Here is a 115,343-nt window from a genome sequence, read left to right as displayed (position 1 = left end):
CGGCCGAGCGGTTCGTGGCGAACCCGTACGGCGTACCCGGCGAGCGCATGTACCGCACGGGCGACCTCGCCCGCTGGACGGCCGACGGGGTCCTGCAGTTCCTCGGCCGGGCCGACCAGCAGGTCAAGATCCGCGGCTTCCGGATCGAGCCGGCCGAGATCGAGGCGGCTCTCACCGGCCATCCGGCGGTCCGCCAGGCCCTCGTGGTCGCCAGGGAGAACAACCTGGTGGCGTACGCGGTGCCGGGGCAGGACGCCGGGATCGACACCCGGCAGCTCCGGGAACACCTGCGGGCCCTTCTGCCGGAGCACATGATCCCGGCGGCCGTCGTCCCCCTGAACCGGCTTCCCCTGACGCCGAACGGGAAGGTGGACCGGGCCGCGTTGCCGGTGCCCGACTTCGGTGCCCTGGTGTCGGAGGGTGGCCGCGGGCCTCGTTCGGCGCGCGAGGTGGCGCTGTGCGGTCTGTTCGCGGAGGTGCTGGGGGTCGACCGGGTCGGGATCGACGACGACTTCTTCGACCTGGGCGGCCACTCGCTGCTGGCGACGCGGCTGGTGAGCCGGGTGCGCTCGGTGCTGGGCGTGGAGCTGCCGCTGCGTGCGGTGTTCGAGTCGCCGACGGTGGCGGGGCTGGCCGAGCGGTCGGGTTCGGGCGGTGCGGTGCGCCCGCAGTTGGTGGCGGGGGTGCGGCCGGAGGTGTTGCCGTTGTCCTTCGCGCAGCAGCGTCTGTGGTTCCTGCACCGGTTGGAGGGTCCGTCGGCGACGTACAACATGCCGTTGGGGCTGCGGTTGTCGGGTGTGCTGGACCGTGGTGCGCTGGCGGCGGCGTTGGACGATGTGGTGGGGCGGCACGAGTCGTTGCGGACGGTGTTCGCGGAGGTGGACGGCGAGCCGTGCCAGCGGGTGCTGCCCGAGGCGTCGGCTCCGCTGGAGACGGTGGAGGTCGAGCCCGACGGGCTGCGCGAGGCGATGGCCGGGGCCGCCCGGTACGCCTTCGACCTGTCAACCGAAGTTCCCGTCCGTTCCTGGCTGTTCAGCACCGGCCCGACCGAGCATGTGCTGCTCGTCGTGTTGCACCACATCGCCGGTGACGGGTGGTCGTTGGTTCCGTTCGCCGCGGGTCTGGCGGAGGCGTACGCGGCCCGGTTGGAGGGTTCGGCGCCGGAGTGGGAGCCGTTGCCGGTGCAGTACGGGGACTACACGCTGTGGCAGCGCGAGGTCCTGGACGACATCCGTGACGGGCAGATCGCCTACTGGCGCGGCCAGTTGGCGGGCCTCCCCGAGGAGGTCAGCCTGCCCGCCGACCGTCCGAGGCCGGCCGTGGCCTCCTACGCGGGCGACATGACGTCGTTCGAGCTAAGCCCAGACCTGCACCGCGCACTGGGTGACCTCGCGCGGTCGTCGAACGCCACGATGTTCATGGTGTTGCAGGCTTCGTTGGCCGTGCTGCTGTCCCGACTTGGCGCGGGTGAGGACATCCCGATCGGTTCGCCCGTCGCGGGTCGTTCGGACGAGGCCTTGAACGACCTGGTCGGGTTCTTCGTGAACACGCTGGTGCTGCGCACGGACGTGTCGGGCGACCCGTCGTTCGTGGAGCTGGTGGGCCGGGTGCGGGAGGCAGGGCTCGGTGCGCTGGCGCATCAGGACGTGCCGTTCGAGTACCTGGTGGAGGAGTTGAACCCGCGGCGTTCGGCGGCGCGGCATCCGCTGTTCCAGGTGATGCTGGCGTTGCAGAACACCGAGCGGGCGGGATTCGCGCTGCCGGGTCTGGAGGTGGCCGAGGAACCGGTGGACACGGGCGTGTCCCGGGTCGACCTGACGCTCAGCCTCGTCGAGGAGTCCGGTCACGGGGTTCGCGGAGTCGCGGAGTTCGCGACGGATCTCTTCGACCGGGCCACTGTCGAGCTGTTCCTCGACCGCTGGGTCCGGTTGCTGGAGCAGTTGACCGCGCGGCCCGAGCTGCCGGTCGGCCGGGCCGACATCCTCACCCCCGACGAACACCACGAACTGTCGCGGCTGGACTACGTCCTGGACCGGAACCTGCGGCTCGTGCCGCGGGGTGTCGTGGGCGAGCTGTACGCCGGGGGTGCCGAGAGTGACCTGGCCGGCACCGACCCGGAGCGCTGGGTACCGGACCCGTTCGGCACGCCGGACGCGCGGATGTACCGCACGGGCGAGCTGGCCCGCCGCCGGATCGGCGACGGGCACCTGGAACTCGTCGGCCCCGCCGACCCGCAGGCGGCTGCCCTGGAGCTCGAAGCCGTGCTGCGGACGCTGCCCGGCGTCGCCGAGGCCACCGTGGTGGCGGACGGGGAGGCGGCGCGGTCGATCGCCTACGTGGTGCCGCTCGTCATGAACCAGTTCTCCGTGTCGCGTGTGCACGAGGACCTGAAGCACCGGCTGCCGGAACACCGGCTGCCCGCTGTGATCATGCCTGTTCCCGCCCTCCCGCTGACGGCGGACGGTGCGCTCGACCGGGACGCCCTGCCCGACCCCGACCACACGCCGCAGTCGATGCGGGCCTCGCGGTCGCCGCAGGAGGAGATCCTCTGCGGTCTGTTCGCGGAGGTGCTGGGGGTCGACCGGGTCGGGATCGACGACGGGTTCTTCGGCCTGGGCGGTCACTCCTTGATGGCGACGCGGCTGGTGAGCCGGGTGCGCTCGGTGCTGGGCGTGGAGTTGCCGCTGCGTGCGGTGTTCGAGTCGCCGACGGTGGCGGGGCTGGCCGAGCGGTTGGTTTCCGGTGGTGCGGTGCGCCCGCAGTTGGTGGCGGGGGTGCGGCCGGAGGTGTTGCCGTTGTCCTTCGCGCAGCAGCGCCTGTGGTTCCTGCACCGGTTGGAGGGTCCGTCGGCGACGTACAACATGCCGTTGGGGCTGCGGTTGTCGGGTGTGCTGGACCGTGGTGCGCTGGCGGCGGCGCTGGACGATGTGGTGGGGCGGCACGAGTCGTTGCGGACGGTGTTCGCGGAGGTGGACGGCGAGCCGTGCCAGCGGGTGCTGACCGAGGCGTCGGTTCCGCTGGAGACGGTGGAGGTCGAGCCCGACGGGCTGGGCGAGGCGATGGCCGGGGCCGCCCGGTACGCGTTCGATCTGTCGGCGGAGATCCCGGTGCGGGCGTGGTTGTTCGCCGCGGGTCCGCAGGAGCACGTGCTGCTGGTGGTGCTCCATCACATCGCCGGTGACGGGTGGTCGTTGGTTCCGTTCGCCGCGGGTCTGGCGGAGGCGTACGCGGCCCGGTTGGAGGGTGCGGCACCGGAGTGGGAGCCGCTGCCGGTGCAGTACGGGGACTACACGCTGTGGCAGCGCGAGGTCCTGGACGACGTCCGCGACGAGCAGATCGCCTACTGGCGCGGTCAGTTGGCGGCCCTCCCCGAGGAGGTCAGCCTGCCCGCCGACCGTCCGAGGCCGGCCGTGGCCACCTACGCGGGAGAGACGACCTCGTTCGTCATCGATCCGGAGCTGCATGCTTCGCTGAGCGACCTCGCGCGGTCGTCGAACGCCACGATGTTCATGGTGTTGCAGGCTTCGTTGGCCGTGCTGCTGTCCCGGCTCGGGGCGGGTGAGGACATCCCGATCGGTTCGCCCGTCGCGGGTCGTTCGGACGAGGCCTTGAACGACCTGGTCGGGTTCTTCGTGAACACGCTGGTGCTGCGCACGGACGTGTCGGGCGACCCGTCGTTCGTGGAGCTGGTGGGCCGGGTGCGGGAGGCAGGGCTCGGTGCGCTGGCGCACCAGGACGTGCCGTTCGAGTACCTGGTGGAGGAGCTCAACCCGCGGCGTTCGGCGGCGCGGCATCCGCTGTTCCAGGTGATGCTGGCGTTGCAGAACACCGAGCGGGCGGGATTCGCGCTGCCGGGTCTGGAGGTGGCCGAGGAACCGGTGGACACGGGCGTGTCCCGGGTCGACCTGACGCTCAGCCTCGTCGAGGAGTCCGGTCACGGGGTTCGCGGAGTCGCGGAGTTCGCGACGGATCTCTTCGACCGGGCCACTGTCGAGCTGTTCCTCGACCGGTGGGTCCGGTTGCTGAAGGAGCTGACCGCGCGTCCCGAGCTGCCGGTCGGCCGGGCCGACATCCTCACCCCCGAGGAGCGCCGACAGGTCCTGTCGGGCTGGAACGACACCGCCCGTGAGGTGCCGGCGACGACTCTGCCGGAGCTGTTCGCCGCGCAGACGGCGCGGACGCCCGAGGCGACGGCCCTGGTCGCCGGGGCCACGCGGTTGAGCTACGCGCAGCTCAATGCCCGGGCCAACCGGGTCGCCCACTGGCTCATCGCCCAGGGCGTCCGACCGGGCGACACGGTGGCGCTGATGTACGAGCGGTCGGCCGACCTGATTGCGGCGATCCTCGGCGTCCTCAAGACGGGTGCGGCCTACCTGCCGGTCGACCCCGAGTTCCCGAGCGCCCGGGTGACGCACATCCTCACCGAGGCCGCGCCGGCGCTCCTGCTCACCAGCGAGGCCGTCGCCACGGGCGTCGGAGCGGGGGTTCTCGCGGAGCGTCCGTCCTCGGCGACCGTGGTCACCGACGCCCCGGACACCGCGGGCGCCCTGGCCCTGTGCCCGGACACCGACCCGGAGCCGGTCGCCCGTGCCGCGGACCCGGCCTACGTCCTGTACACCTCCGGATCCACGGGCGCGCCCAAGGGCGTGGTGGTGGAGCACGGGGCACTGTCGAACTTCCTCGCCGACATGGCCGAGCGCTTCCCGCTGACCACCGAGGACCGCTGGGTGGGCGTGACCACCGTCGGGTTCGACATCTCCGTGCTGGAGATCTGCCTGCCGCTGACCAAGGGCGCCACGCTCGTGCTCGCCGACCGCGACACGGCCCGCACGCCCGCCGCGCTCGCCGGTCTGCTCCGGGCCACCGGCGCCACCGTCATGCAGGCGACCCCCACGCTGTGGCGCGCGCTCGCCGACGAGCAGCCGCAGTGCCTCGACGGGCTCCGGGTCCTGGTGGGCGGCGAGGCGCTCCCGCCGGACCTCGCGCGGACCCTCGCGGCCCGTGCCGCCGAGGTCGTCAACCTGTACGGACCGACCGAGACCACCATCTGGTCCACGTCGGCCGTGATCGGCTCCGGTGCGACGCCGGAGCGCACGCCCATCGGGACGCCGATCGCCAACACGCGGGTCCACGTCCTCGACGAGCGTCTCGGCCTGGTGCCGCCCGGCGTGGTGGGCGAGCTGTACATCGCCGGCGCCGGCGTGGCGCGAGGGTACCTGGGGCAGCCGGGGCTGAGCGCCCAGCGCTTCGTCGCGGACCCGTACGGCCCGGCCGGTACCCGGATGTACCGCACCGGTGACCTGGTCCGCTGGAACCGGGACGGCCTGCTGGAGTTCGCCGGCCGGGCCGACCAGCAGGTCAAGATCCGGGGCTTCCGGATCGAACCCGGCGAGATCGAGGTCCTGCTCCGGGAACAGCCCGGGGTGGCGCACGCCGTGGTGGTGGTCCGGGAGGACCGCCCGGGGGACCAGCGGCTGGTCGCCTACGTGGTGCCCGACGGGACGGCCGACGCGCCGCACCTCGCCGAGCGCCGCGACCTGCGGGACGCCCTGCGCCTGCGGCTGCCCGAGTACATGGTGCCGTCGGCCGTGCTCACCCTGGCCGGCCTGCCGCTGACCCCGAACGGCAAGCTCGACCGCCGTGCCCTGCCGGCCCCGGACCAGGGCGCCGCCGCCGGACGCGGGCCCGCCACCCCCCAGGAGGCGGTGCTGGCCGAGCTGTTCGCCGACGTCCTCGGGGTGGAGCGGGTCGGAGTGGACGACGGGTTCTTCGACCTGGGCGGCCACTCCCTGCTCGCCACCCGGCTGATCGGCCGGATCCGGGAGGTGCTGGGCGTGGAGCTGCCCCTGCGGGCGCTGTTCGAGACGTCCAGCGCGGCCGGGCTCGCCCGCCGCCTGGAGGCGGACCACGACGGTTCGGCCGACGCCTTCGGTGTCGTCCTGCCGCTGCGGCCTCGTCCCGAGGGTGTGCCGCTGTTCTGCATCCACCCGGGCGGCGGCCTGAGCTGGTCGTACGCCGGACTGCTGCGCCACCTGCCCGCGGAGGTGCCCCTCTACGGCCTCCAGGCCCGCGGACTGTCCGAGCCGGACGACCTCCCGGGCAGTGTCGAGGAGATCGCCGACGACTACGTCGCCGAACTCCTCCGGCTGCGTCCCGAGGGCCCCTTCCCGTTGCTGGGCTGGTCGTTCGGCGGGGTGGTCGCCCACGCCATGGCGGCCCGGCTGCGGGAGCGCGGGTTCGACGTCCCGTTCCTGGTCATCCTCGACGCGCAGCCCGCGCGGCCCAGGACCGCCGAGGAACTCGCCGAGGAGGCGGCGCTCGACACGTCCATGGTGCACCGGACGCTGCTGACGGCGTTCGGGGTGCCCGTCGGCGACGAGGAGCCGATCACCTACGAGCAGTTCACGGAACTGGCCCGTCGCCACGACGCGGCCGTGGCCGACTTCACCGAGGAGCGGATCGCCGACGTCCTCCGGGTCATGGCCAACGACATCCGGATCAGCCCGGCCCACCAGCACACGCCGGTGGCGACGGAGGCCGTCGTGTTCGCGGCCACCCGGAAGGACCCGTCCGGCCTGGTCACCCCGGAGATGTGGGCCCCGTACATCGACGGCCCGCTCGAGCACCGCACGGTCGACTGCGGCCACGCCGACATGGCCGGCCCGCAGGCGCTGCGGGTCATCGGGCCGATCCTCGCGGAGAGGATGCGCCGGCTCTCCTGAGCCGCGTCGGAGCCGTGGATCCGCAGAGCCGCAGAGCTGTGGACCCGCAGGGCCGTGGATCCGTGGATACACGGCCCTGCGGATCCGTGGACACAGAGATTCCGCAGACACAGAGATGAGGACATCGCATGACGAACCCGTTCGACGACCCGGACGCCGCCTACCTCGTGCTCGTCAACGACGAGGGCCAGCACTCCCTGTGGCCGGCCTCCCTCGCGGTGCCCGGGGGCTGGGCGGTCGCCCACGCCGAGGACACCCGCGACACCTGCCTGGAGTACATCGACCGGGAGTGGACCGACATGCGGCCGCTCAGCCTCGCGAGGAGCATGTAGCCATGACCGGAGCCCCACAGATCCAGGACGCGGTCCAGCGCTACTACTCGCTGGTCGACGCCAACCGCTTCGACGAACTGGTGGAACTCTTCACCACCGACGCGACCTACGAACGGCCGGGCTACCAGCCGCTGGTGGGACGGGGCGAGCTGACCGCCTTCTACCGGGGGGAGCGGGTCATCGCCGCCGGTAGGCACACGGTCGACGAGCTGCTGGCGTCCGGGCAGGAGGCCGCGGTGCGCGGCAGTTTCACCGGAACGCTCAAGGGGGGTGACGCGGTGAGCCTGCGGTTCGCCGACTTCTTCCGGACGGACGGCAACGGCCTCTTCGCCCACCGCGTCACGTACTTCTTCGCCCCCTTGGTCTGACGACCCCTTGGCGCGAGTGCCGCTACGGGGTCTCCTCGGCGCGACCGAGGACCAGGTCCACGAAGGCCCGCGCCGTCGAGTTCCCGTAGAACTCGCGGGGTGTCACCTTGGGCAGCCCCCGTTGCCGCAGGTCCGACAGCATGCGGACGACCAGGAGGGAGTTGCCGCCGAGTTCGAAGAAGTTGCCGTCGGGTTCCACGTCGACGCCCAGCAGCCCGGACCACACGGCGAGGATCTCGGCCCCGAGGTCGCCCTTCGCCTCCGGGGCCGCCGCAGCGCCGTCCCGGTCCGTGTCCGTGTCCGGGCGGGGGACCGGGGCCGGGGCCGCGGTCGGCGTCTGGGCGGGGAAGGGCGAGGGGGCCGGGAGCCGGGAGAAGTCCGGCTTGCCGTTGATGGTCAGCGGGATGCCGGGCACCTCGGTGAGGGCGGCCGGGAGCATGTGGCTCGGCAGCAGACGGCGGGCCGTCCGCCACACCTCCTCCATCGAGCCGCCGTCCCGGAGCACCGCGTAGGCGTCGATGCGGGCGCGGGCCGGGTCCCCCGCCTCGCCCTCCCGGAAGACGACCGCCGCGTCGGCGACCCCGGGGTCCGAGACCAGGACCGACTTGATCTCGTCCAGCTCGATCCGGTGGCCCCGCACCTTCACCTGGTTGTCCAGTCGGCCGAGGTGGTCGAGCCGGCCGTCCGGCCTCAGCCGGCCCCGGTCGCCGCTGCGGTAGACGCGCTCCCCGGTCACCGGGTCGTCGACGAAGCGGGCCGCCGTCAGCTCGGGACGGCCGAGGTAGCCGTCGGCCACCCCGGCGCCGCCCACGTAGATCTCACCGGCGGGCCCCGGCGGTAGGACATGGCCGTGCTCGTCCCGGACCGACACCCACCAGCCGGGCAGCGCCCGGCCCACGGACCGGGACCGCTCAAGGACCTGGTGCGGGGTCACCTCCTGCGCGGTGACGTGGACGGTCGTCTCCGTAATGCCGTACATGTTGACCAGCCGGCACTCGGCGGGGGAGTGGCGGGCGAACCAGCGCTCCAGCATCGCCGTGTTCAGCGGTTCGCCGCCGAAGACGACCAGCCGCAGGGCGAGCGGTGCGGTCGGTGCCGACCGGATGTCGGCCTCGATGAGCTGGGAGAACGCGGACGGGGTCTGGCTGAGGACGGTCACCCGCCGCCGGGCCAGCAGCTCGTGGAACTCGTCCGGGTCACGGGCCGCCCAGTGCGGTACGACGACCAGCCTGCCCCCGGTGAGCAGGCAGCCCCAGATCTCCCACACGGAGAAGTCGAAGGCGCTGGAGTGGAAGAACGTCCACACGTCGTCCGGTCCGAGACCGAGGTCCGCGGAGGTCGCGTCGACCAGGGCCAGCACGTTGCGGTGGGGGACCACGACGCCCTTGGGCCGGCCGGTGGATCCCGAGGTGTAGATGACGTAGGCGGCCGTCTCCGCGCCGGGCTCGCCGGTGCCCGTGGGCTCCTGTACGTCCGTGGGCTCCGGTGCGTCCAGGAGCTCCTTGGGGGAGACCACGGTCACCCCCTCGATCCGGGGGAAGCGCGCCGGGTCCCCGATGACGATCGGCACCCCGGCGTCGGTCGCGGTGTAGCGCAGCCGCTCCTCGGGATACCGGATGTCCATCGGGACGTAGGCGCAGCCCGCCTTCAGCACGCCCAGCAGGGTGGCGACGAGCGTGGTGTCCTGTTCCAGGCACACCCCCACCCGTGCGCCGCTCACCCCGAGGGAGCGCAGACCGGTGGCCACCCGCTCCGCCCGGTCGTCCAGCAGGCGGTACGTCAGACTGGTCTCGTCGTCGGTCACCGCGACGGTGTCCGGCCGCCGCCGGGCCAGCTCCGCGATCCGCCCGTCGATGGTGTCCGGCGAGGTCCGCCGGTCCGGCCCGGGCCCGGCGGCCGCGGGACGGAAGCCGCCCAGCCGCGCCACGGCCTCGGCGGCGGCGTGGTCCAGCAGCCCCAGCCGGGCCGTCGGGGTCGTCCCGGGCAGGGTGCGCAGCCGCTCGGCCAGGTGCAGGATGCTCCGTCCGAACCACTCCGCCGTCAGCGGAGCCACCGTGCGCGGATCGTGGTGGAGGCGCGCGGTGCAGGTGCCGTCGGGCTGCCGTTCCAGGTGGAGGAGCAGGGCGAGCCCGGAACCCGGGAGCGGGGTGTAGGACGTCCCGGAGGCGGCGTCGCCGAGGACCACGCCCACGGTCGCGGCCGCCGCGCCGGGCAGCGGAGTGCCGGTGCCGGCCGCGAGGAGGTCCGCGACCGTGCCGTCCGCGTCGACCCGGACGGACCGCACCGCGGGTCCGCCCGCCCGGAAGGCGCGGTCGTACACCGCGATGCGCGCCTCCGGCCCGCCCTGGTAGCGCGCCAGCGTCAGCGCGGCCGCGGCCACCAGCGTCTCCTCGCCGGCCCACGCGGGACGGTCCGGCAGCGGCACGGTGCCGGCGGTGATGTGGTCCGGCGTACGGGGGTCCCCCAGGCCCCAGGGGGCCGTGTTCCGGTCCTGCGCGTCCTGCGCGTCCTGCGTTTCCGGTGCTTCCGGTGCTTCCGGTGCGGCGAGGGCGGGCAGCGGGTGGTCGCCGAGGGGCTCGCTGTCCAGGAGGAGCGCCGCCAGCCGCACGAGCACGCCGTAGGGCACCGAACGCCGCGCCACCAGGACGGCGTCGACGACCCCGTCGGCGTACTCCACGAGCACGGCGCGCAACGGAGGTCCGCAGGGGTGCAACGGCCGCTCGGCCTCCCGGCGGACGCGCGCGTGCCCGGGGCCGCTCGAGGAATCCACCGTGAGCGGCAGGCTCCACAGCCTGGACCCCGCCAGCTCCGGCCGTTCCCTGCTCTCTTGTTCGAGTGACGTCCGGCTCTGTGCCAGGTCCACCGGGTGCCGGGCGCGTACCACCAGGCTGTGGCAGGCAGGAGTGCGTACGGTCATCAGATTCCCTCTCCGAAGGGGTGGGCGGGCACGGTCACCGGGCGCTGAAGCCGCCGTCGACCGTGAGCACGCTGCCAGTCACCTGGCGCGAGTCGTCTCCCGCCAGCCAGAGGGCCGCACCGGCGATGTCCGGGGGCTCGATGAGGGTGTTCATCGGCTGGGCTTGGACGAACACCTCCTCGTGTTCGTCGACGCGGACGTCGAGCGACCGCGCGATCTCGGAGAGCATCCGGCCCTCGACCAGCGGGTCGTCCCGGACGGAGCCGGGGCAGAGCGCGTTCACCCGGACGCGGTACGGCGCGTAGTCCAGCGCCGCGGCCTTGGTCAGGCCGATCAGGCCGTGCTTGGCGGCGACGTAGCCGGCGAAGTGCCGGTAGCCCACGAGGCCGGCCGTCGAGGAGATGTTGATGATGCTTCCGGAGCGCTGCTCGATCATCCCCGGAACCACGGCCTTGGTCATGCGCCAGGCCCCGGACAGGTCGACGTCCAGCATGAGCGACCACTCGTCCTCGGAGATCTCGTGGACCGGGCGGCCGGAGGGCGCGGCGATCCCCGCGCCGTTGACCAGGACGTCCAGCCGGCCGAACCGGTCCAGGCCTTCCGCCACGACCGACGTGACCCTTCGGGGATCGCGTACGTCGCAGTGCGCCGGGAGCACCGTGACACCGTGCCGCGCGCACAGGTCGGCCGTGTGCTTCAACTGGGCGGCCGACCCCATGGGGTAGCCCACGCCGGGGAGGTCGGCGGCGATGTCGACCAGCAGCAGGTCGGCGCCCTCCGCCGCGAAGCGGAGGGCACAGGCGCGGCCGAGCCCGCGCGCCGCCCCCGTGATCACCGCTGTCCTGCCCTTCAACTGCACGGCGACTCTCCTCGGTCGGGGCTGGCCGGGGCGGTGTCGCCGTCACGGAGTTCGCCCGTGACCGTGGTCAGGAGCGCCTCCGGGGAGTCGACGAGATACATGTGACTGCCCGGCAGTTCCCGGTAGGTGAAGGAGACCTCGGTGGTGGTCCGCCACTCCTCGGCCTGTGCCCGGGAGACGAGCCGGTCGTCGGCGCCGCGCAGCGAGGTGACCGGGAGGGGCAGCGGGGCGGTGGAAGCGGGGACGTAGTTCTCGTGCATCGCCACATCGGCGCGCAGCAGGGGCAGGAGCAGCTCCCGCAGATCGGGGTCGTCGAAAGCCGCGTGCCGGTAACCGGCGAACTCGCCGACGCGAGCCAGGAACTCCTCGTCGTCCAGCCCGGTCGCCCGCTGCGCACGCCCGCTGCCGGGGCCGGGGGATCCGCTCACGAAGAGGTGGCGAAGACCGGAGCGTCCGCCTAGTTCGCGGGCCAGCTCGTACGCCAGGACGGCACCCAAGCTGTGGCCGAAGAGCGCGAACGGCGCCTCGCCGCCCACGAGTTCCCGTACGCGCGGGGCGAGCGCGGAGGCGGCCTCCGACGCGTCGGTGAACGGCTCTTCCAGGAACAGCTCCTCGCGGCCGGGAAGTTGCAGGGCTATGACCTTGAGGCCGGGCGGTGCACCGTTCCAGGTGCGGTAGAATCCGGCTCCGCTGCCCGCGAAGGGAAGGCAGACGAGGGGCATTTCGTTCGGGGACACGACTCGTTCACTCCTTGTGTTCCGGTGGTGGGAACGCTGGTCTCGAGAATTCGGGCACGGCACGCCAAAGCCCCGGATCGGCGGGTCGGCCGTCGGTCACCCACTTCAACCGGAGCTTCTTCACTCGCGTCAGGCGCGCTCGGCAGGTGTCATGCCACGTCCGATGCGAACTCGTGCTTCGCGATGCGGACTTCCGGTCTCTCCTTTCCGAGACCGGCGTCACGGGCCAGCATCGCCGCGGAGGCCCGATCGTGCACCTCCAGTTTTGCGAAGATCCGCGAGGCGTAGTTGCGCACGGTTTTTTCCGCCAGAAATATCCGACGGGCGATCTGGTGGTTGCTCAGTCCGCTGGCGATCAGTTCCAGTATTTCGAGTTCCCTGCTGGTCAGGTCGGACAACCCGGTCGTCTCCGGCAGGATCTGCACGGTGGAGAAGTGCAGGCTGAGCCGGGAGGCTATGGTCCGGCTGAAGACGGCACCGCCTTTGGCCACGATCGTGATGGAGTGAAGGAGTTCCTCGGACGACCTTATGTGCGAGAGATACCCGCTGATCCCGACGCGCAGTGCGGTGAAGACCGCGTCGTCGTCGTCGTTCTGCGACACCACCATCATTTTGGGCCTGGTCTTCTGGCGGCGGTATTTCGAGACGACCCGCTGGGCGTTCTCATAGATGGATTTATTCGAGGACGGCTCACCCAGGATGATGACGTGCGGCTGTGATGCGATGTTCTCGAGACATCGCATGCCGTCGAGGCCGCCCACCGCCCGGCCGACGAGTGTGAATTTGTCATCCTGTTCGATGATTGTCTCCAGTCCGGCCAGCGAAACCGGATTGTCGCTGATGATGAACAGGTTGATCCCCATGTGCATTCCCCCGTTTGGCACGTTGTACGGCTCGTTCTTCTTCGGTGCGTCATTCATTCGCAGGAGAAAGGCCGGTTCGGTGCTCAGGTGATTATGGGTAGGCGAATGATCGAAACGCAAGGTTCGACCCTCAAGTGAAAGGAGATCATTCCACTTAGCGGGTCACTATTCGGCCACGGGTTCGGGTTCGGCGCGGGGTGGCGAGAGGGTGCCCGAGGTCCCCCGGAACCGCAGGTGGGGCTGTGGTTGCTAGGCTCCCGGCCCTGTCGCCGGACGCTCTCCCGCCGTTCCGGGTGTCGTGCGGACGCGGTGGACGGTGGCCGAAAAGGGAGGTGACGGCCGTGTCCCGAGGGATGGGTGTGTATTCAGTGACAGGGGGTAATGTCGTTCGGCGTTTGCCCCGATCCATCGGTACCGTCGCCGGCGGGCAACGGCACCTCCTCGGCACCGCACCGCACACGCCGGTCCTGGTCCACGCCCGTACTGGACACGCCTCGAACCGGCCCCTTGCGTTCGGCACACGGGTGATGTTCCTCGTCGGCGCTTGATCACGCTGGACGTGCTGGCCGCGCTCGGGTTCGTGTTCCTCCCGCAGGTGTCGGTGCTGCGTCCGGCCGACGGCGGCGAGGTGAGTACCCCCGCCGGGACCAGGCAGGGACCGCAGCCGTTGGACGCGAATGCGCGGCCGCCGCAACTTGCTGCGGCGGCCGCGCATCCGGGCGCTAGAAGGGGGATCCAAGACGGGACGAAGCCCTGTCGACCGGGGCAGGACGGGCAGCAAGCATCACCTGATCACGGACGCGACCGGCATCCCGCTCGCCGTCACCCTGACTGGCGGCAACCGCAATGACGTCAGCCAGCTGATCCCGCTCCTCCAGGCGGTGCCACCGGTCCGGGGCGAGCGAGGCCGGCTCCGCCGCCTGCGCATCCGCTGGGAGATACGTGACGACATCCACGAAGCCTTCCTGAGCCTGGGATGTGCACTCATCTGCTGGCGTCGCCCATCACGGCTGGCGCGGGACACTCCTGCCCAGTAGCCGTTCCCTGAGGCTCGGGGAGCTGTCCAGGAGTCGGCCGACCTCCATACCCTCGTCCCGGGAGATCACTCTCGGCAGAGGGGCGAAGTCATCAGGCAGGACGTCCAGCAAGCTCATCACGCGGTCTCCCGCACGAAGCGTGATGAGCAGTTCGCACCGCAACTGGCGTGGGATGCCAGGGCGATGGGGCAGGCTGTCCCACAGGGCTGGCCACAGGTAGTGGGGCCCATCGGGCGCTGCACTCGCCTGCACCCATGCCGGGTCCAATCGCTGGTTGAGGCGGAGCCCGGATGCCCGCTCCTCAAGCCCGACCAGCGAGGCCGTATCGAGAACCTTCAACTCCCGAGGCACCGGCTCATCCGAGTTCATCACCCCGCGCTGCCCGACAACACTCCAACACCTGGAACCGGCCCATCGAAGGTCATTTCGTTAGGAGTTCTTAGGCGCCTACATCCTTCTCACCCGGTGCAAGGGCCTTCCAGGCAGGCTGGCGGGTATCTCGCCAGCCTGGCTGGAAGGCACCTGTGGACTCCCGTCCAAACCGGGTCAAGGAATGGCCGCAGGGGAATCGGTGGATCACCGGCGTAGGCCCCGCCACGGGCGTATCGTCAGCGGCTCCTCTGGATGATTCCGCGGCAGCCCCGGCATGGTGCTCATCCGGCGCCCGGGCCGCTAGGCCAGGTCGATGAAGAACTTCTCGTCGTCCCCGCCGTTGGCGTTGATCTGGCAGTTCACCGTTCCACCGGGGCCGGTGGCAGCGGTCACGCCGCTGCCGGTGACCATGCGCAGATAGATGTTCGGGAACGCCGTCGCGGACTCGAAGGAGAACGAGCCGTCAGGCTGCGGACGCAGCCGGAACATCTCGTAGGGGTGCGCGCCGAACTGGCAGTTGACCGCGCCACCGCCCGCCATGGTGTTGGGGACGCCGGCGCCGTCCATCCGCAGGAACACGTTCGGGAAGGCCAGCGATTCGAAGGCGTACGAGCCGTCACTCTGCGGACGTACCCTGAACGACGTCCACTGCCCGGGCCCGTACTGACAGTTGACCTTCCCCGCGCCACTGCCGGCGAAGGCGGTCACGCCGGTCCCGTCCATGCGGAGGTGCACGTTCGGGTAGTGCGTCGAGTGGATCGTGACGGGGGTGTCTCCGAGCTTTTCGAGGTCGGCTGCTGACAGGGGCATGGTGGCCTCTTTTCTTCGGATCGGGTGCAACGCGGACGAGTCGATCCCGGCGCCGCTGGCGGCGGCTTGTCGCGGCGCGGAATTCCTGAGCCTGTGGCGCATGTCGAACCGAAAATTGCGACGCAATACCACAGAGGGACTCTTTGGGCGGACCAGGCGCCCGGCGGACTGCATGAGTCACTCTTCGCGCAAATTCCGGAAATGGCAAGGAAAGCGGCGTTGATCCCGCCGCTCGCGTTTGCCGCCCCCTCTTGCCTTTCCTGCCCCCTCAGGTCCGACCGACTGTAATCCCGCAGATACACGCTGTCTAGGTTCCCTGCTTCGCGGCACCTTTAAGATCATGGAACTGTCCGAATGGCCTGCCTGCCCCGCGGCTCATGTCCAAGGGGCCCGGCCCCCCGGCGGACCAGGTCCGGGCGCGGCACGCCCTTGTCTCCTGCCGGGTCATCGCGATCGGCTCCGGCGTTCACGTTGATCGCCGGGTGGACCGTCACGTTGTAGCTGGTGTGGGGGCGAGGACGGTGGCCTGCGTGGTCTCCCAGCTGTACCGGACGTGCCCGCCGGGTTCTCCGGGTCCAACTCGCCGGCCCCGGCGCGGACGAAGGCTGTGCCGCCGTTCACGCTGACGCCGTAGCCGAGGTCCCAGGTGGTGCCCGGATCCCGGGTCACCTCGACGTGGCCGGCGAACAGTGTTCTGAAGGAGACGCCGCGGCAGGCGGAGAGGCTGTCCGCGGTGTACGTCCCGGTGGCGAAGGCGTCCACGGGGTCCACGAGCACGAGGTCCCCCTGTGGGCCGAAGGCGGAGGCGCCCGGCGGGCGGCTCCGCTGGATCGCCGCCGCCGCGGTGGTGTGCTCAGTAGGGGTCCACAGCCGGTCCGTGGCGGGGTCACGGTGCAGGGTGCTGTTCGCCGCGACGTCGCAGGTCCAAGCGGTCGACCAGGCCCGCGACGCGGCCTCGGGCGCGCCGACGGGCGGGGACGCCGCCGGGCCGGCGCCGGAGAGGCCGCCGTTCGCCAGCCGCCGTCCCCGCCGCCCCTACTTCGCCAGCCTGGTGGCGGCGTTGAGCAGGTACTCAAGTGGGCCGCGGCGGAAGAAGCGGGACCAGACCGCGGCGAAGACGATCGCCACCAGGACGTACGTGAGCACGGGCAGGGCTTCCTGACCGCTCCCGCACTGCCGGGGCCCCGCTCCCGACTCCGCCCGTGCGGTACCGGCCGCACCTGGCCAGGTGCGGCCGGTACCGCACGGGCCGGAAGGCAGCGGTGAGCCGCGGCTGCTTCCGCACACGGCCACCCCGTGCCCGGCGCCGGATCGTGCGGCACCGTCTTCGGCCACCCCGTGCCCGCCGCCGGGCCGCGCGGCACTGGCTTCGGCACCGCGCGGCCGTGTGTACGGCAGGTCGGGTCAGCGGGCCGGGGCCAGCAGTTGGGTGGTGGCCAGCTCGGCGTAGAGCTCGTCCTGCTCGACGAGTTCCGCGTGGGTGCCGACGGCCCGGACCCGGCCTGCGTCCATCACCACGATCCGGTCGGCGCCGGTGACCGTGGACAGGCGGTGGGCCACCACCAGGACGGTGGTCTCCCGGGCCGCCTGCGCCACGATGTCGCGCACCGCGAGCTCGTTGACGGCGTCGAGCTGGGAGGTCGCCTCGTCGAGGAGCAGCAGACGGGGCCTGCGCAGCAGGGCGCGGGCGATGGCGACGCGCTGGCGCTCGCCGCCGGAGAGCTTGGAGCCGCGGTGGCCGACCGGGGTGTCCAGGCCGTCGGGCAGGCGGGCGACCAGAGCGTGGAGCCTGGTGCGGATCAGGGTCTCGCGCAGGTCCTCGTCCGAGGCGTGGGGCGCGGCGAAGAGCAGGTTCTCGCGGAGCGTGCCGGCCAGGACCGGGGCATCCTGCTCGACGTAGCCGATGGAGTCCCGCAGACGGGGCAGCGACCAGTCGCGGACGTCCACGCCGTCCACCAGCACTCGTCCGCCGGTCGCCTCGTGGAAGCGTTCGAGCAGGGCGAAGACCGTGGACTTGCCCGCGCCGGACGGGCCGACGAAGGCGGTCATCCCGCCGGCGGGCACGTCGAACGTCACCTCGTGATGGATCTCCGGCAGGTCCGGGCGGTAGCGGAAGGACACCTGCTCGAAGCGGACCGACGCGGGGCCCGTGCCCGCGCCGTCCTCCGCGTGGGCGGGCAGGGTGAGCCGACGCGGTCCCCGGTCTTCGGTGGCGAGCTGCTGCGCCCGGGTGATCCGGGCGATCGCGGCCGAGCCCTCCTGGTACTGGGTGGCGGCGTCGACCAGCCGGTAGACGGGGTCGGTCAGGTAGAAGACGTAGAGCAGGAAGGCGATCAGCGTGGAGACCGGGATCGCTCCGGAGGCGACCCGGGCCCCGCCGACGGCGAGCACCGCCAGGAACGCCAGCTCGACGGCGAGGACGTCCGCGGACTTCGCGAGTGCCTCCCACTTGGCGCTGCGCACGCCGTGCTGCCAGGCCCGCCGGGCGGCGGCCGTCACCCGGGCGGTCTCCCGTTCCTCGGCGCCGGACGCCTTCACGGTGCGGTAGGCGCCGAAGGCGCGTTCCAGTTCGGTGGAGATCTCGCCGACCGCCTCCTGGGAGCGTTCGGTGGCCTCGGAGATCTTCGGCATCACCAGGGCGACGGCCCCGCCGACCACGGCCAGGACGCCGAGCGTCACCCCGAGCAGCACGGGGTCCAGGACGGCCATCAGGGCGACGGCCGCGATCAGGGTGACCACGCCGGTGGCGCCGGAGACCAGTTCCCGGGTGGTGACGGCGCGCAGCAGGGTGGTGTCCGAGGTGACGCGGGACATCAGGTCGCCCGGTGGGATCCGGTCCGCCTCCGAGATCCGCAGGCGTAGCAGCCGTCCGATCAGGCTGCGCCGGGCGGCCAGCACGACGGACTCGGCGGTGCGCTCCAGCACGTACCCGCCGAGCGCCTCGAACACCGTGCCGAGCAGCACGAGCGCGGTGAGGGACAGCACGATCACGGTGATGGTCTGGCCGGAGGAGAGCCGGTCCACCAGCGCCTTGGTGGCCAGCGGTTGCAGGAGTCCGCCGGCTGCTCCCACCAACGCGCACAGCAGGCCGAGCGCGATCGTCCACCGGTGCGGCCGGACGTAGCCGTACAGCGCCTTGAACGTCGCCCGCGCGGACAGCGGCGGGGTGTCCGTGTTCGTCGGGTCGGCTGCGGTGTTCACGGGATTCCTCTCGGCTGGTGGCGTACCGGTCCAGCGTGACGGTCCGCGGCGCTGCGCCCCATCCGGTGACCGTCCGGATCACCCCCGCCTTTCGGCCGGTACTTCCCCGCCGGGTGGCGCGTGGCCGCACCGGCGCCCCCGTGGGCGCTGGTGCCGGGCGGGCAAGGGATCATGGGGCGGTACGGCAGAGGTCCCGAGGCGGCGCGGAGGATACGTGATCCGGGTAGTGGTGGTGGACGACGAGGCGCTGATCAGGTCGGGATTCGGCATGATCCTCAGCGCGGCGGACGACATCGAGGTGGTGGCGACCTGCGTCGGCGGGCAGGCGGTCGCCACCGTGCGCGAGCACCGGCCGGACGTCGTCCTGCTCGACATCCGGATGCCGGACGTGGACGGGCTCAGCGTGCTGCGGGAACTGGTCGCGCTGCCGTCGCCGCCGGCGGTGGCGATGCTGACCACCTTCGACACGGACGAGTACATCCTGACCGCGCTGAACTCCGGGGCGGCCGGTTTCCTGCTCAAGGACACCGAGCCCGAGCACCTCGCCCCGCAGGTGCGCACCCTCGCGGCCGGCGGCGTCGTCCTGTCGCCCAAGGCCTCGCGGAGCCTGCTGCGCGGCCACCCCGGCAGTACTCCAGCCGTGGTGGACGAGGAGGCCGGGCGGGTCGACCGGCTCAGCGACCGGGAGCGGGAGGTGCTGGTGCTGCTCGCCGAAGGGCTGTCGAACGCCGACATCGGCGTACGCCTCCACCTGGGGACGGGCACGGTGAAGGACCACGTCAGCGCGATCCTCACCAAGCTGCGGGTCGGCGGGCGGGTCCAGGCCGCGCTGCTCGCCCAGCGCGCGGGCCTGCTGGCCGACGGCCCGGACCGCCCGTAGTCCCTGCCCCTGCTCTCAGCCCTGCTGCGCTCCGCTCGGGGGCCGGTCGTCCGTGGTGCGCTCCACGGCCGGAGCCTTCTCCGTACGGCCCCGCGGCCTGCCGCGCAGCGCGCGGGCGATGGCCAGTGACCCGCCGCCGTGCAGCAGGAGGCTGCCGAGGACGACGACGACCATGGCGTCGAGCGCGCTGTCGGCCGCCGGCCCGTCCGGGAGGGCGTTGAAGGCGAGCAGGCCGAACACGATCGAGGTCGTGCCCCGCGGCCCGAGCGCGCCGACCATCAACCGCTCCGCCCGACTGAACCGGGACCCGAGCAAGGACAGCAGGACCGGCACGATCCGCAGCACGGTGAGCGCGGCCACGCACAGCACCAGCACCGGCCAGTCGAGGCCGAGGCTGAACGTGAGCACCACGGCGTTGCCGAAGAAGAACCACATCACCATGGTCATCATGGCGCTGGTGTCCTCCAGCAGATGGAAGTCCGAACCGGCCGGCACCGCGGCGCCGTGGCGCTCCGGGGCCCGCCGCACGTACCGGAAGGCCACGCCGGCCACGAACGAGGCGACGAAACCGTTGCCGTGCACCGCGGTGGTCGAGGTGTAGGCCAGCAGCGGGACGATCAGCACCAGGATCCGCCGGGACTGGTCGGTCATCCACTGCGCCCGCTGCGCGAGGTTCATCAGCCAGGCCAGCAGGGCGCCGAGCAGCGCGCCGATCACCAGCGCCTTGACCGCGAACGGCACGGTCGTGCCCAGCGCGCCCAGCGGCGTGCGCTTCTCGGCCGTCGACCCGGCCAGCACCAGCGCGAACAGGAACAGCGGCGAGACGATGCCGTCGTTGTATCCGCTCTCCACGTTGAGGACGCTGCGCACCCGTGCGGGGATGCGCCGGTCGCGGACCAGGATCTCGGCGGGCGCGAAGTCGGTCGGGATGATGACGCACGCGATCAGCAGCAACGCCGCGACCGGCAGGTCGGGGAGCAGCAGCGCGCCGAGCAGGACCGTCGCGCCGAGACTCAGCGGCAGGGCGACCAGCAGCACCCGGGCGGCCGAGCCCGGGTCCCGGCCGAAAAGCCGCCCGCCCCGCAGTTCGGTGGCGTCCACGAAGAGGAGGACGGCCAGGATGATCTCCGCCACCCGCTGGGCGACCACGGAGTTCATGGCCGAGGCGATCTCGCTGTGTGTGAACAGACCGGTGGCAACGCCCGCGAGCACCAGCACGAGCGGCGCGCGTACGTGCCGGCGTTCAAGCCGCCCGGCGACGAGCGACCAGCCGGCCACCACCGCGGTGATCACGATCAGGACAGGGATCAACAAGGCAAGGTCCGCTTCCGAACGGGAACAGGGATGACACCCCGCCGCTCGCTGGGCGAAGGGGTGTCTGTCGGCCTTCAGTACATGCCGGACACGGCCCGGGCGGGCGCAGGCGCCGTGGTGCGCCGGTTCGTGTCGAGGCCGGCCGTGCCATCCCACCGTGCGGTCCGCCCCCGGTCACTCCGCCGACCGCCGGGAGCCGCCCCGCCGACCGGGCGGATCACCCGCGACGCCGGCGGATGCCCCCTGCCGACCGGCTGAGAACACCCCGCCGGGTGGCCGGAGCTGCAGTCCGGCCTCCGCCGCGCCGTCACCCGAGCATTAGGGTCGGCTCCGACGGAACGGGTCGGAAGCGGTCGCGGACCGACGCCGCCGGGCCGCACCCGGTCCGGCGGCCACCTCGGCCGCCCCGGCGACCCCGGCCTCGGGCCTGGCGGCAAAGAAGGAACAGAGCGAAGGCGAGGCAGTACGGATGAACAGGGAGGGGATGACGGACCACGAGGCCACGGTGACCCGCACGGCGAACGACGGGCTCCGACCGCAAGCGCCCGCGACCGGGCGGGCCCGCACGCTGTGGGCCCGGGTGCCCGCCCCCGTCGTGGACGGCGCCCTGGTCGTGGCCGCGGGCATCGACAGCTGGCTGAACCTCACGGAGGACCCGGCGCCGTTCGACCTGGCGCTGGCCGGGCTCGCCTGCGCCGCGCTGGCACTGCGCCGCAGGTTCCCGCTCGCCGTCCTGCTGCTCACCCTGCCGATCGCCTTCACCCAGGACGACATCGCCCTCGCACCGTTCGTGGCGCTGTTCACCCTCGCCGAACGCTCCCGCAACCGCCGGCTGCTCGCGCTCTGCGCCCTCGGCACCGCGCTCGCCAGCATCGTCCCGTGGTCCCTCGGCGGCCCCTTCGAGGTCAGCCGCACCTTCACCCTCGTCACCTTCGTCTACAGCCTGGCCACCGCGGCCGCCGCCGTGCTGTTCGGGCAACTCCTCCAGACCCGCAGGGACCTGGAGCGGCAGATGGTCGAGACCGAGGAGGCCAGGGAGCACGAGCGGGTCCTGCACGCCCAGACCGTCCTCGCCCGCGAACGCGCCCAACTGGCCCGCGAGATGCACGACGTGGTCTCCCACCAGGTCAGCCTGATCGCCGTACGCGCCGGGGCGCTCCAGATGTCCACCAGGGACGAGGACGCCAAGGACGCCGCCCGCACCATCCGCTCGCTGAGCGTCACCACGCTCGACGAACTGCGCACCATGGTCAGGCTGCTGCGGGCCTCCGGAGGCCGCGACACCGAACTGACCCCCCAGCCCACCCTGGCCGACCTGCACCGGCTCGTGGACTCCAGCGGCATCGAGACCCGCCTGACCGGGGAACTGCCTCCCGACCTCGGCGCCTCCGCCCAGCGGGCCGTGTACCGGACGGTCCAGGAGGCGCTGACCAACGCCCGCAAGCACGCCCCCGGTGCCACCGCGACCGTCGAACTCTGGCAGGACGGGACCGACGTCGGGGTGACCGTCACCAACAGCGCGCCCGCTCGCCCCTCCCTGGCTCTGCCGGGCTCCCAGCAGGGCCTGATCGGTCTGCGCGAACGCGCCGAGATCCTGCACGGCACCCTCGAAGCCGGCCCCGCCCACGGGGGCGGCTACCGGGTCAGCCTGCGCATCCCCCTCGTCGCCAACGGCGACTGAAGGGCAGGCCGCACCTTTGCCCGCGCTGCTCCTGGCCGACGGGACGTAGTGCTCGGCGCGGGGGGCCTTGAGGTGGCGGCCGTTGGGGGTGGGTGAAGGCGCAGCCGGTCTGCCGAACCACCAGGTGGTGCGCGGCCCCGTTGGGGGAGGGTCTGGTCTGCGTACCCGGGTCGTCCTGTGCCGGTTGCCGGCGCGGTGGCGCGGACCGCTCGGTGGTGCTTCGTGGGTGGCAGCCCTGTAGCCGCCGGGGGCGAGTCAGCGGCAGAGGGCTGCGTCCAGGGCGTCCGCCATGTGCTGGGCGCCGATGCCGTCGGGGATGGCGGTGACGGTGATGGCGGCGGCGCGACCGTCGTCGGTGGCCCCGTTGCGGGAGCGGTAGCCCGCGGTGGTCCCGCCGTGGCCCCAGGAGAGGCCGCCGCAGGAGAGCGGCCTGCTCTGCAGGCCCAGCCCGTAGCGGACTCCCGGGCCCAGGAGCTCGGCGGGGACGGTGGTGCGCATCTCGGCGAGCTGCGGTGCGGGCAGGAGACGGCCGCCGAGGAGTGCGGTGTAGAACGCGTTGAGATCGGTGTTGGTGGAGACGACGGCCCCCGCCGCCCAGGCCGCCGAGGAGTCCGTCTCGGTGTAGTCGATCGCAGGCGCGTCCGGCGAGCTGCGGTAGTAGCCGTGCGGGTGGGCCTCGTGGATGCCGGTGTCCCCGGGGGCGGGGAAGTAGGTGTGGCGCAGGCCGATGCGGTCGATGACGCGCTTGGTGACCTCCTCGCCGACGGGCCGTCCGGTGACCTTCTGGATGAGGAGCCCGGCGACGATGTAGTTGGTGTTGCTGTACTCCCAGCCGGTGCCCGCGGGGAAGCGGGCCTTCTGGGCGAGGGCGCCGTCGAGGAGGTCGCGGGGCTCGAAGTAGCGGTACTGGATCGTGGTGAAGTCCGAGAGCGCGGGGGCGTCCATGTATTCGGGCAGGCCGCTGGTGTGCTGGAGCAGCTGACGGACGGTGATGCGGCGTCCGTCGATGCCGTCGCCGCGCAGCAGGCCGGGGAGGTAGGTGTCGACGGACGTGTCGAGGCCGATCTTTCCTTCGGCGACGAGTTGGAGGACGACGACGGCGGTGAAGGTCTTGGTGTTGCTGCCGATCCGTACCTGCCCGTCCACGGGGACCTTGGCTCCGGTGGCGAGGTCGCCGACGCCGGCGGTGTAGGTGCGGGTGCGGTCGTCGCGGCCCTTGACGGAGGCCAGTGCGGCGGGCAGGCCGTCGTCCTTCACCAGCGCGTTCAGGCTCGTCTGGACGCTGTCCGGCCTGCCGCCCGCGGACGCCGCGGTCGGTGTCAGCGCCCCGGCCGCGACGACGCCGGCGGCCACGGCGGTGACGACCGCCACCGCCCGGTGCCGGCCACGGTGGCGTCGGTCGGCCCGGTCGTGCGGTACGTGCTCGTTCACGGAGGAACTCCTTCGTCAGGGGGAGGAATCGGTGGGGAGCGCGGGTTCTGCGCGCAGGTGCGCGCAGAACCCGCTGGTGGCTACCGGTGCGGACGGGAGGGCCGGACCGGGGAGGGTCAGCGGCACAGGGTGGAGTCCACCGTGGACTCCACGTGCTGCTTGGCCGCGTTACTCGGGATCGTGGTCACCGTGATGCTGACGGCGCGGCCGTCGTCGGTGACGCCCCCGGTGCTGTCGTAGCCCGGAATGGTCCCGCCGTGGCCCCAGTACACGCCACCGCATGACAGCGGCTGGCTCATCAGGCCCAGTCCGTAGCGGGTGCCCGGAGCCACCTCGTCGGCGGGGACGGTGGTGCGCATCTCGGCGAGCTGCGCCGCGGGCAGGAGCCGGCCGCCGAGGAGTGCGGTGTAGAACGCGTTGAGATCGGTGTTGGTGGAGACGACGGCGCCCGCCGCCCAACCCCAGGACGGGTCCAGTTCGGTGTAGTCGCGGAGCGAGCCGTCGGCCTCCTGGTGGTAACCCCTGGGATGGGCCTCGCGGATGCTCATGTCTCCCGGGGCGGGGAAGTAGGTGTGGCGCAGGCCGATGCGGTCGACGATGCGCCGGTTGATCTCCTCCCCGAGCGGCCGCCCGGTGACCTTCTGGATGATCAGGCCCGCCATCAGGTAGTTGGTGTTGCTGTACTCCCAGCGCGTGCCCGGGGCGAAGTGGGCCTTCTGGACGAGGGCCAGGTCGAGCAGCTCACGCGGTTCGAAGTACCGCTTCGGGCTGCTGAGGATCGAGTCCTTGTCCACGTATTCGGGCAGGCCGCTGGTGTGCTGGAGCAGCTGACGGACGGTGATGTGGCGCCCGTCGATGCCGTCGCCGCGCAGCAGGCCGGGGAGGTAGGTGTCGACGGGGGAGTCCAGGCCGATCTTTCCTTCGGCGACGAGCTGGAGGACGACGACGGCGGTGAAGGACTTGGTGTTGCTGCCGATCCGTACCTGCCCGTCCACGGGGACCTTGGCTCCGGTGGCGAGGTCGCCGACGCCGGCGGTGTAGGTGCGGGTGCGGCCGTCGCGGCCCTTGACGGAGGCCAGTGCGGCGGGCAGGCCGTCGTCCTTCACCAGCGCGTTCAGGCTCGTCTGGACGCTGTCCGGCCTGCCGCCCGCGGACGCCGCGGTCGGTGTCAGCGCCCCGGCCGCGACGACGCCGGCGGCCACGGCGGTGACGACCGCCACCGCCCGGTGCCGGCCGCCCCGGCGGGCCAGCGGGAAACGACTCTGCGGTGCGTGCTCGTACACGAAAGGACCCCTCCGGTGAATGGCGCCGGGGATTCCCGGCCTCGACCAAGAGGACCATTCGGAGGCTGGGGAGTTCGTCCGCGCCCAGGACGAAACCGCGCCCGGGAGCAGACTCCGGGAGCCGCCCCCGGCCAGGACCGCACTCCTGGCCGTCGTCAGTGCCGATCGCCCGGTTGCTCCTCGCCCGCCCTCGGACCCGGACGCCCGCGTGGATCCGCGCGGCCGTCCGCGCGGCGGTCGTCCGCTGGGAGGGCCGAGACGGTAACTCGTGCTGCCAGCGCGAAGAGACAGGCCTGGCGACGGTCGCGGTGGCGGGCAGGGGCGCCCCGGCGCGGGGGTCCCGGGGGTGGCGGGCCGAGGTTCGAGCTGCGCGTCTCCGGTGGGGCGGCGGAACGGTTCGGGTGGCGGTTCGCGGCGCGGTGGGGGAATTCCGGCCCGAGTGGATCGGGGAAATGCAGCGGCGGTGGGCGGGGCATTTCGACGCTGGGGCCGGTTTTTCTCGGGTGCCGGTGGTCCGGGTGCGAGGGGGTTGCTCCCAGATGGATGTTTGTCCGGCAACAGTGGTGAACGTGGGGCAATGTCATAACGAAATGGACTCGGTGTAATCCGCGTCACACTTTGGGTCCGTTGACGGAGAACGGTCAAACGATCAATAATCCCGCTAAGCAGCTGCCGTAACACTCGTCCGACAGATTTTCACCGAATCCTCCGGGCTTTGGAGGTTTACCGGGTGTGGAGGCCCGGGAGTGGCCTGGGGTCCGCTGGGTAGCGGGATGGGGCGGCCTGCGGGAGGCCTTCCGTGGTGGCCGGCGTCGCCCCCGGCGTGCGGTGGTGGGGTGTGGCCCGCTTTCGTTCCGGGAATTCGCGAGCTCCGCGCGGTGTAGGGGGGCTCGTGCCGGAATCGTGTGGCGGTCTTGTGCGTGTTGGGTTCGGATGTCGTAATGGCCAGGGCCGCGGCCCGCTTTCTCGGTTTCCCTGGCGGCCGTCACCGGCCCGCGTGAGCGTGACCGCGCGGGCCGGGAGGGATTCCCGCTCCGGTAGGAAGAGGCTGGAACATTGATTGTCGACAACGCTCTCGTCCGGTACTACGAAGAGATCCGCGCAGCCCTGCGGGACCTCCTGGGCGATCCGGAAAAGGCCGGTTCCGAAGGTTTCACGCCGGGCGTCGAACTGCCCGAACTCACCGCGGCCATGCAGGAGTACCTCTCGGTCTCCGGCCTCGCCCACGCCGCCATGCCGTCGTACCGGGGGCGGAGCCTCGCGCTGCTCGACCTGACGCGCAACCCGGCCACCATGACGACCAAGACCTTCGCGTCCCTGGTCATCGTCGCCAGGGCCGTGCGCTTCATCCAGGACACCGGACAGCGCGTCACCATCGTCACGCCGTCCTCCGCCAACAAGGCCATCGCCATGCGCGACGCTGTGCTCCGGGCCATCCGGACCGGCCTGGTGGACGCGGACCGGCTCAACGTCGTCACGGTGGTCCCCGAGGGGGCGGTGGGCAAGCTGCGCAGCTCCGAGCTGTTCACCGACCCCGGGCTGCGGGCGCGCAACCCGATCGCGGTGTACGGGGGCGCGGAGCCCGGCACGGTGAAGGCCATCGCCCTCGGGTTCGTCGGCGAACACCGGAACGCGGTCGAGAAGGAGTGCGAGACCAACCTCTGGTACACCCTCCAGCTGGAGAACTACCTGGCCGCGGACGTGGTCAGGGCGCTGGCCGAGGCCGAGCTGTTCCCGTCGGCGCCCGGCGAGGCCCGGTTGCACCTGCACTCGGTCTCCAGCGCCTACGGGCTGCTCGGCCACGCCTACGGCCGCAGCCGGCTCTCCGCCGACGTCCGCTCCCGGACCCTGCCGCCGCACTACTTCCTGGTGCAGCACCTGGGCGCTCCCGACATGGTGCTCAGCCTGTACAACGAGGGCTCCACCGACACCGGGAACCTCCCGGAGTACGGCTACGACGCGGAGACGGGGCTGTTCACCCAGAGCGCGGACCCGCGGTACCCCGCGCGGACCTTCGACCCGCGGGAGACCCTCGACCCGACCTTCTACACCCGCAACCCGCCCACCTCGCCCCGGATGAACGAGCTCATCCGCACCCAGGGCGGCGGCGGCATCGTCGTCTCGCTCGCCGAGTGCCTCGGCCGCTACGGGCAGGTGCGCGCGCTGCTCGGGGAGGCCGGCGTGCGGCTGCCCGCGAACCCCACCGCGCTGCGCGAGTGGTCCCTCGTGATGGCGATGACGGGCCTGCTCAACGCCGTCGACCGGGGGTTGGTGCCGGAGACCGACATCCTGGTGCACGGCTCCGGCAGCTACTCGGCGACGGACTACGGCCACCTCACCGTCCGGGACCTGCACCCGGTGACCACCGCCGAGGACCTGCGGCGCGTGGTGCTGGACGCCACGCCGTCCGCCTGACCGCCTGACCGACCGCCCGTGCCGGGCCCCCGCAGACCCGCCCGCGCCGGGCCCCCTCCCCGCCGACCCGCCCGCCAGCCACCGACGAACCCGCCGAGGTGACAGCCCCGTGGCCCCTGCCGTCCCGCCCCCGCGCGCCACGCCGCAGCAGCGGCTGCGCATGCACACCGGTTACCACTGGCGCAACAGCGGCAACCCGGTCCTGACCACCGCACGGACCGCCTGGGACACCCGGGACGGCGCCACCTTCCCGGCCGTCCACTCGGAGGCCGGGGGGCTGTCGGTGAGCTACGCGGGCCTCGCCGAAGGCCTCGCGTACACCCTGGAGTTCACCGAACTCCGGCGCGACGCCGACGTCCAGGGCGTGCGCCGCCGGAGCGGCCGGCTGACCGGAGCAGCCCTGCGGGACCCCGCGCGGCTGCCCGACGCCGACATCGTCATCGTCGGCACGAGCGCCGCCCGGGCCCGGGCCCTGCCGCGCCGGGCCTCCCTCATCGTGCCGATGCGGGTGCACTTCGTGATCGACTTCGACGCGGACCCGGACACGGTGCGGCAGCGCATCTCCAAGCGGGAGCGCCAGCAGTTCAAGCACGACCTGAAGGACCACGACTGGACCTGGGGGCTCAGCCGGGACCCGGCCTGGTTCGACCACTTCTACGACCGGCTCTACCGCCCCACCATGTTCCAGCGGCACGGGGACCGCGAGCGCACCGAGACCAAGGAGGTCTCGTACGAGTGCCTCTTCCGCGGCGGCCGGATGTTCGTCCTGCGGCAGGACGGCGAACCGATCGGCGGAGCGCTCTGCCACTGGGACCGGGCGTCGCGGACGATGACCCTGCGCCTGCTCGGCGTGGTCGACGGCGCGCGCGAGCACTACGACAGCGGCGCCTTCAAGGCGATCTACCACTTCCTCATCGACTGGTGCGCCCGCCACGGCGTGCGCCGGCTCGACTTCCAGGGCACCGAACCCTTCGTCAGCAAGGGCACCTACCAGTGGAAGCGGCGGTTCGGCACCCGGGTGCTGCCGCCGCCCAACCACTTCGGCTCCAAGCGGCTGTGGCTGCAGGTCCGCGGTGACACCCCGGAGGTGCGGGACTACCTGGTCGCCAATCCCGTCCTGGCCGAGCGGACGGACGGGACCCTGGAAGCGGTCTACTTCCGCGACGCGCGGCGCGCCCCCCGGCTCGACTACTCCGCCAAGTCCCCCGGGGTGGCGGCCGTGCGCGAGGTGGACCTCGACGAGTTCCTCGCCGGAGCGGTGCGCGGGCCCGCCGGAAGGGCCCGCCCGTGACCGCCCCGTGGTACGGCACCGCACCGCCGCCGCTCGACGGCCGGCTCGAACTGCCCGCCGTCCGACGGGAACTGGCCCGGGTGGAGGACGGCGAGTACGCCCGGGTGGTGCCGGTCGCGTCGTCCCTGCGGCCCGTCATGCTGCCGCGCACCTCCTACGACGAGCTGTTCACCGCCACCGCCGACCTGTTGGCGCTGCTGCGCCGGACGCTGCTGGAGAGCGCCCCGACGGCGGCCGGCCGGATCGCCGCGCTCGGCGCCGACGAGGCGATGTACCCCCTGGTCATGGACGGCCCGGTCGAGGAGGACTACGCCACCTGCATCGCCCGTCCCGACGTCATGGTGGGTGCCGACGGCCCCAGGTTCCTGGAGTTCAACATCGGCTCCGGCATCGGCGGGGTGGTGGACACGGCCCTGCACACCGCCGCGTGGGTGGCGGCCTTCGGCGGCCCCGGGCGGACGCCGTTCGACGCGGTCGATCCGCTCGCGGTGCGCGACGAGCTCTTCGTGCGCGCCGTCCGGGACCTCGGCGTCAAGCCCGCGGTCGCGATCGTCGGCACGCTCCGCGACTTCGGCGGCGCCCCCAGCCGCTACTTCGAGATCCAGGAGGAGTCGCTGCGCCGCCGAGGCCTGGTCGCCGAGACCTTCGAGCCGGAGGACCTCCTCGACGGGCTCGGCCTGCCGGGGGAGCCCCGCTACCGGCTCGGGCTGCGCCACTTCACGATCCTCGAATGGCTCGGCCACGGCATCGACCTCGGCCCGGTGCGGACGGCCCTGGACGCCGGCGTGCGGCTGATCGCCAGCCAGACCGCGTACCTGGTCGCCAACAAGAAGGTGCTCGGCTGGGTCTCCGAGGGGCGGCCGTGGATGACCGACCGGGACCGGCGGACCGTCCAGCGCTACCTGCCGTGGACGCGCGTGGTCGGGGACCGGCCCGTCGAGCGGCACGGCCGGACCGTGCCGCTCCCGGACCTCCTCCTGGAGCACCAGGAGGACTTCGTGCTGAAGCCCGCGATCGGGATGAGCGGCCGGCAGGTGCTGGTGGGCCGCTCGTGCGCGCCGCAGGCCTGGCGGGCGGCGGTGGCCGCGGCCGTCGCCGCGCAGGACCACATCGCCCAGGAGTGGGTGGAACCCGCGCCGTACCGGATGGAGTTCGACGGCCCGGGCGGCTCCGGCAGCGACGAGGCCGAGGTGGTCCCGGTCTTCAGCCCCTTCCTGTTCGACGGTCGGCCCGCCGGCTGCATGGTGCGCTACCTCCCGCCCGAGCGGGACGGCGTGGTCAGCATCCACGGCCACGGCGCCCTGTCGAACGTGGCGTTCGCGCTCCGCTGACCCCCGCGACTCTCCCCAGGAGGACGACATGACGACCTACGCGCGGGCCGACTACGGCCCGGTGTCCGTGGCCTACACGGCCGAACTCGACGGCGGCGGCAACACCTTCGGCCGGGCGTACGCGCCGTTCGTCCGGTCCCGGTTCGGCCGGGTCGGCTCGGTCTTCGAGTGGTGCGCCGGCCCCGGGTTCATCGGCTTCTCCCTGCTGGCGGCCGGACTGTGCGACTCGGTCGACCTGGGCGACGTGAACCCCGCCGCCGGGGAGGCGGTCGAGCGGACGATCGTCGAGAACGGTCTGCACGGCCGGGCCCGCTTCCACCTGTCCGACGGCTTCGACGACGTGCCCGCCGACCTGCGCTGGGACCTGATGGTCGGCAACCCGCCGCACGTCAACCAGGCCGCGGCCGCCTCGGACTACCAGCGCTCGCACTCGCCGCTGATCTGGAAGGACACCGACTGGGGCATCCACCGTTCCTTCTACGCCGCGGCGGCCGAGCGGCTGCGGCCCGGGGGCTCGGTCGTCGTCCAGGAGAACCACCGCTTCTCCACCCCGGAGGACTTCACCGGGATGGTCGAGAAGTCCGGCCTGGAGGTGGTCGGAGCCTTCGACTGCGGCGAGGGCCACGAGGACTACTACTTCCTCTGGTCCCGGCTGCCCGGGCCCCGGACGTCCTGAAAGTCCCCGCTCCGAGCACCGGTTTCCACCCCGACCCCCACCAGCCGACCACAGCGCGAGGAGAGCGCCATCATGCTGCGTTCCATGATGAAGTCCAAGATCCACCGGGCGACCGTGACCCAGGCCGACCTCCACTACGTCGGGTCGGTCACCGTGAGCGCCGACCTGATGGAGGCGGCCGACCTGCTCCCCGGCGAGCAGGTCGACATCGTGGACATCGACAACGGTGCCCGGCTCACGACCTACGTCATCGAAGGCCCCCGCGACTCCGGGGTCATCGGCATCAACGGCGCCGCCGCCCGGCTGATCAGCCCCGGGGACCTGGTGATCATCATCGCCTACGGGACGGTCACCGACGACGAGGCCCGGGACCTCAAGCCCCGGGTGGTCTTCGTCGACGGGCACAACCGGCCGGTGAGCGTCGGCGCGGACCCCGCCGACGCGCCCGAGGGCTCCGCGCTGCGGCGCGGCGACCGGGTGTCCCCGTGAGGGGGGCCGCGGGGCGGAGGGGCGGCCGCGCGTGAACCCCGTGATCACGTGGATCTACCAGTCCGAGGACCTCGACCCGGCCGCGGTCGAGGCGTTCGAACAGGGCATCACCCGGCGCTACTCGGCGCTCTCGCGGCCGCGTGGCCTCGACTTCCGGGTGATCAGCGCCACCGAACTGGTGCCGTCCTGCGTGGGCGGCCGACCGGTCCTGCGCCATGGCGACGAGGACCTGCTGGAGCAGCGGCAGTGCTTCGTCGTCGAGGACATGGCCACCGACCCGCAGGGCCTCCAGGCACTGCGGGCGGTCTACCGCACCATCGAGGCGAGCGACTCCGTCCTGCTCAACCGCTCGTTCACCGGCCCGGACTACCTGGAGCGCGACAAGCTCGCGCAGCTCCAGCACGCCGCCGGCCTGGGCATCCGGACGGCGGACACCGTCGCCGTGCCGCCCGGCAGGTACGCCCGGCGGGTGCTCGACGAGGTGCGGCGCGGCCTCGGCGACGGCCCGTACATCGTCAAGCCCCGTGAACTGACCGGCGGTTACGGGGTGCTGCGGGTCGACTCGGAGCAGCAGCTCGGCGCCGTCGTCGACCTCGTGGCCCAGGCCGTCGGCGGGTACCTGGTGCAGCCGCTGATCCCGCACCACGGCGACATGCGCGTCTACCTGGCCGACGGCGAGGTCGTCTCGTCGATGACCCGCCGCCCCCGCCCCGGCGGCTACCTGGCGAGCGTCAGCCAGGGCGGGTCCGTCGACGTGAACCGGGACCACGACCTGGTCGCGGACCAGTGCGTCCGCCTCGCCCGGGAGCTGCGGGCCGAGTGGATCTGCGTGGACTGGCTGATGACGGACTCCGGGCCGGTGCTGAACGAGTGGAGCACCGCGCACGGCGGCTTCACCGTGATGCCCGAGCCGGAGCTCGGCAAGGTCGCCGACGCCTTCTTCGGGTGGATAACCCGCCGCTTCGAGGGGAAGCCGGCGGCCCGCTGAGCCGGTGGCCGCCCGAGTCGACGACCTGTTGAACCCGCGGCGGTTCGGCGGCCGGGCCCGTGCCGCACCCGCTCAATCCGGCGGGTGCGGCACGGGCCGCGGCACGTCGTACGGGCCGCGCTCAGTCCCGGTCGGCCGGGCGGAGCGCCTGGCGCAGCCGCACCGCCCAGACGATCAGGGCCGCGAGCGCGATCGAGACCACGGCCGTGGCCATTCCGGCCTGGATGCCGACGGAGACGGTGATGCTGCTGGCCACCAGCGCGCCGAGCGGGACGCCCAGGCCCGAGGACAGCATCCGGCGGGTGGTGTTGACCCGGCCCTGGAGCTCGGGCGGCGTCACCTCCTGGGAGTACGTCATGGTGTTCACCAGGACGACGAGGTACGCCGTTCCCCACGCGGCCAGCGCCACCAGCGCGACCAGCCAGTCGGAGGTGAGGACGACGACCAGGCCGAGCAGCGCACCGACCGGCAGCACGCCGAGGAGCAGCGGGAAGGCCTCGAAGCGCCGCCGCAGCCGGGGCAGCAGCAGGGAACCGCCGATGCCCCCGGCGCTCCAGGCCATGAAGAGCAGGCCGATCCGCCCGTCGGAGCCGTGGATGCCCAGCGAGCGGTCGGCGAAGACGACCAGCTGGCCGACGATGGCGCCGCCGGAGAACGACTGGAGGGTGCCGACCGCGGTCATGACCCGCAGGGTGGGGTGGCCCGCCAGGAACCGCAGTCCCTGTCCTATCGACTCCTTGAAGCCCGGCCGCTCGGCGGGCGGGGTGGCGGCCCGCGGCGCGACGTTGGTGACCGCCCTGATGAACAGCGCCGACACGGCGAAGCTCAGGGCGTCGAGGGCGAGCGTGCCGGCCGGGCGGAAGAGCGCGATGAGGCCGCCCGCCACGGCGTTGCCGACGATGCGGACGACGGTCTCCGCCCCGTAGATGGCACTGTTGGCCTGGGTCAGGCCGTCCTTCCCGACGATGTCGGGGACGAAGCCGTAGACGCCCGCGTCGAAGAACAGGGCGAGGCTCGCGGACAGGAACGCCACCAGCATGACGTGCCACGCCGTCAGCGCTCCCAGGGCCCAGGCCAGCGGCACGGTGGCGAGGCAGAGGGCGTTGAGCCAGTCGGTGGCGATCATCAGCGCGCGCCGGTCCACGCGGTCCGCGACGGCGCCCGCGATCAGGCCGAAGGCCAGGTAGGGCAGTGTCCCGGCGGCCGCGACCAGGGAGACCAGCAGCGGCGACCCGCTCTCCTGGAAGACCAGGACGGGGAGCGCCACGGTGGTGATGGCGGACCCGAGGCCCGAAACGGCGCGGGACAGCCAGAAGTTGCGGAATCCCTCGATGCGGCGGAGGGGGATCGCCTGCGCGGTTGACATCTCGTGATCGGTTTCCGTTCCTGGGGTGACGGTGGGTGGGGCCGGCGAGCGGTGGTGTGACCGGCGGCGGGCGCCCGGCCGGTCAGGGGGCGGGCGGCGCGGGTGCCGCCGCCGGGGGCGTTCCGTGGCTTCTCGGCGATCCCCCCTTGTCCGTATCAACTCTGACGTAACGTCAGACGCGGTCGCGGTGCCCGGATCGGATCCGAAAACGGCCGACACCCGTCCCCTGGGCGGTGGCCGGGTGGGTGTCGACCGGGGTCGAGGAGGTCTTCGCGGGGCCCGCGAGGGCGGGTCGGGCAGGTCGGGGCCGCCGGGCGTCCGCCGGCGCCGGGGCTTCCGGCATCAGGGCGGGCCGGCGGTGACGTCTCCACAGCGCGGTGTCTCGGGCGGCCGGTCCGGAAATCACGAAACATTCGGCACTGTAGCAGCTCGTTGCGCTCATGACACCCGTGGAACGGCGATCCCGGACCGCCCCGGCGCGGACGCCGAACCGGGCGCCGGCCGCGCGTCGGTGGGCGTTCAGCGGATGGCCCGGCGGTCCCGGTCGGCAGGGCGTCCGGGTGCGTGCCGGACGACTGGGGGAGCGGGTGGCCCCGCTGCTGCCACCCGTTCCCGAGCCAGGTCACCACCACCCCGGGCGGAAACCACGACGCCCCCGGACGACGCCCGGGACTGGGCGGATCGAGGGCCGGCGGCCGGCCCGGTCAGTCCCAGCGGACGGGCAGGGCGTGGACGCCGTAGGTCTGGGTGTCGTAGCGGAACGGCACGTCGCTCTCGGGGACGGCGAGCCGGAGGCGGGGCAGGCGCCGCAGCAGGGTCTCCAGGGCGGCGGCCAGTTCCGCCTCGGCGAGGAGCTCACCGAGGCAGCGGTGGGCGCCGAAGCCGAAGGCGACATGGTGGCGGGCGTCCCGGGTGAGGTCGACGTCCGCGGCCGCGGGGAACGCCGCCTCGTCCCGGTTGGCGGTGCTCAGCATGCAGATGACCCCCTCCCCGGCGCGGATGACGTGCCGGTCGACCGGCACGTCCTCGGTGGCGATGCGGCCGAGACCGTGGTGGAGGATCGTCACGTAGCGCAGTAGCTCGTCGACGGCGGTGGCGGCCAGGGCCGGCTCGGCGCGCAGCCGGACGAGCTGCCCAGGGTTGCGGAGCAGGACGAGGACCGACAGCGCGATCATGTGCGAGGTGGACTCGTGGCCGTTGATGAGCAGCAGCCGGCCGGTGGCGGCGATCTGCTCGGGTGCGACGCCGTCCTGGGCCGACAGCCGGCTGACGATGCCGCCGGGGGCCGCCCGGCCGTCGCGGACGAGTCCGGTGAGGTACCGGTCGAGGTCGTCGCTGGCCTGCCGGGCCTGCGCCGGGTCGGCGTCGTTGTGCATCAGGACGCGACTGCGCCGCTGGAAGTAGTCCCGGTCCTGGTAGGGGATGCCGAGCAGGAGGCAGATGACGCGTGAGGGCAACGGCAGAGCGAACTGCGCCATGAGGTCCGCCGCGGTGCCCTCCCGGGTCATGGCGTCCACCAGCTCCTCCGCGGTGCGGCGGATCTCGGGGTGCAGCGCGTCGACGTTCCTCCGTTTGAAGTCGGGGAGGACCAGGCGGCGCAGCCGGGTGTGGTCGGGGCCGTCCAGGTTGATGAAGCTCCGGTTCCCGTCCGCGACGGCCTTCCGGGCGGGGTTGAGGAAGGGGAATCCGGGGCGGCGGGTGTCGGAGCTGAAGCGGGGGTCCGCCAGGATGGCGCAGACGTCCTCGTGGCGGGTGGCCATCCAGCTCTCGGAGCCGTCCCACAGGCGGACCCGGGTGATCGCGGCGTGTCGGAGCGCCTGCTGGTACGCGGTCGGGGGGCTGAAGGGACAGCTGCGGTCGACGGCGGGTACGGCGATCGGGTCCGTGGTCTTCGCGGTGGTCATGGGAGCTCCTGCGAGTACGGCCCGGCACGGGTGGGCGGGACGAGGGCCCGTCGTGCGGCGGCCCGGAGCGGCGGTCGGTGCCCGGGCGGCCGAGGTGGCGAGGACGGTGGTTCCGACCCGGCCGATCGACGGGAGGCGGTGCCGGCCCGCGGTGCCCGGGGAGTCGTGCGGGCCCTGGCATGCCTCTGGGCGCCATTCGATACCGCGGGCGGAACGGGCCGCAACCGCAGTCGCCGGGGTCGCCGGCGGGCGGGTGCGCGGGTCCCGCTTGTCTGATTGTCTGCTGAAGGGGTTGTCCGCACTCGTACCGACGGGGATGGTTATGGATACCGAGCAGTGGCGAGAGCGCGTGCCGGCCCTGACGGGAGATCTCCGCCGGGACCGTCGCGCCGTGGAGCGGTACGCCGCCGCCGTCGAAGACCACCTCGCCGGCCTGCCCGCACCGCAGGACCGCTCGCCCGAGCACCGCGCGCATGGCCGCCAGGTCCGCCGGGGGTGCGACGGCCTGCGTGCCCGGTTCCTCGCGCTGTACGCCGAGCGGGTGCACTCCGAGCTCGCCGACGGGGCCGGCCCGGCCGGCGAGAGAGGGCACCTGCCGGGGCTGGAGGGCCTGGCCGACGCGGCCGGCGGCGCGTTTCCCGGTCTGCTGCCTGACCGTGACCGGCTCGACGCCGAACAGCGCCTGGCGCTGGCGGACAAGGAGGGTCTGGACATCGCCCTGGGCGTGTTCTTCCAGGCGCTGCTGCGTTCGCGCACCGGCGGGAGCCGCCTGATGGAGCGGTTGCTGCGGCCGACGCCGAGAGCGCGGGACCTGCTGTCCGGCTTCCGGTGCGAGGGCAGGGCCGACCTCGGTGCGGTGTCGGTCGAGCGGCGCGACGGAGCCGGATACGTCACGGTGCACCAGCCGCGGTCGCTGAACGCGGAGAACAACGACTTCGTCGCGGCGATGGAGACCGCCGTGGACCTGCTGCTGCTGGACGACGGGGTGCGGGTGGGCGTCCTACGCGGTGGGCGGATGGTCCATCCGAGGTACGCGGGGCGCCGGGTGTTCAGCTCCGGCATCAACCTCAAGGACCTCTACCACGGGCGGATCTCCTACCTCTCCTTCTTCCTGCGCCGGGAGCTCGGATTCGTGCACAAGCTGATGCGCGGCCTGGTGACGAACGAGGCGGCGTGGCCGGGGGAGGTGGTGACCAAGCCCTGGCTGGCGGTCGTCGACTCCTTCGCCATCGGCGGCGGCGCCCAACTGCTGTTCCTCTTCGACTACGTGCTGGCCGGCGCCGACAGCTACGTCAGCCTTCCGGCCGCCCAGGAGGGCATCGTCCCGGGCGGGGCGAACCTGCGCCTGGGCCGCCGGGTCGACAGCAGGCTGGCCCGGCAACTCCTGCTCGGGGGCCGCCGCATCCGCGCGGGCGAGGACACCGCCAGGACGTTCTTCGACGAGGTGGTGGAACCCGACCGACTCGACGCGGCCGCCGAGCGCGCCCTGGCCCGCCTGGACGACCACGCCGTCCCCGCCAACCGGCACCTGCTCCACCTGGCCGAGGAGCCCCCGCACGCCTTCCAGGACTACATGGCCGAATACGCGCTGCACCAGGCCCTGCGCGTGCACAGCCCCGACGTGGCCGAGCGCCTCGCCCGTTTCATGGAACGCCCCCGGCCGACCCACAGCGCGGTGCCCCGGTGACCGTCCGCGACGCGCCGTGGCTGGTCTTCGCCAACCGCTTCACCGACACGCTCGCCGACGGCCTCCCGCCAGGACTCGCCCGGGAGGCCGTCCGCCAGGCGGTGCGCAAGGTGTGGCTCCTGCGGCGCGGCGACATCCTGGTCACCCCGACGCCGATCTCCCCCGCCCTCAGGGCGTACGCGTGCGACGTGCTGGGCCTGGCACCGTCGGACACCGTCACGCTCGCGGTCCCCGACGCGCAGTCCGTGCCGCTGGCGGACGCCGTCGAACGCGGCGGCCTGAGCGCCGCGCTGAAGGCCGTCGCCGCCCAGCGCCCCGGACTGCGGATGCTCCCGTACGCGCTCGACCGCCCCACCGTGCGGCTCGCCTCCGCGCTCGGCCTGCCGCTCCACCTCTACGGCCCCGCCCCCGTGGACGAGCGGACCGTCGCCGAGGTCTACCGGCTCAACACCAAGATCGGCTTCCGCGAGACCGCCACCGGACTGGGCATCCCGGTGCCCGAGGGCACGGTCTGCGCGGACCGGCGAGAGCTCCACGCCGCGGTCCGCGCCCTGTCGGAACGCGGTGACGTGTTCGTCAAGCCGGCCCGCTCCGGCAACGGGTACGGCATCACCCGGCTGCGCCGGGGCGCGTGGGGCCAGGTGCGGGAGGCACTCGAACAGCACCTGGCCCGACCGGATCTGCCCCCCGGCAGCTGGATCGTCGAGGAGAGCATCGCCCCGGCCCGGGACGTCAGCGTGCAGGCCGAGGTGCACGCCGACGGCACCGCCGTCCTGTTCGACGGGCAGATGCGGATGACGCCCGGCGGCTACGCCTCGCACGGCTACCAGTGCGGCCTCCAGGCCCCGACCGCCGTCCGGAACGAACTCGCCGGCATGGCACGCCGGTTGGGCCGGCACCTGCGGGACAGCGGATACCGCGGCCCGTTCTCCCTGGACGCCCGCCTCACCCCCGACGGGCGGATCTACGGGACGGAGAGCAACGTCCGCCGCACCGGGACCACCACCCCCCACGCCCTCGTCCGACGCCTCACCGCCCGGGAGCCGGGCCCCTCCGGCGGCTTCGCCTGGCTGTACGACACCGGCCGCCCCACCCCGCGGAGCCCGCACGGCCTCGCCGAGGGCGTCGACCGGCTCACCCGCACCGGCCTCGCCCACGACCCGGCCACCGGACACCGCGTCGTCCTGATGAACGACCCCGACGTCAGCGGGGCCTGGTCCTACCTGGCGATCGCCCCGGACACCGCACAGCTCCTGGACGTCGAACAGCGGCTCCGCTCGGCACTCGCCCTGCACTGACCCTGCGCTGGCCCTGCCGATGGTGTGCGAAGGGGCCTGCCGGACGGCGGCGAGGGTCGTCCGGCCCTCGCCCGGTCGCGGCCGCGGGGTGAGGATCGGGGGCATGGAACTCGAACGTGAGGCGGTCGGTGAGCGGCAGTGGCTGGCGCTGCTGGCAGGGCGGCAGGTGGGGCGGCTGGTGTACACGGTCGGCGCGTTGCCCGCCGTGCTCCCGGTCCGTTTCCGTCTCCAGGAGGACGGGGCCCTGCTGTTGCGGGTGCCGGTCACGGTCGGGCTCGGACGGGCTCTGGACGGGGCCGTGGTGGCCTTCGAGGCGGGCGACGTCAACGAGGCGGACGGCGGCGGCTGGAGCGTCACCGTGCTCGGACACGCCAGCGCGACACCGGGAGCGGGCGCCGTACGCCTGCGGGCGGAGCTGGTGACGGGTCGACGGCTGGCACCGGCGGTCCAGGCCGAGGAGTGACGGGCCGGCGGCGGTCCAGGCCGAGGGTTGACCGGGCCGGCGGCGGTCGGCCGTCGGTGTCTTACGGCTGTGTCAGCGGGGCCTTCCACACCAGGTGGGTGCCGTGGTCCTCCGGGGTCCGCAGTTCGAAGGTGCCGCCCGCCCTGTCCGCCCGTTCGGCGAGGTTGTTCAGCCCGCTGCGGCGGCCGTCGGCGGGGATGCCGATGCCGTTGTCGGCCACGGTGAGGACGACGTCCGTGCCGGTGGCCCGTAGGGCGACCTCCACCCGGTCGGCGCGGGAATGGCGCGCGGCGTTGCTCAGGGCCTCGCGGAGCACGGCCGTCACCTGCTCGGCCAATTCGGCGGACACGTCGGTGTCGAGCAGTCCTTCCATGCTGAGCCGGGGTGCGAAGCCGAGCGCCTCCTGCGCTTCGCCGACGACCAGGGCGACCTGGGCGCGCAGGCTGTGGGTGGCGTCCCGGTCGCGGGCCCGCAGGCCGAAGATCGTCGACCTGATGATCTTGATGGTCTCGTCCAGGTCGCCCACCGCGCGCACCACCCGGTCCGCCGCTCCCGGGTGCTCGATGAAGCGGGCGGCGCTCTGCAGGGTCATGCCGGTGGCGAACAGCCGCTGGATCGCGAGGTCGTGCAGATCGCGCGCGATGCGGTCGCGGTCCTCCAGCAGGGCCAGCTGCTCGGCGTCGTCGCGGCGCGCGGCCAGTTCCAGGGCCAGTGCCGCCTGGTCGGCGAAACCGAGCAGCGGCCCGATCTCCTCCGTGGAGAACTCGGGCTGCCCGGAGGGGCGGGCCAGCAGCAGCACCCCCTGGACCTCACCGGTGGCGGCGCCGAGCGGGACCGCGACGGCCGGGCCCATGCCCTCGAAGCGTCGCGGCCCGGCGGTGAACCGGGGGTCCGCGTCGAGGTCGGCACTGGTGGCCGGTGCCCCGCCGGCGTACGCCGCGCCGGACAGGGTGCCCTCGGCCGGGACGGTCAGCCCCCGTCGTGCGGCGGCGTCCGCGCCGAGGGCGAGTTCGACCGTCAGCCGGTCCGACCCGGGCAGCGGTACGGACACGTCGGCGAGTTCGGCGCCGGTGATCTCCCGGGCGCGCCGGGCGATCAGCTCCAGCACCTCTGCGCGGGGGCTGCCGGACAGCAGGCCCCGGGTGATCTCGGCGCTGGCGTGCAGCCAGCGCTGCCGGCGCTGGGACTCCTCGTACAGCCGGGCGTTGTCGATGGCCACGCCCGCGGCCACCGCCAGGGTGGAGATCACCGTCTCGTCGTCGGTGTCGAACTGGGCGCCGCCGCGTTTCTCGGTGAGGTAGAGGTTGCCGAACACCTGCTCGCGCACCCGTACGGGCACGCCGAGGAAGGTGCGCATCACGGGGTGGTTCGCCGGGAAGCCGTGCGAGGCGGCGTGTGCGGAGAGGTCGGCCAGCCGCAGCGGCTCCGGACGGTGGATCAGTTCGCCGAGGATGCCCTTGCCCGTGGGGTACGGGCCGATCGCCGCGATCTCCTCCTGGGACAGCCCGACGGTGTGGAACTGGGACAGCGTCTCCCCGTCCGCTCCGATCACGCCGAGCGCCGCGTACCGGGCGTCGGCCAGGACCGCCGCCGCCTCGACGATCCGCCGCAGCACCTGGGTGAGGTCGAGTTCGCGGCCGACCGAGAGCACCGCCTCCAGGAGGCTGTGGACCCGGTCGCGGGTGCCGCGCACGGCGTCGATGCGGGCCTGGAGCTCGTCCAGCAGCTCGTCCAGGCGCAGCTGCGGCAGTGGTGATGCGGCTTCGTCCGCGCCCACGGGTGACCTCCTCGACGTGTCCGACCCGTCTCAGCAGGGCCCTCGGGTTCACAGTAGCGGCCGGGTGCGGGCGGGGGTCAGGCCGGGGGAGGCGAGGGCGGACGGGGGCGGACGGGGACCGGCGGGGGCAGGTGGGGACCGGCCACCCCGGTGCCCCGGATCGGTCCGGCCGGCCGGCCCGGCCACCGCACCGTTGACACCGCCGCCCCGCAACCAGGCCCGCTGATGGGGCCGTTCGGCCCTTGCGGCACGATCCCGGCGGCGGGAGGGTGATCGGTGCACGTGGACTGCGGGGCCGGTCGGCGCCGGTAGGAGGACCTTGGAAGTGGGCGAGGGGATCACGGCTCAGGCGGACGCGCGGATCCTTTACAGGACGCCGGCCGACGCTCGGGCCCGGATCGCGGCGGCGGTCCAGGGGCCGGACGCGCTTGTCGAGGTGCCGGAGGCGGCCGGGCCGGCCCGCACGACCGTCGAAGGCGCCTCATGAGCGACGAAGCCGCCGGCCGGGGCGGCACCGCCCGCCGGGAGACCCGGCCGCCGGCCGTCCGGCAGACCCAGCCGCCGGCCGTCGCCCGGCAGACCCCGCCGTCGGCCGCCCGGAAGACCCCGCCGTCGGCCGCCGCCCGGCAGATGGTCCCGCTGGAGCGGGCCGAGTGCCTCGATCTGCTGGCCGGCGTCCCGCTCGGCAGGGTCGTCTTCACCGAGAGCGCGCTGCCGGCCATCCGCCCGGTCAACCACATCGTCGCGGACGGCGCGATCATCATCCGCACCCACGACGGCGCGGCCCTGACCACCGTCACCGCGGGCACCGACGCGCCGGGCGTCGTGGTGGCCTACGAAGCCGACGCCATCGACCTCGACACCCGCCTCGGCTGGAGCGTCGTCGTCACCGGCTACGCCCGGCTCGTCACCGAGCCCGACCGGCTGCGCCACTACCGGCAGGTCCTGCGGCCGTGGATGGACGCCCCGATGGACTACACCGTGCGCATCCAGCCCGAACTCGTCACCGGCTTCCGCCTGACCGAGCGTGCCCTCCGGTAGGACGGCACCGCCGGTCTGACCGGGTCGGCCCCGGTGCCGGGCCGCCGGGGCCGGATGAAGCGCCGCCGGCGGGCGGGACGGGCGAGGGTCCGGCGCGAGCGTTGTGCGGTTAGCGTTAACAGTCCGATGTCTTGACGGTGTCTCAGCGTCTGGCCATAGTGATGGTCGGCGCAGCACAGCGGGGGTGCCCTCGCCGCCCTGCGCGCGTTTTCATCGGCCATAAATTGTTAGCGCTAACAATTGGACGCCTTCTTCCTTCCCCCACCCCACGAAGGAGTTCGTTCATGACCACGCGATCGTGGCGGAGCCGCGCCCGGCGGGCGCTGACGGCGGTCGGGACGACCGCGGTGCTCGCCGCCGGTCTGCTCGCCGGCACGGCCACCACCTCGCAGGCCGCCACCCAGGGGCCGTGCGACATCTACGCCGCGGGCAGCACTCCGTGCGTCGCCGCGCACAGCACCACCCGGGCCCTCTACGGGGCGTACGGCGGCCCGCTGTACCAGGTCAGGCGCGCCTCCGACGGCGCCACCAGGGACATCGGCCTGCTGAGCACCGGCGGCTACGCCGACGCCGCCGCGCAGGACTCCTTCTGCGCCGGCACCGGCTGCGTCATCACCGTCATCTACGACCAGTCCGGCAAGGGCAACCACCTCACCCAGGCACCCGGCGGCGGCGCGGCCGGCGGGCCGGACAACCTCGCCAACGCCTTCGAGGCGCCGGTCACCGTCGCCGGCCACCGGGCGTACGGCGTCTACGTCGCCCCCGGGACCGGCTACCGGAACAACAGGACCAACGGCATCGCCACCGGCGACCAGCCCGAGGGCATGTACGCGATCTTCGACGGCACGCACTTCAACGGCGGCTGCTGCTTCGACTACGGCAACGCCGAGACCAACAACCTGGACACCGGCAACGGCCACATGGAGGCCCTCTACTTCGGCGACAACAGGAGCTGGGGCTCGGGCAGCGGCAACGGCCCGTGGGTGATGGCCGACCTGGAGAACGGCCTGTTCTCCGGGGTCAACCGCGGATCCAACGCCAACGACCCCAGCGTCGACCACCGGTTCCTCACCGCCATGCTCAAGGGCGCCCCGAACCGGTGGGCGCTGCGCGGCGGCGACGCCCGGTCGGGCGGCCTGTCCACCTTCTACAGCGGGGTGCGCCCCAACGCCACCGGCTACGACCCGATGCACAAGGAGGGCGCGATCATCCTGGGCATCGGCGGCGACAACAGCAAGTGGGCCCAAGGGACCTTCTACGAAGGGGTCATGACCCAGGGCTACCCCTCGGACGCCACCGAGAACGCCGTCCAGGCCAACATCACCGCCGCCGGCTACGACAGCGGTTCGTCCGGCACCGGCACGCTGACCCCCGGCTCCCGGATCTCCCTGCGGGCCACCACCGCGCCCTGCTGCACCTCCCACTACCTCCGCCACAACGACACCGACTCCAAGGTCGTCATCTCCGGCACCACCTCCTCCAGCCCGGCCGCCGACAAGGCCGGCGCCACCTGGATCGTCCGCGCCGGCCTGGCGAACAGCTCCTGCCTCTCCTTCGAGTCCGCCGACAGGCCCGGTCGGTTCCTGCACCACTACGACTACGAGCTCTACCTGGACTTCGACAACGGCGCGGGCACCTTCGCGCAGGACGCCACCTTCTGCCCCGCCAGGGGCAACAGCGGGGTCGGCACGTCCTTCCAGTCCGCCAACTTCCCGGCGAAGTACCTCCGCCACTACGACTACACGGCCTACATAGCCGGCAACGGAGGCTCCAACCGCTGGGACAGCTCCGCCAGTTGGGCTGCCGACACCAGCTGGCTGGTCGCCCAGCCCTGGGGCTGAGCCACCGGGACAACCGGCGACTCCCCGGGCCGGGCGACCACCGAGGGGAGAACGGCGGGGGCGGGCCGGTCGACCCGCCCCCGCCGGCCGCACCTCGTTCCGACCGGAAGCCCCGCTGGTCACCTGACGATCAGCGGGAGGGGCCCCGGCCGACGCGCGGCTGGGGCCCCTCGCTGTGGTGGGTACCGGTCAGCGCTGGAGGGTGAGGAGGCCGGGCCGCCAGGGGAGCTGGTCGTAGGGGCCGGTCGCGGTGGGGGACTTGCCCTGGTACAGGAGTTGCAGGTGGCAGGGGTCGACGGTCATGGTCTGGTCGGGGTTGTCGCGGACGAGGTCGCCGTGGCTGATGTCGTCGGTCCAGCCGGCGCCGCTGTTGGCCTTGCCGGCGAAGGGGTTCTTCTCGGTGGCGGCCTGCGGGGTCCAGGTGCCGTTCAGGCTGGTGGCGGTGAAGGAGCGGAAGTAGCGCTGCTCGTCGGCGCCGCGGGCCTCGACGATCATCAGGTACTGGTTCTGGCCCTTGACCTTGTAGACCTGGGGGGCCTCGAAGAGGTTCTTCACGGTGTCGGTCATGACGGTGGTGTAGGAGGAGCCGAAGTTGCCGGGGAAGTTCCCGATCGGCATGCTCGCGCGGTAGATGCTGCCGTTGTCACCGGCGAAGAACAGGTACATGTTCCGGTCGTCGGCGATCAGGGTCGGGTCGATCGGGCCGGTGCCGGAGTTGGGGATGCCGCCGGTGAACAGCGGCTGCGGCGCGGACCAGCCGTTGGGGTCGGTCGGGTCGCTGGACGTGCGGTAGACGAACGGCCACGCGCCCCACTGGTACGCCAGCACCCAGACGTTCTTCGGAGCGAAGTAGAACAGGGTGGGTGCCACCGCGTTCTGGTTCATCCCGGTCTGGGGAGCCGAGGCCATGTCCGACCAGTCGGTGAAGGGGGCGAACGCCATCGAACCGTACGACGAGCCCGTGACGTTCGACGCGTACACCAGGTGTTTGCCGTTGTACGTCGTGGTGGTGAAGTCCTTCAGCGCACCCCAGCCGTTCGCCGGCTGCGCCAGCGCACCCGTCGAGGACCAGCGGTACGTCGACGGAAGGGCGCACGTACCGCCCGGCGAGGCCGGCGTCGACGAACCGGACGGCCTGAGGTTCCAGTGCTGGTTGGCGGCGCCCCAGGAGTCCCAGACCTGGACGGGCGTGCCGTTGGCGGTCTGGTTGCCGGGGGTCTCCAGGACGCGGCCGCTGGCGACGTTGGTGAGCGTGTAGGAGCCGTCGCTGTTCCTGGCGGCCTTCCAGCGCTGGTTGGCGCCACCGTGGGAGTCCCAGACCTGGAGCTTCGTCCCGTTGCCCGTCTGGTTGGCCGGCTCGTCCAGGACCCGGCCGCTGGCGACGTTGGTCAGGGTGTAGGAGCCGTCGTTGTTCCTGGTGGCGCGCCACTGCTGGTTGGCCGCGCCGGCGGCGTCCCAGACCTGGAGCGGGGTGCCGTTGCCGTTCTGTCCGGCGGGCTCGTCGAGGACGCGCCCGCCGGCTCCCGCCGCGGCGAGCGTGTAGACGGTCCCGGAGGCGATGCCGTCGGCCGAGGCGCTGCCGCCGGCGTTGCTCAGGGTGGTGAGCACCGCGTTGTGGGCGGGCTTCCTGTTGCCGTTGTCGTCGAACAGCAGGGGGTTCTCACCGGTGCGCCAGGAGTCCCTGTCACGGATGCCCCAGACGGTGGTCCCCGTGCAGCGGGCGACGTCGAGGCAGGCCTGGACGGCGTCGCGGTACGCGGTGGCGGATGCCTGGGCGATGTCGAGTTCGGTGATCTGGACGTCCACGCCGAGGGCGGCGAAGTCGGCCAGCGTGGTCCGGAAGCTCGCGGGCGGGCCGCTCGCGGCGAAGTGGCTCTGGAAGCCGACGCAGTCGATGGGCACGCCGCGGGACTTGAAGTCCTTGACCATGCGGTAGACGCCCTGGGTCTTGGGGTCGGACCAGTTCTCGATGTTGTAGTCGTTGTAGCAGAGCTTGGCCGCGGGGTCGGCGGTGCGGGCGGTGCGGAACGCCTCCTCGATGAAGCCGTCGCCCAGCGCCTTCTGGAACACCGAGTCGCGGTGCTGACCGCTGCCGCCGTCGGCGAACGCCTCGTTGACCACGTCCCAGGCGTAGATCCTGCCCTTGTAGTGGCTCATCTCCTGGGTGATGTGGTCGTTCATCACGCTGCGCAGGGTGGCGGGGTCGGTGGTGGACTTGACCCAGTCGGGCAGTTGGGAGTGCCAGACCAGGGTGTGGCCGCGCATCCGCTGACCGTGGGCGTTGGCGTGGTTGACGATCGAGTCCGCGGCGGCGAAGTCGAAGGTGCCGCGGGAGGGTTCGACGGCGTCCCACTTCATCTCGTTCTCCGGGGTCACCATGGTGAACTCCCGGTCCAGAACGGTGGCGTACGTCGGGTCCCCGAGCCGGCCCGAGGCCACGGCCGTGCCGAAGTAGCGGCCGCCGACGGCCGCCGCGTCGCCGAGCGAGGCCGGCTTGCCGGCATTCTGTGTGCGTGCGGCCTGGGCGACCAGCGGTACGGCGGCCCCTGCGGCGGCGAGCGCCACGGCGGTGGCGATCAGGCGGCGGGTTGCCGGACGGCGGCGATGAGAGCGTTTCTGATCTGGCAACGGCATGTCCTTCTGGCGCAGGGGGGCGTTGGCCTCGCCCCCGGTTACCCGTCAGTTGCCGCCGAGGAGGGGAAGGTTGCCGTGGGAGGGAAGGAATCTCATCGGTGGGCCGGAGGCCTCACGCGCCTGGCCGGTTTTCCGGTGCGCACGGCCCTCCCGCCGGTGGGCGCACTCGTCACACGACGGCGTAGGCCTCGGCCTGGCGGTCGATGAGGTGAGGGGTGATGCGGTCGAGGACCAGCTGCTGGTACGCGGCGCTCTCGCGGTGGGCGGCCAGCGCCTGTTCGTCCTCGTACTCGGCGAAGACGACGAACGCGGACCGGTCGCGCAGGGAGCGGACCGCCCGGAAGGAGAGCACGCCGGGCTCGGCCAGCGCGGCCTCCGTGACGGCGGGGAGCAGGTCGGCGACGCTTTGCTCGGCGCCGCTGTCGGCGAGCCAGTCGCTGATCACGACGAGGGACACGGCGGGTCCTTCCGGGTGGTGCGGGGCGGCCCGGCCAGGTGGCCGGGCCGCCGGGGGGCGAGGGGATCAGGGGACGGTGACGACGATCTTGCCGCGGGTGTGGCCGCCGGCGTTGAGGCGCTGGGCGTCGGCCGCCCGCTCCAGGGGGAACGTCGCCGCGACCTCGACGGTGAGCCGGCCGCTCTCGGCGAGGCCGGTCAGGGCGGTGAGGTCGGCGACGTCGGGGCGGACGAAGACGTACTGGCCGCCGAGGGCGAGGACGGCGCCGTCGGCGACGGAGGCGAGGCGGCCGCCGTCGGCGAGCAGGGCCGGCGAGATCCGGAGGGCTTCGCCGCCGACCAGGTCGAGTACGGCGTCGACGCCGTTCGGGGCCAGCGCGCGGACGCGGTCGGCCAGGCCGTCGCCGTAGGCCACCGGCTCGGCGCCGAGGGTGCGCAGGTAGTCGTGGTTGCGCTCGCCGGCCGTGCCGATCACCCGGGCGCCCAGGGCGACGGCGATCTGGACGGCGAGCGAGCCGACGCCGCCGGCGGCCGCGTGGACCAGCACGGTCTCGCCCGGCTTGAGGTCCAGGGCGCGGGTCAGTGCCTGGTAGGCGGTGAGGCCGGCCAGCGGCAGGCCGGCGGCCTGGGCGAAGTCGAGGTTCGCCGGCTTGCGGGCCAGGGTGCGCACGGGGGCGGCGACGTACTCGGCGAAGGTGCCGCGGCGCACCACGTCCTCGCGGACGTAGCCGATCACCTCGTCGCCCGGAGCGAACTCGGTGACCCCGGGGCCGACCCGCTCCACCACGCCGGCGACGTCCCAGCCGGGGATCACGGGGAAGAAGACGTCCAGCGCGCCGTCGAGGTAACCGGCCTGGATCTTCCAGTCGACCGGGTTGACCGAGGCCGCGGCCACCCGGACCAGAACGGAGTCCGGGCCGAGCTTGGGCTCGGGCACCTCGCCGTACTCCAGGACGTCCGGACCGCCGTAGCCGCGGTAGGTGATGGCCTTCATGGTGGTGCTCCCTGCGACAAGTATTGAGTCACTCGATGGTTCATGTGCTCAAGTAATGTCGACGGTAAGGCTGAATGGTTGAGGGTGTCAAGTAATCGTCCGGCCTCCCCGGCAGTCGTCCGGAAGGGTGACCGGGGGCGGGTACAGGAACAGGGACCGGTGCCCAATGGCGCCGGTCCCTGGTGGGGCGGGGTGGGTCAGTGGCGGTCGGGGGCGTACGGGGGGTGGGCGTCCTTCGGGGTGAAGGCCGTGGTCCAGGGGGTGGTGAACGCACCTGGTGCGGGACGGTGGTCCGCTCCCGCACCAGGACGTTCGACGGACTACCGGTCAGAGGGAGCTGGTTATCACCGTGCCGGTGTGGTTGCCGGGGATGGTGGAGAGGTTGAGGGCTTCGGGGGTGGCCCAGGTGCCGTCGGCGTGACGGGCGGTGAGGAGGACCTTGTTGTCGTTGGTGGTGACGGCGAACTGCGCGTCGGTGTCGACGGGGGCGGAGCTGATGCCGGTGCCGGAGATGCTCCCGACGACGTCGACGAGGGAGGTCATCGGCGACCAGCTGCCGCTGGCGTAGCGCAGGGTGTGGTACTGGCCGTCGCTCGCGACGAGAGCGAGGTTGAGGTCGTTGTTCTGGCGGGCCACGGTGACCGCCGTCACGGGCCCGGTGGCGCCGGCGGCCTCGGCGACCGAACCCCAGAGGGACCAGCTTCCGCCGGCGTTGCGACGGGTGTGGTAGACCTTCCCGCCCGACACGGCGGCGATGTGCAGCTCACCGCCCACGGCTCCGGCGGCGGAGACAGAGGTGATGTCGTTGAGCGGGCCGGTGACCTCGGTGACCACCTTGAACGAGGTCCACTGGCCGTTCGCCGAGCGGACGCTGTGGAACAGGATGCCGTCCGCGACGACCACCACGTGCAGGTCCTCGCCCACCGGGGCGATGGTGACCTGGGTGATGTTGCCGAGGTCGGAGACGGTGGTGTTGACGTCGACGAACTTCTGGCCCCAGCCGCCGTCGAGATTGCGGATGGCGTGGTGCAGGTGCCCGTCACCGCCGAGGGCGACCACATGGGTGGCGGTGTTGATGCCGGCCGAGGAGACCGCGCGCACGCCGCCGATGTTGCCGGCCGCCGCCTGGACGTCCTCGTACGGGGTCCAGGAACCGTCGTAGAGGCGGGACGCGAAGTAGAGGTTGGCGTCGCTGCGCACCAGGGCCTGGGTCTTCCAGCCCACGGCCTTCGCCCGGGTCTGCTGGACCCAGCCGGCGATGTTGTCGGTGCGGGAGTTGTAGGCGCCGGTGCGGGTCTCGGTGGCGGGGACGCCCAGGCAGCCGCCCTGCCAGGAGCGGGAGGCGACGGCGACCAGCTCGGCCCTGCCGTTGACCTCGCGGACCACGGGGGCGCCGGTGTCGCCCTTGCAGACCGCGGCGCCGCCGGTGCCGGTGGTGCCGATGCCGGTGGCGCTCACCGTGTCGAGGGAGAAGGCGCCGGTGTGGAGCTTGAGCGGCACCCACTCGTTCTTCGTCTGCCCGTACCCGGGCACGCGCAGGGTCTGCCCGGCGGTGGGTGCGGTGGTGGAGACGGGGAGCGGGGCTATGCCGTCGACGGGGGTGGCGAGGCGGGCCATGACGAGGTCGCGGTCCTGGCGCGGCACCAGCTCGGCGATCTCGGCGGTCTGGCCGGCGGAGGTGGTGAGATCGGTACGGCCGACGGTGGCGGTGGTCCTCCACTTCGGCGCGCCGGCCGCCAGGGCCTGCGGCTGCGCCGGGTCGTCGGCGAAGCAGGAGGCGGCGGTGAGCACCCAGCTGCGGTCGACCAGTGCGCCGGTGCAGGCGCGCAGGTTGTCGCCGATCACCAGGCGCGCGGTGAAGGCGTAGGAGCCGTCGGCGGCCGCGGCGCCGGAGACGGCGCCGGCCGGGGGCGTGGCGAGGGTGGTCAGGGCGCCGGCGGCGAGGACGGCGGCCAGGGCGCCCGCCCGGAGGTTGCGGGGCGAGGAGGTGCGAGGCATGAGTGGGTCCCCCAGATGAGATGTGGATGCGGGTGGTGGCGGTGGTCAGCCGGTGACGGTGAGTTCGACGAGGCTGGCCGCAGTACCGGTGGAGCCGATGCCGACGGACGTGAAGCCGTTGGTGGGGACGTCGACGGTCTGCGAGGTGCCGCCGCTGGTGAGGCCGGCGCGGACCGAGCGGCCGCCGCTGGTCTGGAGGTAGAAGACGTCGGGCAGCTGCAGGGAGAGGGTTCCCGTCGTGCCGGCGACGGTGAAGCAGATCTGGTTGTCCGGGTTGCCCGGGGCCAGGGTGCCGATCTGGATCTGGGTGGGCTGCTTGCAGTCGGCGAGCAGGATGTGGCCGTCGCCGCGCAGCAGTTTGACCTTGGTGATGGCGGCGGCGCCGGGGTAGGTGAAGTCCTCGATGGCCGGTGGTGCGGCGGAGTTGTCGGCGGGCGGCGGGGTGGTGTCGGCGGAGGCGATCGCGGTCGCGCCGCCGAGGGCGGCGGCGGTCACGGCGGCGGTGGCCAGCCAGCGGCGGGCGGTGGTGCGCAGGGGTTGGTGGGTCACCTGGGGCTCCATTGGTGAGCGGGGAGCAGGGCCTGGGCCGGCGGAGGTCAGCCGGTGACGCGCAGTTCGAGGAGGGTGGCGGGCTTGCCGCTGCCGGAGCCGCTGCCGATGCCGACGGGGACGGCGGTGCCCTTGGCGATGTCGACGCTCTGGGAGACGCCGTCACTGGTGAGCTTGGCGTTGATGGAGTAGTCGTCGGTGCGGATCCGGAAGACATTGGGCACCTCGACGGCGAGGTAGCCGGTGCTGCTGGTGGCGCGGAAGCAGATCCTGTTGCCGCTGCTGTTGGGCAGGTCCCAGCTGAGCACGCTGATCTGGTCGTCGACGGCGCAGTCGGACAGCACGATGTGGCCGTCGCCGCGCAGCAGCTTCACGTTCGGGAACGGGGCCGCGCCCGGGTGCATGAAGTCCTCGACGGCGGGCGGCGCGGCCGAGTTGTCGGCCGGGGTGCCGTCGGCGGAGGCGAGTGCGGTGACGCCGAGCGTGGCGGCCACGACGACTGCTCCGCCGACGATCCAACGGGACAAGCCCTTTGACATACCTAATCCTTTGCGTTCATCTCGCGTTGCCCTGACGGGCAGATTCTCGGAAACGGATGACGGGCCTGAATGGAGACGAACCAGCCACTCGCGACGCGACGTCATTTCCACTGCGGTTGGCCGAAATTAGCCGCCTCGCGGCCATCAAGCCCGTCGGCGGAGTCCGGTTCATCGAACCAGAAGGGCTGGTGGTCGGACAACCGCTTTCGGGGACTGGCCAGGCAGGATGTCACGCTTTCCGTGCCATTGGGTGCTTGCTGGCGATGCCGTTGCATTTGCTTGGCTTCGCTCGCCCTCGGGGGTTTCATTGGATTTGTCGTGACGGGCAACTTTCTGACTTCGTAGACGCTCTGATGTGGCGTCACCTATCGTGGAGCTCCGCTGCGGCCGGGATTCGGCCGACGTCGACAGTGGAGGTTTTCCCGTGCACCCTTCGATATCCCGTTCACGGCGGCAGGGAAGGGGCAGGCCACCACTACTGGGCAGGCTCTCCTTGGGCCTGCTGCCCCTCGCGCTGACGGCCGGCCTGGTGGGGTCGGGCGTTCAGGCCGCCGCGGTCGAACCGACCGGCGGGCCGGTCGCGAGCGCCCGCGAGCGCGCGGTGGAGGCGTGGCTCAACAGTGGACCTCGCGTGCACGCGCTGGCCGAGGCCGCGCTGGCCGGCTCCGACCAGGACGTGCAGCGGTTCGTCGACAACGAGCTCGCCGGGGCCCAGCACGCGGACGACCTGCTCGCCGCCACGCAGATCTCCAGCGTGGGCGGGCCCAAGGTCCGCGAGGCCGCCGACAAGGCCATCGACGGCACGGCTGACGAACTGCGCACGTTCCTCCAGAGCGGCTGGCAGGAGGCCCTCAACGCCGACCGGCGCCTGTGGATCACCCGGATCACCGACCCCGCGATGGGCGCCGGTAGCAGCCTGCAGGCCGCGGGCGACACCGCGCTGCGCAGCAACACCGGTGACGACCTGCAGCGTTTCCTGACCGAGACCCAGTTCACGGCGAAGGACGCCGACGACCGGGTCAAGCTGGTTCAGATCCTCAGCACGGGCGGCGCGAACACCCAAGCCGCGGCGCGTGCGGCGCTGAACGGCACGATCCAGGACGTCCGCGACTTCCTCACGTCCGGCCAGTACATCGCGCAGAACCGTGACATGGAGCGCGCGAGCATCGCCCTGCTGGTGCAGCAGGCGAAGGACGCGGGCGCGCAGGCGGCCCAGGAGACGGCCGCGGCCATCGAGGCCAAGAACAAGGCGGTCTCCGAGGCGCAGAAGGCCATGGAGGCAGCCGCCCGGGCCGCGTACGAGACGCAGCAGGCCGGCAACGACTCGGCCAAGGCCACGGAGGCGGCGAACAAGGCCGCCAGCGCGGCCGAGCGCGCGGGCGCGGCCGCGAAGACGGCGCTGACGGCCGCCCGCGCGGCCAACGCGGGTGCGCGGGCCGCCGCCTACGCGGCGTCGAACGCTGCCGCTGCCGCGGCCGGGGCCCAGCGGGCCGCCGCCGCCGCGCGGACCTCCGCGGCGGCCGCGGCCGGTGACGCGACCAAGGCGCACGAGGCGCGGGTGGCGGCGGATGCCGCCGACGCGGCCGCGAAGCTGGTGGAGGCCGCGAAGGACACGCTCGGCCACGCGGACAAGGCCCTCAGCGACAGCCAGGCCGCGGCGGGTGCCGCGCTGAGCGCCAAGGGCAACGCCGACGCCGCGGCGGGTTCCGCCGAGCAGGCCGGTGCCTACGCGGACAGCGCCGGCGGCCAGTCGGCGAAGGCCAAGCAGGCGGCGGCGGCGACGCGCCGTCAGGCCGCCGAGGCCGGCCGTGCCGCCGCCGCCGCGCAGCAGCTGGCCGGGGAGGCCGCGACGCAGTCGCAGGCGGCCACGGCGCTCCTGAAGTCCGCGGGCGAGCACGCCGCCGCGGCGGCGCTGGCCGCCCGGGACGCCGCCGACCACGCCGGCGAGAGCGCGAACGCCGCGCAGCTGTCAACCGACCACGCGAACGCCGCCTCCGGATTCGCCACGGACGCACAGACCGCGGTCGACAAGGCCAACGCGATCCAGGACCTGGCCCGCCGCACCGAGGCCGAGGACCTGACCAACCGAACCGCGGTGGCCGTGGAGAAGGCCCGCCAGGCCAGGGCCGACGAGGCGGAGAAGCAGGCGCAGACCGACCAGGCCGCCCAGGAGGTCCAGAAGGCCAGGGCCGAGGCCGCCCGACTGGCCCAGCTGGCCAACCAGCCCGGCGCCACCCCGGCGCAGGTCGCCACCGACGGCCGCAAGCTCGCCATGGTCTCCCGCAAGATCTCCGGTTCCTGGGGGAACGTGGCGGCCGTCGACGCCCTGTCCGGTGACGACGCCGCCGTGTTCGCCTACGTGAAGACCGGGCGACGGGAAGCCGAGGAGCGCGACGCCCGCGACAGTGTCGCCGCGATCCACAAGAACTCCGACAGCGAGGCGGTCCGCACCGCGGCCTACACCGCGCTGCAGGGCGGCGACCCCGCCCAGATCGGCGCCTTCCTGACCAGCGGTCAGTACGAGGCCGCCGCGCCGGAGAACCGGCTGACGATCACCCGCATCACCGACAAGGCCGGCCCGGCCGTCAAGGCCGCCGCCGACGAGGCGCTGCGGGTCAACACCCCCGCGGTGCTGCGGGACTTCCTCGGCAAGGGCCTGGCGGACGCGCAGGCCGCCGATGACCGGCTGACCGCCACCCGGCTGGAGGACGCCCCGGCCACCGAGCCCGAGCTGAAGGCCGCGGCGAAGGTCGCCCTCGAAGGCCCCGTCCAGGAGCTGCGCGCCTTCGTGGCCGAGGGCCAGTACACCGCCCAGCAGAAGGACCGGCTCACCGCCGTCCACGTCGCCGACGTCAAGGGCCTGATCGCCCAGGCCACCGCCGCCGCCGCGACCGCCGCCCAGAACGCGGCCACGGCCCAGGCCGCCGCCGCCGTGGCCCGCGCCGCCTCCGAGGAGGCCAAGGGCTACGAAGCCGCCGCCCAGGCGTCGGCCAACACTGCCACCGAGTACGTCGCCAAGGCCCAGGCCGCCGCCGACGCCGCCCAGGCCGACGCGGCCAGGGCCGCGGCGTCCGCGAAGACCGCCAACGCGGCCAAGGCCTCGGCCAACCGCGACGCCGCCAGCGCCGTCCACTCCGCCAACCGGGCCGAACAGTCGGCCCGACAGGCCCGGTCGGCCGCGACCGACGCCAACAACTCCGCGGCCGAGGCCCGGGCCTCCGCGGAGGCCGCAGGCAAGGACGCGACGGCAGCCCAGGCCGCCGCCGACGACGCCCGGGCGAACTACCAGGCCAAGTTCGACGCCGAGCAGAAGGCCGAGGTCATCAGGCTCGAGGCGGAGCGCCAGGACGCCGAGGCGCAGGCACAGGCTTCCAAGGAGAAGCAGGACGCTGTCGCGGGGATCGAGGAGGAGATCAAGAAGGCGAAGGAGGACAACGAGACCTCCAACGCCATCTACCGTCTCGTCTCCGAGACCATCCACCTCACCCTCGACGTCATCGGCGGTGCGGGCGGCGTCATCGCCCCCGGCCTCGCCGACATCGCCGACCTCGTCAACTGCGCCTACTACGCCGTCGAGGGCAAGACCACCGAGGCGGTCACCTCCTGCATCGGCGCGATCCCCTTCATCGGCGACGGCGCCGCCATCGCCAAACTCGCCCAGTGGGCCAAGAAGTTCGGTTCCTGGGGCAAGAAGGCCGTCGAGTTCATCCAGAAGCTCGTCAAGCGAGTCCCGCCGTCCTGCCCGCTGAACAGCTTCCCGGCCGGCACCCGCGTCCTGATGGGCGACGGCTCCACCCGGACGATCGAGGGCGTCAGGATCGGCGACGAGGTCCTCGCCACCGATCCCACCACCGGGCTGGTCGTACCCCGCCGGGTGTCGGACACCATCTACACGCCGGACGACCGGGACTTCACGGACATCTCCCTGGGCGCCGGACAGTCCCTGACCAGTACCGACCACCACCCCTTCTGGTCCGAGAACCGGAAGAACTGGATCGACGCCGCCGATCTCGAGCCCGGCGACGAACTGCGCGACCCGGCGGGACAGCCCCGGCGCATCGAGGGCGTCCGGCACTGGAACACCCTCCAGGGCGCCTACAACCTCACCGTCGACGAACTCCACACGTACTATGTGGTCGCGGGCGACACGCCGGTGCTGGTTCACAACGCCAACGGGCCGCTGTGCCTGAAGGTCCCCGCCGACGAGGTCGACCAGCTCTTCCACCCCGCCACCTACGAATCGGGTCAGAAGCAGTTCCTGGATCATTTCAAGAGGCACGGGGAGCCGCTTGGCATGACTCAGCAGCAGTATCTCGACGCGGCCAAGTCGCTGGCTCAGCGTCTGAAGCAGCCGGGCCCGAAGCCGGATTGGAAGGCCAACCTCAAGGACATCGGATTCGCCGAGAACAAGGAGAAGGGAATAGCCTATGTCAATCCGGCCACGCAAGAGTACCTGCTCATATCGCAGAAGGACGGCAGGATCGTGTCGTACCACCCTCCCCAGCCCGGTAGCTGACGGTCGCGAGGACTCGTGGAACTGAGCTTCGCGGACGCCTACACCCTCTGGCGCGGTCATCCGTTTCCGCCGTACGGCAGCACCCGGGAGTTGGGAGTGCTTCGTGCCGATCTCGGCACGGCCTACGAATACGTCATGGTGGTCCACGCCTACATGAGGACCGGTGAGTTCAGGCCGTCGGGTGCGGATGTCCTGGCGGAGCTCGACGACGCCATCGCCCGGGCCGACGCATTGTGCGCGGAATACTCGGGGGAAGACCTGGAGGTCGCGAGGGAGATGCGCTCGTACGCGGCATTGCTGGCGGTCGTGTACCAGGGTTTCCTCAAGGCAGGTGAATCCGTCTAGGCGGTAGTTCCGTCGAATACAGAACGCCCGGCCGGGGTTTCCCGGCCGGGCGTTCCGCGTGTGCGGCCGGCCGCTACAGGGCGGTGAGGCGCTGGGCGAGGGTGCGGGCGTGGCTGGCGGCGGCGGGGCCGCGGGTGGGGTCGGGGGCCTCGGAGAGGAAGACCAGGGCGAGCATCAGGGCGGCGTCCAGGCGGCAGGCGAGGAGGCAGGGGTCGTCCTCGGCGGGGACGGGGGTGACGGTGGCGTAGCCGGCGCGCAGGGCGGGGAGGTCGAGGTCGTTCTCCGGGTAGCGGGCGTACTCGGCGAGGCGGCCGAACTCCAGGGCGGGGGTGCCGAGGAGGGCGTTGGACCAGTCCAGGAGGGCGGTGGTGCGGCCCTGGTGGCGGCGGATGTTGGAGCTGCGGACGTCGAGGTGGAGCAGGCCGGCCTCGGTGAGGGAGGAGAGGTGCCGGGCGAGCAGGTCGGCGGCCGGGGGCTCGGGCCAGTCGTCGACGAGGCGGGCGAGTTCGGCCCAGCGGCGGCCTATCCGGGTGATGAGGGCGTCGGCGGTGGTGCCGCCCTCGGCGGCGACGGGGCGCAGCCGCGGCGGGGACAAGCGGTGCAGGTGGGCGAGGAGTCGGCCGAGGGCGTGGGAGTCGAGCGGGGAGCCGTCGTCCGGGACGTAGTCGGAGAGCAGGACGTCGGGGGAGTTCGGGTCGTCGGCGAGGACCATCTCCCGGGCCCGGGCGACCGGCAGGCCGTGCTCGGCCAGGTGCCGGGCGACGGCGTACTCCTGGACGAGCAGGGCGCGGGTGTCCACGTGCGGGTCGTTGGCGTTGGAGTCGAAGCGCCGGTGCGCGAGCCGGACGGCGACCGGTCCGCCGTCCCGCCCCTGAGCCCGGAAGACGGTGAACTCCAGGCCCTTGCCGACGAGTTCGAGGCCGCTCAGGCCCCACTGCTCGGCCAGCCGGTCCAGTACGGTGAAACGCTCACTCATGCTGCATCCTCGGGGGTCTTGCGACGGTCGGTCACGCTGCTGTCGGTCATCCTGCCGTCCCGAAGCAGGGTGTAGGCGATCGGCAGGCAGGTCAGCAGGGTGACCACGCCGCCGAGGGCGAAGGCGGCGCGCGGCCCGGCCGAGGCGCTCACCCGGCCGAAGACCAGCGCGCCGAGGGGCATCGTGCCCCAGGCGAACAGCCGGTAGACGCCGGTGGCCCGGCCGAGCATCCGGTCCGGGATGATCGTCTGGCGCAGCGAGACGGCGACGACGTTCCACACCATCAGGGCGAAGCCGGTGACGCAGTAGGCGACGGTGACCACGGCGACCCGGTCGGTGGCGGCCACCGCCAGCCCGGCGATGCCCATCAGGGCCAGGTTGCCGACCAGTGCGGGGACCCGGCCGATCGCCGTGGTCAGCCGGCTCGCGACCGTGCTGCCGACCACGCCGCCGACCGCCCCGGCGGCCAGCAGCGCCCCGTACGCGGCGTCCGGGAGCTCCAGCACGTCGCGCACCAGGATGACGAAGACGGCGATCTGGCCCAGGTAGACGGCGTTGATCACGCCGGCGGAGACGGTCAGGGCGCGCAGCAGGGGGTCGCGCAGGACGAGCACGACGCCCTCGCGGATGTCGGCCAGCAGGCGGGGCCGGTCGGCCGTGGGCTGGCGCTCGGGCTCGGCCTCGGGGCTCCGCACCCCGCGCAGCAGCGCCGCGGAGAGCAGGAAGGAGACCGCGTCGATCAGCAGCGGGACCGCCCGGCCGACCGTGAACAGCACGCCGCCGACCACCTGCCCGAGCAGGTCGCGGCCGACCGTCTGGACCGCGAAGAGCCGGCCGTTCGCCGACTCCAGCCGCTCCTTGGGGACGACGCTCGGCAGCAGGGCGAAGGACGCGCAGTCGAACAGCACCTCGCCGACGCCCAGCAGGAACGCGGCGGTGAGCAGCGGCCAGAAGGTCAGCCAGCCGGCGGCGAGCAGCACGACGGTGAGGATCAGCACCGCGGCGCGCAGCAGGTCGGCGAGGACCATCAGCAGGCGCCGCTCGAAGCGGTCGGCGTACGCCCCGGCGGGCAGGCCGAACAGCAGCCAGGGCACCGTGGTCGCGGCGGTGACCGCGGAGACCTGGAAGGCGTCGTGCAGCACCGCCGTGGACAGCAGCGGCAGTGCGGCGAAGCGCATGCCGTCGCCGACCGCGGAGGAGGCCGCGGCGCCGATGACCCGGTGGTAGCCGGAGTCGGGGCGGACGGTGGTGTCGGTGCTCACCCGCGCGGCTCCGCCGGGTCGGGTCGCTCCGCCGGGCCGGGCTGCCCGGCCGAGAAGACGGCGCAGCGCAGTTCGCTGGTGTACCGGTGGCCGTCCACCTCCAGCCAGCGCTGGTCGGGGGCGGGCAGCATCTCGGAGATCTCCAGGGTGCCCTCGGCCTTGGCGGCCAGCCGGCCCAGCTGGCGCACCAGCAGGGGGGACTCCCAGTCGACGTAGACCGGCTTCGGCTCGCCGGGGACCTTGACGAAGACGTGCCGGGGCAGCCGGTGCTCGGCGCGCAGCCGGCAGGCGGCGACGAACTGGGCGGCGTCGTCGCGCCCCTTCTGCCGGCCGAAGGCGGTGGTGTCGCGCAGCCGGGCGGCGGGGATGCGCCAGGTCTCGCGCTGCAGCACGACGCGGCCGCAGCGGATGCGCGGGATGTGCGCCAGGTCGGGGGCGTCCAGCCCGGCGCCGCCGAAGTGGCGGGGGAAGGCGAACGGGGAGAGCGGGTCCTGCCGGATGCTCGGGCCGCCGGCCGGGGGCGCCATCAGGCGCAGCCGGCCCTCGACGCCGTGGGCGCGCAGCTCCAGCCGGCCGTCGCGCAGCACCAGGTACAGCTGGGAGGGTTGCAGCACCCGGTCGCGGGACTGCGCGGAGCGGCCGTAGACCTCCAGGTCGTGGCAGGGGTAGACGAGTTGGGTGGAGGACTTGTCGGGGTGGCCGCGGGACAGGTTGGCGAGCACCTCGTCGTCGGCGAGCAGCGACTGGTAGCCGCGGTACACCTCGGAGAGCAGTTCGGGGGTGTGCTCCTGGATCAGCGGGCCGAAGCTGGTGTGGGTGATGACCTCCCGCACCGCGTGGCAGTCGCCGATGACGGCGGTGAACCGGCCCTCGGCCAGGTCCTCCCGGCTGCGGGCGGCGAACAGGATGTCCGGGTCGCAGACCGCGGGCGGGCTGCTCGGCTGGGCGGCGAGGACGGCCGCCATCCGATCCCGGTCCACCACGACCTCGGAGCGGTCCGGGTCCGTCGCGGCCTCGCCGAGCAGGGCGGCGCCGATCGCCCGGTCCAGCTCGGCGAGTTCGGCCTCGACGGCGAGGCACTCCCGGGCGATGGCGTCCCGGTCGCGGAAGAACTCGGCGTAGAGCACGTCCAGCGGGATCTCCACCCCGGGGCCGAACCGCTCGGCCACCCACCGGGTGAGGATGACCAGTTCGCGCCGCATCCGCAGGCGGGGCCCGGCCAGCACGGTCTCGTAGACGATGGACAGCTCGTCCGTGATGAAGCGGGCGAGGTCCGGGCCGACGGTCAGGTCGGCCGGCCGGCCCCGGGCCTCCTCGAAGAGGATGCTGCGGTCGGCGTAGTGCAGGCCGCTGTTGCGGTTGGCGGGGCCCCCGGTCAGCTCCTCGAAGCGGGCCTTGGACTCGGCGAGCGCGGCCGCGCGCTCGGGCAGCGGCAGCCGGGCGAAGCGGGCCAGGTCGGCCTCGAAGCCGTCGATCGCGGTGAGCAACGGGGCGGACAACTCGGCGGGGGCGGCGAGCAGTTGCTCGCGCAGGGCGGCCAGTGGCCGGTGGTCGCCGATCGGGATCTCGAACTCGACGACCAGCCAGTCGAGGTCGGCGAGTTCGCCGAGCACCTTGTCGAAGGGGACGGGGCAGCGCAGTTCGTCCTGCCAGGCCCGCCGTAGCTCGCGCAGGGTGCGTTCGCCGTCGCAGTGCTCCCACAGCCAGGCCTCGTACGGTTCCACCCGGCGGCCGCCGAGGTGCTGGAAGTCCCAGTCGGTGTCCAGGCCGTCGCGGGTGGTGAAGGCGTACAGGTCGATCCGGCCGTCGCGCAGGAAGGACAGCGGGCGGCGCCGGGGCCGGGCGTGGTCGAGCAGGCCGGGGACGGCGGCGGCGCTCTGGGCGAGCTTCTCGGCGGCCCAGTGGCTGAACAGCGCCCGCCGTTCCAGCTCCCGTTCGCCGGACCAGGTGATGCCGGGGGCGGTGCCGACCCGGCCGGGGGTGTAGGGGCCGAAGTGCGAGTGGGTCTCGTTCTTGGTGGTGACCCGCTGGAGGTACATGGTGAGCAGGTCGGTCATCTTGCGGGTGCGCCGGCCGGTGCCGCCGTCGTGGGCGTCGAGCCAGGCGGCGAAGGTGGGGTAGGCGGAGTCGTTGGAGAGCAGCAGGACCTGCCGCAGGCGTTCGTCGCCGAAGGCCTCCACCACGGCGGCCCCGGCCCGGTCGAGGCGGTCCTGGTGCCGGGCGGCGAACGCGGTCTGCTCCTCGGCGAACCGCCGGGCGGCGTCCTGGTAGGCGCGCAGGGTGGCGGCCGCCCCGTCGGGTACGGCGGCGGCCGCGGCGGCGAGTTCGGCCTCGGGGACGGGCAGCAGGAAGCCGGCGGGGGAGGACAGCCTCGCCGCGCCGGGCACCGGGTGCCGGCGCAGGGCGGCCTTGAACTCGTCGGCCAGGTCCTTCAGCCGCAGGCCGTGGTCGACCAGGTCGCGGGCCTCCTCGGCGGCGGCGGGGTCGGCCAGCGGCGCGAGCAGTTCCATCGAGAAGCCGGCCTGGCGGAGCACGACGACCGGCGCGAGCTGCCAGGCGACGCGCGCACCGGGCTCGGTACTGGTCTGGGGGTCGTTGACGGTGGTCACAGCCTCACCTGGGGACTCGTGCGGACGGGGGGACGTCGGTCGTGGCGGCGGTGCCGGGGACGGCGGTGGTGCCGGGGACGGCGGTGGTGCCGGGGACGGTGGTGCTGCCGGACGGGACGGCGGTGGGGCCGGTCGTGGCGGGCGGAACGGCGGACCGCACGCCGGCGCTGCCGGACGGCCGCCGGTCGTGCAGGGCGTCCAGGACGGCCAGCGGTTCGGCGGGCAGCGCGGGCAGCAGGCCGGGGCGCGGCGCCCACGGCTTGACCCGCACCCCGTGGTAGTCGGACCCGGCGGTGGCGACCAGGCCGAGCCGCTCGGCCGCCCCGGCGAGCCGGGCGCTGTCGGCCGGGGTGTGCCAGCTGGTCCACACCTCCAGCCCGGCGAGCCCGGCCGCGCGCAGCGGCTCCAGCAGCGCCGCGCACTCCGGGGTGTCCAGCCCGGCGGTGTGCGGGCCGGGGTGGGCTAGGACGGCGACCCCGCCCGCCTGCTCGATCCAGGACAGCACGTCCACCAGGTCGGGGTTGACCGGGTGTTCGACGTGCAGCGGCCGACCGGGCCGGCACCAGTCGGCGATGAACCGGGCGAACCGGTCGTCGCCGTCGGCGTACGGGGCGAACCGGGGGTCGTCCCGCGCCGCCTCCAGCAGCAGGGCCAGGTAGTCGTTGACGTAGGCCACCCGGTCGCCGCCGACGCGGCGTTCGACGTCCGCCCGGTCGAGCGGCACGCCGAGGGCCCGAGCCCGGTCGGTCCAGGTGCGCCACCAAGCCAGTTCGGCGTCGTGGACGCGCCCGATCCGCTGCCGGAACGGTTCGTCGCCGGGGTCGACGAAGTAGGCCAGGCAGTGGGTCTCCTCGCCGCGCCAGGTGGTGGTGATCTCGCAGGCCGGTACCACGGTGAGGCGCCCGCCGGCGGCCCGCTCGAAGGCGGCGACGCCCGCGACGGTGTTGTGGTCCGTCACGGCGGCCACCCGCAGCCCGGCCTCCACGCACCGCCGGGCCAGCTCGGACGGGGCCTCGTCCCCGTCCGAGTACCGGGTGTGCAGGTGCAGGTCGACCGGGGTGGCCAGGGTGGCGGGCGCCCCCCGCATCAGCCGGCTCCGGGCAGGGTGCGCCGCCAGGAGGCGGCCAGCCAGCGCTCGTACTCGGGGCCGGACGGGTCGTCCACGACCAGGCAGAGCGGCTCGATGATCCGCCCGGCGCCGCCGGCCAGGCCGCCGTGCAGCATGGTCAGGTTGTGGCCGAGCAGCAGGTCGCAGTGCTCGCCCGGGGCGAGCACCTCCCAGCGCCGGCGGAACGCCGCCCAGGTCAGGCCGGTGGCCGTCAGCAGCTGGTGGCAGAAGAGCCGGGCCGCCTCGCCCCGGCACTCGCCGCAGGCGCAGCCCTGGGCCAGCAGCACCGCGGCGGGGTAGCGCCGCCGCTCCTCCTTGGTCAGCACCGCCTCGCTGTGGTGGAAGGACAGGCCGTGCCAGAACGGCTCCTCCAGCCCGAGCATGGCGCCCACCGAGGGGTAGGCGCAGCCGTGCTCCGACTGGCGCGCCAGGCCGCGGCTCAGGTTGTCGCCGAGCCAGCGGGCCGCGGTGGCCGCCGGGTCGTCCCCGCGGTCGATGCCGCGCCGCTCCAGCACGTCGTCGATCACGCCGAGCCAGTCGTAGTACGTGGTGACGCTCAGCCCCTCGCCGACCTCGGGCAGGAAGATGCCCTGGTACATCTTGTGCGCGGGGGTGGTGGTGTACCCGGAGTCGCCGTAGGTGCGCCGGGCCGGGTCCCAGTCGGGGGCGTCCTGGAGGCTGGGCGTCAGGTACGAGCAGTGCTGGCCGTCGTGGTGGGGCAGCAGGGTCCGGGTGGTGTAGCCCTCGGGCACGTAGGTCTGCTGCGCCCGGTCGACCTCCAGCCGCATCCGCGCGGGGGCGCCGCGGGCGATCAGCGCGGTGCGCACGCGCTCGACGATGCCGGTGGACAGCCGGCGGCTGTCCTCGATCCCGAGCCGGAGCCGGCCGATCCGGAAGACCGCGTAGCCGACCCGGTGGATGACCTCGACGGCCTCGGCGGCGAGGGCGTCCAGCGCGTGCTCGCGCTCGGCGGGGGCCCCGGTGACCAGCCGGGAACAGTCGAACTGCGCTTCGTGGGGCGTGAATCTCACCGGTGCTCCAGGGGTGCGGAGGTGGGGCCGGGGGCCCAGGGCGCGAGTTCGGCCGGGGCTCCCTCGGTGCGGAACAGGAACTCGAAGAGCAGCCGGGCGGCGATCTGCGCGGTGCCGCCCGACGGGTCGTAGCGGGGCGCGATCTCGGCGATGTCGACGGCGCCGACGGGCAGCGCCCGCAGCTCCTCGTAGACGTCGAGGAGGTCGCCGATGCCGATGCCGCCCATGGTGACGTGCCCGGTGCCGGTCGCCGCGGCGCTGTCGAGCACGTCGATGTCGAGGGAGACGTAGACCGTGTCGCAGCGCGAGCCGAGCTCCTCGATCACCGGGCGCAGGGCCGCGGCGGCGCCGTCCCGGGTGATCTGGGAGCCGGGCACGACGTGGAAGCCGCTGTCGATCAGGCCGCGGAACTGGTCGTACTTGGTCACGTCCCCCACGCCGACGAAGGCGATGTCCTCCGGGCGCATCTGCGGGATCTCGCTGATCCGGCGGGAGTTGGAGCCGTGGTAGAGCGGCCCGTGCAGGGTGCTCCAGTTGCCGAAGTCGAAGTGGTGGTCGATGTTGACGAACCCCACCCGGCCGGCGCCGCGGTCGAGCCGTCCGGCGCGGAAGCCGGCGAAGGTGGGGAAGGTGCACGAGTGGTCGCCGTTGAGGAAGACCAGGTTCGGGGCGTTGCGGCTGAGCCGGCGGCTCTCGGCGGCGACGGCCTGGAAGGTCTTCACCGTGTCCGTCGGGTAGATGTGCAGGTCGCCGGCGTCCGCGACGCGGGGCGCGTGGTAGCGGAAGGTCTGCCCGGTGCGGGTGTCCAGCATCCGCCACTGGCCGAGGCTGGTGAGGTAGCTGGAGAAGACCAGGCTGGCCTGGCGGATCGCCCGCGGCCCCTCCGCGGCGCCGGGGCGGGAGCTGGCGGTGGCGTCGAAGGGCACTCCGGACACCACCCAGCCCCGCTCGCCGACGTCGACCTGGTCGGCGGTGGTGGTGGGGGCGCCGAAGAGGGTGCCGACGCCGGCCCAGCCCGGCAGCGGGTCCTGCTCGAAGTCCTCGGGCTTGACGCTGTTCTGGAGCGCTTCGAAGTCGGGCAGCTCGGTCATGTCAGTTCTCCTGCACGGCGGGTGCGACGGGTGCGGCGACGGGCAACGGGTCGCGGATGATGGCGTGCGCGGCGGCGATCTTCTCCTGGAACAGCTCCCAGCTGTCCTCCGGGGACAGGTGCCGGGGCCGGTAGACGACCGGGGCGTCCTCCCGCCAGTCGGCGAAGTCCCAGTTGAAGATGCGCTCGCGCAGCCGGGGGAAGTCCGGGGTGAGCGGGTACGGGACGAAGTTGTAGAGGTTGAAGAGCCACAGCGCCGATTCGTTCTCCCGCATCCAGCTGACGGTCTGGCCGTGCGCGGCCTCCGTCTCCTCGTCCAGGCCGCCCATCATGTTGAGGACGATCTTCAGCCCGGCGTCGCTGAGTTGACGGATCTTCGAAGTGTAGTCGTCCAGGCCGCGGGAGAGCTTGTTGAGCCGCTTCAGCATCTGCGAGTCGGCGGACTCGAAGCCGAGCTCCACGGCGACGACGCCGAGTTCGAGCATGGCCTCGACGATCCACTCCTTCACCTGCATCACGTGGGTCTGCACGATGAAGCGGTAGCCGGGGCGGTCCCGGAAGACGTCCAGCAGGTTGGCGACGGCCTCGCGGGACTGGCCGAAGGTCTTGTCGCCGATGTAGAAGAGCCGGGTGTCCGGGAACCGGCTGGTCAGCTCGTCCACCTCCTGGGCGAGCGCGTCCTTGGCGACCAGGGTGAGCTGCTTGCTCCAGGCGTCGCCGCAGAACGAGCACTGGTACAGGCAGCCGTGGCTGGCGTTGAGCCGCAGCAGCGGCACCCGGCCCTGGTAGCCGCCGAGGTGGCGGTAGTCCGGCGCCCAGGTGATCCGGTCGGACACCAGGCCGGGCAGCAGGGGCTTCTCCAGGCTGCCGCCGGACCCGGAGGCGAGTTCGACCAGCCGGCGCACGAAGGTCGCGTCGAGCTGGCCGCGGTGCACGGCGTGCACGGCGCCGTCCGGGGCGAGCGGGGCCATGTTCCCGCCGAGGACGACGCGCCGCCCGGCGTGCTCCAGCCGCTTGGCCACCTCCAGCGCGAGGCGGAGGTTCTGGGCGAGCGGGGACATCAGGACCAGGTCACCGGGGGCGGTCGCGTCGAGCAGCGGCTCGGCGCAGTCCTCCGGCTCGGCCGGGGTCCGGGACAGGTCGCGGAAGACGGAGTCCAGGCCCGCGGTGTTCAGCAGGGCGGTCAGGTGGGCGACCCACAGGGGCATCTCCCACAGGCCGTCGGTCGGGATGAAGTACTCGGGCAGCAGGGCCCGGAAGCGCCGGTCGTAGTCGTCGTAGTAGCGCGACAGGTTGGGGTCGGGGTCGTGGCTGGAGGGGAAGGGCAACTGGACGATGCAGCTCTTGGTCATGGCCGTGCCTTCGGTCGGTGAGGGCGTGGGGTCCTCGACGTGGAGCACTCAGTGGTTACGGCGCGAGAAGACCGCACAGCGCAGCTCGCTGGTGTGACGTTCTCCGTCGATGTCGAGCCAGAGGTGCTCCGGGGCGGGGAGCATTTCGCTGAACTCCAGGGGAACGGCCGTCCTCCGGGCGAGCCGGAAGACCTGCCGGACGATGAGGGGCGAGTCCCAGTCGACGTAGACCGGTTTCGGCTCGCCGGGGATCTTCAGGAAGCCGCGGCGCGGCAGGCCGAGTTCGCGGCGCAGCCGGCGGGCGGCGGCGAACTCGGCGGCGTCGCCCTTGGACCGGTGGACGCCGGGGCTCCAGCCGCGCAGGGCCTCGGCGGGGACGCGCCAGCGCTCCCGGTGCAGCACGATCCGGCCGCAGCGGATCCGGGGCACGTGGTCGCGGTCCCGGTCACGGATGCCGACGCCGCCGAAGTGCCGGGGGAAGGCGAACGGGGAGAGCGGGTCCTGGCGGATGCTGGGGCCGCCGGCCAGCGGGGCGAGCAGCTTCAGTCGGCCCTCGACGCCGTTGGCGCGCAGTTCCACCCGGTCGGGGGTGGCCACCAGGTACAGGCCGCCGGGCTGGAGGACGTCGCCGCGGGCCTTCGGGGAGAGCCCGTACACCTCCAGGTCCGGGCAGGGGTAGGTGAGTTGGGCGCCGGTCTTGTCGGGGTGCGAGCGGGAGAGGTCGACCAGCACCTCGTCCTCGTCGAGCAGCCCCTGGTAGCGGGCGTGGATCTCGTCGAGCAGCTCCGGCGCCTCGGCCTGGAGCATCGGGGCGAAGCTGGAGTGGGTGAGCGCCTCGCGCACCGCGTGGCAGTCGCCGACGACGGCGAGGAAGTCGCCGCGGGCGATCGCGGCGGCGTCCGGCGCGGCGAGCATGACGTCCGGGTTGCACAGCGCGGGCGGGGTGTCCGGGTGGCGGGCGAGCAGCTCCTCCAGCCGGGCCCGGTCGACGACGCTCTCGTGCCGGCCGTCCTCGGCGCCGTCCAGCAGCAGGTCGACGACCTCCCGGTCGAGCGCCGCGATCTCCCGGTCCACCTCCTCGCACTCCACGGCGAGCCGCGGCTTGTCGGCGAAGAAGGCGGCGTAGAAGTCCGGCAGCGGTACGGGCGTGCCGAGGCCGAAGCGCCGCGCCGTCCAGCGGTGCAGGACCGCCAGTTCGCGGCGCACACGCAGCCGGGGGACGAGCAGCGTCAGGTCGTAGACCGCGGACAGCTCGCGGCTGATCAGCCCGGCGACGTCCGGGCCCAGGACGACGTCCCGGACCGGGCTGTACGCCTCCTCGTACAGGATGGCGCGGTCCGCGTAGTGGCGGCCCTCGGAGCGGTTGGCGGCGGCGCCGGTGACCTCCTCGAAGGTCGCCTTGAGCTCGCCGAGCAGGGCCGCGCGCTCGGCCGTCGGGCCCTCGGCGAAGCGGCGCAGCCCGTCCTCGAAGCGCCGCACCACGGCGCGGTCGGGGGAGTCGTCGGCGAGGTGGCCGGCCAGTGAGCGCAGCACGTCGGTGGACCCGATCGGGATCTCCCAGCGCCCGATCAGCCAGTCCTGGTCGACGAGTTCGGCCAGCACCCGGTCGAAGCTCCGGTCGGCGGGGCGGTCCGGGCGCCCGGCCCAGGCGGCGCGCAGCTGCGCCACCGTGCGCTCCCCGTCGCAGTGCTCCCAGAGCCAGGAGCGGTCGGCGTCGAAGGTGTCGGACTTCACCGCGACGAAGCGCCAGCCGTCCGGCATGCCGGTGGTGGTCTCGAAGGCGTACAGCCGGACCACGGGGCCCTCGGCGAAGGCGAGCGGCCGCCGGCGGGGGCGCACCGTCTCGAAGGTCTCCGGCCGGGCGCTGAACACCTCGGCCAGCGCCTCGCCGGCCCAGTGGCTGAGCAGGGCGATCCGGCGCAGCGGGCCGGTGGACCAGGTGACGCCGGCGGCGGCGGTGCCCTCCGGCGCCGTCCGGGCGACCGCGAGCGGGCCGAAGTGCGAGTGGGTCTCGTTCTTGGTGGTGACCCGCTGGAGGTACATGGCGAGCAGGTCGGTCATCCGCCGGACGTGCCCGTCCGATCCCTCGCCGCCGGAGGCGATCCAGGCGGTGAACTCCTCGAAGCGGGCGTCGTTGGACAGCAGCAGGACCTGCTGGAGGGAGGGTTCGCGGAACAGGTCCACCACGGTGCGGCGGGCGTGGGCGAGGTCGGCGGCGTGCTCCTGCTCGAAGGCCGTCCAGTGGGCGTCCAGGGCCTGCGCCGCGTCCTGGTAGCGCTTGGCGCAGTCCAGGGCGGCCGGGCCGAGTTCGGCTTCGAGCCGGGTGAGGTCGGCGGGCGGGAAGGGGCGGAGCATGCCGACGCCGGAGGCGAGGTCGCCCCGGGTGCCGGCCCGCTCCGCGCGCAGGGCGGCCTTCAACTGCCGCCCCAGCTCCGCGGCTTCGTCCCGCAGGGCGAGCACGGTGTCGGCGGCCCGGGTGGTCGAGGGGGCGACGACGCGGTCCAGCAGCGAGAGCGGGTAGCCCGCGTGGCGGAGCATCGCGACCGGGGCGAGCGACCAGCCGGTGCCGCCGTCCGGGTCGGCTCCCGGGGCGCGGCCGGCTCCCGGGCCGGGTTCCTCGGGAGTCCGCGTGTCGTCCGGGCGCCGCTTCGTCTCGTTCAAGATCGCCCCCAGCTGTGTGACTTGATCACGACAGTTCGTGACCATAACAACGTGTCGAGGGGGCTTTCAATAACGATGCGGTCACCACGCCGATTTCCGGCCAAGATTGACCGGTGGCCAACCGAAATCCGAGGTGGTGTGGCAGGAGTCGGCGGTTGGGATGGGAGCAATCGTCCTGAACGGCCCGGAACTTGATGTGACATCGGAGGGTGGTGGGCAGCACGGTGCCCAGGAGCCGGCTCCGGCTCCTGGACGGGGTCACGCACCGTACGGCTTCCGCGGCACGGGTCCGCTCACCGCGCGGGCTCGACCGGTGCGGCGGCCTCGGGGTCGAGGAAGTCGCTCCTCTTGCGCAGCGGGGAGGCGAGCACCGGAACGGGGATCAGCAGGGTGCACAGGCAGCAGGCCAGCAGGGCGGTGCGGTTGCCGAACGCCTCGCCGAGCACGCCCGCGAGCAGGGCGCCGACGGGGAAGACGCCCCAGGAGACGAACCGGACGGTGGCCACCACGCGCGGCAGCAGCTCCGGTGCGACGGCCGTCTGGCGGTAGGTGCGGCCGATGATGGCGAAGGTGACGGTGCAGGCGCCCCAGCCCACGTTGCCCAGGAGGAACAGGGACAGGCCCCAGCCCGAGGAGGTGAACGGCATCAGCAGCGCGGAGAGCGGGGCGGCGAACAAGGTGAGGACCGCCGCCCGGGTGGCGCCCAGCCACTTGACCAGGGAGGTCGTGACGGCCGCGCCGAGGACCCCGCCCAGGCCGAGGCCGGCGATCAGGAGGCCCACGACGTAGGAGTCGGCCTCCACCGTGCGGACGAGGAAGACGGCGGTGAGCGCGTCGATCGCCGCGGTGGCGAAGTTGAACCCGGTGCCGACGAAGACGAGCCGGCTGATCACCGGGTGCCGCCGGACGTACTCGATGCCCTCGCGGATCTCGGCCGCCATGTTGCGATCGGCCTTCCTCGCCCCGCCGCCGCGGGGCGAGGGGACGGTCATCAGCAGCGTCGCCGAGACGACGTAGCTGACCACGTCCGCGATCAGGCTGTACGCGGCGCCGAGCGCCTGGACCAGGCTGCCGCCGAGGGCCGGGCCCGCGATCTGGGAGACCGACTCGCTGCCCTGGATCATGCTGTTGCTGGCGATCAGCCGCTCCTTGGCGACCACCGCCGGCAGGTACGTCGAGTAGCCCACCTCGAAGATCACGCTCGCCACGCTGATCACGAAGGCGACGATCACGAGCTGGGCGAGGGTCAGCACGTCGAGGTAGACGGCGGTCGGCACCGACACCAGCGCCGCGGCCCGGAGCAGGTCGGCGCCGACGAGGACGGGGCGCAGCGGGAGCCGGTCCACGATCACCCCGGCCGGCAGCCCGAACAGCAGCCAGGCGCACATGCCCGCCGCCGCCACCACACTCGTCTCGAAGGTGCCGGCGTCCAGTTCGAGGACGGCCACCAGCGGCATCGCGACGGTGGTGACGGCCGTGCCGAAGGCACTGGTGCTGTGCGCGGTCCAGATCCGCCAGAACACCGACCGGTCGGGCGGTGCGGGCTGCGTCGGGGACGTCATGGTGGGCTCCTACTAGACGGCGTGGGTGTCGTACAGTCGGCGTGGGCCGTCAGCGCAGCAGCGCCACTTCCTGATCGCGAGGACCCGGATGCGGGCCGGCTCGCACTCGACCCGCTCGGGGTGGAAGCCCGTCGCGGCGAGGATGCCGAGGAACTCGTCGGCGGTGTCGCCGCTCTCCCAGCGGGGACGGCCCATTTCCAGGTGCAGGGCGCCGTGCGGGATCAGTGTCCGGCAGTAGCCGTTCAGCGTCGTCAGGGCTTCCTTGGGCGCGGAGAACGGCTCCTCCCGGCCGCACCAGATGCCGTTCAGCACTCCGTCCCCGAAGGCCGAGGGGTCGGGTCGCGCCTGGTCCAGGGTGATGACGGGCCGTCGGCCGGTGACCTTGGCGTAGATGGTCTCCATGCCCTCCAGCCGGGCGGTGTCGAGCTCCGGGCGGCCCGGGGTGAACTCGGCCACCCGGATGTGCGGGGTCGGCGGCAGCGTGCCCATGAAGGCCCGCAGGACCGCCTCGTCCACCGGTGTGTCCATGGTTGTTCCTCCCCGTTCGTCGGTGTGGTCAGCGACCGAAGTCCTCGATCAGTTCCTGGAGCGCCTCGCCGCAGCCGCCGCAGCCCGTGCCCGCCAGGCAGCGGGCACCGATGTCGGCCGGCGAGTCCGCTCCCGCCCGGATCGCGGCGACGATCTCCGCCTCGGAGACCACTCGGCACACGCACACGATGCAGTCGGGGTCGGGGTCGTACAGGGCCATGGTCGAGCCCCCTCCGGGCTGCCGGATCAGCCGACGGCGATCCGCTTGCCGTCGATGACGAAGCAGCCGCGCTGCGGCTCGCGGGCGAGCAGGTCGACGTCCGGGAAGAACGTGCGGTGGGCGGTGAAGGAGACCAGGTGCCAGATGTCGGACTCCGGGACGCCCAGGCCGCGGACGTTGGCGATCTGCTGGTCGATCGGCTGGGTGCCGGCCGCGACGACGCCCTCGTGCTGGTACCAGAGGGAGTTCTCGGCCTCGCGGTGGAGGTGCTGGCCGCCCAGGTCCGGGGTGTCGCTGCGGTCCGTCATCAGCATCATGTTCGAGGGACCGGCCAGCTCGACCGCCCGCTTGGCGATCGCGAAGTCGACGTGCTCGCCGTCGAAGTTGAGGCAGGCGGTGATCCGGCCGGCGTGCGCGGCGCGGATGATCGCGGCGGGCACCGGGCCGACCTGCTCGTGCAGGTCCGCGAGGGACCAGGAGGGCAGGTCGTACGAGGCGATGACCGCGTCGCGCTCGGCCTTCGCCCGGGAGGTGCGGAACGCGTGCTTGATCAGCAGCGGCATCTCGTTGAAGAGGTGGTCCGTGATGACCCGGACGCCCCGGCCGGGGAAGTCCGCGGCCTCGGCCGCGCCGATCGCGGTCTCCACGCAGTCGGCACCCAGCTGGGGGTCCTCCCGGGTGAAGTGGCCCAGAGCCGGCCGGACGCCGCGCTCCACCAGGGTGGTGACGATCCATTCGAGGTCCGGGTAGCCCGTCGGCAGCGCCGGCGCGAGGTACGAGCCGGGCGTCAGGGCGTCGGGCGAGACCATGAGGTAGACCAGGCCGAGCGGACCGCAGGACGCGAGCTTCTCCCACTCCGCGCGGGAGGGCGCCCAGACCGAGCTGGCCGGGGTGCCGCCGAAGCTGGCGACCAGCGGGCCCTCCAGGGCGATCGCCCCGATGTGGGGGAGTTCCCCGTCGGCGCGCATCCGGGAGAACTCGCCCATGAACCCGACGAAGCCGTCGAGGCGCTCCTGGCGCAGGTAGAGCGTGGGGATGCAGACGATCCCCTCGGCCCGGGCGGCCTCGTTGAGCTCCTTCAGGTCCATCCGGCTGAAGTCGGAGAAGTCGACGTTGCCCAGGCCGTGGCAGTGGACCTCGACCGGCAGGCTCGGTACGAAGTAGCCGTCGGAGCCGGCGTCGGCGTTCGGCGCGTCGGACACGGACAGCCGGCCGTCGCTCCAGGTCACGGAGAGGGGTCGGGTGCGCTCGGGGGACAGCGAGGTGTTCGCTGTGAGCATGGTGGTCTTCATCTCTTTCCTATCGAGTCCATCTCGCGGTCCACCGCCACGTCCGACCTGGTGCGGGCGTCAGAAGACGACGGAGCCGGTCGTCGCGAGATATTCCAGAATTTCCTTGGTGTCTGCGGTGGCGGTCTCCGCATCGATGCCGTACTCGGCGGCCAGCAGCCGGCCGATGTCGGCGATCGAGTTCCGTCCGTCGATCTGCTTCCAGATGAAGCCGGCCGTCTCGGACAGCTCGAAGGCGTCCTTGCCCACGGCCACGAGGAACTTCCCGCGCAGGTTGCGGACCCGGACGTCGGGCCGGTACGACGGGACCCGGTCGACGGGGAGGTCGAGGTGCTCTGCCATCAGAGGACCACGCTCATCGAGATCCGGCGGCACACGGGCAGGACTTCGTTGACCCACGCCGCCGGGTCGGCCGGGTCGAACGACTGCATCGTCTCCAGCGCCCAGTACTCGTCGAAGGACAGCACCGACTGCTCCACGGCCCGGAAGCGCCTGGCCCGCCACTTGGCGTTCTGGCCGTACTCGGCGTGCGAGGCGAGCAGCGCGTCCACGGCGTACTCCAGGGCGACGCGGGCCGAGAGGACCGCGCTCTCCAGGTCGCCGATCGCCATCTGCCCCACGGCGTCCTCGACGCGGGTGTCGGAGTAGTTCAGGCCGCGCTGCACCAGGACGGAGCCGAAGGCGGAGTCCGCGAGCTCCTGCGCGCGCCGGGTCAGCCAGTCCGCGTTCTCGAGAGCCTGGCCGTGCCTCAGCCACTCCAGCGTGACCGTCTCCTGGCGGTCGAGCTGGACGCCCTCGCCCACGGCGCTCTCGAAGGCCTGGTGCGAGACCTTCGACAGGACGGTGTCGATCTGCTTGTCGGTCAGGTACCGGATGTCGCAGCGGGTGCCGTCGGCGTACGTCTCGATGGCGCGGAACTCGTCCGCGCCGAACGGGATCGGGGCGCCGCCGAGGCTGCCGCTCCACGGTTCCCCGGTGATGACGAACAGGTCGATGTCGCTGCTCGGGTTGCCCCAGCCGCGCACGATTGAGCCCGCCTGGAAGATGCAGAGCGGGGCGTCCGGGAGGAGGCCTTGGGCGCGCAACTCCGGTAGACAGGAGGACGAGTTGTCAGCCATGGCTCTCTTTCTGTGAACGTTGGTGCTCGAGCAGGACGGACGGCGCGTTGTTGACCAGGTGGGCCAGCAGCGCGGGGAGGATCGAGCCGGACAGCGCGACCAGGGCCAGCAGGGAGAGAGCGGCCAGGAGTTCGACGGCCAGGACCCGCGGCGCCTTGCGCCAGTGGCTGTCGCCGACGTGGTGGCGGGCGATGAACGCGGCCGCGCCCAGGAGCGGGACCACGAGGCCGGCCGGCCCGACCGCCGTGACGGCGAACGACCGGTACAGCGCCTCTTCACCGAAGGGCGCCAGGACGCCCGTCGCCACCCTGGTCCGCGCCTGGAGCGGGGTGGACGGGCCGACGAGGAAGGCCAGGTCGCCGGAGACGAGCAGCCGGAAGTTCATCCCGCCGGCCAGCAGCAGGACCGCGGCCACCCCGAGCGCCACGGCGTACCACCACCAGGCCGTGCCCCGGGTGAGCCAGGGCATGCCGGTGGTGGCGGCGACCGCGACGAAGGAGATCGGGACGGCGACGGCGATCGCGTTCTCGCTCCAGTAGGCGACGCCGGTGCGCAGGGTCCGCGGCATTCGCCACGGCAGCAGTCCGGCCAGGGCGTCCAGGGCGACGAGCGCGGCGGCGGCGCGCCAGGCTCCGCCCTGGGACCAGAGCGCCACCGCGAAGGCGACCATCACGGCCGCCGACAGCAGGCGCACGAGCTGCGGCGGCCAGGCCGCGCGGTCGAAGGCGTGGGCCAGGAAACCGGTGTCGGCGGCCGCGGGCGCCGGGGGCGGCGTACTCATCGCAGGGCCGGCTCCCCGGCCCCGGACTCCACGGTGATCAGACCGACGGCCAGGGCCTCCTGGAACAGCTCGGCCACGTCGGCGAGTTCACCGCCGGTCTTGGCCAGAGCCTCGGCCAGGGTGAGGGTGCCGTCGAGGGACTGCAGCAGTGCCAGCCAGGCGGCGTCCTCGGAGGCCGAGATCTCGTACTCGAAGCTTCCGTCGACCACCACGAACCAGGAGTCCGGCTGCGCGGGCACGGTGGCGAGCAGGGCGTTGTCGGCCAGCGCGTAGACCGCCTGGCGGTCGATCTCCGGTTCGCTCACGACCCGGGCGAGGATCTCCGGGGCCTCGCGCTCCCAGTCGCCGATCTTCAGCTCCACCGGGACGGGACGGGCGGCGGCCAGCGCCGGCGCCGCCGGCAGCTGTGCGGTCATCGTCTCCAGCAGGCCGAGGTTGACGAGCCGTAGCAGCAGCTCGATGCTGCCGGTGCTGGGGCTGTGCACCAGCCGGTCGAGGGTGGTGCGCAGCCCGTCGGCGTCGAGGTGGCGGCGCGCGTTGTCGCTGGACAGGGCCTCCTCCAGGAGGGCGGCGCCGTCCTGGGCGAGGATCCGGGTCAGGACGCGGTTGGTGTGCCGGGCGCCTTCGCCGTAGAAGAAGTAGCCCTTGGGGCGGGTGCGGATCTCCTCGGGCAGGATGCCCTTCATCGCCTCGCGGACGATGCGCTTGTCCCACAGCAGCGCCGAGCGGCGGTCGGCGGGGATCCGGGCGACGAGTTCGACGAGGCGGTGGTCGAGGAAGGGGACGCGGGCCTCGACCCCGTTCCCGGCGGCGGTGCGGTCCTCGTGCCAGACGTTGTACTGCTCCAACGTGCGGTACTGCCAGGCGAAGTAGCCGGCGTAGTGGTCGTCCGCGTACCGCGAGGAGGGGTCGATGACCGCGTCGTTGAGCAGCGGGACGCCCTCGTGCTCCCACCAGTGGCCGAGCCTCGGGTTGCGCTCCAGCGCCTGCCGTCGGTGCAGGTCACGGAGGTTGGCCTCGAAGGAGTCCCAGTCGCCGCCCTCGCCGGCGAAGTTCGGGATGTAGCCGCCGTTGATCTCGTCGGCGGCGGCGCCCAGCAGCATGCCCTTGATGTCGGGGAAGTTCTGCCGGGCGAAGCGGTGCATCTCGAACTTGTAGAAGACCTCGGGGCCCACCATCGGGGTCTCCGCCAGCCAGACGAGGTCGCGCCACTCCTGCGGGCCGGGGACGCGGTCGGAGCCGATGAGCACCTGGTGGTTGGTCAGGCCCAGCAGTTCGGCGGTCCGGTGGCCGCCGCGGGCGTCGCCGTTGAGGGCGGTGCCGGGCGTCAGCGCGGTGAAGGTCTGGAGGCCGCCGCCCGGGGCGAGCGCCGCGACGGCGGCGGAGTCGATGCCCCCGCTGAGGAACAGGCCGAGCTCGGTGTCGGCGGTGGCGCAGTCGGCGACGGAAGCGGCGAGCAGGTCGCGGAACTCGGCGACGTAGTCCTCGTCCGTCATGTCGGAGTGGGCGTCGGGGCCGGGCAGTTCCCAGTAGCGGTGCTCGCTGGTGGCGCCGTCCTGGAGGCGGATCTGCAGGATCGTGCCGGGTGCCACGATCCGGATGTCCTCGAACCAGGTGGTGATGCGGCCGTGCACGAACCCGGGCGTGGCGTTCATGTCGTACTCGCTGAGCGCGCGGCTCCAGTCGACCCGGCGCGGGGTGGCGCCGTCCGCGAACAGGGCCTTCATCTCCGAGCCGAAGACGATGCGCTCGTCGTTGCGGTGGTAGTAGAGCGGCTTGATGCCGAAGCGGTCGCGCCCCATCAGCAGGACGCCGCGGGCGCGGTCCCACAGGACGAAGGCGAACATGCCGTTCACCCGGTCGAGGAAGCGCAGACCGTCGCGCTGGTAGAGGTAGAGGAGTACCTCGCAGTCGGAGCCGGTGCTCAGCCGGGTGCCGGCGGGCAGGCCGGCGGCGAGCTCCCGGTGGTTGTAGACCTCGCCATTGGCGATCAGGACGAGATCGCCGTCCGAGCTGACGAGCGGTTGGGCGCCGTCCTCCGGGTTGACCAGGGAGAGCCGGTTGAAGGCCATGCCCACGGGGCCGTCACAGAGCAGTCGCCGGTCGTCGGGTCCGCGGTGGGCGAGTGTGCGGGCGAACGCCTCCAGGAGTCCACCGGCCTCCTCGGGCAGGGCAGTCCCGTCGATCCGGGCTACCCCAGCGATGCCACACATTCTCCACACTCCGTCCGCTGAAAAACAGAAAAAGCGAGCCACTGGGAAATCGACAGGAGGCTCCGAAAGGTGCGCCACGCCCGTTTCCGGGCGTGGCGCACAACGCGTCATCAGACGCCGTTCGACAGGATGGTGCCCGTGCCGACCTTCTTGGCAGACGGCTTGATGTACTTCTTCATGACTTTCACCTCCTCCTTTGGCATGGATTCGGAGGATTCAGTTCCGCGTGGGTGCGTTGACGCAACGCGATGTGTCACAACGGTGAACAAGGCACCGTCGATCCCACCGAAACTCTCATCAGCACACCCGCAGTGCTCGGAATGAGCGGAAGTGCGGCGCTGGTACCCCCGTACCGGGCGGTTCGGAGTCATCTCCGTAACCGCTGCGTTAACTTCCTATCGCGGTTGAGGAGTCGCGGTCAACCCCTGATCGGCCCTGGCTGCTGTTGCTTCTGAGGCTCCGTCGGCTCGTGTGGCCGGCGATCCAGCCGGTTTGTCCGAATTCCCCTGCCGGGGGGCGTGGAGGGGGGTGTGTCCCATTTGCGGGCGAAAACTGCTGGATGCTCTGGTCGAACGCCCCGGGGAGTTTTCTCCTTTACTTGTCGGGCGGGCCTGATCTATGGTCGAGCTCATGCCCGCAAAACGGTCAGTCATTGCCTGCCCGGAGTCGTCGGTAGCGGACGAGTACCAAAGCAAATTCGGTAATTGGGATCAGCGAGCGAGCGTTCGTATAAAACCGATCCGCGTACTCGCGCAGCCGTCGGACGGCCAGGTTTATTTCCCGCCGGAACTGGTCCCCGTGGTATCCCACCCGATTGTGCGCGGTGCCGCACCCGAGACGGTTCGCCGCATACTCGTGGAGCGGCTCTGCCACTACCTGCACTTCACCACGGAGCTGGAGTCCGTCGCCGTGCTCCCGGTCACCGTGGCCCTCAGCCGCGGCCGGGACGACCTCGACCTGGCCGCGGCCATGCGGGAGGACGCGTTCAAGATCTCGACGGACGAGGCCTGGCACGCCCAGTTCTCCCGCGACCTCATGACCCAGGTGGCCGCGGAGGCGGGCATCGCCCTGGAGCTGGCCGAACCCACCTTCATCGGCCGGCTGGAGGAGATCCGCGCGCTCATGCAGCCCGAGCTGCGCGGTACTCAGTCGCTCGCCTTCTGCATCGTCAGCGAGACGCTGATCTCGGCGATCCTCTCCGACCTCCCGCGCGACCGCCGGCTGCCCACCGCGGTCCGCGACCTGGTCCGCGACCACGCCGAGGACGAGGGCAAGCACCACGCGTACTTCCACAGCGTGCTCAAGTACTTCTGGCACTCGCTGAGCGCCCGGCAGCGCCGACTGCTCGGACCCTGGCTGCCCGAGTTGATCACGGTCTTCCTCGAACCGGACTACCCGGCCGTCGCGCGGGCCCTGCTCGCCGCCGGACTCAGCACCGGCGAGGCGGAGACCGTCATGGCCGAGTCGTACCCGGCCGCCCAGGTGCGGGCCTCCATCGCCGAGGCCGGCCGGACGACCACCCGCTACTTCGCCGAGATCGGCGCGCTGGACGACCCGGGGACCCTGGACGCGTTCCACGCGGCCGGCCTGACCGACGGGCTCTCCCTGTGAGCCGACGAACGAACCAGAAGGACACCGCGGTGAAGACAGAAGACCTCGAGACGGCGGCCGCCCCCGGGGTGCTCCTCCACGACATCCCCGCCGACCTGGTGCGGACGGTGACCCGGTCGCCGGCCAAGGCACGGCTGTACGGGGTGGACAACTACTTCCGGGAGAGCAGCCGGCTCTTCGGCGACGACCTCGACGACGTGCTGCGCACCACCCTGTGCGTGCTCAAGCCCGAGGCGGCCGCCGGCCGGCGCTACCGCCCGGCCCTCGACGCCCTGCGCGAGAACGGCTTCCGCCCGGTCGACGCGGTCCGCTTCCGCCACCACCGGCTCACCGTCCGGGAGACCTGGCGCTTCCAGCTGAACTTCGCCAGCCGGGAGCGGATCGACGCGATGGACCTGGTCCTCGGTACGTCCGACTCGGTGATGCTGGTCCTGCGGGACGAGCGCTGGACGCCCGACGACGTCCCGGCCGCCGTCCGGCTGACCGCCCTCAAGGGGCCGTCCGACCCGGCGCAGCGCCGCCCCGAGCACCTGCGCAGCCGACTCGGCGCGGTCAACGGCCTGTTCAACTTCACCCACACCTCGGACGAGCCGATCGACGTGATGCGCGAGATCGCCATCGTGTGCGACGAGGAGCGCCGCCGGCTGCTGCACGCCCGGGTGCGCGGCGGGCACGACGCGGTGCCCGAGGCCCTCGCCGCCTTCGCGGAGCTGGAGGCCGAGACCCCCGCGCACGACCTGGACCTGGACAACAGCTGGCGCCGGCTGGCCGCGACCGACGGGCCGATCGGTGATCTGGCGCGCGACCACGCGGCCGGCCGGGAGGTGCCGGTCGGGCGGATCGCCGCGGCCCTGCGTGCCGGTGCGGACGGCCCGGCCCAGCACTGGGACCTGCTCAGCGTGCTCACGCACACCCTGCGCTTCAACGAACCGGGCATCGGGCGGATCTTTCCCAACGTCCTGCTCGAGTCCTGGCAGCGCACCGCCGCGGTCCGGGCATGAACGGCCTCCCCGACGCGCTCGCCGGGCTGAGCTCCGTCCGTCGGCCCCCGGCGGACTTCGACGCCTTCTGGAAGGACACCCTGGACGCGGCGGCACACCCGCTGGACCCGGTGTTCACCGAGGTCGCCGCTGAGCTGACCGCCGCCACGGTGTACGACGTGTCCTTCGCGGGCTCGCGCGGCCACCGCATCGCGGCCTGGCTGGTCGTGCCCCGGCACGCTCCGGCGGCCGTCGGGTGCGTGGTGCAGTTCCTGGGCTACGGCGAGGGCCGCGGGGCCCCGCTGGACTGGCTGCTGTGGCCGGCGGTCGGCCGGGCCGTGCTGGTGGTCGACACCCGGGGCCAGGGGGGCGCGAACCTGCGCCCGGGTAGCACCCCCGATCCGGTGGGTGCGACGCACCCGCAGGTCCCGGGGTTCGTCACCCGGGGCCTGCTGGACCCGGCCGAGTACTACTACCGGGACGCCTATGTCGACGCCGTGCGCGCGGTGGACACCGCGCTCGCCCACCCGGCGGTGGACCCGGAGCGGATCGTCGTCTCCGGGTGCAGCCAGGGCGGTCTGCTGGCGCTCGCCGCCGCGGCGCTGCACGACCGGGTGGCGGCGGCGCTGGTCGAGTCCCCGTTCCTGTGCGAGGTGACCGACCCGGCGCGGCTGCCGGACCGCCAGCCCTACCGCGAACTGTTGCGGTTCTGCCAGTTCCATCCGCAGCACGCCGCCCGCGCGATGGACACGCTGGCCTACTTCGACGGCGTCGCGCTGGCCGAACGCGCCGCCTGCCCGGCACTGTTCTCCCTCGCGATGCGGGACCAGGTCTGCTCACCGGCCTCCGTCGCCACCACGTACCACCACTACGCCGGACCGAAGCGGATCGGGGTGTGGCCCTTCGCCGGACACGCCGAGCCCAACGGCTACCAGCGCCGGGCGGAGGTGGAGTTCGTCGCCGGGGTCCTCGGCGACCGTCCCGGTGTCCACGCCGTGCCGTCCGGCGCGGCACCGGTTTCCTGAAGAGAGGGAAGCACACGTGCTGTCCGAAGCGTTGCCAGACCACGAGCGGCTCAGCGAAGTCGACCAGGACGTCCTCGACCAGCTCACCTGGTCCTCGGAGAAGGCCCGGATGTACTCCGTGGAGCAGTACCTCCGGGAGAGCTGCTGGACCTTCGGCGGGGACCTGCCGGAGATGCTCGGCGTCACGCTGTGCATGCTCAAGGCCGAGGCCACCGCGGGCCGTCGGCTGCGCTCCGCCGTCCGGGCCCTGGCCGGCGCCGGCTTCGTGCCGGTCGACGTGGTGGTCTTCCGGCACGACCGGCACACCATCCGCGAGGTCTGGCGCCACCACTTCAACATCGCCACCTGGGACCGGGTCGAGGCGATGGACCTGATCCTGCCCAGCATCGACACGGTCTGCCTGGTGCTCAAGGACACCCGGTGGGCGCCCGGCGGGCTGCCGGCCGCGATCCGCCTGAACTCCCTCAAGGGTCCGGCCGACCCGGCCCAGCGCCGCCCCGACCACCTGCGCCACCAACTGGGCGTGGTCAACGGCCTGTTCAACTTCATGCACTGCTCGGACGAGCCGATCGACGTGTTCCGGGAGATCGCCGTGCTGTGCGACGACGACCGTCGCGCCGTGATGCGCGAACGGATCCTCGCCGACCACGACGCCCTCCCCGAGGTGTCGGCCGTCTTCGACGCGCTGGAGAGCCGCCACCCGGCCCACGACTTCGACTACGAGCTCAGCTGGGAGCGCCTGCTCCGGGTCCCGGGCCCGCCGGGCGAGCTGGCCGCCCGCCGGGCCGCCGGCGATTCGGTCGGGCTGGGCGAGGTCCTGGCCGCCACCCACGGCGTCCCGTACGAGCACCCCAACCGCTGGGACCTGCTGACCGTGATCACCCACCTGCTGACCGAGATGAACATCCCGGGGGTGGAGACGAGCGTGCCGAACGTCACCGCGGACTGGGACGGGCCGCGGTGAGCGCGGCGGGCAAGCTGCTCACCGTCAACCTCGGCGTGGAACGCACCGGGCCGTGGACCTCCAACGGGCGCAGCGGCATCGACAAGCAGCCGGTGCCCGGCCCGGTCATGGCCCGGGCCGGCGGGCTCGACGGCGACCTGATCGTCAACACCAAGGCGCACGGCGGCGTCGACAAGGCGGTGTACGCGTTCGCGCGCGAGGACGCCGGCTTCTGGGAGCGGGAGCTCGGCCGGACCGTGGCGCCGGGGAACGTCGGGGAGAACTTCTCCACCGTCGGCGTCGACGTCACCCACGCCGAGATCGGCGAGCGCTGGCGGATCGGCGGCGCCGTCTTCGAGGTGATCCGCCCGCGCAAGCCCTGCCGGGTCTTCGCGGGCTTCTGGGACGTCCCGGACCTGGTCGAGCGGTTCATCGCGCACGGGGCGCCCGGTGCCTACCTGCGGGTCCTGACCGAGGGCGAGGTCTCACCGGGCGATCCGGTCGAGGTGGTCGAGCGGCCCGGCCACGGGGTCACCGTCAACCTGATGCTGCGCGCGATCACCACGGAGCCGGAGCTGCTGCCGCTGATGCTGACGGCGCCGCAGATGCTCCCCAAGATCCAGGACAGGGCGCGCCGCTGGCTCGCCGCTCAGCAGGACCGACACGCGTACGTGGGAAAGGAACAGTGACTGCCGTGACCGCCATCGGTGATCAGCTCATCGACTCCGCCCGGCTGGCCGGGCTCGCCTGGGAGGACCTGCCGGTCCTCCACGACCAGCTCGCCGAGCTGCTGGAGGAACTGAGCACGGAGGAGTGGCTCAACGCGGCCTTCGACCACGTCCTGGCCACGCCCGAGCTGCTGGTGCAGAGCGAGCGGCTGCAGGAACTGGACCGGGTGGTCCTCGTCAACGACGCCGCCAGCGGGGTGCGGGTGCGGCTGCACGTCTTCCGCGCCCGCGAGTTCGACCGCCCGCACAACCACCGCTGGACCTTCGGCAACCGGGTGCTGGCCGGCAGCTACCGCCACTACCTGTACGGCGACTACGACGAGCTGACCACCGACACCAAGATCGGTGAGCCCTTCATGGTCCGGGACGAGACGCCGGGCACCGGCTACGTGATCCGCCACACGCTGGTCCACTCGGTCGCCGCGGTACCCGACACCACCTCGCTGATCGTCCGCGGCCCGGCCGCCAAGGACCGCTTCGTGGTCATGAACAGCGACACCGGCGAGGCCTGGTGGCAGTACGGGCACGCGGTCGAGGACGAGGCGGAGATCGCCAGGCGGCGCCTGGGCGCGGAGAAGGTCCGCGGGATCCGCGACCTGCTGGTGCGCCAGGGCGTCCTCCACTGATCCGGCCACCCGGCCACCCCGACCCGCGGAGCGCACCCATGACCCACGAGATCGAGCGGAAGTTCCTCGTCCACGACTTCGTCCCACCGCCGGCCGCGACCGCGCAGCGGGTCCGGCAGGGCTACGTCGCGATCACCGAGGAGGGCACCGAGGTCCGGATCCGGCGCGCCTCGGGCCGGCAGACGCTGACCGTCAAGAGCGGCACCGGTCTGGTCCGGGTGGAGGTCGAACGGGAGATCGGCGAGGAGGACTTCGACGCCCTGTGGCCCACGACCGCGGGCGCCAGGATCGAGAAGGACCGCTACCGGCTGCCGGACGGCCCGCACACCGTCGTCGTCGACGTCTACCACGGCGCGCTGCACGGACTGTGCACCGCCGAGGTCGAGTTCCCCTCCGTCGAGGCGGCGCAGCGGTACACGCCCCCCGGCTGGGTGGGCGAAGACATCACGGGTGCGGTCGGCTACCTCAACCGGTCGCTGTCGACCCACGGCATTCCCGCGCACGAAGAGAACACGAGGAACGACCACCATGGGAACTGACTTCCCCCACCCCGACGACCTGGCCGCCCTGCGGAGCCTGTCCAGCCTCCAGCCGCTGTACAGCACCGAGCGCTCGCTGGCCGCCATCGCCACGATCGGCGCACAGGAGGCGGCCCGCTTCCTGGAGACCCTGCGGATGCGGACGCTGGTGATGTCGCGGCTCGCCCCGTACGAGGACCGGCCGGGCGTGCGCGGCTGCATGGCCGCGATGCGCCCCAAGGCGGACAGCCTCAAGCGGATGCACAAGGTCCTGGACGCCAACCTGGAGATGCTGGAGCGGATCGCCCGCGACTCGGGCCTCCAGTTCTTCGCGATCAAGGGGCTCGGCGCCCGCGCGACGTACACCGACCCCGGCGTGCGCGACTTCAGCGACCTGGACATCTTCGTCCGGACCCGGGCCGAGGCCAGCGTCCTGGTGCGGGCGCTGCGCCTGGAGCACGGCTACCAGTACCTGAAGGCCGAGCTGCCCTGGATCAAGTACGACCCGACCGAGAACCTCGTGTACGGGCAGTTCCCGCTGGTCGCGCCGGACGGCGCGGACGACCTGCTGAACGTGGACATCCACTTCGGCGACTACTCGGTGCGGCACAGCAGCCGGCTCGGGCTGACCCCGCAGCTGCCCGCCCAGGAGCCCGGCATCCGGGTCCTCGCGCCCGAGGAGAACCTCGCCTGCGTCGTCAACAACGCCGCGGGCGACTACTTCGTGACGGCCAAGGACACCAACGACCTGCTGATGGCGCTCTCGCTGCCGGAGTTCGACGTCCCGCGCTTCGCCGCCCGGCTGCGCCAGTCCGGCCTGGAGGGCTTCCTCGGCTTCATCGTGGCCGAGCTGCGGGCCGGCACCGCCCTGACGGCGGCGCAGGAGGAGCGGCTGCGCACCCTGCCCTCGGTGCGCACCCTGGAGCCGGCGCCGGACCCGCGGGCGCCGCACTGGGAGCGGCGCTGTCTGGGCACCACCGTGCACGCCTTCGGGGAGGGGCGCCGGCGCGGCGGGCTGGTCACCGCGGCGAAGCTGGCGGCCGACGCGTACGACTACTACCGCGGCCGGCTGTCGCTGAGCGTGGTCCGGGCGACCGGGGGGAAGACCGTCCGGCCCTTCGCGCTGAACCCGTGGACCTGCGTCCGGCTGGTACCGGTGGACATCGCCGAGGGCCTGCTCGACGGCGAGCCGGCGGTGCCGAACCCGGCCACCCCCGCCCGGCCCAAGGCGCTCTCGGCGGACCGGGGCATCCAACGGCTCGACACCCCGTACGGGCACTACGTGCGGATCGAGGACGAGACCTTCCTCGCCACCGTGGACTACCGGCTGCCGGGCGAGCTGATCGCCGGTGCCCGCGCGGCGGCCGCGGGCCGGGTCTGATGATCGACCTCGGCGGTCCGCCCCGCCCCTGGCCGGCGGACCTGGTCCGCCGCTTCGGCGCGGCGCACGACCGGGCCCTGGAGCGGGCGGACCGCTGGAGCACCCCGCCCGCGCAGGGCGACCCCGAACTGCTGGAACGGCTGGCCGAGTCGTTCGGCGTCCCGCCGGAACGGACGGTGGTCACCGGCGGGGTGCGCCAGTTCGCCGGAAGCTGGGCGGGCCGCACCCGGACGGCGCTGGTGGAACGGCCGGGCTTCGCCGACATCGGGACCGTGCTCGCCGGGGGCGCCGGAGTCAGCGCCCTGACCTGGGAGGAGCTCCCCGGCGCGGCGCGCGGATGCCCGGAGCCGGCGACGGTCTGGGTGACCAGCCCGCACCGCAACCCCGACGGCCGGTCGCTCGACTCCGCCGAACGCGCGGTCCTGGCGGAACTCGCCGCCGAGGGCCACCAGGTGGTGGTCAACCAGGTCTACCGGTGGTTCGCCCCGCCGGAGGAGCCGCCGGACGGTTGCTGGGGCGTGACGTCGCTGGCGAAGCTGTGCGGCGGCGGCAGCCGGCTCGGCTGGGCGACCTGGCCCGTCGGCACCGCCCCGCCGCCGACGCTGCGCGCCGCCGGGCCCGCCACCACCTGGCAGCGGGCCTGGGCCGGGTTCCTGGAGCCGTCCGCGCTCGACTCGCTGGTCCGGGCGTGCGTCGAACCCACGCTGGAGGCGCGCCGGCTGTTCACCGACCGGCTCGGCGACCTGCTGGGCTGGGAGTTCACCGGGGGCGGCATGTCCCTGCTGCTGTCCTGGCGCGGCGCCACGGAGGAACGGGTGCTGGCCGAGTTCGCCGAGCTGGAGCTCGCGGTCGGGCCCGGGCCGGCCTTCGACGCGCCGCCCGGATCGGTGCGGCTCGCGTTCTCCGGCGTCGACGCGCAGGAGGCGGTGCGGGCCGCCGACCGGGTGGCCCGGCTGGCGGCCCGCGCGGCCGGAGCGCTGGCGCCCGGCGGGTAGACCGGGGCCGTGGCCGGCCGGTTCCGTCGACCGGTCGGCCCGTCGCCGGACGGGTCCGTCGTCGGACGTCGGACCGGTCAGGCAGCGGCGCGGGCGTACGCGGTCAGCCAGTCGAGGTCGCGGTGCCCGGCGCCGTAGCGCTGCCGCTCGTTGACGAGGCGCACGTCGGGCCCGGGGAAGCCGGCCGCCTCCAGCAGACCGCGGACCCGGTCCGCGGTCTGGTAGCGGAAGAAGCGGGCGGCGTCGGCGCTGAACGACTCGACGAACTCCTCCTCGCCCTCCCCCTCCTTGAAGCTGACGAAGAGCGCCCCGCCGGCCCGCAGCACCCGGCGGAACTCGGACAGCGCGGCCGCCACCTGCTCGTCCTTGAGGTGCAGCAGCGTCGCCTGGGACCAGACGCCCGCGAAGGAGGCGTCGGGGAGGTCCAGCGCGCACACGTCCATGTGCCGGAAGTCCAGCGCGGGGTGGAGCTCCCGGGCCCGGGCGAGGAAGGGCTCGCTCAGGTCGATCCCGGTCACCGCCACGCCCCTGGCCGCCAGCAGGGCCGTGTCGCGGCCGAAGGCGCACCCGGCGTCCAGGACCGGCCCGGCCGGATCGGGGAGCATCCGGGTGAAGCGGTCGAGCTCCTCGTCCGGAACCATGCCCCTGGTGGCGGATTCGTACTTGTCGACGCCGTGCTCGTAGGCGGCGATGGTGCGTGAGAGGTAGTCAAGCATGCCTGGGAACCTACCCTCGTGGGGCCCGGAACGGGCCCGAACCGGCCGGAACGGGCCGGAAGGGGCGCCCCCGGCGGGGCGCCCCTTCCGGGCGGGTCAGGACTGTGCGGCGAGCAGCGCGGCCAGTCCGTCCAGCCCCCGGTCGAGGGTGGCCGGGTCGACCTGGCTGACGGAGAGCCGCAGTTGGTGCTCCCCGCCCGCGCCCGGGTAGAAGTGCGACATCGGCGTCCAGATCACCCCGTACTCCGAGGCCGAGCGTTCGAGCAGCGCGTCGTCCACCACGCACGGCACCGTGAGCACCAGGAAGAACCCGCCGCGCGGCTCGTTCCAGGTCACCCCGCCGCCGGGCGGGAAGCGCCGGGCCAGGCCCTCCAGCACCAGCGAGAGGTTGCGCCGGTAGAGCGCGGCGACCTCGGCGTTGGCGGTCCGCAGGCTGTGGCCGTGCTCCAGCAGCGCGCCGCCGATCACGGCCTGGGCGATCGGCGAGGTGTTCACCGTGGTCATGCTCTTGATCATGCCGAGCAGGTCGGCGAACAGCGCGGTGGAGCCCTGTCCGTCGTCCACCAGCTGGTCCGCCACCACGTACCCGACCCGGGCGCCGGGCAGGGCCGTCTTGGCGAAGGAGCCGAGGTGGACCACCCGCCGGTCGGTGTCCAGCGCCTTGAGCGAGGGCAGCCGCTCCTCGCCGGCGAACACGCAGTACGGGTTGTCCTCCAGCAGCAGGATGTCCTCCTCGCCCGCCAGCGCCAGCAGCTCCCGGCGCAGCTCCAGCGGCAGGCTGGCCCCGCTCGGGTTGGCCACGTCCGGCACCAGGTAGAGCGCCCGCGGGCGCAGCCCCTCGGCCCGGGCGGCGGCCAGCCGGCGGCGCAGGTCGGCGAGGTCCACGCCGTCCGGGCCGTCGGCGACCGCCCGTACCGGCAGGTCCGCCAGCAGCGCCGCGCCGGTCAGCCCCACGTAGGTGGGGGAGACGGCCAGCACCACGTCCTCGGGGCCGCGGCGCAGCGCCCGCAGCACCAGGAACATCGCCTCCTGGCAGCCCACCGTCACCACGATCGACTCGGCGGGCACCTCGATGCCCTCGTCGGTGGCGAGGTGGGTGGCGATCAGGTCGTGGATGATCCCCTTGGTCCGCCCGTACTGGAGCACCTGGCGGCGCGCCGCCTCCTCGGTCAGCCCGCGCTCGGTGCGCAGGTGGTCGAGGTAGCGGTCCAGGTGGCGGTGGACGGCGTCCAGCTCGAAGAACTGCTCGGCCGGGCGGCCGGCCGCGAAGGAGACCGCCTCCGGGTAGCGGATGGAGATCTCGTTGAGCAGGTTCATCGAGGTCATCGCCGGGTCGGCGAGGGACGTGTGCAGGCCCGCCAGCAGCAGGTCGTGCGGTGCGGCGATGGTGGTCACGGGGTGCTCCAGGTGGGGCAGGGCAGGGTGGTGGTGCGCAGGTCGGCGGCGGCCCGCAGGTCGGCGCAGCCCGCGAGGCCGAGCGCGTGCCGCAGCTCGGTGGCGAGCAGGTCGAGGACCTCGGTGCAGCCCGCCTCGCCGCCGGCCGCCAGGCCCCAGATCAGCGGGCGCCCGAGCAGTACCCCGGAGGCGCCGAGGGCCAGCGCGGTGAGCACGTCCGAGCCGCCGCGCACCCCGCTGTCCATCAGCACCTGGCAGTCCTCGCCGGCCAGCGCCTCGGCGACGGCCGGCAGGACCGTCAGCGCGGGTACGGCCCGGTCGAGCTGGCGGCCGCCGTGGTTGGAGACCACCACGGCCGCGGCGCCGAGCCCGGCGGCCCGGCGCGCGTCGCCCGGGTCGAGCACGCCCTTGACCACCAGCGGCAGCGCGGTCTGCCCGCGCAGCCACTCGAGGTCGGCCCAGGTGACGCCGGGGGAGAGCAGTTCGGCGGTGTGCGCGGCGACCGCCGAGACGGCGGTGGTGGACTCGTGCGCCCGCCCCGCGGCGCCGCCCTCCAGCAGCGCCGCGCGGACGTCCCCGGGCAGCGCGAAGGCGTTCCTGGCGTCGCGCAGCCGGCGGCCCATGTACGGCACGTCGGCGGTGACCACCAGGGCCTCGCTGCCGGCCTGCTCGGCGGCCTTGACCAGGTCGAGCAGCCGGCCGCGGTCGCGCAGCCAGTACAGCTGGAACCAGAGCGTGGCACCGGTCCCGGCCAGCTCCTCGAAGCCGACGCTGCTGAGCGTCCCGACGGTGAACGGCACGCCCGCGGCGGCGCAGGCGCGGGCCGAGGCCAGCTCGCCCTCGGGGTGGAACAGCCGGTGGTAGGCGACGGGTGCCGCCGCCACCGGCAGGGTCGCCCGGCTGCGCACCAGGGTGGCGGCGGTGTCCCGGGTGCTGACGTCGGTCAGCACCCGGGGCACCAGGCCCACCCGGTCGAAGGCGGTCCGGTTGGCGGCGAGGGTCAGCTCGCGCTCGGCGCCGCCCTCCAGCCACTCCCAGACCTCGGGCGCGAGCACGGCCCGGGCCCGGTCGGCGTACTCCGCGACGGAGAGCGCCGGGCGCCCGTCGGCCGGGTCGGTCGGTGGTTCGTCGCGGACGGACGCGCTCATCCGGCCACTTCGCTGGCGTTGCGCTGGAGCTCCACGGCCTCGTAGAGGGCGCGGATGTTGTTGCTGCCGAAGTTGCGGGCCCGGATGCGCTCGATCACCTCGAAGAAGAAGGTGTTCCGGGGGTGCTGGGAGCGGGTGAAGATCTGGAACAGCTGGCCGTCGTGGTCCTGGTCGACCAGCAGGTTCAGCTCCCGCAGCTGGTCGGTGGAGTGGCGCAGCGGGGTCAGGCGGCCGGGCAGGGCGTCGTAGTAGGTCTGCGGGGTGCGCAGGAACGGCACGCCGCGCTCGGCCATGGTGGAGACGGAGTGCACCGCGTCCTCGGAGGCGAAGGCGACGTGCTGCACCCCGGCGCCGCCGTGGCCGGCCAGGAAGGAGGCGATCTGGCCGCCCGCGTCCGCGGCGAGCGGCTCGATCAGGGTGAGGGTGACGCTGTGGTCGGCGCTCTGCACGACGGCCGAGTCCATGCCGAGGGTGCCGAACTCGACCCGCTCCTCGAAGATCGTCCGGAAGCCGAAGACCTCGCGGTAGCGGTGCTCGGTCGTGCGCAGCTCGCCGAACGGGACCAGGACCGCGAAGTGGTCGACGGAGCGCAGGCCGACCTCGCCCTCGCCGGTCAGCGGGAGCGGGTCCGGCAGGCCGGGGATGCGGCCGGCCGGCGTCCCGGGGCCGCGCTCGACCAGGGTGTGCACCACGTCGCCGAAGGCGTCGACCACCGCGGTGACGCAGCCGTCGGCGGCCAGCGGCGGGCGCAGCGCGGCGGCGCCGCGGTCGGTCAGGGTCCGGAACGCGTCGGCGGCGTCCGGCACCCGCAGGCCGAGGGCGGCCACGCCGTCGCCGTGCCGCTCCAGGTAGTCGGTGGCCGGGTGGCCGGCGGCCAGCGGCTGGGTGACCAGCAGCCGGATCGAGGACTGGCCGAACAGGGCGGACAGGCAGCGCTCGGCGGCCTCGCCGCGCTCGGTCGGCGGGACGAGCAGCTCGAAGCCGTACTCCTCGGTCAGCCGGGTGGTCTCGGCGCCCAGGTCGGCCGTGTAGAACTCGACGTGGTCCAGCTCGACGGGGATCGGGGTGACGGTGGGAGAGGAACGGTCGGTCATCTGAGGAGCTCTCTCGTGAGGAGGAACGGGAGGTGCCGAAGGGCGGTCGGACGTCGGGCGTGCGGGGTGGTGCGGGGTGGTGCGGGCGTGCGGGTGCTGCGGGCCGGCGTCGGTCAGGTGGGCTGGAGGTCCTTGGCGTCCTCCGGCTCGGCCGGGCCGTCGCCCTCGGCCTGCGGCCCGGTCTCCGGGGGCTCCGTCGGGGCCTCCGGCTTGCCGATCAGGTGGGCGGCCGCCAGCAGCGCGCCGACCACCATCACGCCCAGCACCACCCGGAAGTCCAGGGCGGCCACCAGGCCGGAGCCGACGCCGACGGCCAGCGCCTGCGGCGCGGTGAGCGAGAGGTTGACGGCCGCCTGGGCGCGCCCCATCAGCTGCGGCGGGGTGGACGCCTGGGCGGCGGTGGCGAGCCCGACCAGGGCGGCCGGGATGCCCGCGCCCGCGATCACCAGGCCGGCCGACACCACGTACAGCGACGGGGCGAGCAGCAGGACGGTCCCGAGGCCGAACACCGCCGATCCGGCCATGACCGTCCGGCGCGGCCCGAGCCGGCCGATCAGCAGGCCGCCGACCACCGAGCCGGCCAGCGCGCCGACGGCCTCGGTGGTCTCCAGCACGCCGAGGAACTGCGGCGAGCGGTGCAGCCCGTGCTGGGTCAGCGCGAACAGCACCGGCTGGAGCAGGCTCAGGACGAAGCCGGCGGCGGCGGTGGCCACCACCAGCGGCCGCAGCCCGACCGAGGAGCGCAGGTGGACGAAGCCCGCCAGCACCTCGGTGCGCCACCGCAGGCCCGAGGGCTCCGGCTTGACCTCCGCCACCCGCAGGGTGAGGAAGCTCAGCGCCGCCAGCAGCAGCACGGCGAGGTCGGCCACGGCCACCACGTGCCCGCCGAACCAGCCGTAGAGGCCCGAGCCGAGCAGTGGCGCCACCAGGGTGGTGCCGGCCCGGGCGCTCTGGGTCAACCCGGCTGCCGCGCCGAAGTCCTGACGTTCCGTCAGGATGCTGCGCAGCAGCGCGCTCTGGGCCGGCGCCAGGACGGCTCCGGCCAGACCGCAGACCGTGGCGGTGCAGTAGATGATCCAGACGGTGTCCCGGCCGTCGACCAGCAGCAGCGGCAGCAGCGAGACCGCCACCGCCAGATTGACCCCGACCAGCAGCGGCTTGCGGCGGACCCGGTCGGCGAGCAGGCCGCCCAGCGGCAGCAGCAGCAGCGGCGCGGAGAAGCAGAACAGCACCAGACCGGCGGCGGAGTTGCTGCCGGTCAGCACCTTGGCCCAGATGCCGAGGGCGATGGAGAGGGCGCTGTCACCGAGGACGGACAGGGTCTGCCCGGCGAGGTAGCGCCGGAACTCCGGGCGGGCCAACAGCGGGTGCATGGCGGTTCCTTCGCTGCGCCGACGGCGCTTCGGGTGTGCGGGTGCATGCGGTTCGTGCGGTGGTGCGGCAGTGCGGGGATGCGCGGTGGTGCGGTGGTGCGGTGGTGCGGTGGTGCGGGTTCGTGCGGTGGTGCGGTGGTGCGGTGGCCGGGGCGCCCGCGGGCGCCCCGGGTGCCCGGGGTGCGCCCTGACGCACGTGGGGTGCTCAGGGCGCCGGGCGGTCAGCGGGCGACGGGGTGGGCCGGGGCCAGCGGAGCGACGGCGGCGAATCCCTCGATCACCGCGTCGTTGGCGTCCTTCTCGCCGATGGCGACCCGGATGCCCTGGCCGGGGTAGTAGCGGACGGCCACGCCCAGGCGCTCCAGCTCCGCGCGCAGCGGGAGCTGGTCGCCGGGGGCGTCGACCCACAGGAAGTTGGTGACGCTGGGCGCCACCGTCCAGCCGAGCCGCAGCAGTTCGGCCTCGGTGCGGGCCCGCTCCGCCGCGATCTCCTCGATCCGCCGCGTCATCTCGTCCTCGGCGGCGACGGCGGCGAGCAGACCCGCCTCCTGGAGCCTGTTCACCGCGTACGGCACCTGGTGGTCCCGCACCCGCTGCGCCAGGGACTCCTCCGCCAGCGCGTAGCCGATCCGCAGCGCGGCGATGCCGTGCGACTTGGAGAGGGTGCGCAGCACCACCAGGTTCGGCCACTCGGCGATCCGGGCCGGCACGTCCGGGGCCTGCCAGTCCCGGGCGAAGTCGACGTACGCCTCGTCGAGCAGGATCAGCGCGGTGGACGGCACCCGGCGGAAGAACTCCGTCAGTTCGGCCCAGGAGTAGACCGTGCCGGTCGGGTTGTGCGGGTTGCACAGCACGACGATCCGGGTGCGCTCGTCCATCCGCCCGGCCATCGCCGCCAGGTCGTGCCGGGCGTCGGGGCCGAGCGGGACCGGCCGGGCCTCGGCCCGGGCGATCTCGCAGAACAGCGGGTACGCGTCGAAGCAGGGCGCCGAGTGCACCACGTTGTCGCCGGGCTCGACCACCGTGTGGAAGAGGTCCAGCGCCACACCCGCCGAGCCGTGGCCGACCACGACCTGGCCCGCCGGGACGCCCTGCCAGTCGGCGATGATCCCGGCGATCCGCTCCGGACGGAAGTCCGGGTAGCGGTGCAGGTCGGCACCGGCCTTGGCCAGCGCGGCCAGCACCGACGGCAGCGGCGGGTACGGGTGCTCGTTCTGCGCCAGCAGGTATCTGGCGCTCGACGGGGCGGCCATCAGTCGGCCTGGAGGACGTAGAGCCAGGAGTGCGGGGTGGCCAGCGCCTCGACGCGGTCGATCCGCAGGCCGGCGTCGGTGAAGAGCTCCTCGTAGGTGGCCTTGGTGTGCAGCGGGACGCCCATCATCGCGTGCGCCAGCTCGAAGCCCACCGAGAAGACCGGCTGGGCGCCGTCGGAGGTGCCCGGGTCGCGCAGCATGGTGTCGCCCAGGACGAAGGTGCGGGCCTTCGGGAAGGCCTCCCGCATCCGGGTGAAGATCGAGGAGCGGGTGGCCGGGTCGGCCAGCAGGTCGTGCAGCAGGAAGAAGCTCATCACGGTGTCGACCTCGGCCACCTCGGCGGCCTCGGCGTCGTTGTCGATCTGGGTGCCGAGCAGGCCCAGCACGTCCGCGCGGACGGCGGTGACCCGGTCCTGCATGCCGGCCTCGACGATGTCGCGGCGGGCGATGTCGGTGGCCGGGCGGCTGATGTCGATGCCCAGGCCGCGGGTGCCCTCGCGCTGCGAGACCACCCGGCGCACCCGGGCGGAGGTGCCGGAGCCCAGGTCGGCGATGGTGCGGAAGTCGATGCCGTTGAGCACGTCGGTCAGCTGGGCGGCGAACAGCGACTGGTCGCACTGGGCGGAGCCGAGGGCGACCATCGCCTCGTCGCGGAAGACGTCCTTGTCGTACTGGTGGGTGCCGGCGCTCAGGTGGCCGGCGCGGCCGAACACGTCGTGGTAGCCGCCGACGGCCCAGGTGAAGTAGCCGCGCGCGGCGGCGATCTCCAGGCCCGCCTCGGTGGGCAGGTAGGCGTCGCCGTCGGCCTTGAGGTAGCCGTAGTCGGAGGCGGCGCGCAGCACGGCCTCGGTCCGGGCGGTGTCGCCGGCCTGGGCGGTGGCCTCGGCGGCCGAGAGCGGCTCGCCGCGCCCGATCTGCTCCAGCAGGCCGATCCGGTCCAGCGCGAAGATCACGTTGGCGGCGATGAAGCCGTTGTAGGCGTCGGTCGAGGTGAGCGGCGACGGGGTGATGCCACGCCAGGTGTCGGGGATGGCCGCAGTCGTCATGGTGGGTCCGTTTCTCCGTGGGCGGGCCGGGTGCGGTCCGCGTGGTGTGCGCAGGTCGGTCGCCTGCGGTCGGTAGGGGTGCTGAGTCGGTGGGTCGGTGGTGCGGGTGGGTCAGGGAGTCAGGTGTGCGGCGAGCACCGGGCCGATGACGGCGAGCGCCTCGGAGCTCGTCATCGCGCCGTGGGTGCTCGGCACCTCGTGGACGTCGAGCCGGCCGCCCAGGTACGGGAGCCAGCCCTCCGGGTCGGGGGCGTCGGCCGGCCGGTCCTTGGCGGCGGTGAAGAACACCGCGTCGCCGTCGTAGCCGGGCAGCGGGAGCTCGTGGGACAGCTCGGCGTTGGCCTGGAAGACCGAGACCACCCGGGCCACCCCGGCGCCGCTGAGACCGGCGAGCGGACCCTCGTCGCCCTGGACGAGCGCGGCGTAGCCGTCCTCGTCGGCCGGCCAGGCGGTGACCTCCCCGGCCGGGTGGCCGAGCGAGTCGAGGATCACCGCGAGCTGCGCCGGGTCGTCCCGCCACCGCTCGGGCCCCGGCTCGCCGGTGCCCGGGTAGGCGTCCAGCAGGGCCAGCAGCCGGACCTCCTCGCCCTGCCGGCGCAGCAGCGCGGCGATCGCGTGGGCGACGGCCCCGCCGAAGGACCAGCCGAGCAGGGCGTACGGGCCCTCGGGACGGACGGCGCGGATCTGCGCGAGGTAGGTCCGGGCCAGCTCCTCGACCGAGGCCGGGTGCGCGGTCGGGTCGGCCAGGCCGGGGGCCTGGAGGCCGTAGACCGGCTGCTCGGCGTCGGTGTGCCGGAGCAGGCCGGTGTAGACCCAGCTGATGCCGGCGGCCGGGTGGACGCAGAACAGCGGCGGGCGCGAGCCGCGGGTGCGGATCGGCAGCAGGACGGGGAAGGTCTCCGCGGCCGGGCCCTGGGCGAGCCGCTCGGCCAGCCGGGCGACGGTCGGCGCCTCGAACAGGGTGCGGACGCCGACCGCGGAGTCCTCGCCGACCAGTTCGCGCAGGCCCGCGACCAGCCGGCTGGCCAGCAGCGAGTGTCCGCCGAGCTCGAAGAAGTTGTCGTCGACGCCGACCTTCTCCAGCCCGAGCAGGTCGGCGAACAGGCCGCAGAGCAGCTCCTCCTGGGGCGTCGAGGGCGCCCGCCCGGAGCCGAGCCAGGTGGTGTCGGGGGCCGGCAGGGCCTTGCGGTCGACCTTGCCGTTGGCGGTCAGCGGCAGGGCGTCCAGGGCGACGATCGCCGAGGGCACCATGTAGTCCGGCAGGGACGCGCCGACGTGGGCCCGCAGCTCGGCCTGGTCGACCGTCCGCCCGGGCTGGGCGACGGCGTAGCCGACCAGCCGGCGGTCGCCCGGGCGGTCCTCCCGGACCAGCACGAACGCCTGGGCCAGGGAGGGGTGCCGGGCGAGCACCGCCTCGATCTCGCCGGGCTCGATCCGGAAGCCGCGGATCTTGACCTGGTGGTCGGTGCGGCCCAGGTACTCCAGGGTGCCGTCGGCCTGGCGGCGGACCAGGTCGCCGGAGCGGTACATCCGGCTGCCGGGCGCGCCGTACGGGTCGGCGACGAAGCGCTCGGCGCTCTGGCCGGGCCGGTTGAGGTAGCCGCGGGCCAGGCCGGCGCCCGCGATGTACAGCTCGCCCTCGACCCCGGCCGGGACCGGCTGGAGCGCGGCGTCCAGCACGTAGAGCCGGGTGTCCAGCACGGGCCGGCCCATCGGCGGGGCGACCCGGCCGCTGAGCGGGCTGCTCATGCTGGCGCAGACGGTGGACTCGGTCGGGCCGTAGGCGTTGACCATCCGCAGCCGGGCCGACCAGTGCTCGACCAGGTCGGGCGGGCAGGCCTCGCCGGCGACCACCAGGGTGCCGCCCTCCGGCAGCGCGTCCGGGGCCAGGACGGCCAGCGCGGTCGGCGGCAGGGTCAGGTGGGTGACGCCCTGCTCGGCGATCAGCGCGGTCAGCGAGGGGCCGGGCAGCAGGTCGTCGGCGTGGCCGAGGACGGCCCGGGCGCCGGTGAGCAGCGCCATGCCCAGCTCCCAGACGGCCGCGTCGAAGGACGGCGAGGCGAACAGCAGCACCCGGCTGTCCGGGGTGACGGCCAGGCCCCGGCGCTGGCTCTCCACCATGGCGGCGAGGCCGGTGTGGGTGACCACCACGCCCTTGGGGCGGCCGGTGGAGCCCGAGGTGTAGATGACGTACGCGGCCGAGTGCGGGGTGATCGCGACGCCGGTGAGGTCGTGCGCAGAGTGGCCGGAGGCGTCCAGGTCCTCGATCAGCAGCCGCGGGACGGTGCTGTCCGCGAGCAGGTCGTCGACCAGCGCCTTGCTGGTGAGGACCAGCGCGGGCCGGGCGTCGTCCAGCATGTAGGCGATCCGGTCGGCCGGGTAGCGCGGGTCCAGCGGCTGGAAGACCGCGCCGGCCTTGAGCACGGCGAGCTGGGCGACGATCAGCTCGATCGAGCGCTCCAGGGCGATCGCGACGAACCGCTCGGGGGCCGCGCCGTGCTCGGTCAGCAGCCGGGCGAAGCGGTTGGCGCGCTCGTTCAGCTCGCGGTAGGTGACCCGCTCGGTGCCGAAGGAGAGCGCCACGGCGTCCGGGCGGGCGGCGGCCTGCGCCTCGAACAGGGCCGGGAAGGTGCCGAGCGGCAGGCCCTCCAGGGTGTCGTTCCAGCCGGTGAGCAGCTGCTCGCGCTCCTGCGGCGCCAGCACCTCGACCCGGCCCACCCGCTGGTCCGGGTCGGCCAGCACCGCGCGCAGGGCGCGCTCGAAGCGGGCGGCGGTGGCCTCGGCGGTGGCCCGGTCGAACAGGTCGACGGCGTACTCGACGGTCAGACCCAGCCCGGCGGGCGCGCCGGCCGCGTCGAAGCTCTCGCTGAAGGCGAAGGTCAGGTCGAACTTGGCGAGGTCCGAGTCCAGTTGCTCGACCCGGCCGGGCAGGCCGCCGAGGCTGATCCCCTCGGCGTCGCCGCCGGAGGTCAGCATCACCTGGCAGAGCGGGTGGCGGGCGGTGGAGCGCACCGGGTTGAGCAGCTCGACCAGCCGCTCGAAGGGCACGTCCTGGTGCTCGAAGGCGTCCAGGGTGGTGACCCGGACGCGCTCCACCAGCTCCCGGAAGGTCGGGTCGCCGGAGGTGTCGGTGCGCAGCACCAGCGTGTTGACGAAGAAGCCGACCAGGTCCTCCAGCGCCTCGTCGGTGCGCCCGGCCACCACGGTGCCGATCGGCAGGTCGGTGCCCGCGCCGATCCGGCCCAGCGTGGTGGCCAGCGCGGCCTGCATCACCATGAACACGCTGGCCCGGCTCCGCTGCGCCAACTCGACCAGGGAGGCGTGGAGCCCGGCGTCCATCCGGAGCTCGACGGCGGCGCCGCGGCGGCTCGGGGCGGCCGGGCGGTGGCGGTCGAAGGGGAGCGTCAGCTCCTCCGGGAGGTCGGCCAGGGCCCGCTGCCAGTAGGCGAGCTGGTCGGTCAGCAGGGCGCTGGGCCGCTCGTCGGTGCCGAGCAGCTCGTGCTGCCAGAGGGTGTAGTCGGCGTACTGCACCGGCAGCGGCCGCCAGTCGGGGGCGGTGCCGGCGATCCGGGCCCGGTACGCCTCGGCGAGGTCGCGCAGCAGCGGGACCACGGACCAGCCGTCGGTGGCGATGTGGTGCATCAGCACCAGCAGGACGTGCTCGTCGCCCGGCAGCGAGAGCAGGGTGGCGCGCACCGGCAGGTCGCGGGCGAGGTCGAAGACCTGTGAGCCGGCCTCGGCGAGCGCCGCCGCGAGCTCCTCCTCGGTGGCCACCGGCACGGTGTGCAGCGGGAGTCCGGGGTTCTCCAGGAGCAGCTGGTGCGGCTGCCCGTCGGTGGTCGGGTAGACGGTGCGCAGCACCTCGTGGCGGTCGAGCACGTCGGTCAGGGCCGCCTGGAGGGCGGCGGTGTCGATCCGGCCGGTCAGCCGGACCGCGCACGGGGTGTTGTAGAGCGCGCTCGGGCCCTCGAACTGGTCGATGAACCAGAGGCGTCGCTGCGCGGGCGAGAGCGGGACGCGCTCGGGCCGCCGGACCGGCCGCAGCGCCGGACGGGCGGCGCCCGGGGCGGGCAGGGCGGCGGCCAGGGCGGCCACGCTGGGGGCGTCGAACAGTGCCCGGACGGGCAGTTCGGTGCCGAGCGCGGTGCGGATGCGGCTGACCAGCTTGGTGGCGAGCAGCGAGTGGCCGCCCAGGTCGAAGAAGCTGTCGTCGATCCCGATCCGGTCCAACCCGAGGACGTCGGCGAAGAGTTCGCAGAGCGCGCGCTCGGTGTCGGTGCGCGGGGCGCGGCCCTCGGCCGCCCCGGTGTAGTCGGGGGCGGGCAGGGCGCGGCGGTCGACCTTGCCGTTGGCGGTCACCGGGAGGGCGTCGAGGACGACCACCGCGGCGGGCAGCATGTAGCTGGGCAGGCTGTCGGCGACGGCGGCGCGCAGCTCGGCGGGAGTGCCCTCGCCGGTGGCGTAGACCACCAGGCGCTTGTCGCCGGGCTGGTCCTCGCGGACCACGGCGAAGGCCTGGCCGACGGTCGGCAGGGCGGTGAACGCGCCCTCCACCTCGCCGAGTTCGATCCGGAAGCCGCGGATCTTCACCTGGTCGTCGGCCCGGCCGAGGAACTCCAGCAGGCCGTCGGCGGTCCAGCGGACGAGGTCGCCGGTGCGGTACATCCGGCTGCCGGGCTCGCCGAACGGGCAGGCCACGAAGCGCTCGGAGGTCAGGCCGGGGCGTCCGACGTAGCCGCGGGCCAGGCCGGCCCCGGCGATGTACAGCTCGCCGGCCACGCCGGCCGGCACCGGGCGCAGCGCGGTGTCCAGCACGTACGGCCGGGTGTTGGCCAGCGGGCGGCCGATCGGCACCACGGCGGGGACGGGCTCGCCCGGCTCCATGGTGAAGGTGGTCTTGATGGCGGTGGTCTCGGTGGGCGCGTACACCGCGACCACGGAGGTGTCCGGGCAGGCCCGGTGGATCCGGCGGACGGACTCCGGCGGGACGACGTCGCCGCCGGTCCACACCTGCCGCACGTGCCGGAAGGCGGCCGGGTCCTCGTCGGCCATCAGCCGCAGCAGGCCGGACGGGGCCTGGACCAGGGTCACCCGGTGGGTGGTGACGGTCTCGGCGAGGCGGCGGATGTCCAGTTCGCCGGGCTCGGCGAGCACGATCGCCCCGCCGGTGACCAGCGGCGCCCAGATCTCGGTGGTGGAGGCGTCGAAGGCGGTGGGCGAGTGCAGCAGCACCCGCTCGTGGTGGCCGGCCCGGAACTGCGGGTTGCCCAGCAGGTCCACCACGTTGCGGTGGGTGACGGCGACGCCCTTGGGCACCCCGGTCGAGCCCGAGGTGTACATCACGTAGACCAGCTGGCCGGGCAGGACCGGCACGCCGGGGTTGCCCGCCGCCGAGGCCCCGGCGAGCAGCGCGTCGGTGACCTCCAGGGTGGCGAAGCCCTCGGTGGCGAGCACCGGGTGGCCCTGGTGGGCCGGGTCGACGAGCAGCAGGCCGGTACGGGTGTCGGCGAGGATGTGCTGGAGCCGGTCCAGCGGGTAGCGGTCGTCCAGCGGGACGTAGGTGCCGCCCGCCTTGGCGATCGCGAGGACGGCGGTGAGCAGTCCGGCGGAGCGCTCCATCAGCACCGCGACCGGCTGTTCGGTGGCCAGGCCGCGCTCCAGCAGCAGGGCGGCGAGCCGGTTGGCGCGGTCGTTCAGCTCGGCGTAGTCGAGCCGTTCGGTGTCGGAGACCAGGGCGAGGGCGTCGGGGGTGGCGGCGGCCTGGGCCTCGAACAGCCGGGGCAGGCTCTGCTCGGCGACCGGGGCGGCCGGCCCGTTCCAGCCGGTGAGCAGCTGCTCGCGCTCGGCCGGGTCGAGGATCTCGATGCCGCCGATCGGCGCGTCCGGGGTGGCGACGGCGGCGCGCAGCACGCGCACCAGCCGCTCGGCGACGGAGACGGCGGTGGCGTGGTCGAAGAGGTCGGCCGCGTAGTCCACGGCGGCGCGCACGCCCAGGCAGGTGCCGTCGGCCGCGAGCCGCTCGACGAAGTTGAAGTTGAGGTCGAACTGGGCCTGGGCCTCGCCGACCTCGACCGGGGTGCCCACCGCGGCGCCGAAGACGAGGTCCTCGGCCCGCTCCGCGTTCAGGGTGACGACGGTCTGGAAGAGCGGGTGGCGGGCCGGGGTGCGGGTCGGGTTGAGGTGTTCGACCAGGCGCTCGAAGGGGATGTCCTGGTGGTCGTAGGCGTCCAGGTCGGTGCGGCGGACCCGGTCGAGCAGTTCCCGGAAGGTCGGGTCGCCGCTGGTGTCGGTGCGCAGCAGCAGGGTGTTGACGAAGAAGCCGACCAGGTCGTCCAGGGCCTCGTCGGTGCGGCCGGCCACCGGGGTGCCGAGCGGCAGGTCGGTGCCGGCGCCGAGGCGGGTGTAGAGGACGGCGACCGCGGCCTGCAGCGCCATGAACAGGCTGGCGTGCCGGCTGGAGGCCAACTCGGTCAGCCCGGCGTGCAGTTCGGCGTCGAGCTCGAACTCCGCGGCGCCGCCGCGGCGGCTCGGCAGGGCCGGGCGCGGTCGGTCGTAGGGGAGCGCCAGCTCCTCCGGCAGGCCGGACAACTCCTTCTGCCAGTGCGCGAGTTGCAGCGAGACGACACTCTCCGGGTCGTCCTCCTCGCCGAGCAGCTCGCGCTGCCAGAGGGTGTAGTCGGCGTACTGCACCGGCAGCGGCTCCCACTGCGGCTCGGCGCCGGCGGTCCGGGCCCGGTAGGCCTCGGCGAGGTCGCGGAAGAGCGGGGCGACCGACCAGCCGTCGCTGGCGATGTGGTGGGTGAGCAGCAGCAGGACGTGCTCGTCCGGCGTGGGCAGGGAGTACAGCCAGGCCCGGACGGGCAGGTCGGCGGCGAGGTCGAAGACCTGCCCGGCCGCCTCGCGCATCAGCTCGTGCAGCTCGGCCTCGTCGGCCGCCGGCACCCGGTGCAGCGGCGGGCGGCCCTCGGCGAGGATGTGCTGGTGGGGCTGGCCGTCGGTGGTGGGGAAGACGGTGCGCAGCACCTCGTGCCGGTCCACCACGTCCCCGAGCGCGTCCTCGAGGGCGGCGGCGTCGAGCCCGCCGGTCAGCCGGAGGGCGAACGGAGTGTTGTAGAGGGCGCTCGGGCCCTCGAACTGTTCGATGAACCAGAGCCGCTGCTGGGCGAACGACAACGGGATCAAGGTCTGCCTCCGACTGGCGACGTACGGCTGCTGGGGCTGGTGGGGCGGTGGTGTCTGGTGCGGCACGGCGGTCGTGCGGCGGGCGCGGGCCGCCACCGGTGGGCGGCCCGCGTCCCGCCTCCGGTCAGTCCTGGCCGGGGCGGCGCATCCGTCGCAGGGCCGGGCGGGCCTTCTTCGGCGCGGGCGCCTCCTCGCCCCCGGGCAGGACGGCGGCGAGGGCGGCGACCGTGGGCGCGTCGAACAGGGTGCGGATCGGCAGCTCCGCGCCGAGGGTGGTGCGGATGCGGCTGACCAGCCGGGTGGCGAGCAGCGAGTGGCCGCCGAGGTCGAAGAACCGGTCGTCGATGCTGACCGTCGGCACGCCCAGCACCTCGGCGAACAGGGCGCACAGCTCCCGCTCGCGCTCGGTGCGCGGGGCGCGGCCCTCGGCCGCCCCGGCGTACTCGGGGGCGGGCAGGGCCCTGCGGTCGACCTTGCCGTTGGCGGTGACCGGCAGGCTGTCCAGGACGACCACGGCGGCCGGGAGCATGTAGCCGGCCAGGCGGTCCGCGACGAAGGCGCGCAGTTCGCCGTCGGTGGCCTTGCCGGTGGCGTACACCACCAGGCGCTTGTCGCCCGGCTGGTCCTCGCGGACCACCGCGAGTGCCTGGCCGACGCCCTCGTGGGCGGTGAACGCGGCCTCCACCTCGCCGAGTTCGATCCGGAAGCCGCGGATCTTCACCTGGTCGTCGGCCCGGCCGAGGAACTCCAGCACGCCGTCCGCCGTCCAGCGGGCGAGGTCGCCGGTGCGGTACATCCGGCTGCCCGGCCCGTCGAAGGGGCAGGCGACGAAGCGCTCGGCGCTGAGCGCCGGGCGGCCGACGTAGCCGCGGGCCAGGCCGGCCCCGGCGATGTACAGCTCGCCCGCCACCCCGGCCGGCACCGGCTGCAGGCCGGCGTCCAGCACGTACAGCCGGGTGTTGGCCAGCGGGCGCCCGATCGGCACCGTGCTCGGCACCGCCGCGGCGTCGGGCATCGGGTACTGGGTGGCGCACAGGGTGGTCTCGGTGGGCCCGTAGAGCGCCCGCACCGCGATGCCCGGGACGGCCTCCAGCACCCGGCGCACGGCCGGGGCGGAGACCACGTCGCCGCCGGTCAGCACCTCGCGCACACCGGCGAAGATGCCCGGGTCCTCCTCCGCGATGACCCGGAACAGGCCGGCGGTGACGTGCACGTGGGTGAGCGCGTGGACCCGGACCAGCTGCCGGATGGCGGCCGCGTCCAGGTCGCCCTGCGGTGCGACGACCACCTGGCCGCCGGAGAGCAGCGGCACCCAGATCTCGTAGGTCGAGGCGTCGAAGGCGTGCGGCGCGTGGAACAGCACCCGCAGGCCCTCGTCGTGCCGCCAGCACGGGTCGGTGGCGAGCTGCACCACGTCCCGGTGGCTGATCGCGATGCCCTTGGGCTCCCCGGTGGAGCCGGAGGTGAACATCACGTACGCGAGCTGCTCCGGGTGGGGCGCGGCCCGGTGGGCGCGCCGCTCGCGCGGACCGTCGAACCAGCCCGGGGTGAGCGGCAGGACGGGGCAGGGGGCGTCGGCGGCCAGCGGGTGGTCGCGGTGCGCCGGGTCGACCAGGACGAGCGCGGCGGCCGTCTCGGCGGTGATCCGGCGCAGCCGCTCGGCCGGGTGACGGTCGTCCAGCGGGACGTAGGTGCCGCCCGCCTTGGCCACCGCGAGGATCGCCGTCAGCAGGTCGGCGGAGCGGTCCATCAGCAGGACCACCGGCGTCTCGGCGCCGACCCCGGCGCCGGCCAGGTGGGCCGCCAGGTGCTCGGCCCGGGACTCCAGTTCGGCGTAGCTGAGGGTGCCGTCCTCGGCGGCCACGGCCGGCGCGTCGGGGGTGGCGGCGGCCCGCGCCTCGAACAGCTCCGCCAGGGTCGTGTCCGGGAAGGGCGCGGCGGTGTCGTTCCAGCCGGTGAGCAGCTGCTCGCGCTCGGCCGGGTCGAGGACCTCGATGCCGCCGATCGGCGCGTCCGGGGCGGCGACGGCGGCGCGCAGCACCCGCAGCAGCCGCTCGCCGACGGCGGCCGCGGTGGCGTGGTCGAAGAGGTCGGCCGCGTACTCGACCGCCACCGTCAGACCCGCCTGCGGGCCCTGCTCGGTGAAGCGGAAGGACAGGTCGAACTTGGCCACGTCCAGCTCGAAGGGGTGCTCCGCGCAGCCCAGGCCGCCGAAGGAGTCCGGCACCGTGACCCGGCTCTCCAGGGCCACCAGGGTCTGGAAGAGCGGGTGGCGGGCCGGGGTGCGGGTCGGGTTGAGGTGTTCGACCAGGCGCTCGAAGGGGATGTCCTGGTGGTCGTAGGCGTCCAGGTCGGTGCGGCGGACCCGGTCGAGCAGTTCCCGGAAGGTCGGGTCGCCGCTGGTGTCGGTGCGCAGCAGCAGGGTGTTGACGAAGAAGCCGACCAGGTCGTCCAGGGCCTCGTCGGTGCGGCCGGCCACCGGGGTGCCGAGCGGCAGGTCGGTGCCGGCGCCGAGGCGGGTGTAGAGGACGGCGACCGCGGCCTGCAGCGCCATGAACAGGCTGGCGTTCTGCGCTGCCGCCAACTCGCCGAGAGCACTGTGCAGTTCGGCGTCGACGGCGACCTCCACCAGGCCGCCCCGGTGCCCCGGCACGGCCGGGCGCGGACGGTCGTAGGGGAGCGCCAGCTCCTCCGGGGCGTCGGCCAGGGCCTGCTGCCAGTAGGCGAGTTGGCCGTTCAGCAGGGCGCTGGGCTGTTCCTCGGTGCCGAGCAGTTCGCGCTGCCAGAGGGCGTAGTCGGCGTACTGCACCGGCAGCGGCGCGCGGTCCGGCGCGCTGCCGGCGGTCCGGGCCCGGTAGGCCTCGGCGAGGTCGCGGAAGAGCGGGGCGACCGACCAGCCGTCGCTGGCGATGTGGTGCATCAGCACCAGCAGGACGTGCTCGTCGTGCGGCAGCGACAGCAGGGTGGCGCGCACCGGCAGGTCGTGGGCGAGGTCGAAGACCTCCTCGCCGGCCGTGACCAGCGCGGTCCGCAGCTCCGCCTCGTCCGCCACCCGCACCTGGCGCAGGGACAACTCGTCAGCGTCGGTGACCAGTTGGTGCGGGCGGCCGTCGACGGTCGGGAAGACGGTGCGCAGCACCTCGTGCCGGCGCACCACGTCCCGGACCGCCTCCTCCAGGGCGGGGACGTCGACGGCGCCGGTGAGCCGGACCGCGACCGGGGTGTTGTAGAGCGCGCTCGGACCCTCGAACTGCTCGATGAACCAGAGGCGTTGCTGGGCCGAGGAGAGCGGCACGCGCTCCGGCCGCTCGGCCGGCCGCAGGGCCGGACGGGCCGCCGCGGAGTCGGGCAGCGCGGCGGACAGCAGGGCCACCGTCGGGTTGTCGAAGAGGGCGCGGATCGGCAGCTCGGCGCCGAGGCCGGCCCGGATGCGGCTGACCAGCTTGGTGGCGAGCAGCGAGTGGCCGCCGCGGTCGAAGAAGTTGTCGTCGATGCTGATCCGGGTGAGCCCCAGCACCTCGGCGAACAGCCCGCACAGGGCCTGCTCGGTGGCGTTGCGCGGCTCGCGGCCGCCGTCGGCGCCGTTGTAGTCGGGCGCGGGCAGGGCCTTGCGGTCCACCTTGCCGTTGGGGTTCACCGGCAGCTCGTCGAGGACCACGATCGCGGCCGGCAGCATGTAGCCGGGCAGCCGCTCGGTGACGAAGTCGCGCAGTTCCTCGGACCGCACCTCGCCGGTGACGTACGCGACCAGGCGCTTGTCGCCCGGCTGGTCCTGGCGGACCGCCACGCAGACCTGGCCGACCGCCGGGTGGGCGGTGAACGCCGCCTCCACCTCGCCGAGTTCGATCCGGAAGCCGCGCAGCTTCACCTGGTCGTCCGCTCGACCGACGAACTCCAGTTCGCCCGTGGGCGTCCAGCGCACCACGTCGCCGGTGCGGTACATCCGGCTGCCGGGCTCGCCGAACGGGCAGGCGACGAAGCGCTCGGAGGTCAGGCCGGGGCGGCGGACGTAGCCGCGGGCCAGGCCGGAGCCGACGATGTACAGCTCGCCGGCCACGCCGACCGGCACCGGGCGCAGCCCGGCGTCCAGCACGTACAGCCGGTTGTTGGGCAGCGGCCGGCCGATCGGGACGATGTTCGGCACCTCGGCGGCCGAGGTCATCGGGAAGTGCGTGGCGAAGGTGGTCGTCTCGGTCGGCCCGTAGACGTTGATCAGCCGCAGTCCGGGGCAGGTGTCCAGCACCCGCCGCATGGCGACCGGCGAGGCGATGTCGCCGCCCGTCCACACCTCGTGCAGCCCGGCGAAGGTCTCCGGGGCCTCGGCGGCCAGCACGTTGAAGAGGCCGACGCTGATCCAGGCCGAGGTGGTCCGCTCGTGGCCGATCACCGCCGCCAGCTCGGCGATGCCCAGCCGGCCGGCCGGGGCGATCACCAGCTGGCCGCCGGAGAGCAGCGGGGTCCAGATCTCGTAGGTGGAGGCGTCGAAGGCGGAGGGGGCGTGCACCGGGAGCCGCTCGTGGCCGCCGCCGGTGAACTGCCCGCCGAGCGCGAGGTCCACCACGGCGCGGTGGGTGATGGCGATGCCCTTGGGCACGCCGGTCGAGCCGGAGGTGTGCATCACGTACACCAACTGGTCGGCCCGCTGCGGCAGTCCGAGGTTCTCCGGGTGCTCCTCGGCGTGCGGGTTGAGCACCGTCAGTCCGGCCAGCGCGGGGTGGTCGCGGTGCGCGGCGTCGGCCAGCACCAGCTCGGCGCCGGCGTCGGCGAGGACGGTCCGCAGCCGGTCCGTCGGCTGGGCGTCGTCCAGCGGCACGTACAGGCCGCCGGCCTTGAGCACGGCCAGGATCGCCACGATCTGGGCGGCCGAGCGGTCGATCATCAGGGCGACCGGGGTCTCCCGGACGACCCCGGCCTCGACCAGCCGCCGCGCCAGGCCGTTGGCCCGGGCGTTGAGCTGGGCGTAGGTGAGCTCGGCGTCGTCGGCGGTGAGCGCGATCGCGTCCGGGGCGGCGGCGACCCGGGCCTCGAACAGCTCGGGCAGCGAGCCCTCCGGCAGCGGGGTGCTGGTGCCGCTCCACCCGGTGACCAGCTCGGCGCGCTCGGCCTCGGTCAACACCTCGACGGTGCCGACGAGTTCGGCCGGGTCGGCGACGATCCGGTCGAGCAGCGCGAGGAAGCGGTCCAGGAAGGCGCGGGCCTCCTCGGAGTCGAAGGCGTCCGGCTGGTGGTCCAGGCGCAGCTGGAGGCCGTCGCCGGGGGTGAGGGCGAGCACCAGCGGGTAGTGGGCGCTGTCGACGTCCTCGACCAGGGTGACGCGGGTGGCGCCGCTCGGGTCGGCGTCGTCCAGGGCGGACGGGTCCGGGTAGTTGCCGTACACCGTGACGGTGTCGAACAGGCTGCCCATCCCGGCGAGTTGCTGGATCTCGGTGAGGCTGAGGTGCTGGTGGTCCAGCAGGGCGGACTGCTCGTGCTGGAGGCGCAGCAGGAGCTGGCCCCAGCTCTCCGCCGGGTCCAGGCGCACCCGCACCGGGACGGTGTTGATGAGCAGGCCCATCATCCGCTCCACGCCCGGCAGGTCGTGCGGCCGGCCGGAGACGGTGGTGCCGAACAGCACGTCCTCGCGCCCGGTGAGCCGGGCCAGCAGCACGCCCCAGGCCGCCTGGACCAGGGTGTTGAGGGTGACGCCGTAGCGGCGGGCGGTGCGGGACAGCGCCTCGGTGGTCTCCGGGCTGAGCCCGGTGTGCAGGCGCAGCGGCAGCTGCGGGGCGCCGGCGGAGCGGCCGGGGGCGAGCAGGGTGGGCTCGTCGGCGCCGGCCAGGGCCTGGGCCCAGGCGGCGCGGGCGGCCGCGCCGTCGCGCCGGGTGATCCAGCGCAGGTACTCGCGGTACGGGGCCGCCGGGGCCAGCGGCTGCTCGAAGTACAGGCCCCACAGCTCCTCGGCGAACAGCGGGGTGGACCAGCCGTCCAGCAGGATGTGGTGCGCGGAGGCGATCAGTTGGTGGCGCTCGGGGGCGAGCCTGAGCAGGGTGTAGCGCAGCAGCGGCGGGCGGTCGAGGTCGAAGCGCCGGCCGTACTCGGCGGCGGCGATCCGGGCGGCCTCGGCCCGCGGGTCGGCGTGGGCGCTCAGGTCGACGACGGTGAAGGGCAGTTCGACGCCGTCCGGGACGACCTGCACGGGCGGGCCGTCGTGCCGCTGGTGGAACGCGGCCCTGAGGTTCGGCTGGCGGACCAGCAGCGCCTCGGCGGCGGCGCGCAGCCGCTCGGCGTCCACCGGGCCGGTGAGATCGAAGGTCACGACCGAGGTGTAGACGTCCGCGCCGTCGGCGTCGTACGCCGAGTGGAAGGCCATGCCCTGCTGGAGCGGCGAGGTGGGCCAGACGTCCGCCAGGCGGGCGGGGGCGTGGTGGGCGGCGAGCCCGTCCAGCTCGTCCTGGGTGACGGTGACCAGCGGGAAGTCGGAGGGGGTGTGCCCGCCGGCGTCCGGCCGCTCGGCGTGCTCGGCGAGCGCGCCCAGCGCGGCGAACCAGGCCTCGGCGAAGGCGCGCACCCGCTCCTCGGAGAGCAGTCCGGTGGCGTAGGACCACTGGGCGACCAGCAGCGGGCCCTGCGGGGTGTCCACGGTGGTGGCGTCCAGGCCGAGCACCCGGCCGAGCGCGAGGCCGGTCGCGGCGCCCTCGCTCATCGCCTCGGTGCCGGCCAGCACGTCCTCGGCGGTGACGCCCTCGGGCGCGAAGCGGCCCAGGTAGTTGAACTCGATCTGCGGGTCGGCGCAGGTTTCGAGGACGGCGGCGGTGGCCGGGTTGAGGTGGCGCAGCAGGCCGAAGCCGATGCCGTTGTCCGGGACGGCGCGCAGCTGCTCCTTCACCCGGCCGAGGGCCCGGCCGAGCTCGGGGCCGGCCGCGGTGACCTCGGACCAGTCCAGCTCCCCGGGGGCGAGCCGGACGGGGTAGACGGAGGTGAACCAGCCGGCGGTGCGGTGCAGGTCGACGTCGTCGACGATCTCCTCGCGGCCGTGGCCCTCCACGGTGACCAGCACGGCGCCGTCCGGCCCGGTGGTGTCCCGGCCGCGCCAGTGGCCGAGGGCCAGCGCGAGACCGGTCAGCAGCACGTCGTTGACCTGGGCGTGGTAGGCGGTGGTGACCTTGGTGAGCAGCGCCTGGGTGGTCTCGGCGGGCAGCACCAGCCGCAGCAGGCCCTCGGTGGCGTAGGTGTCCTGCGCCGGGTCCAGCGGACGGTCGCCGAGCAGCGGGTCCGGGGTGTCCAACGCGGCCTGCCAGAACGGCAGTTCGGCGGCCCGGCGGTCGGTCTGCGCCTCGGCGGTGAGCCGCTGCGCCCAGCGGCGGAAGGAGGTGGGCACCGGCGCGAGCTCGACGGCGCGGTCCTCGCGGAGCGCGGCGAGCGCGCCGAGCAGGTCCTCCTCGACGATGCGCCAGGTGACGCCGTCCACCACCAGGTGGTGGATCACCAGCAGCAGCTGCGAGGGCTGCTCCGGGCCGGCGTCGAAGCGCACGGCCTGGACCATCCGGCCGTCCTCGGGGGACAGCCGCCCGCGGGCGGCGGCGGTCTCGGCGCGCAGCGCCTCCGCGGTGGCCGGGCCCTCGACCGGGCGCAGCACGCCGTCGGCGGGGACGGTGCCGGGCTCGGGCACGTGCAGCGTCCACGGGCGCTCGGCGAGCGGGGAGGTGCGGGCGCGGAACAGGTCGTGGTGGTCGAGCAGCGCCTGGACGGCGGTGGTCAGGTGCTCCTGCGTGGTGCCGGCGGGCAGGGTGAGCAGGGTGGACTGGTAGAAGCTCTCGACCGCGCCGTGCTGCGCCGCCAGCCAGTGCACGATCGGCGTCGGCGGTACCTCGCCGAGGCCGGCCCCGGCGGGCTCGACGACGACCGGCCCCTCCAGCGGACGGGCGATCTGCGCCAGCGCCTCGACGGTCGGGGCGAGGAACACCTCGCGCGGGGTGAGCTGGAGGCCCGCGTGCCGGGCCCGGGAGACCAGCTGGATGGCCACGATGGAGTCGCCGCCCAGCTCGAAGAAGGAGTCCGTGACGCCGACCCGGGGCAGGCCCAGGACCTCGCCGAACAGCCGGACGAGGGTGTGCTCCAGCTCCCCGGCGGGGGCCCGGCCGTCCTCCTCGCCGGCGCCGAACACCGGCGCGGGCAGGGCGCGCTTGTCCACCTTGCCGTTGGGGGTGAGCGGCAGCCGGTCGAGCACCACGACGGTGGGCACCATGTGGTCGGGCAGCCGCTCGGCGCAGTACGCCCGCAGCTCGGCCGGGTCGGCGGCGCCGACGGTGTAGCCGACCAGCCGGCGCTCGCCGGGGCGGTCCTCGCGGACCAGGACGACGGCCTGGCGCACCTCGGGGTGGGCGGAGAGGGTCTGCTCGATCTCGCCGAGCTCCACCCGGAAGCCGCGGATCTTCACCTGGTCGTCGGCCCGGCCGAGGAAGTCCAGCTGGCCGTCCGGGCGGTAGCTGCCGAGGTCACCGGTGCGGTACATCCGCTCGCCGGGCCCGCCGTACGGGTCGGCCACGAAGCGCTCGGCGGTCAGGCCTGGGCGGTTCAGGTAGCCGCGGGCCAGGTGCGGGCCGGCGAGGTACAGCTCGCCCACGGTGCCCGGCTCGACCGGGCGCAGCAGCTCGTCCAGCACGTGGATGCGCACGTCCTGGCAGGGCCGGCCGATCGGGGGCAGCTCCTCGCCGGTGAGCGGCTCGCTCATGCTGACGATGACGGTGGCCTCGGTGGGCCCGTAGCTGTTGAGCATCAGCCGGCCGCGGCCGCAGCGGGCGGCCAGCTCGCGGGAGACCGCCTCGCCGCCGCCGATCAGGGTGCGCAGCGAGGGCATCGGCAGGTCGGGCAGGGTGGAGATCATCGCGGTGGCGACGTCGGCGTGGGTGACGCCGAACCGGTCGATCAGGGCGGCCAGCGACTCGCCGACCAGCTGGCTCTGGTCGCTCGGCAGCACCAGGGCGGCGCCGGTGGTGAGCGACACCGACAGGTCGGAGACGGAGACGTCGAAGCTGAGCGAGGAGGCCTGGAGCACCCGGCTGCCGGGGCCGACCCCGGTGGCGGCGACCTGGGTGCCGACCATGCTGGGCAGCCCGGTGTGGGTGACGGCCACGCCCTTGGGCACGCCGGTGGAGCCGGAGGTGTAGATGACGTACGCGGTGTTCAGCGCGCTGACCGGCCGGATCCGCTCGGCGGCGGTGAAGGGCGCGGCGTCCCGGGCGGCGAGGTCCGCCAGGTGCTCGGCGGAGTCGATCAGCAGCCGGGGCGCGCCGGTGGCGGGCAGCTGCCCGGCGGCCGCGGCGGTGGTGAGCACCAGGGCGGCACGGGAGTCGGTCAGCATGTGGCGCAGCCGCTCGGCCGGGTAGGCCGGGTCGGCGGGCAGCCAGGCGGCGCCGGTCTTGGCGACGGCGAGGATCGCGGCGATCGCCTCGGGGGACTTCGGCAGGGCCAGCGCGACGACGTCCTCGGTGCCCAGGCCGCGGGCGGCCAGCACCCGGGCCAGCCGGTTGGCGCGGGCGTCGAGTTCGGCGTACGTGAGGGTGGTTCCCTCGGCGTACAGCGCGGGGGCGTCCGGGGTGCGGGCGACCTGGGCGTCGACCAGCTCGGTGAGGGTGGGACGGGTGTCGGCGCCGGCCAGCCGGGTGGCCAGCGCGGCGGGGGTGGGGGCGTCCGACAGGACGGCCGGCGCCAGGCGGACGCCGAACTCGGCGTGCACCCGGGCCAGCAGCCGCTCGGCGGCGGGCTGGTCGCCGCCCAGGTCGAAGAAGCCCGCCGCGGGGTCGACCGACTCCCGGCCGAGCACCTCCGCGAACAGTCGGCACAGCACCTCGGCCGCTTCCGGCCGCTGCTCGGATCTGTGCGTCTGCTGGACCCCGGACATGTGACTCTCTCCCTCGTGCGGCTGGCCCCCGCGGTGACGGGAGCGGCGAGCTGGGTGACCCCGGGGCGGTCGGCCCGACGGTCGGCGGAGCGATGTTGCGGTCGTTGTGCGGTGCTGCGGTGTGCTTCGTGTGACGGCCGCGCGGCGCACCGGTGCGGTGCGGCGGTGCGGAGCGTGGGTACGCGCCGGTGCCGTTTGGTGCACGCGCGTAGACGTCGGACACGGGAACGTGCCGACGGCGGGACGGTGCGGCCGCGCGGCGGCGGGGTGTCGCGGGGGTGTGGTGACGCGGTGTCGGCGGGTTCCGGCGGATCGGTGGGCCGACGACCGGGGGAGCGGCCGGTTGGGCGGCGGCTCCGGTGTGGTGCTGCGCCGGGGGAGCGGCGGGCCGGGCCCGGGTGCCGAGGCGGGGAGGCCGGGTGAGCGGCCGCTCGGCGTGGAGCCCGTACGGGGACCGCGTGGAGTTCAGCGGTCCGTCGGTCGGTGCGCGGTGACCGGGGTCAGTGCTCGGACAGGTGGGCGATCAGGCTCTTCGGGCGCAGGTCCTGCCAGTTCTGCTCGACGTAGTCCAGGCAGTCCTGCCGTCCGGCGGCGCCGAACACCTGCTGCCAGCCTGCGGGCACCGGGCTGAAGGCCGGCCACAGCGAGTGCTGGCCCTCGTCGTTCACCAGGACGAGGTAGCTGGCCTCGGCGTCCTCGAACGGGTTAGCCATCGTCGGTTCCTCTCTGGATCGGAGCGTTGCGAGAAGGGGAGGAGCGGGCTGGTCGGACGGAGCCGCGGCTCACGCACCCCAGCCGGAGTCTTCGCTGGGACCGTGGTGGGTGGTGACGGAGACCGTGGACAGGGACTGCCCGGCGTGGAGTTGGAGGCCCACCACGGCGGCCAGCAGAACAGCGAGTATCCCGAGCATCTTGTGGACGCGTACGGCAAGGCTTGGCATCGCGAATTCCTCTTCCTGAGGAGGGCGGTCTGCCCTCTTCGCTCTGAAACGCATCCTGCCGAAGGCTCAAACGTGCTTGGAAGCTCTGACTGTGATCGTGAACACGCAATGCGGGAACCGGAAGCCCGGGCAGATCGTGTCAAAAGCAGACAGACATGATCCAAATCGCACCTGGCTCTGTCAGATCAGTGGTGGGAACTCTGATAGCGGGGACATCGGAGCGCGGGGGCGGGCACTCCGGCCCGCCGCAGCGAACCCCGGCGCAGTTCCTCCCGGACCGCGGGCCAGTCCTCGACCCACGGCCGGCCCGTCCCGGACGGCGACTCCAGGGCGAGCGTCGCCAGGTAGGCGCGTTTGAGCGCGGCCCGCTCGTCCTGCACCCGGCCCGCGGCCTGCTCGATCCGGCGCAGCCGGGCGTGCAACCGCTCCAGCGCGCCCCCGCCCGTCAACAGCCGCCGCGCCTCCGGGCCGAAGCGGAAGCCGGGCGCCAGCAGCGGCCAGGCCGCCCGCCACACCCGGAACACCTCGCGGTGGCTCGGCCCCCACTCCCGCTCGGCCTGGCCGAGCCGCTCCAGCGCGGCGGCCTCGGTCGGCGCCGTACAGGTCTCCCGCAGCGCCCGCGCCAGCGCGCCCCAGTCCTCGCCGGGCGCGTGCCGCAGCGCCGCGTGCAGCAGATGGGCCACCGAACCGTGCACCACCGTGCGCGGCCACTGCTCGGCCGCCGCCTCGGCCAGCACCGCGCCGGTGCCGCCCACCAGCACCCAGACCTCCCGCACCCCGCGCTCGGCGAGCCCGGCCAGCACCTGCGGCCACTCCTCCCCGTCCGCGGCCGGCCACAGGCCCAGCACCTCGCGCCGGCCCTCGACCGAGATCCCGAGCGCCAGGTGCACCAGCGGCCCGCCCGAGCGGCCGCTGCGCACCGAGTCGACGAAGACCACCGGGTAGACCGGGTCGAGCCGCCGCCCGCGCCGCTCGGCCAGCTCGTCGAGCACCTGGTCGGTGATGGCCGAGACGGTCTCCCGGCTGAGCTCCACGCCGTACACCTCGGCCAGGTGCGCCACCAGCTCGCCCGAGCTGAGGCCGCGCGCGGTCAGCGAGATCACCAGCCGGTCGAGCCCGGGCAGCCGACGGGCCCGGGGCAGCACGGACTTGGGGGTGAAGCTGCCGTCGCGGTCCCGGGGCACCCGCACCTCGACCGGACCGATCTCGGTGAGCAGCCGTCTGGCCCGGGCGCCGTTGCGGCCATTGGTGCCGGTACCGGAACCCGTACCGGAGCCGGAGCCGCGCAGGTGCTCCTGGAGTTCGAGCTCCAGGGCACCCTCGATCAGCTGCTTGGCGAAGGCCTGGAGGATCCCGCCGTCGCCCAGCAGCCGGACCGCGCCGGAGCCGACCTGTGCGGCGGCGGCCTCCGCCAACTGTCGTACCAGGCGCTGGTCCACCAGACCGGCGAGGGCGGCGGGCAGTGCCGCCGGGTCGGAGTCAGCTCGCAACTGGGGGTGCCTTCCGTCTGTAGGCCGTTCCATGCACCGGTCACCCGCTCCCGGCGCCCCGGGCGGGACACCAGGTGCGATGCGCCGGCAATCCCCCGGTCACCGCCGCCGGGTGAGGCCGCGTCCGCGACCGTCACCGTCGGCTCCCCCACTTGCGTGCACGCCCGACTACCGTCAGCCGATGATTTCCGCGCCCATTGGGCGTACACTCACGGCTGTCGGAGCCCGGGGGGCGGCCTCCGAACGGCAGTCGATTCCATCTTGCCGGTTCGGATGCCTGGCGGTAGCCGGTACGGGCATTCGTGAAATCGCAATGCCGAAGCCGGAAGGATGCCCAGATGTGCCCAACCCAGGACAACTGCGCGGAAACGGGAACCCCCCAGCTCTGCGACCGGGGCATCGAGTTCTACCGCATCGCGCTGGCGGAGGGGGAGGCGACCGGTGAGGCGCCCGAATGCCTGCTCGCGATGGGTCTGCTGCGTCCGCTGCCCGGCTCGGGCGAACGGCTGGCCCCCGTCCCGCCCGACATCGCCGCCACCGGTTTAACGCGACCGATCGAACTCGCCGTCCTGGCCCAGCAGGAGCGGCTCGCCGAACTGCACACCTCCTTCACCGCCGCCGAGCACGCCTACCGGGACGTCATGCGCCGGGCACAGTTGCCGATCCGGCTGCTGGCCGGCGAGGAGATCAACCCCGCGCTGGAGAAGGCCGTCGCCGGCTGCACCGAGGAGCTGCTCACCGCCCAGCCCGGCGGCGGCCGCGCCCCCGAGCGACTGGCCGACGCGCTCCCGCGCGACCTCGCCCTGGCCGACCGCGGCGTCCGCCAGCGCACCCTCTACCAGCACACCGTGCGCTCGCACGGCCCGACGCTGGCGTACATCGAGCAGGTCACCGCCAAGGGCGCCCAGGTGCGCACCCTGCACGAGGTCTTCGACCGGGTGATCATCTGCGACCGCTCCACCGCCTTCATCCCGGCCGGCGCCGACCGGGAGGCCGCAGCGATCCTCATCCAGCTCCCGCCGCTGGTCGAGTACCTGCTCAAGATCTTCGAGCTGATGTGGGACCGCGCCGAGCCGGTCACCTACCAGCAGGGCCACCACCGGCCCCGGCTGCTGACCGCCCGCACCCGCCAGAACGTGCTGCGGCTGATGGTCAACGGCTACACCGACGAGGCCATCGCCTCCCGCCTCGGGATGAGCACCCGCACCGTCTCCAGCCACATCCAGAAGGCCAGCGAACTCCTCGGCAGCCGTAGCCGCGGCCACCTCGGCTACATCATCGCCCGCCAGGGCGTCCTCGACGAACCCCTCGACGAGCTCTGAGGGCCGACGCCGCGGACCGGGGAGCCCCGGGGGCCGACGGCACGACGGAGCGGGCCCGGCGGAACCACCGCCGGGCCCGCTCGATGTGGTGCGGAGGAGAGCCCTGGTCAGCCGGCCGGAAGGACCGCCGGCCGGGGGAACGTCATCGGCGGTGCCTCACTTGGTGGTGGCCAGCAGGCCGCGGTTGCGCAGCACCCGGCGCTCGACGGGAGTGAAGACGAGGAGTTCGATGGCGATGCCGACGAAGAGGATGAGGATGATGCCGAGCAGGACGCCGGACATGTCGGAGAACTCGCGCTGGTCCTCCAGGAACCGGCCCAGGCCCCGGCCGAGGTCGGGGGAGGAGGCGACGAGTTCGGCGGCCATCAGGGAGCGCCAGGAGAACGCCCAGCCCTGCTTGAGGCCGGCGAGGTAGCCGGGCAGGGCGGCGGGGATGAGGACGTGGCGGGCGCCGGTGAGGCCGGTGGCGCCGATGGTGCGTCCGGCGCGCAGGAACAGCGGCGGCACCTGGTCGATGCCGGCCACCAGGCCGTTGGCGATGGAGGGGACGGCGCCGAGGAGGATGACGGCGTACATCATCGAGTCGTTGATGCCGAGCCAGATGACGGCGGCGGGCACCCAGGCCACCGAGGGCAGTGACTGCAGGCCCTGCAGGACGGGGCCTATCGCGGTGCGCACGGGCTTGATGCGGGCGACGACGAGGCCGATCGGGGTGCCGATGACGACGGCGAGGAGGAAGCCGGACAGGCCGCGCCAGACGCTGGTCCAGATGATGGAGAGCAGGGTGCCCTGGTACCAGAGGTCCTGCGCGGAGCGCCAGACATCCGCCGGGCTGGGCAGCTTGTAGGAGGACGTGAACTCCAGGCTGTACGCCCCCTGCCACAGCGCGAGCACCACGAGCACGCCGATCAGCGGCGGCAGCGCCTTGGTCCGCAGGGCCTCACCGAACGAACCGCGCTGCGCGGTGACGGCGTCCAGGGCGTCCAGGCCCGCGCCGACGCCGGCGGTGTCGCCGGTGGCGCGCTCAGGACGGTCGGCCCCGTCGGTCCGTCCGGGCCGACCGGTTCGTCCGGCCGGGTCCGTCGGATCCGTCCGGACGAGGACGGGGGTGGTGTCAGTGCTGGCCATGGCGACGGATCTCCCCACGCAGTTCTTCGGTGATCTCGATGGACAGGTCGGCGACGCCGGAGGATTCGATGCGGCGCGGCTGGGGCAGGTCTATGCGCCATTCGCGGGCGACGCGGCCGGGGCGGGAGGAGAGCAGGACGACGCGTTGGGCGAGCCGGACGGCCTCGCGCACGTTGTGGGTGACGAACAGGACGGACAGCCGGCGTTCGGCCCAGATCCGGGTGATCTCGTCGTGGAGGACGTCGCGGGTGATGGCGTCGAGGGCGGCGAACGGTTCGTCCATCAGGAGGACCTCGCTGCCCTGGGCGAGTGCCCGGGCCATAGCGACGCGCTGGCGCATGCCGCCGGACAGCTCGTGCACCCGCTTGCCGTACGCGCCGTTCAGCCGGACGAGTTCGAGGAGGCGCTCGGCCTCGGGGCGGCGCTCGGCGCGGGGCAGGCCGGCGAGTTTGAGGGCGAGTTCGATGTTCTTCCCTGCGGTCAGCCAGGGGAAGAGGGCGTGTTCCTGGAACATCAGGGCGGGGCGGCCGCCGGTCACCTCGATGTCGCCGGCGGTGGGCCGGTCGAGGCCGGCGACCAGGTTGAGCAGGGTGGACTTGCCGCAGCCCGAGGCGCCGAGCAGGGTGACGAACTCGCCGGGGGCGACGTCGAGGGTGATGTCGTCCAGGACGTGGGTCTGGGCTCCGGGGCGGCCGAAGGACTTGTGCACGTGCGAGATCCGGACGGCGGATCCGTTGGTGCGGGCCGCCGTGGCGTCCGGTGCGGTGGTCAGGGCCGGACTCATGCGCGTTCCTCGCTTCGCTCGGCAGGGGCGATCGCCCACGCGCGCCTCTTCATGGTCCGCTCGCTGCGCTCGCTCACTGCGGGCACCTCCTGCGTGAGTGGTCTGTCGATGTCTGCGGGGCCGTGGTCCGGGCCCGCCCGTTCCGGTGGGCATCGACCGGGATCGTCCGGGCGGGGCGGGGCCGGACCGCGGAGTCCGTGGTGGAACCTCCGTGCCCTCGGTGGCACTTGGGGCCGATTGCCGGTGTTGCCGGTGCTACTTGGTGTCGAGCCCGGCGTCCGTGACGGCGGCCTGGCCCTGGGCGGCGAGGACCTTGTTCAGCAGGGTGAGGTCGTAGATGCCGTTGAGGTCGGGCTTCTTGAGGAGCCCGGCGGTGACGGCGTGGTCGGCCTCGGCCTGCAGGGTGTTCGCCAGCGGGTCGTCCAGGAAGTCGATGTCGGCCCAGGCCGGGTCGAGGATCGCGGGCTCCAGCGAGTTGCCGGCTTCCTTCTTGATCGCCTCGTTGGCGTCGGCCTTGGCCTTCTCGGAGTCGGCCTTGATGAAGGCGTTGGTCTTCACCGAGCCGCGCAGCACGGCCTC

The 115,343-nt window shown here is 73.3% G+C and carries 75 protein-coding genes and 4 pseudogenes (1 of these 79 running past the window's edge); 29 read left to right on the top strand and 50 right to left on the bottom strand.

The features are described from left to right. From ACIQI7_RS33580 to ACIQI7_RS33570, 3 genes are all read left to right on the top strand, one after another. A protein-coding gene (locus tag ACIQI7_RS33580) for a non-ribosomal peptide synthase/polyketide synthase (protein ID WP_401117432.1) crosses the window boundary here: on the top strand, window positions 1-6,722 show its final stretch. The gene continues 10,801 nt to the left of window position 1, outside the view; only the last 6,722 of its 17,523 coding nucleotides appear in the window; its start codon lies off the left edge, out of view; its stop codon occupies window positions 6,720-6,722. A 128-nt stretch (window positions 6,723-6,850) separates the two neighbouring features. After that, a complete protein-coding gene (locus ACIQI7_RS33575) occupies window positions 6,851-7,054 on the top strand; it encodes an MbtH family protein (protein ID WP_355258392.1) in 204 nt (67 codons plus the stop codon). 2 nt (window positions 7,055-7,056) lie between these two features. Continuing rightward, entirely contained in the window at window positions 7,057-7,422 is a 366-nt protein-coding gene (locus ACIQI7_RS33570; RefSeq protein ID WP_401117429.1) for a nuclear transport factor 2 family protein, read from the top strand. 22 nt (window positions 7,423-7,444) lie between these two features. Here ACIQI7_RS33570 and ACIQI7_RS33565 read toward each other — a convergent pair whose 3' ends face one another. From ACIQI7_RS33565 to ACIQI7_RS33550, 4 genes are all read right to left on the bottom strand, one after another. Then, window positions 7,445-10,105 carry an amino acid adenylation domain-containing protein gene (locus ACIQI7_RS33565; protein WP_401117444.1) on the bottom strand — a complete coding sequence of 887 codons (2,661 nt, stop codon included), beginning with the start codon at window positions 10,103-10,105 and terminating at the stop codon, window positions 7,445-7,447. Between the two features lie 268 nt (window positions 10,106-10,373). Then, window positions 10,374-11,198 carry a mycofactocin-coupled SDR family oxidoreductase gene (locus tag ACIQI7_RS33560; RefSeq protein ID WP_401117427.1) on the bottom strand — a complete coding sequence of 275 codons (825 nt, stop codon included), beginning with the start codon at window positions 11,196-11,198 and terminating at the stop codon, window positions 10,374-10,376. Next, window positions 11,189-11,920 (bottom strand): thioesterase II family protein, encoded by a 732-nt coding sequence (locus tag ACIQI7_RS33555; protein ID WP_401117442.1) that lies wholly within the window; start codon window positions 11,918-11,920, stop codon window positions 11,189-11,191. The genes ACIQI7_RS33560 and ACIQI7_RS33555 overlap by 10 nt, the downstream gene beginning before the upstream one ends. Window positions 11,921-12,084: 164 nt before the next feature. Then, window positions 12,085-12,855: a DNA-binding response regulator gene (locus tag ACIQI7_RS33550; protein ID WP_401117425.1), complete on the bottom strand. Its 771-nt coding sequence runs from the start codon at window positions 12,853-12,855 to the stop codon at window positions 12,085-12,087. A 656-nt stretch (window positions 12,856-13,511) separates the two neighbouring features. On the opposite strand from ACIQI7_RS33550, the pseudogene ACIQI7_RS33545 reads away from it, so the two are divergent. Next, window positions 13,512-13,835 (top strand): annotated as a pseudogene (locus ACIQI7_RS33545) (transposase); the annotation flags it as partial. A gap of 672 nt (window positions 13,836-14,507) precedes the next feature. Here the strand turns inward: ACIQI7_RS33545 and ACIQI7_RS33540 are convergent. The 3 genes and pseudogenes from ACIQI7_RS33540 to ACIQI7_RS33530 form a co-directional block, all read right to left on the bottom strand. Next, entirely contained in the window at window positions 14,508-15,017 is a 510-nt protein-coding gene (locus tag ACIQI7_RS33540) for a fascin domain-containing protein (protein WP_401117423.1), read from the bottom strand. A 1,035-nt stretch (window positions 15,018-16,052) separates the two neighbouring features. After that, window positions 16,053-16,178: pseudogene (locus tag ACIQI7_RS33535) on the bottom strand (DUF418 domain-containing protein); the annotation flags it as partial. 243 nt (window positions 16,179-16,421) lie between these two features. Continuing rightward, window positions 16,422-18,218, bottom strand: coding sequence for an ABC transporter ATP-binding protein (locus ACIQI7_RS33530; protein ID WP_401117421.1), 1,797 nt, complete (start codon window positions 18,216-18,218; stop codon window positions 16,422-16,424). Between the two features lie 214 nt (window positions 18,219-18,432). On the opposite strand from ACIQI7_RS33530, the gene ACIQI7_RS33525 reads away from it, so the two are divergent. Continuing rightward, window positions 18,433-19,098, top strand: a complete 666-nt coding sequence (locus ACIQI7_RS33525; protein ID WP_401117419.1) for a response regulator — start codon at window positions 18,433-18,435, stop codon at window positions 19,096-19,098. Window positions 19,099-19,113: 15 nt separating this feature from the next. On the opposite strand, the gene ACIQI7_RS33520 is transcribed toward ACIQI7_RS33525, so the two are convergent. Then, window positions 19,114-20,412: a cation:proton antiporter gene (locus tag ACIQI7_RS33520; RefSeq protein WP_401117417.1), complete on the bottom strand. Its 1,299-nt coding sequence runs from the start codon at window positions 20,410-20,412 to the stop codon at window positions 19,114-19,116. 580 nt (window positions 20,413-20,992) lie between these two features. On the opposite strand from ACIQI7_RS33520, the gene ACIQI7_RS33515 reads away from it, so the two are divergent. Further along, window positions 20,993-22,093 carry a sensor histidine kinase gene (locus ACIQI7_RS33515; protein ID WP_401117440.1) on the top strand — a complete coding sequence of 367 codons (1,101 nt, stop codon included), beginning with the start codon at window positions 20,993-20,995 and terminating at the stop codon, window positions 22,091-22,093. A gap of 255 nt (window positions 22,094-22,348) precedes the next feature. Here ACIQI7_RS33515 and ACIQI7_RS33510 read toward each other — a convergent pair whose 3' ends face one another. Together ACIQI7_RS33510 and ACIQI7_RS33505 are read right to left on the bottom strand one after the other, a co-directional pair. Then, window positions 22,349-23,524, bottom strand: a complete 1,176-nt coding sequence (locus ACIQI7_RS33510) for a serine hydrolase domain-containing protein (protein WP_401117415.1) — start codon at window positions 23,522-23,524, stop codon at window positions 22,349-22,351. Between the two features lie 116 nt (window positions 23,525-23,640). Next, entirely contained in the window at window positions 23,641-24,744 is a 1,104-nt protein-coding gene (locus ACIQI7_RS33505; RefSeq protein WP_401117438.1) for a serine hydrolase domain-containing protein, read from the bottom strand. A gap of 1,119 nt (window positions 24,745-25,863) precedes the next feature. Here ACIQI7_RS33505 and ACIQI7_RS33500 point away from each other — a divergent pair. From ACIQI7_RS33500 to ACIQI7_RS33475, 6 genes are all read left to right on the top strand, one after another. Next, window positions 25,864-27,222 carry a DUF6002 family protein gene (locus ACIQI7_RS33500; RefSeq protein WP_401117413.1) on the top strand — a complete coding sequence of 453 codons (1,359 nt, stop codon included), beginning with the start codon at window positions 25,864-25,866 and terminating at the stop codon, window positions 27,220-27,222. A 109-nt stretch (window positions 27,223-27,331) separates the two neighbouring features. Beyond that, window positions 27,332-28,513, top strand: a complete 1,182-nt coding sequence (locus ACIQI7_RS33495; protein WP_401117411.1) for a hypothetical protein — start codon at window positions 27,332-27,334, stop codon at window positions 28,511-28,513. After that, window positions 28,510-29,844 (top strand): hypothetical protein, encoded by a 1,335-nt coding sequence (locus ACIQI7_RS33490; protein WP_401117409.1) that lies wholly within the window; start codon window positions 28,510-28,512, stop codon window positions 29,842-29,844. The genes ACIQI7_RS33495 and ACIQI7_RS33490 overlap by 4 nt, the downstream gene beginning before the upstream one ends. 28 nt (window positions 29,845-29,872) lie before the next feature. Beyond that, the gene (locus tag ACIQI7_RS33485) at window positions 29,873-30,520 is read left to right on the top strand and encodes a methyltransferase (protein WP_401117407.1); all 648 of its coding nucleotides are present in this window, start codon (window positions 29,873-29,875) and stop codon (window positions 30,518-30,520) included. Between the two features lie 72 nt (window positions 30,521-30,592). Next, entirely contained in the window at window positions 30,593-31,009 is a 417-nt protein-coding gene (panD, locus tag ACIQI7_RS33480) for an aspartate 1-decarboxylase (protein ID WP_401117405.1), read from the top strand. A 31-nt stretch (window positions 31,010-31,040) separates the two neighbouring features. After that, complete coding sequence (locus tag ACIQI7_RS33475; protein ID WP_401117403.1) at window positions 31,041-31,997, top strand: RimK family alpha-L-glutamate ligase; 957 nt, start codon at window positions 31,041-31,043, stop codon at window positions 31,995-31,997. A gap of 121 nt (window positions 31,998-32,118) precedes the next feature. Here the strand turns inward: ACIQI7_RS33475 and ACIQI7_RS33470 are convergent, their stop codons facing one another. Further along, window positions 32,119-33,363 (bottom strand): MFS transporter, encoded by a 1,245-nt coding sequence (locus ACIQI7_RS33470; RefSeq protein ID WP_401117401.1) that lies wholly within the window; start codon window positions 33,361-33,363, stop codon window positions 32,119-32,121. A 704-nt stretch (window positions 33,364-34,067) separates the two neighbouring features. After that, window positions 34,068-35,267, bottom strand: coding sequence for a cytochrome P450 (locus ACIQI7_RS33465; RefSeq protein WP_401117399.1), 1,200 nt, complete (start codon window positions 35,265-35,267; stop codon window positions 34,068-34,070). A gap of 391 nt (window positions 35,268-35,658) precedes the next feature. Between ACIQI7_RS33465 and ACIQI7_RS33460 the strand changes: the two genes are divergently transcribed. The 3 genes from ACIQI7_RS33460 to ACIQI7_RS33450 all read left to right on the top strand — a co-directional run bounded on the left by ACIQI7_RS33460 (window position 35,659) and on the right by ACIQI7_RS33450 (window position 38,715). Then, the gene (locus ACIQI7_RS33460; protein ID WP_401117397.1) at window positions 35,659-36,954 is read left to right on the top strand and encodes an enoyl-CoA hydratase/isomerase family protein; all 1,296 of its coding nucleotides are present in this window, start codon (window positions 35,659-35,661) and stop codon (window positions 36,952-36,954) included. After that, window positions 36,951-38,252: a hypothetical protein gene (locus ACIQI7_RS33455; protein ID WP_401117395.1), complete on the top strand. Its 1,302-nt coding sequence runs from the start codon at window positions 36,951-36,953 to the stop codon at window positions 38,250-38,252. Before ACIQI7_RS33460 ends, ACIQI7_RS33455 begins: the two co-directional genes overlap by 4 nt. A gap of 103 nt (window positions 38,253-38,355) precedes the next feature. Next, a complete protein-coding gene (locus tag ACIQI7_RS33450; RefSeq protein WP_401117393.1) occupies window positions 38,356-38,715 on the top strand; it encodes a pyridoxamine 5'-phosphate oxidase family protein in 360 nt (119 codons plus the stop codon). 61 nt (window positions 38,716-38,776) lie between these two features. Here ACIQI7_RS33450 and ACIQI7_RS33445 read toward each other — a convergent pair whose 3' ends face one another. Then, window positions 38,777-40,492, bottom strand: coding sequence for a GAF domain-containing protein (locus ACIQI7_RS33445; protein ID WP_401117391.1), 1,716 nt, complete (start codon window positions 40,490-40,492; stop codon window positions 38,777-38,779). Window positions 40,493-41,122: 630 nt separating this feature from the next. Between ACIQI7_RS33445 and ACIQI7_RS33440 the strand changes: the two genes are divergently transcribed. Next, window positions 41,123-41,533 carry a pyridoxamine 5'-phosphate oxidase family protein gene (locus tag ACIQI7_RS33440; protein ID WP_401117436.1) on the top strand — a complete coding sequence of 137 codons (411 nt, stop codon included), beginning with the start codon at window positions 41,123-41,125 and terminating at the stop codon, window positions 41,531-41,533. Window positions 41,534-41,817: 284 nt separating this feature from the next. Next, the gene (locus ACIQI7_RS33435; protein ID WP_401117389.1) at window positions 41,818-43,374 is read left to right on the top strand and encodes an alpha-L-arabinofuranosidase B; all 1,557 of its coding nucleotides are present in this window, start codon (window positions 41,818-41,820) and stop codon (window positions 43,372-43,374) included. A gap of 189 nt (window positions 43,375-43,563) precedes the next feature. Here the strand turns inward: ACIQI7_RS33435 and ACIQI7_RS33430 are convergent, their stop codons facing one another. From ACIQI7_RS33430 to ACIQI7_RS33405, 6 genes are all read right to left on the bottom strand, one after another. Beyond that, window positions 43,564-46,008: a non-reducing end alpha-L-arabinofuranosidase family hydrolase gene (locus ACIQI7_RS33430; protein WP_401117387.1), complete on the bottom strand. Its 2,445-nt coding sequence runs from the start codon at window positions 46,006-46,008 to the stop codon at window positions 43,564-43,566. 169 nt (window positions 46,009-46,177) lie between these two features. Then, complete coding sequence (locus tag ACIQI7_RS33425; RefSeq protein WP_401117385.1) at window positions 46,178-46,465, bottom strand: putative quinol monooxygenase; 288 nt, start codon at window positions 46,463-46,465, stop codon at window positions 46,178-46,180. A 66-nt stretch (window positions 46,466-46,531) separates the two neighbouring features. After that, window positions 46,532-47,458, bottom strand: coding sequence for an NADP-dependent oxidoreductase (locus ACIQI7_RS33420; protein ID WP_401117383.1), 927 nt, complete (start codon window positions 47,456-47,458; stop codon window positions 46,532-46,534). A 327-nt stretch (window positions 47,459-47,785) separates the two neighbouring features. After that, the gene (locus ACIQI7_RS33415; protein ID WP_401117381.1) at window positions 47,786-49,456 is read right to left on the bottom strand and encodes a trypsin-like serine protease; all 1,671 of its coding nucleotides are present in this window, start codon (window positions 49,454-49,456) and stop codon (window positions 47,786-47,788) included. Between the two features lie 45 nt (window positions 49,457-49,501). Beyond that, window positions 49,502-50,005, bottom strand: coding sequence for a hypothetical protein (locus ACIQI7_RS33410; protein ID WP_401117379.1), 504 nt, complete (start codon window positions 50,003-50,005; stop codon window positions 49,502-49,504). 47 nt (window positions 50,006-50,052) lie between these two features. After that, window positions 50,053-50,544 (bottom strand): hypothetical protein, encoded by a 492-nt coding sequence (locus ACIQI7_RS33405; protein ID WP_401117377.1) that lies wholly within the window; start codon window positions 50,542-50,544, stop codon window positions 50,053-50,055. A gap of 493 nt (window positions 50,545-51,037) precedes the next feature. On the opposite strand from ACIQI7_RS33405, the gene ACIQI7_RS33400 reads away from it, so the two are divergent. Together ACIQI7_RS33400 and ACIQI7_RS33395 are read left to right on the top strand one after the other, a co-directional pair. Then, window positions 51,038-55,060: a polymorphic toxin-type HINT domain-containing protein gene (locus ACIQI7_RS33400; RefSeq protein WP_401117375.1), complete on the top strand. Its 4,023-nt coding sequence runs from the start codon at window positions 51,038-51,040 to the stop codon at window positions 55,058-55,060. Window positions 55,061-55,075: 15 nt separating this feature from the next. Next, complete coding sequence (locus ACIQI7_RS33395) at window positions 55,076-55,405, top strand: hypothetical protein (RefSeq protein ID WP_401117373.1); 330 nt, start codon at window positions 55,076-55,078, stop codon at window positions 55,403-55,405. Window positions 55,406-55,478: 73 nt separating this feature from the next. On the opposite strand, the gene ACIQI7_RS33390 is transcribed toward ACIQI7_RS33395, so the two are convergent. From ACIQI7_RS33390 to asnB, 16 genes are all read right to left on the bottom strand, one after another. Further along, complete coding sequence (locus tag ACIQI7_RS33390) at window positions 55,479-56,381, bottom strand: phosphotransferase family protein (RefSeq protein WP_401117371.1); 903 nt, start codon at window positions 56,379-56,381, stop codon at window positions 55,479-55,481. Then, window positions 56,378-57,643: an MFS transporter gene (locus ACIQI7_RS33385; protein WP_401117369.1), complete on the bottom strand. Its 1,266-nt coding sequence runs from the start codon at window positions 57,641-57,643 to the stop codon at window positions 56,378-56,380. The genes ACIQI7_RS33390 and ACIQI7_RS33385 overlap by 4 nt, the downstream gene beginning before the upstream one ends. After that, on the bottom strand, window positions 57,640-60,252 hold the full coding sequence (locus ACIQI7_RS33380) for a lantibiotic dehydratase (RefSeq protein ID WP_401117367.1): 2,613 nt from the start codon (window positions 60,250-60,252) through the stop codon (window positions 57,640-57,642). The genes ACIQI7_RS33385 and ACIQI7_RS33380 overlap by 4 nt, the downstream gene beginning before the upstream one ends. A 4-nt stretch (window positions 60,253-60,256) precedes the next feature. Continuing rightward, window positions 60,257-61,339, bottom strand: a complete 1,083-nt coding sequence (locus ACIQI7_RS33375) for a PHP domain-containing protein (protein WP_401117365.1) — start codon at window positions 61,337-61,339, stop codon at window positions 60,257-60,259. Further along, window positions 61,339-62,391 (bottom strand): hypothetical protein, encoded by a 1,053-nt coding sequence (locus ACIQI7_RS33370; RefSeq protein ID WP_401117363.1) that lies wholly within the window; start codon window positions 62,389-62,391, stop codon window positions 61,339-61,341. The genes ACIQI7_RS33375 and ACIQI7_RS33370 overlap by 1 nt, the downstream gene beginning before the upstream one ends. After that, the gene (locus tag ACIQI7_RS33365) at window positions 62,388-63,482 is read right to left on the bottom strand and encodes an arginase family protein (protein WP_387758601.1); all 1,095 of its coding nucleotides are present in this window, start codon (window positions 63,480-63,482) and stop codon (window positions 62,388-62,390) included. The genes ACIQI7_RS33370 and ACIQI7_RS33365 overlap by 4 nt, the downstream gene beginning before the upstream one ends. A 1-nt stretch (window position 63,483) precedes the next feature. Beyond that, window positions 63,484-64,833 (bottom strand): B12-binding domain-containing radical SAM protein, encoded by a 1,350-nt coding sequence (locus ACIQI7_RS33360; RefSeq protein WP_401117360.1) that lies wholly within the window; start codon window positions 64,831-64,833, stop codon window positions 63,484-63,486. A 48-nt stretch (window positions 64,834-64,881) separates the two neighbouring features. After that, window positions 64,882-67,494, bottom strand: coding sequence for a lantibiotic dehydratase (locus ACIQI7_RS33355; protein WP_401117358.1), 2,613 nt, complete (start codon window positions 67,492-67,494; stop codon window positions 64,882-64,884). Between the two features lie 293 nt (window positions 67,495-67,787). Continuing rightward, window positions 67,788-69,056, bottom strand: a complete 1,269-nt coding sequence (locus tag ACIQI7_RS33350; protein WP_401117356.1) for an MFS transporter — start codon at window positions 69,054-69,056, stop codon at window positions 67,788-67,790. Between the two features lie 12 nt (window positions 69,057-69,068). Next, complete coding sequence (locus tag ACIQI7_RS33345) at window positions 69,069-69,584, bottom strand: hypothetical protein (protein WP_401117355.1); 516 nt, start codon at window positions 69,582-69,584, stop codon at window positions 69,069-69,071. 28 nt (window positions 69,585-69,612) lie between these two features. Further along, window positions 69,613-69,804 (bottom strand): bacterioferritin-associated ferredoxin, encoded by a 192-nt coding sequence (locus tag ACIQI7_RS33340; RefSeq protein ID WP_401117353.1) that lies wholly within the window; start codon window positions 69,802-69,804, stop codon window positions 69,613-69,615. A gap of 26 nt (window positions 69,805-69,830) precedes the next feature. Further along, the gene (locus ACIQI7_RS33335) at window positions 69,831-71,096 is read right to left on the bottom strand and encodes a hypothetical protein (protein ID WP_401117351.1); all 1,266 of its coding nucleotides are present in this window, start codon (window positions 71,094-71,096) and stop codon (window positions 69,831-69,833) included. 57 nt (window positions 71,097-71,153) lie between these two features. Beyond that, complete coding sequence (locus ACIQI7_RS33330; protein WP_401117349.1) at window positions 71,154-71,435, bottom strand: PqqD family protein; 282 nt, start codon at window positions 71,433-71,435, stop codon at window positions 71,154-71,156. Then, window positions 71,435-72,211, bottom strand: coding sequence for a hypothetical protein (locus tag ACIQI7_RS33325; RefSeq protein WP_401117347.1), 777 nt, complete (start codon window positions 72,209-72,211; stop codon window positions 71,435-71,437). The genes ACIQI7_RS33330 and ACIQI7_RS33325 overlap by 1 nt, the downstream gene beginning before the upstream one ends. Beyond that, the gene (locus ACIQI7_RS33320; RefSeq protein WP_401117345.1) at window positions 72,204-72,992 is read right to left on the bottom strand and encodes a type II CAAX prenyl endopeptidase Rce1 family protein; all 789 of its coding nucleotides are present in this window, start codon (window positions 72,990-72,992) and stop codon (window positions 72,204-72,206) included. Before ACIQI7_RS33320 ends, ACIQI7_RS33325 begins: the two co-directional genes overlap by 8 nt. Then, the gene (gene asnB / locus ACIQI7_RS33315; RefSeq protein ID WP_401117343.1) at window positions 72,989-75,205 is read right to left on the bottom strand and encodes an asparagine synthase (glutamine-hydrolyzing); all 2,217 of its coding nucleotides are present in this window, start codon (window positions 75,203-75,205) and stop codon (window positions 72,989-72,991) included. Before asnB ends, ACIQI7_RS33320 begins: the two co-directional genes overlap by 4 nt. A 618-nt stretch (window positions 75,206-75,823) precedes the next feature. Between asnB and ACIQI7_RS33310 the strand changes: the two genes are divergently transcribed. From ACIQI7_RS33310 to ACIQI7_RS33270, 9 genes are read left to right on the top strand one after another with little or no spacing between them, the layout of a single operon-like run. Then, window positions 75,824-76,816 (top strand): diiron oxygenase, encoded by a 993-nt coding sequence (locus ACIQI7_RS33310; RefSeq protein WP_401117341.1) that lies wholly within the window; start codon window positions 75,824-75,826, stop codon window positions 76,814-76,816. Window positions 76,817-76,845: 29 nt separating this feature from the next. Beyond that, the gene (locus ACIQI7_RS33305; protein WP_401117339.1) at window positions 76,846-77,817 is read left to right on the top strand and encodes a nucleoside-diphosphate kinase; all 972 of its coding nucleotides are present in this window, start codon (window positions 76,846-76,848) and stop codon (window positions 77,815-77,817) included. Beyond that, window positions 77,814-78,821, top strand: a complete 1,008-nt coding sequence (locus tag ACIQI7_RS33300) for an acetylxylan esterase (RefSeq protein ID WP_401117337.1) — start codon at window positions 77,814-77,816, stop codon at window positions 78,819-78,821. The genes ACIQI7_RS33305 and ACIQI7_RS33300 overlap by 4 nt, the downstream gene beginning before the upstream one ends. 16 nt (window positions 78,822-78,837) lie before the next feature. Then, a complete protein-coding gene (locus ACIQI7_RS33295; RefSeq protein WP_401117335.1) occupies window positions 78,838-79,785 on the top strand; it encodes a nucleoside-diphosphate kinase in 948 nt (315 codons plus the stop codon). Further along, window positions 79,782-80,453 (top strand): MOSC domain-containing protein, encoded by a 672-nt coding sequence (locus tag ACIQI7_RS33290; RefSeq protein WP_401117333.1) that lies wholly within the window; start codon window positions 79,782-79,784, stop codon window positions 80,451-80,453. Before ACIQI7_RS33295 ends, ACIQI7_RS33290 begins: the two co-directional genes overlap by 4 nt. 5 nt (window positions 80,454-80,458) lie before the next feature. Further along, window positions 80,459-81,118, top strand: coding sequence for a hypothetical protein (locus ACIQI7_RS33285; protein WP_401117331.1), 660 nt, complete (start codon window positions 80,459-80,461; stop codon window positions 81,116-81,118). Between the two features lie 38 nt (window positions 81,119-81,156). Beyond that, complete coding sequence (locus ACIQI7_RS33280; RefSeq protein WP_401117329.1) at window positions 81,157-81,657, top strand: CYTH domain-containing protein; 501 nt, start codon at window positions 81,157-81,159, stop codon at window positions 81,655-81,657. Beyond that, window positions 81,647-83,017, top strand: coding sequence for a nucleotidyltransferase family protein (locus ACIQI7_RS33275; protein ID WP_401117327.1), 1,371 nt, complete (start codon window positions 81,647-81,649; stop codon window positions 83,015-83,017). The genes ACIQI7_RS33280 and ACIQI7_RS33275 overlap by 11 nt, the downstream gene beginning before the upstream one ends. Continuing rightward, entirely contained in the window at window positions 83,017-84,012 is a 996-nt protein-coding gene (locus tag ACIQI7_RS33270; protein WP_401117325.1) for an aminotransferase class I/II-fold pyridoxal phosphate-dependent enzyme, read from the top strand. The genes ACIQI7_RS33275 and ACIQI7_RS33270 overlap by 1 nt, the downstream gene beginning before the upstream one ends. A 77-nt stretch (window positions 84,013-84,089) precedes the next feature. Here ACIQI7_RS33270 and ACIQI7_RS33265 read toward each other — a convergent pair whose 3' ends face one another. From ACIQI7_RS33265 to ACIQI7_RS33210, 12 genes and pseudogenes are all read right to left on the bottom strand, one after another. Then, window positions 84,090-84,728 (bottom strand): class I SAM-dependent methyltransferase, encoded by a 639-nt coding sequence (locus ACIQI7_RS33265; protein WP_401117323.1) that lies wholly within the window; start codon window positions 84,726-84,728, stop codon window positions 84,090-84,092. A 96-nt stretch (window positions 84,729-84,824) separates the two neighbouring features. Then, a complete protein-coding gene (locus ACIQI7_RS33260) occupies window positions 84,825-86,054 on the bottom strand; it encodes an aminotransferase class I/II-fold pyridoxal phosphate-dependent enzyme (protein ID WP_401117434.1) in 1,230 nt (409 codons plus the stop codon). Between the two features lie 65 nt (window positions 86,055-86,119). Beyond that, window positions 86,120-87,271, bottom strand: a complete 1,152-nt coding sequence (locus tag ACIQI7_RS33255) for an alpha-hydroxy acid oxidase (protein WP_401117321.1) — start codon at window positions 87,269-87,271, stop codon at window positions 86,120-86,122. Next, on the bottom strand, window positions 87,268-88,365 hold the full coding sequence (hppD, locus tag ACIQI7_RS33250) for a 4-hydroxyphenylpyruvate dioxygenase (protein ID WP_387758634.1): 1,098 nt from the start codon (window positions 88,363-88,365) through the stop codon (window positions 87,268-87,270). The genes ACIQI7_RS33255 and hppD overlap by 4 nt, the downstream gene beginning before the upstream one ends. A gap of 113 nt (window positions 88,366-88,478) precedes the next feature. Then, window positions 88,479-89,738, bottom strand: coding sequence for an MFS transporter (locus tag ACIQI7_RS33245; RefSeq protein WP_401117318.1), 1,260 nt, complete (start codon window positions 89,736-89,738; stop codon window positions 88,479-88,481). A gap of 221 nt (window positions 89,739-89,959) precedes the next feature. Beyond that, on the bottom strand, window positions 89,960-90,991 hold the full coding sequence (locus ACIQI7_RS33240; protein ID WP_401117316.1) for a pyridoxal phosphate-dependent aminotransferase: 1,032 nt from the start codon (window positions 90,989-90,991) through the stop codon (window positions 89,960-89,962). Beyond that, a complete protein-coding gene (locus ACIQI7_RS33235) occupies window positions 90,991-92,037 on the bottom strand; it encodes an SAM-dependent methyltransferase (protein WP_387758639.1) in 1,047 nt (348 codons plus the stop codon). Before ACIQI7_RS33235 ends, ACIQI7_RS33240 begins: the two co-directional genes overlap by 1 nt. 111 nt (window positions 92,038-92,148) lie before the next feature. Next, window positions 92,149-99,216 (bottom strand): annotated as a pseudogene (locus tag ACIQI7_RS33230) (amino acid adenylation domain-containing protein); the annotation flags it as partial. 127 nt (window positions 99,217-99,343) lie between these two features. Continuing rightward, window positions 99,344-109,099, bottom strand: a complete 9,756-nt coding sequence (locus tag ACIQI7_RS33225) for an amino acid adenylation domain-containing protein (RefSeq protein ID WP_401117314.1) — start codon at window positions 109,097-109,099, stop codon at window positions 99,344-99,346. Between the two features lie 500 nt (window positions 109,100-109,599). Then, entirely contained in the window at window positions 109,600-109,812 is a 213-nt protein-coding gene (locus ACIQI7_RS33220; protein ID WP_387758642.1) for an MbtH family protein, read from the bottom strand. A gap of 69 nt (window positions 109,813-109,881) precedes the next feature. Beyond that, a complete protein-coding gene (locus ACIQI7_RS33215) occupies window positions 109,882-110,040 on the bottom strand; it encodes a hypothetical protein (RefSeq protein ID WP_401117311.1) in 159 nt (52 codons plus the stop codon). Window positions 110,041-110,225: 185 nt separating this feature from the next. Then, a complete protein-coding gene (locus ACIQI7_RS33210) occupies window positions 110,226-111,530 on the bottom strand; it encodes an IS256 family transposase (RefSeq protein ID WP_401117309.1) in 1,305 nt (434 codons plus the stop codon). Between the two features lie 338 nt (window positions 111,531-111,868). On the opposite strand from ACIQI7_RS33210, the gene ACIQI7_RS33205 reads away from it, so the two are divergent. Further along, on the top strand, window positions 111,869-112,852 hold the full coding sequence (locus tag ACIQI7_RS33205; RefSeq protein WP_387758646.1) for a LuxR C-terminal-related transcriptional regulator: 984 nt from the start codon (window positions 111,869-111,871) through the stop codon (window positions 112,850-112,852). Window positions 112,853-113,008: 156 nt separating this feature from the next. Here the strand turns inward: ACIQI7_RS33205 and ACIQI7_RS33200 are convergent, their stop codons facing one another. From ACIQI7_RS33200 to ACIQI7_RS33190, 3 genes and pseudogenes are all read right to left on the bottom strand, one after another. Further along, window positions 113,009-113,980 (bottom strand): ABC transporter permease, encoded by a 972-nt coding sequence (locus tag ACIQI7_RS33200; protein WP_401117306.1) that lies wholly within the window; start codon window positions 113,978-113,980, stop codon window positions 113,009-113,011. Further along, a complete protein-coding gene (locus ACIQI7_RS33195) occupies window positions 113,967-114,764 on the bottom strand; it encodes an ABC transporter ATP-binding protein (RefSeq protein WP_401117304.1) in 798 nt (265 codons plus the stop codon). The genes ACIQI7_RS33200 and ACIQI7_RS33195 overlap by 14 nt, the downstream gene beginning before the upstream one ends. 255 nt (window positions 114,765-115,019) lie before the next feature. After that, window positions 115,020-115,343 (bottom strand): annotated as a pseudogene (locus ACIQI7_RS33190) (sulfate ABC transporter substrate-binding protein); the annotation flags it as partial.

It is taken from the genome of Kitasatospora sp. NPDC092039 (genome assembly GCF_044756065.1).
Taxonomy (GTDB): Bacteria; Actinomycetota; Actinomycetes; order Streptomycetales; family Streptomycetaceae; genus Kitasatospora.
Note: the sequence above shows the minus strand (reverse complement) of the source record. Positions and strands in the feature narration are given on the sequence as shown.

Coding starts and splice junctions, on each gene's coding strand:
- ACIQI7_RS33575 (WP_355258392.1), top strand. CDS start 6,851: ATGACGAACCCGTTCGACGACCCGGACGCCGCCTACCTCGTGCTCGTC.
- ACIQI7_RS33570 (WP_401117429.1), top strand. CDS start 7,057: ATGACCGGAGCCCCACAGATCCAGGACGCGGTCCAGCGCTACTACTCG.
- ACIQI7_RS33555 (WP_401117442.1), bottom strand. CDS start 11,920: ATGCCCCTCGTCTGCCTTCCCTTCGCGGGCAGCGGAGCCGGATTCTAC.
- ACIQI7_RS33550 (WP_401117425.1), bottom strand. CDS start 12,855: ATGAATGACGCACCGAAGAAGAACGAGCCGTACAACGTGCCAAACGGG.
- ACIQI7_RS33540 (WP_401117423.1), bottom strand. CDS start 15,017: ATGCCCCTGTCAGCAGCCGACCTCGAAAAGCTCGGAGACACCCCCGTC.
- ACIQI7_RS33485 (WP_401117407.1), top strand. CDS start 29,873: ATGACGACCTACGCGCGGGCCGACTACGGCCCGGTGTCCGTGGCCTAC.
- panD (WP_401117405.1), top strand. CDS start 30,593: ATGCTGCGTTCCATGATGAAGTCCAAGATCCACCGGGCGACCGTGACC.
- ACIQI7_RS33470 (WP_401117401.1), bottom strand. CDS start 33,363: ATGTCAACCGCGCAGGCGATCCCCCTCCGCCGCATCGAGGGATTCCGC.
- ACIQI7_RS33465 (WP_401117399.1), bottom strand. CDS start 35,267: ATGACCACCGCGAAGACCACGGACCCGATCGCCGTACCCGCCGTCGAC.
- ACIQI7_RS33450 (WP_401117393.1), top strand. CDS start 38,356: ATGGAACTCGAACGTGAGGCGGTCGGTGAGCGGCAGTGGCTGGCGCTG.
- ACIQI7_RS33440 (WP_401117436.1), top strand. CDS start 41,123: ATGGTCCCGCTGGAGCGGGCCGAGTGCCTCGATCTGCTGGCCGGCGTC.
- ACIQI7_RS33435 (WP_401117389.1), top strand. CDS start 41,818: ATGACCACGCGATCGTGGCGGAGCCGCGCCCGGCGGGCGCTGACGGCG.
- ACIQI7_RS33430 (WP_401117387.1), bottom strand. CDS start 46,008: ATGCCGTTGCCAGATCAGAAACGCTCTCATCGCCGCCGTCCGGCAACC.
- ACIQI7_RS33420 (WP_401117383.1), bottom strand. CDS start 47,458: ATGAAGGCCATCACCTACCGCGGCTACGGCGGTCCGGACGTCCTGGAG.
- ACIQI7_RS33415 (WP_401117381.1), bottom strand. CDS start 49,456: ATGCCTCGCACCTCCTCGCCCCGCAACCTCCGGGCGGGCGCCCTGGCC.
- ACIQI7_RS33405 (WP_401117377.1), bottom strand. CDS start 50,544: ATGTCAAAGGGCTTGTCCCGTTGGATCGTCGGCGGAGCAGTCGTCGTG.
- ACIQI7_RS33390 (WP_401117371.1), bottom strand. CDS start 56,381: ATGAGTGAGCGTTTCACCGTACTGGACCGGCTGGCCGAGCAGTGGGGC.
- ACIQI7_RS33375 (WP_401117365.1), bottom strand. CDS start 61,339: ATGCGGGGGGCGCCCGCCACCCTGGCCACCCCGGTCGACCTGCACCTG.
- ACIQI7_RS33365 (WP_387758601.1), bottom strand. CDS start 63,482: ATGACCGAGCTGCCCGACTTCGAAGCGCTCCAGAACAGCGTCAAGCCC.
- ACIQI7_RS33360 (WP_401117360.1), bottom strand. CDS start 64,833: ATGACCAAGAGCTGCATCGTCCAGTTGCCCTTCCCCTCCAGCCACGAC.
- ACIQI7_RS33350 (WP_401117356.1), bottom strand. CDS start 69,056: ATGACGTCCCCGACGCAGCCCGCACCGCCCGACCGGTCGGTGTTCTGG.
- ACIQI7_RS33345 (WP_401117355.1), bottom strand. CDS start 69,584: ATGGACACACCGGTGGACGAGGCGGTCCTGCGGGCCTTCATGGGCACG.
- ACIQI7_RS33340 (WP_401117353.1), bottom strand. CDS start 69,804: ATGGCCCTGTACGACCCCGACCCCGACTGCATCGTGTGCGTGTGCCGA.
- ACIQI7_RS33335 (WP_401117351.1), bottom strand. CDS start 71,096: ATGAAGACCACCATGCTCACAGCGAACACCTCGCTGTCCCCCGAGCGC.
- ACIQI7_RS33330 (WP_401117349.1), bottom strand. CDS start 71,435: ATGGCAGAGCACCTCGACCTCCCCGTCGACCGGGTCCCGTCGTACCGG.
- ACIQI7_RS33325 (WP_401117347.1), bottom strand. CDS start 72,211: ATGGCTGACAACTCGTCCTCCTGTCTACCGGAGTTGCGCGCCCAAGGC.
- ACIQI7_RS33320 (WP_401117345.1), bottom strand. CDS start 72,992: ATGAGTACGCCGCCCCCGGCGCCCGCGGCCGCCGACACCGGTTTCCTG.
- asnB (WP_401117343.1), bottom strand. CDS start 75,205: ATGTGTGGCATCGCTGGGGTAGCCCGGATCGACGGGACTGCCCTGCCC.
- ACIQI7_RS33310 (WP_401117341.1), top strand. CDS start 75,824: ATGGTCGAGCTCATGCCCGCAAAACGGTCAGTCATTGCCTGCCCGGAG.
- ACIQI7_RS33300 (WP_401117337.1), top strand. CDS start 77,814: ATGAACGGCCTCCCCGACGCGCTCGCCGGGCTGAGCTCCGTCCGTCGG.
- ACIQI7_RS33280 (WP_401117329.1), top strand. CDS start 81,157: ATGACCCACGAGATCGAGCGGAAGTTCCTCGTCCACGACTTCGTCCCA.
- ACIQI7_RS33275 (WP_401117327.1), top strand. CDS start 81,647: ATGGGAACTGACTTCCCCCACCCCGACGACCTGGCCGCCCTGCGGAGC.
- ACIQI7_RS33270 (WP_401117325.1), top strand. CDS start 83,017: ATGATCGACCTCGGCGGTCCGCCCCGCCCCTGGCCGGCGGACCTGGTC.
- ACIQI7_RS33265 (WP_401117323.1), bottom strand. CDS start 84,728: ATGCTTGACTACCTCTCACGCACCATCGCCGCCTACGAGCACGGCGTC.
- ACIQI7_RS33260 (WP_401117434.1), bottom strand. CDS start 86,054: ATGACCTCGATGAACCTGCTCAACGAGATCTCCATCCGCTACCCGGAG.
- ACIQI7_RS33255 (WP_401117321.1), bottom strand. CDS start 87,271: ATGAGCGCGTCCGTCCGCGACGAACCACCGACCGACCCGGCCGACGGG.
- hppD (WP_387758634.1), bottom strand. CDS start 88,365: ATGACCGACCGTTCCTCTCCCACCGTCACCCCGATCCCCGTCGAGCTG.
- ACIQI7_RS33245 (WP_401117318.1), bottom strand. CDS start 89,738: ATGCACCCGCTGTTGGCCCGCCCGGAGTTCCGGCGCTACCTCGCCGGG.
- ACIQI7_RS33240 (WP_401117316.1), bottom strand. CDS start 90,991: ATGGCCGCCCCGTCGAGCGCCAGATACCTGCTGGCGCAGAACGAGCAC.
- ACIQI7_RS33235 (WP_387758639.1), bottom strand. CDS start 92,037: ATGACGACTGCGGCCATCCCCGACACCTGGCGTGGCATCACCCCGTCG.
- ACIQI7_RS33225 (WP_401117314.1), bottom strand. CDS start 109,099: ATGTCCGGGGTCCAGCAGACGCACAGATCCGAGCAGCGGCCGGAAGCG.
- ACIQI7_RS33220 (WP_387758642.1), bottom strand. CDS start 109,812: ATGGCTAACCCGTTCGAGGACGCCGAGGCCAGCTACCTCGTCCTGGTG.
- ACIQI7_RS33215 (WP_401117311.1), bottom strand. CDS start 110,040: ATGCCAAGCCTTGCCGTACGCGTCCACAAGATGCTCGGGATACTCGCT.
- ACIQI7_RS33205 (WP_387758646.1), top strand. CDS start 111,869: ATGTGCCCAACCCAGGACAACTGCGCGGAAACGGGAACCCCCCAGCTC.
- ACIQI7_RS33200 (WP_401117306.1), bottom strand. CDS start 113,980: ATGGCCAGCACTGACACCACCCCCGTCCTCGTCCGGACGGATCCGACG.
- ACIQI7_RS33195 (WP_401117304.1), bottom strand. CDS start 114,764: ATGAGTCCGGCCCTGACCACCGCACCGGACGCCACGGCGGCCCGCACC.